Source organism: Pseudosulfitobacter sp. DSM 107133 (assembly GCF_022788695.1).
GTDB lineage: Bacteria > Pseudomonadota > Alphaproteobacteria > Rhodobacterales > Rhodobacteraceae > Pseudosulfitobacter.
The window spans coordinates 1-111,315 of the sequence record NZ_CP085159.1 but is presented as its reverse complement, the minus strand read 5'-3'; the positions used below and the strand labels follow the sequence as shown (position 1 = coordinate 111,315).

120 protein-coding genes, 2 pseudogenes and 1 riboswitch (1 of these 123 only partly in view) are annotated in these 111,315 nt (G+C 58.5%); of the genes and pseudogenes, 58 read left to right on the top strand and 64 right to left on the bottom strand.

Annotated features, from left to right (window positions below; translation table 11 throughout):
* From lnt to DSM107133_RS23165, 9 genes are all read right to left on the bottom strand, one after another.
* Positions 1-1,306: the 5' portion of an apolipoprotein N-acyltransferase gene (gene lnt, locus DSM107133_RS23205; protein ID WP_072629839.1), read on the bottom strand. It extends 272 nt beyond the left edge of the window; the window shows 1,306 of its 1,578 coding nt (coding positions 1-1,306); the start codon lies at positions 1,304-1,306; its stop codon lies beyond the left edge, outside the window.
* Complete coding sequence (lspA, locus tag DSM107133_RS23200; RefSeq protein WP_072629838.1) at positions 1,303-1,773, bottom strand: signal peptidase II; 471 nt, start codon at positions 1,771-1,773, stop codon at positions 1,303-1,305. The genes lnt and lspA overlap by 4 nt, the downstream gene beginning before the upstream one ends.
* Before the next feature lie 76 nt (positions 1,774-1,849).
* On the bottom strand, positions 1,850-2,299 hold the full coding sequence (locus DSM107133_RS23195; RefSeq protein ID WP_072629837.1) for a DUF411 domain-containing protein: 450 nt from the start codon (positions 2,297-2,299) through the stop codon (positions 1,850-1,852).
* A gap of 3 nt (positions 2,300-2,302) precedes the next feature.
* Positions 2,303-3,676 carry a M23 family metallopeptidase gene (locus DSM107133_RS23190; RefSeq protein WP_072629836.1) on the bottom strand — a complete coding sequence of 458 codons (1,374 nt, stop codon included), beginning with the start codon at positions 3,674-3,676 and terminating at the stop codon, positions 2,303-2,305.
* The gene (locus tag DSM107133_RS23185) at positions 3,673-4,296 is read right to left on the bottom strand and encodes an SCO family protein (RefSeq protein ID WP_072629835.1); all 624 of its coding nucleotides are present in this window, start codon (positions 4,294-4,296) and stop codon (positions 3,673-3,675) included. The genes DSM107133_RS23190 and DSM107133_RS23185 overlap by 4 nt, the downstream gene beginning before the upstream one ends.
* Positions 4,296-4,739: a copper chaperone PCu(A)C gene (locus tag DSM107133_RS23180; protein WP_072629855.1), complete on the bottom strand. Its 444-nt coding sequence runs from the start codon at positions 4,737-4,739 to the stop codon at positions 4,296-4,298. Before DSM107133_RS23180 ends, DSM107133_RS23185 begins: the two co-directional genes overlap by 1 nt.
* Positions 4,740-4,788: 49 nt before the next feature.
* Positions 4,789-5,448 carry a thioredoxin domain-containing protein gene (locus DSM107133_RS23175; protein ID WP_072629834.1) on the bottom strand — a complete coding sequence of 220 codons (660 nt, stop codon included), beginning with the start codon at positions 5,446-5,448 and terminating at the stop codon, positions 4,789-4,791.
* Positions 5,445-5,870 carry a disulfide bond formation protein B gene (locus DSM107133_RS23170; protein WP_072629833.1) on the bottom strand — a complete coding sequence of 142 codons (426 nt, stop codon included), beginning with the start codon at positions 5,868-5,870 and terminating at the stop codon, positions 5,445-5,447. Before DSM107133_RS23170 ends, DSM107133_RS23175 begins: the two co-directional genes overlap by 4 nt.
* Positions 5,867-6,463 (bottom strand): SCO family protein, encoded by a 597-nt coding sequence (locus tag DSM107133_RS23165; RefSeq protein WP_072629832.1) that lies wholly within the window; start codon positions 6,461-6,463, stop codon positions 5,867-5,869. The genes DSM107133_RS23170 and DSM107133_RS23165 overlap by 4 nt, the downstream gene beginning before the upstream one ends.
* A 172-nt stretch (positions 6,464-6,635) precedes the next feature.
* Here DSM107133_RS23165 and DSM107133_RS23160 point away from each other — a divergent pair, with 172 nt between their 5' ends.
* Entirely contained in the window at positions 6,636-7,064 is a 429-nt protein-coding gene (locus tag DSM107133_RS23160) for a helix-turn-helix domain-containing protein (protein WP_072629831.1), read from the top strand.
* Positions 7,065-7,136: 72 nt separating this feature from the next.
* Here DSM107133_RS23160 and DSM107133_RS23155 read toward each other — a convergent pair whose 3' ends face one another.
* Entirely contained in the window at positions 7,137-7,817 is a 681-nt protein-coding gene (locus DSM107133_RS23155; RefSeq protein ID WP_072629830.1) for an energy-coupling factor ABC transporter permease, read from the bottom strand.
* Between the two features lie 43 nt (positions 7,818-7,860).
* Positions 7,861-8,071, bottom strand: a riboswitch (cobalamin riboswitch).
* A gap of 253 nt (positions 8,072-8,324) precedes the next feature.
* Positions 8,325-9,800: an alkaline phosphatase gene (locus tag DSM107133_RS23150; RefSeq protein WP_072629829.1), complete on the bottom strand. Its 1,476-nt coding sequence runs from the start codon at positions 9,798-9,800 to the stop codon at positions 8,325-8,327.
* Positions 9,801-9,960: 160 nt separating this feature from the next.
* Here DSM107133_RS23150 and DSM107133_RS23145 point away from each other — a divergent pair, with 160 nt between their 5' ends.
* The 5 genes from DSM107133_RS23145 to DSM107133_RS23125 all read left to right on the top strand — a co-directional run bounded on the left by DSM107133_RS23145 (position 9,961) and on the right by DSM107133_RS23125 (position 15,756).
* On the top strand, positions 9,961-10,731 hold the full coding sequence (locus DSM107133_RS23145; RefSeq protein WP_072629828.1) for a transglutaminase family protein: 771 nt from the start codon (positions 9,961-9,963) through the stop codon (positions 10,729-10,731).
* Complete coding sequence (locus DSM107133_RS23140; RefSeq protein WP_072629827.1) at positions 10,721-11,641, top strand: cation diffusion facilitator family transporter; 921 nt, start codon at positions 10,721-10,723, stop codon at positions 11,639-11,641. Before DSM107133_RS23145 ends, DSM107133_RS23140 begins: the two co-directional genes overlap by 11 nt.
* Positions 11,638-12,189, top strand: a complete 552-nt coding sequence (locus DSM107133_RS23135; protein WP_072629826.1) for a PEMT/PEM2 methyltransferase family protein — start codon at positions 11,638-11,640, stop codon at positions 12,187-12,189. Before DSM107133_RS23140 ends, DSM107133_RS23135 begins: the two co-directional genes overlap by 4 nt.
* Before the next feature lie 84 nt (positions 12,190-12,273).
* Entirely contained in the window at positions 12,274-12,852 is a 579-nt protein-coding gene (locus DSM107133_RS23130; protein ID WP_058314117.1) for a L,D-transpeptidase, read from the top strand.
* A 513-nt stretch (positions 12,853-13,365) separates the two neighbouring features.
* Positions 13,366-15,756, top strand: a complete 2,391-nt coding sequence (locus DSM107133_RS23125; protein ID WP_243253641.1) for a penicillin acylase family protein — start codon at positions 13,366-13,368, stop codon at positions 15,754-15,756.
* A 160-nt stretch (positions 15,757-15,916) separates the two neighbouring features.
* On the opposite strand, the gene DSM107133_RS23120 is transcribed toward DSM107133_RS23125, so the two are convergent.
* The 6 genes from DSM107133_RS23120 to DSM107133_RS23095 all read right to left on the bottom strand — a co-directional run bounded on the left by DSM107133_RS23120 (position 15,917) and on the right by DSM107133_RS23095 (position 22,364).
* Complete coding sequence (locus DSM107133_RS23120; RefSeq protein ID WP_240310513.1) at positions 15,917-18,229, bottom strand: heavy metal translocating P-type ATPase; 2,313 nt, start codon at positions 18,227-18,229, stop codon at positions 15,917-15,919.
* 168 nt (positions 18,230-18,397) lie between these two features.
* Positions 18,398-18,958: a ubiquinol-cytochrome c reductase iron-sulfur subunit gene (petA, locus tag DSM107133_RS23115; protein ID WP_072629824.1), complete on the bottom strand. Its 561-nt coding sequence runs from the start codon at positions 18,956-18,958 to the stop codon at positions 18,398-18,400.
* 84 nt (positions 18,959-19,042) lie between these two features.
* Positions 19,043-19,687: a TVP38/TMEM64 family protein gene (locus tag DSM107133_RS23110; protein WP_240310510.1), complete on the bottom strand. Its 645-nt coding sequence runs from the start codon at positions 19,685-19,687 to the stop codon at positions 19,043-19,045.
* A 168-nt stretch (positions 19,688-19,855) separates the two neighbouring features.
* Entirely contained in the window at positions 19,856-21,418 is a 1,563-nt protein-coding gene (locus DSM107133_RS23105) for a multicopper oxidase domain-containing protein (protein ID WP_240310509.1), read from the bottom strand.
* Positions 21,306-21,632: a rhodanese-like domain-containing protein gene (locus DSM107133_RS23100; protein ID WP_235872038.1), complete on the bottom strand. Its 327-nt coding sequence runs from the start codon at positions 21,630-21,632 to the stop codon at positions 21,306-21,308. Before DSM107133_RS23100 ends, DSM107133_RS23105 begins: the two co-directional genes overlap by 113 nt.
* A gap of 180 nt (positions 21,633-21,812) precedes the next feature.
* Positions 21,813-22,364, bottom strand: a complete 552-nt coding sequence (locus tag DSM107133_RS23095) for a calcium-binding protein (RefSeq protein ID WP_072629821.1) — start codon at positions 22,362-22,364, stop codon at positions 21,813-21,815.
* 208 nt (positions 22,365-22,572) lie between these two features.
* Here DSM107133_RS23095 and DSM107133_RS23090 point away from each other — a divergent pair, with 208 nt between their 5' ends.
* Genes DSM107133_RS23090 through ccmI form a run of 4 tightly spaced genes read left to right on the top strand, consistent with a single transcriptional unit; the run spans position 22,573 to position 26,763 of the window.
* Positions 22,573-24,573, top strand: a complete 2,001-nt coding sequence (locus DSM107133_RS23090; RefSeq protein WP_058314156.1) for a heme lyase CcmF/NrfE family subunit — start codon at positions 22,573-22,575, stop codon at positions 24,571-24,573.
* Positions 24,574-24,575: 2 nt separating this feature from the next.
* On the top strand, positions 24,576-25,142 hold the full coding sequence (locus DSM107133_RS23085; protein ID WP_058314110.1) for a DsbE family thiol:disulfide interchange protein: 567 nt from the start codon (positions 24,576-24,578) through the stop codon (positions 25,140-25,142).
* Positions 25,139-25,606, top strand: a complete 468-nt coding sequence (locus tag DSM107133_RS23080) for a cytochrome c-type biogenesis protein (RefSeq protein ID WP_072629820.1) — start codon at positions 25,139-25,141, stop codon at positions 25,604-25,606. Before DSM107133_RS23085 ends, DSM107133_RS23080 begins: the two co-directional genes overlap by 4 nt.
* Positions 25,606-26,763, top strand: coding sequence for a c-type cytochrome biogenesis protein CcmI (gene ccmI / locus DSM107133_RS23075; RefSeq protein ID WP_072629819.1), 1,158 nt, complete (start codon positions 25,606-25,608; stop codon positions 26,761-26,763). The genes DSM107133_RS23080 and ccmI overlap by 1 nt, the downstream gene beginning before the upstream one ends.
* A 25-nt stretch (positions 26,764-26,788) precedes the next feature.
* On the opposite strand, the gene DSM107133_RS23070 is transcribed toward ccmI, so the two are convergent.
* Positions 26,789-27,202 carry a helix-turn-helix domain-containing protein gene (locus tag DSM107133_RS23070; protein ID WP_058314107.1) on the bottom strand — a complete coding sequence of 138 codons (414 nt, stop codon included), beginning with the start codon at positions 27,200-27,202 and terminating at the stop codon, positions 26,789-26,791.
* Positions 27,203-27,278: 76 nt separating this feature from the next.
* Between DSM107133_RS23070 and DSM107133_RS23065 the strand changes: the two genes are divergently transcribed.
* Genes DSM107133_RS23065 through merA form a run of 6 tightly spaced genes read left to right on the top strand, consistent with a single transcriptional unit; the run spans position 27,279 to position 30,215 of the window.
* The gene (locus tag DSM107133_RS23065; protein WP_240310512.1) at positions 27,279-27,686 is read left to right on the top strand and encodes a mercuric transporter MerT family protein; all 408 of its coding nucleotides are present in this window, start codon (positions 27,279-27,281) and stop codon (positions 27,684-27,686) included.
* A 15-nt stretch (positions 27,687-27,701) separates the two neighbouring features.
* Positions 27,702-28,004 carry a periplasmic mercury ion-binding protein gene (locus tag DSM107133_RS23060; RefSeq protein ID WP_072629818.1) on the top strand — a complete coding sequence of 101 codons (303 nt, stop codon included), beginning with the start codon at positions 27,702-27,704 and terminating at the stop codon, positions 28,002-28,004.
* 10 nt (positions 28,005-28,014) lie between these two features.
* Entirely contained in the window at positions 28,015-28,266 is a 252-nt protein-coding gene (locus tag DSM107133_RS23055; RefSeq protein ID WP_072629817.1) for a hypothetical protein, read from the top strand.
* Entirely contained in the window at positions 28,263-28,649 is a 387-nt protein-coding gene (gene merF, locus DSM107133_RS23050) for a mercury resistance system transport protein MerF (RefSeq protein ID WP_072629816.1), read from the top strand. Before DSM107133_RS23055 ends, merF begins: the two co-directional genes overlap by 4 nt.
* Positions 28,646-28,783, top strand: a complete 138-nt coding sequence (locus DSM107133_RS23045; protein WP_153218051.1) for a hypothetical protein — start codon at positions 28,646-28,648, stop codon at positions 28,781-28,783. Before merF ends, DSM107133_RS23045 begins: the two co-directional genes overlap by 4 nt.
* Before the next feature lies 1 nt (position 28,784).
* Entirely contained in the window at positions 28,785-30,215 is a 1,431-nt protein-coding gene (gene merA, locus DSM107133_RS23040; protein WP_211317755.1) for a mercury(II) reductase, read from the top strand.
* Between the two features lie 274 nt (positions 30,216-30,489).
* On the opposite strand, the gene DSM107133_RS23035 is transcribed toward merA, so the two are convergent.
* The 3 genes from DSM107133_RS23035 to DSM107133_RS23025 all read right to left on the bottom strand — a co-directional run bounded on the left by DSM107133_RS23035 (position 30,490) and on the right by DSM107133_RS23025 (position 32,005).
* Positions 30,490-30,801 (bottom strand): DUF2933 domain-containing protein, encoded by a 312-nt coding sequence (locus DSM107133_RS23035; protein WP_058314104.1) that lies wholly within the window; start codon positions 30,799-30,801, stop codon positions 30,490-30,492.
* 117 nt (positions 30,802-30,918) lie between these two features.
* The gene (locus DSM107133_RS23030) at positions 30,919-31,473 is read right to left on the bottom strand and encodes a hypothetical protein (RefSeq protein ID WP_235872024.1); all 555 of its coding nucleotides are present in this window, start codon (positions 31,471-31,473) and stop codon (positions 30,919-30,921) included.
* Between the two features lie 85 nt (positions 31,474-31,558).
* A complete protein-coding gene (locus DSM107133_RS23025; RefSeq protein ID WP_058314103.1) occupies positions 31,559-32,005 on the bottom strand; it encodes a DUF411 domain-containing protein in 447 nt (148 codons plus the stop codon).
* Between the two features lie 126 nt (positions 32,006-32,131).
* Here DSM107133_RS23025 and DSM107133_RS23020 point away from each other — a divergent pair, with 126 nt between their 5' ends.
* The 9 genes from DSM107133_RS23020 (at position 32,132) to DSM107133_RS22980 (ending at position 39,874) form a co-directional block, all read left to right on the top strand.
* The gene (locus tag DSM107133_RS23020) at positions 32,132-32,851 is read left to right on the top strand and encodes a response regulator (protein WP_072629815.1); all 720 of its coding nucleotides are present in this window, start codon (positions 32,132-32,134) and stop codon (positions 32,849-32,851) included.
* Entirely contained in the window at positions 32,848-34,290 is a 1,443-nt protein-coding gene (locus DSM107133_RS23015; RefSeq protein ID WP_114293406.1) for an ATP-binding protein, read from the top strand. Before DSM107133_RS23020 ends, DSM107133_RS23015 begins: the two co-directional genes overlap by 4 nt.
* Before the next feature lie 17 nt (positions 34,291-34,307).
* Positions 34,308-34,901 carry a L,D-transpeptidase gene (locus DSM107133_RS23010; protein ID WP_114293400.1) on the top strand — a complete coding sequence of 198 codons (594 nt, stop codon included), beginning with the start codon at positions 34,308-34,310 and terminating at the stop codon, positions 34,899-34,901.
* A 135-nt stretch (positions 34,902-35,036) separates the two neighbouring features.
* Positions 35,037-35,603, top strand: coding sequence for a L,D-transpeptidase (locus tag DSM107133_RS23005; protein WP_114293399.1), 567 nt, complete (start codon positions 35,037-35,039; stop codon positions 35,601-35,603).
* A gap of 170 nt (positions 35,604-35,773) precedes the next feature.
* The gene (locus tag DSM107133_RS23000; protein WP_072629811.1) at positions 35,774-36,364 is read left to right on the top strand and encodes a cytochrome c; all 591 of its coding nucleotides are present in this window, start codon (positions 35,774-35,776) and stop codon (positions 36,362-36,364) included.
* Between the two features lie 4 nt (positions 36,365-36,368).
* Positions 36,369-37,259, top strand: coding sequence for a cytochrome c (locus DSM107133_RS22995; RefSeq protein ID WP_084649620.1), 891 nt, complete (start codon positions 36,369-36,371; stop codon positions 37,257-37,259).
* Positions 37,260-37,275: 16 nt separating this feature from the next.
* Complete coding sequence (locus tag DSM107133_RS22990) at positions 37,276-38,664, top strand: multicopper oxidase family protein (RefSeq protein WP_072629810.1); 1,389 nt, start codon at positions 37,276-37,278, stop codon at positions 38,662-38,664.
* The gene (locus DSM107133_RS22985; RefSeq protein WP_072629809.1) at positions 38,661-39,155 is read left to right on the top strand and encodes a c-type cytochrome; all 495 of its coding nucleotides are present in this window, start codon (positions 38,661-38,663) and stop codon (positions 39,153-39,155) included. Before DSM107133_RS22990 ends, DSM107133_RS22985 begins: the two co-directional genes overlap by 4 nt.
* Positions 39,155-39,874 (top strand): DsbA family protein, encoded by a 720-nt coding sequence (locus DSM107133_RS22980; protein ID WP_072629808.1) that lies wholly within the window; start codon positions 39,155-39,157, stop codon positions 39,872-39,874. The genes DSM107133_RS22985 and DSM107133_RS22980 overlap by 1 nt, the downstream gene beginning before the upstream one ends.
* An 8-nt stretch (positions 39,875-39,882) precedes the next feature.
* Here DSM107133_RS22980 and DSM107133_RS22975 read toward each other — a convergent pair whose 3' ends face one another.
* Positions 39,883-40,077 carry a heavy-metal-associated domain-containing protein gene (locus DSM107133_RS22975; protein ID WP_072629807.1) on the bottom strand — a complete coding sequence of 65 codons (195 nt, stop codon included), beginning with the start codon at positions 40,075-40,077 and terminating at the stop codon, positions 39,883-39,885.
* 152 nt (positions 40,078-40,229) lie between these two features.
* Here DSM107133_RS22975 and DSM107133_RS22970 point away from each other — a divergent pair, with 152 nt between their 5' ends.
* Entirely contained in the window at positions 40,230-42,740 is a 2,511-nt protein-coding gene (locus tag DSM107133_RS22970) for a heavy metal translocating P-type ATPase (RefSeq protein ID WP_072629806.1), read from the top strand.
* Positions 42,741-42,749: 9 nt separating this feature from the next.
* Positions 42,750-43,139 carry a Cu(I)-responsive transcriptional regulator gene (gene cueR / locus DSM107133_RS22965; protein WP_072629805.1) on the top strand — a complete coding sequence of 130 codons (390 nt, stop codon included), beginning with the start codon at positions 42,750-42,752 and terminating at the stop codon, positions 43,137-43,139.
* A 2-nt stretch (positions 43,140-43,141) separates the two neighbouring features.
* Here the strand turns inward: cueR and DSM107133_RS22960 are convergent, their stop codons facing one another.
* Positions 43,142-45,157 (bottom strand): protein-disulfide reductase DsbD domain-containing protein, encoded by a 2,016-nt coding sequence (locus DSM107133_RS22960; protein ID WP_114293405.1) that lies wholly within the window; start codon positions 45,155-45,157, stop codon positions 43,142-43,144.
* A gap of 187 nt (positions 45,158-45,344) precedes the next feature.
* Positions 45,345-46,127 (bottom strand): DsbA family protein, encoded by a 783-nt coding sequence (locus DSM107133_RS22955; RefSeq protein ID WP_072629803.1) that lies wholly within the window; start codon positions 46,125-46,127, stop codon positions 45,345-45,347.
* Positions 46,128-46,316: 189 nt separating this feature from the next.
* On the opposite strand from DSM107133_RS22955, the gene DSM107133_RS22950 reads away from it, so the two are divergent.
* A complete protein-coding gene (locus tag DSM107133_RS22950; protein ID WP_058314090.1) occupies positions 46,317-46,823 on the top strand; it encodes a disulfide bond formation protein B in 507 nt (168 codons plus the stop codon).
* A 174-nt stretch (positions 46,824-46,997) separates the two neighbouring features.
* Positions 46,998-47,693 carry a hypothetical protein gene (locus DSM107133_RS22945; RefSeq protein ID WP_009808043.1) on the top strand — a complete coding sequence of 232 codons (696 nt, stop codon included), beginning with the start codon at positions 46,998-47,000 and terminating at the stop codon, positions 47,691-47,693.
* Positions 47,694-48,013: 320 nt separating this feature from the next.
* On the opposite strand, the gene DSM107133_RS22940 is transcribed toward DSM107133_RS22945, so the two are convergent.
* The 3 genes from DSM107133_RS22940 to DSM107133_RS22930 all read right to left on the bottom strand — a co-directional run bounded on the left by DSM107133_RS22940 (position 48,014) and on the right by DSM107133_RS22930 (position 50,560).
* Complete coding sequence (locus tag DSM107133_RS22940; RefSeq protein ID WP_275890936.1) at positions 48,014-49,174, bottom strand: MFS transporter; 1,161 nt, start codon at positions 49,172-49,174, stop codon at positions 48,014-48,016.
* A 99-nt stretch (positions 49,175-49,273) separates the two neighbouring features.
* Positions 49,274-50,059 carry an enoyl-CoA hydratase-related protein gene (locus tag DSM107133_RS22935; RefSeq protein WP_114293398.1) on the bottom strand — a complete coding sequence of 262 codons (786 nt, stop codon included), beginning with the start codon at positions 50,057-50,059 and terminating at the stop codon, positions 49,274-49,276.
* A 21-nt stretch (positions 50,060-50,080) separates the two neighbouring features.
* Entirely contained in the window at positions 50,081-50,560 is a 480-nt protein-coding gene (locus DSM107133_RS22930) for a helix-turn-helix domain-containing protein (RefSeq protein ID WP_068248240.1), read from the bottom strand.
* A 92-nt stretch (positions 50,561-50,652) separates the two neighbouring features.
* Here DSM107133_RS22930 and DSM107133_RS22925 point away from each other — a divergent pair, with 92 nt between their 5' ends.
* The 5 genes from DSM107133_RS22925 to DSM107133_RS22905 all read left to right on the top strand — a co-directional run bounded on the left by DSM107133_RS22925 (position 50,653) and on the right by DSM107133_RS22905 (position 54,801).
* Positions 50,653-51,255: a glutathione S-transferase family protein gene (locus DSM107133_RS22925; protein ID WP_009808047.1), complete on the top strand. Its 603-nt coding sequence runs from the start codon at positions 50,653-50,655 to the stop codon at positions 51,253-51,255.
* Positions 51,256-51,264: 9 nt separating this feature from the next.
* Positions 51,265-52,002: an SDR family oxidoreductase gene (locus tag DSM107133_RS22920; protein WP_009808048.1), complete on the top strand. Its 738-nt coding sequence runs from the start codon at positions 51,265-51,267 to the stop codon at positions 52,000-52,002.
* 64 nt (positions 52,003-52,066) lie between these two features.
* On the top strand, positions 52,067-52,981 hold the full coding sequence (locus DSM107133_RS22915) for an AEC family transporter (RefSeq protein ID WP_009808049.1): 915 nt from the start codon (positions 52,067-52,069) through the stop codon (positions 52,979-52,981).
* Positions 52,982-53,017: 36 nt separating this feature from the next.
* A complete protein-coding gene (locus DSM107133_RS22910; RefSeq protein WP_068248243.1) occupies positions 53,018-53,431 on the top strand; it encodes a GFA family protein in 414 nt (137 codons plus the stop codon).
* Between the two features lie 452 nt (positions 53,432-53,883).
* Complete coding sequence (locus DSM107133_RS22905) at positions 53,884-54,801, top strand: DMT family transporter (protein WP_009808051.1); 918 nt, start codon at positions 53,884-53,886, stop codon at positions 54,799-54,801.
* Positions 54,802-54,949: 148 nt separating this feature from the next.
* Here DSM107133_RS22905 and rpsU read toward each other — a convergent pair whose 3' ends face one another.
* From rpsU to DSM107133_RS22885, 5 genes are all read right to left on the bottom strand, one after another.
* Positions 54,950-55,150: a 30S ribosomal protein S21 gene (gene rpsU / locus DSM107133_RS22900; RefSeq protein WP_009808052.1), complete on the bottom strand. Its 201-nt coding sequence runs from the start codon at positions 55,148-55,150 to the stop codon at positions 54,950-54,952.
* A 190-nt stretch (positions 55,151-55,340) separates the two neighbouring features.
* Positions 55,341-56,402 carry a DMT family transporter gene (locus DSM107133_RS22895; RefSeq protein ID WP_009808053.1) on the bottom strand — a complete coding sequence of 354 codons (1,062 nt, stop codon included), beginning with the start codon at positions 56,400-56,402 and terminating at the stop codon, positions 55,341-55,343.
* A 343-nt stretch (positions 56,403-56,745) separates the two neighbouring features.
* A complete protein-coding gene (locus DSM107133_RS25080; RefSeq protein WP_039965751.1) occupies positions 56,746-56,955 on the bottom strand; it encodes a hypothetical protein in 210 nt (69 codons plus the stop codon).
* Positions 56,956-57,124: 169 nt separating this feature from the next.
* Positions 57,125-57,382, bottom strand: a complete 258-nt coding sequence (locus DSM107133_RS22890; RefSeq protein WP_009808054.1) for a helix-turn-helix transcriptional regulator — start codon at positions 57,380-57,382, stop codon at positions 57,125-57,127.
* Between the two features lie 124 nt (positions 57,383-57,506).
* Positions 57,507-57,767: a hypothetical protein gene (locus DSM107133_RS22885; RefSeq protein ID WP_114293397.1), complete on the bottom strand. Its 261-nt coding sequence runs from the start codon at positions 57,765-57,767 to the stop codon at positions 57,507-57,509.
* Positions 57,768-57,968: 201 nt separating this feature from the next.
* On the opposite strand from DSM107133_RS22885, the gene DSM107133_RS22880 reads away from it, so the two are divergent.
* The 15 genes and pseudogenes from DSM107133_RS22880 to DSM107133_RS22810 all read left to right on the top strand — a co-directional run bounded on the left by DSM107133_RS22880 (position 57,969) and on the right by DSM107133_RS22810 (position 69,432).
* Positions 57,969-58,337 (top strand): hypothetical protein, encoded by a 369-nt coding sequence (locus DSM107133_RS22880; RefSeq protein WP_058123676.1) that lies wholly within the window; start codon positions 57,969-57,971, stop codon positions 58,335-58,337.
* Between the two features lie 43 nt (positions 58,338-58,380).
* Complete coding sequence (locus DSM107133_RS22875; protein ID WP_114293396.1) at positions 58,381-58,995, top strand: lytic transglycosylase domain-containing protein; 615 nt, start codon at positions 58,381-58,383, stop codon at positions 58,993-58,995.
* Positions 58,992-59,285 (top strand): TrbC/VirB2 family protein, encoded by a 294-nt coding sequence (locus DSM107133_RS22870; protein ID WP_114293395.1) that lies wholly within the window; start codon positions 58,992-58,994, stop codon positions 59,283-59,285. The genes DSM107133_RS22875 and DSM107133_RS22870 overlap by 4 nt, the downstream gene beginning before the upstream one ends.
* Positions 59,278-59,556, top strand: coding sequence for a VirB3 family type IV secretion system protein (locus tag DSM107133_RS22865; protein ID WP_009808059.1), 279 nt, complete (start codon positions 59,278-59,280; stop codon positions 59,554-59,556). Before DSM107133_RS22870 ends, DSM107133_RS22865 begins: the two co-directional genes overlap by 8 nt.
* Positions 59,546-61,909, top strand: coding sequence for a type IV secretion system DNA-binding domain-containing protein (locus tag DSM107133_RS22860; protein ID WP_243253646.1), 2,364 nt, complete (start codon positions 59,546-59,548; stop codon positions 61,907-61,909). Before DSM107133_RS22865 ends, DSM107133_RS22860 begins: the two co-directional genes overlap by 11 nt.
* Positions 61,906-62,073, top strand: coding sequence for a hypothetical protein (locus DSM107133_RS22855; protein WP_205387811.1), 168 nt, complete (start codon positions 61,906-61,908; stop codon positions 62,071-62,073). The genes DSM107133_RS22860 and DSM107133_RS22855 overlap by 4 nt, the downstream gene beginning before the upstream one ends.
* Before the next feature lie 55 nt (positions 62,074-62,128).
* A complete protein-coding gene (locus tag DSM107133_RS22850; protein ID WP_114293404.1) occupies positions 62,129-63,217 on the top strand; it encodes a lytic transglycosylase domain-containing protein in 1,089 nt (362 codons plus the stop codon).
* On the top strand, positions 63,217-64,026 hold the full coding sequence (locus DSM107133_RS22845) for a type IV secretion system protein (RefSeq protein WP_114293403.1): 810 nt from the start codon (positions 63,217-63,219) through the stop codon (positions 64,024-64,026). Before DSM107133_RS22850 ends, DSM107133_RS22845 begins: the two co-directional genes overlap by 1 nt.
* A 16-nt stretch (positions 64,027-64,042) precedes the next feature.
* A pseudogene (locus DSM107133_RS22840) lies at positions 64,043-64,695 on the top strand (type IV secretion system protein).
* 2 nt (positions 64,696-64,697) lie between these two features.
* Positions 64,698-65,393 carry a TrbG/VirB9 family P-type conjugative transfer protein gene (locus DSM107133_RS22835; protein ID WP_114293394.1) on the top strand — a complete coding sequence of 232 codons (696 nt, stop codon included), beginning with the start codon at positions 64,698-64,700 and terminating at the stop codon, positions 65,391-65,393.
* On the top strand, positions 65,390-66,769 hold the full coding sequence (locus tag DSM107133_RS22830; RefSeq protein ID WP_114293393.1) for a TrbI/VirB10 family protein: 1,380 nt from the start codon (positions 65,390-65,392) through the stop codon (positions 66,767-66,769). Before DSM107133_RS22835 ends, DSM107133_RS22830 begins: the two co-directional genes overlap by 4 nt.
* Before the next feature lie 4 nt (positions 66,770-66,773).
* Positions 66,774-67,760, top strand: a complete 987-nt coding sequence (locus DSM107133_RS22825) for an ATPase, T2SS/T4P/T4SS family (RefSeq protein ID WP_058123669.1) — start codon at positions 66,774-66,776, stop codon at positions 67,758-67,760.
* Complete coding sequence (locus DSM107133_RS22820) at positions 67,757-67,945, top strand: hypothetical protein (protein WP_058123668.1); 189 nt, start codon at positions 67,757-67,759, stop codon at positions 67,943-67,945. Before DSM107133_RS22825 ends, DSM107133_RS22820 begins: the two co-directional genes overlap by 4 nt.
* Entirely contained in the window at positions 67,942-68,346 is a 405-nt protein-coding gene (locus DSM107133_RS22815) for a hypothetical protein (protein WP_058123667.1), read from the top strand. The genes DSM107133_RS22820 and DSM107133_RS22815 overlap by 4 nt, the downstream gene beginning before the upstream one ends.
* A gap of 6 nt (positions 68,347-68,352) precedes the next feature.
* Positions 68,353-69,432 (top strand): type IV secretion system protein, encoded by a 1,080-nt coding sequence (locus tag DSM107133_RS22810; RefSeq protein WP_058123666.1) that lies wholly within the window; start codon positions 68,353-68,355, stop codon positions 69,430-69,432.
* A 136-nt stretch (positions 69,433-69,568) separates the two neighbouring features.
* Here the strand turns inward: DSM107133_RS22810 and DSM107133_RS22805 are convergent, their stop codons facing one another.
* The 4 genes from DSM107133_RS22805 to DSM107133_RS22790 are packed head-to-tail and all read right to left on the bottom strand — an operon-like array spanning position 69,569 to position 72,514.
* The gene (locus DSM107133_RS22805; protein ID WP_009820225.1) at positions 69,569-70,042 is read right to left on the bottom strand and encodes a hypothetical protein; all 474 of its coding nucleotides are present in this window, start codon (positions 70,040-70,042) and stop codon (positions 69,569-69,571) included.
* Complete coding sequence (locus DSM107133_RS22800) at positions 70,042-71,241, bottom strand: nucleotidyltransferase (RefSeq protein ID WP_058123665.1); 1,200 nt, start codon at positions 71,239-71,241, stop codon at positions 70,042-70,044. The genes DSM107133_RS22805 and DSM107133_RS22800 overlap by 1 nt, the downstream gene beginning before the upstream one ends.
* Positions 71,238-72,275 carry a CBASS cGAMP-activated phospholipase gene (locus tag DSM107133_RS22795; protein WP_009815560.1) on the bottom strand — a complete coding sequence of 346 codons (1,038 nt, stop codon included), beginning with the start codon at positions 72,273-72,275 and terminating at the stop codon, positions 71,238-71,240. The genes DSM107133_RS22800 and DSM107133_RS22795 overlap by 4 nt, the downstream gene beginning before the upstream one ends.
* A 14-nt stretch (positions 72,276-72,289) precedes the next feature.
* On the bottom strand, positions 72,290-72,514 hold the full coding sequence (locus DSM107133_RS22790) for a DUF2188 domain-containing protein (RefSeq protein WP_009815559.1): 225 nt from the start codon (positions 72,512-72,514) through the stop codon (positions 72,290-72,292).
* Positions 72,515-72,580: 66 nt separating this feature from the next.
* Between DSM107133_RS22790 and DSM107133_RS22785 the strand changes: the two genes are divergently transcribed.
* Together DSM107133_RS22785 and DSM107133_RS22780 are read left to right on the top strand one after the other, a co-directional pair.
* Positions 72,581-73,702, top strand: a complete 1,122-nt coding sequence (locus DSM107133_RS22785) for an XRE family transcriptional regulator (protein WP_058123664.1) — start codon at positions 72,581-72,583, stop codon at positions 73,700-73,702.
* Entirely contained in the window at positions 73,699-74,205 is a 507-nt protein-coding gene (locus DSM107133_RS22780) for a hypothetical protein (protein ID WP_058123663.1), read from the top strand. Before DSM107133_RS22785 ends, DSM107133_RS22780 begins: the two co-directional genes overlap by 4 nt.
* 155 nt (positions 74,206-74,360) lie before the next feature.
* On the opposite strand, the gene DSM107133_RS22775 is transcribed toward DSM107133_RS22780, so the two are convergent.
* The 5 genes from DSM107133_RS22775 to DSM107133_RS22755 form a co-directional block, all read right to left on the bottom strand.
* On the bottom strand, positions 74,361-76,361 hold the full coding sequence (locus DSM107133_RS22775; RefSeq protein WP_058123662.1) for a type IV secretory system conjugative DNA transfer family protein: 2,001 nt from the start codon (positions 76,359-76,361) through the stop codon (positions 74,361-74,363).
* An 8-nt stretch (positions 76,362-76,369) separates the two neighbouring features.
* Positions 76,370-78,703 carry a relaxase/mobilization nuclease domain-containing protein gene (locus DSM107133_RS22770; RefSeq protein ID WP_027238614.1) on the bottom strand — a complete coding sequence of 778 codons (2,334 nt, stop codon included), beginning with the start codon at positions 78,701-78,703 and terminating at the stop codon, positions 76,370-76,372.
* Positions 78,690-79,283: a helix-turn-helix domain-containing protein gene (locus tag DSM107133_RS22765; protein WP_027238615.1), complete on the bottom strand. Its 594-nt coding sequence runs from the start codon at positions 79,281-79,283 to the stop codon at positions 78,690-78,692. The genes DSM107133_RS22770 and DSM107133_RS22765 overlap by 14 nt, the downstream gene beginning before the upstream one ends.
* A 518-nt stretch (positions 79,284-79,801) precedes the next feature.
* Positions 79,802-80,008 carry a hypothetical protein gene (locus DSM107133_RS22760; RefSeq protein ID WP_027238616.1) on the bottom strand — a complete coding sequence of 69 codons (207 nt, stop codon included), beginning with the start codon at positions 80,006-80,008 and terminating at the stop codon, positions 79,802-79,804.
* A gap of 538 nt (positions 80,009-80,546) precedes the next feature.
* Entirely contained in the window at positions 80,547-81,476 is a 930-nt protein-coding gene (locus tag DSM107133_RS22755) for a DUF2493 domain-containing protein (RefSeq protein ID WP_027238617.1), read from the bottom strand.
* 628 nt (positions 81,477-82,104) lie between these two features.
* On the opposite strand from DSM107133_RS22755, the gene DSM107133_RS22750 reads away from it, so the two are divergent.
* Positions 82,105-82,380 carry a hypothetical protein gene (locus tag DSM107133_RS22750; protein ID WP_009807941.1) on the top strand — a complete coding sequence of 92 codons (276 nt, stop codon included), beginning with the start codon at positions 82,105-82,107 and terminating at the stop codon, positions 82,378-82,380.
* A complete protein-coding gene (locus tag DSM107133_RS22745) occupies positions 82,380-82,712 on the top strand; it encodes a type II toxin-antitoxin system RelE/ParE family toxin (protein WP_009807942.1) in 333 nt (110 codons plus the stop codon). The genes DSM107133_RS22750 and DSM107133_RS22745 overlap by 1 nt, the downstream gene beginning before the upstream one ends.
* Positions 82,713-82,905: 193 nt before the next feature.
* Here the strand turns inward: DSM107133_RS22745 and DSM107133_RS22740 are convergent, their stop codons facing one another.
* The 7 genes from DSM107133_RS22740 to DSM107133_RS22710 form a co-directional block, all read right to left on the bottom strand.
* Positions 82,906-83,571, bottom strand: coding sequence for an ankyrin repeat domain-containing protein (locus tag DSM107133_RS22740; RefSeq protein ID WP_027238618.1), 666 nt, complete (start codon positions 83,569-83,571; stop codon positions 82,906-82,908).
* Between the two features lie 53 nt (positions 83,572-83,624).
* Entirely contained in the window at positions 83,625-84,107 is a 483-nt protein-coding gene (locus tag DSM107133_RS22735) for a heme-binding protein (RefSeq protein ID WP_114293914.1), read from the bottom strand.
* Between the two features lie 106 nt (positions 84,108-84,213).
* Positions 84,214-84,819, bottom strand: coding sequence for a response regulator (locus tag DSM107133_RS22730; protein WP_009807945.1), 606 nt, complete (start codon positions 84,817-84,819; stop codon positions 84,214-84,216).
* Complete coding sequence (locus tag DSM107133_RS22725; RefSeq protein WP_243253645.1) at positions 84,816-86,336, bottom strand: HAMP domain-containing sensor histidine kinase; 1,521 nt, start codon at positions 86,334-86,336, stop codon at positions 84,816-84,818. Before DSM107133_RS22725 ends, DSM107133_RS22730 begins: the two co-directional genes overlap by 4 nt.
* A gap of 300 nt (positions 86,337-86,636) precedes the next feature.
* Complete coding sequence (locus DSM107133_RS22720) at positions 86,637-87,365, bottom strand: DUF736 family protein (RefSeq protein WP_027238619.1); 729 nt, start codon at positions 87,363-87,365, stop codon at positions 86,637-86,639.
* Between the two features lie 125 nt (positions 87,366-87,490).
* Complete coding sequence (locus DSM107133_RS22715) at positions 87,491-87,796, bottom strand: hypothetical protein (protein ID WP_009807948.1); 306 nt, start codon at positions 87,794-87,796, stop codon at positions 87,491-87,493.
* A 14-nt stretch (positions 87,797-87,810) separates the two neighbouring features.
* Complete coding sequence (locus DSM107133_RS22710) at positions 87,811-90,009, bottom strand: strawberry notch C-terminal domain-containing protein (RefSeq protein WP_243253644.1); 2,199 nt, start codon at positions 90,007-90,009, stop codon at positions 87,811-87,813.
* A gap of 50 nt (positions 90,010-90,059) precedes the next feature.
* On the opposite strand from DSM107133_RS22710, the gene DSM107133_RS22705 reads away from it, so the two are divergent.
* The 3 genes from DSM107133_RS22705 to DSM107133_RS22695 are packed head-to-tail and all read left to right on the top strand — an operon-like array spanning position 90,060 to position 93,642.
* Positions 90,060-91,289 carry a site-specific integrase gene (locus DSM107133_RS22705; protein WP_114293635.1) on the top strand — a complete coding sequence of 410 codons (1,230 nt, stop codon included), beginning with the start codon at positions 90,060-90,062 and terminating at the stop codon, positions 91,287-91,289.
* The gene (locus DSM107133_RS22700) at positions 91,286-92,641 is read left to right on the top strand and encodes a tyrosine-type recombinase/integrase (protein WP_114293634.1); all 1,356 of its coding nucleotides are present in this window, start codon (positions 91,286-91,288) and stop codon (positions 92,639-92,641) included. Before DSM107133_RS22705 ends, DSM107133_RS22700 begins: the two co-directional genes overlap by 4 nt.
* The gene (locus tag DSM107133_RS22695; protein WP_114293633.1) at positions 92,638-93,642 is read left to right on the top strand and encodes a tyrosine-type recombinase/integrase; all 1,005 of its coding nucleotides are present in this window, start codon (positions 92,638-92,640) and stop codon (positions 93,640-93,642) included. Before DSM107133_RS22700 ends, DSM107133_RS22695 begins: the two co-directional genes overlap by 4 nt.
* A 123-nt stretch (positions 93,643-93,765) precedes the next feature.
* On the opposite strand, the pseudogene DSM107133_RS22690 reads toward DSM107133_RS22695, so the two are convergent.
* Positions 93,766-95,940: pseudogene (locus DSM107133_RS22690) on the bottom strand (strawberry notch-like NTP hydrolase domain-containing protein); the annotation flags it as partial.
* Between the two features lie 102 nt (positions 95,941-96,042).
* Positions 96,043-96,195 (bottom strand): hypothetical protein, encoded by a 153-nt coding sequence (locus tag DSM107133_RS22685; protein ID WP_009807951.1) that lies wholly within the window; start codon positions 96,193-96,195, stop codon positions 96,043-96,045.
* 4 nt (positions 96,196-96,199) lie between these two features.
* Between DSM107133_RS22685 and DSM107133_RS22680 the strand changes: the two genes are divergently transcribed.
* The gene (locus DSM107133_RS22680) at positions 96,200-96,379 is read left to right on the top strand and encodes a hypothetical protein (RefSeq protein WP_243253643.1); all 180 of its coding nucleotides are present in this window, start codon (positions 96,200-96,202) and stop codon (positions 96,377-96,379) included.
* A gap of 70 nt (positions 96,380-96,449) precedes the next feature.
* On the opposite strand, the gene DSM107133_RS22675 is transcribed toward DSM107133_RS22680, so the two are convergent.
* From DSM107133_RS22675 to DSM107133_RS25020, 11 genes are all read right to left on the bottom strand, one after another.
* Positions 96,450-96,968, bottom strand: coding sequence for a type II toxin-antitoxin system YhaV family toxin (locus DSM107133_RS22675; RefSeq protein WP_009807953.1), 519 nt, complete (start codon positions 96,966-96,968; stop codon positions 96,450-96,452).
* Positions 96,965-97,291 (bottom strand): type II toxin-antitoxin system PrlF family antitoxin, encoded by a 327-nt coding sequence (locus DSM107133_RS22670; RefSeq protein ID WP_005668772.1) that lies wholly within the window; start codon positions 97,289-97,291, stop codon positions 96,965-96,967. The genes DSM107133_RS22675 and DSM107133_RS22670 overlap by 4 nt, the downstream gene beginning before the upstream one ends.
* Before the next feature lie 126 nt (positions 97,292-97,417).
* Complete coding sequence (locus DSM107133_RS22665; protein WP_009807954.1) at positions 97,418-98,071, bottom strand: hypothetical protein; 654 nt, start codon at positions 98,069-98,071, stop codon at positions 97,418-97,420.
* 102 nt (positions 98,072-98,173) lie between these two features.
* Positions 98,174-98,767, bottom strand: a complete 594-nt coding sequence (locus DSM107133_RS22660; protein ID WP_009807955.1) for a hypothetical protein — start codon at positions 98,765-98,767, stop codon at positions 98,174-98,176.
* 76 nt (positions 98,768-98,843) lie between these two features.
* Positions 98,844-100,826, bottom strand: a complete 1,983-nt coding sequence (locus DSM107133_RS22655; protein WP_009807956.1) for a ParB/RepB/Spo0J family partition protein — start codon at positions 100,824-100,826, stop codon at positions 98,844-98,846.
* A gap of 466 nt (positions 100,827-101,292) precedes the next feature.
* Complete coding sequence (locus DSM107133_RS22650; protein WP_055296358.1) at positions 101,293-102,324, bottom strand: IS110 family transposase; 1,032 nt, start codon at positions 102,322-102,324, stop codon at positions 101,293-101,295.
* 214 nt (positions 102,325-102,538) lie between these two features.
* Positions 102,539-102,928, bottom strand: a complete 390-nt coding sequence (locus tag DSM107133_RS22645) for a DUF3768 domain-containing protein (RefSeq protein WP_114294178.1) — start codon at positions 102,926-102,928, stop codon at positions 102,539-102,541.
* A gap of 588 nt (positions 102,929-103,516) precedes the next feature.
* Positions 103,517-104,488 carry an MBL fold metallo-hydrolase gene (locus DSM107133_RS22640; RefSeq protein ID WP_009807958.1) on the bottom strand — a complete coding sequence of 324 codons (972 nt, stop codon included), beginning with the start codon at positions 104,486-104,488 and terminating at the stop codon, positions 103,517-103,519.
* Positions 104,489-104,692: 204 nt separating this feature from the next.
* Entirely contained in the window at positions 104,693-105,634 is a 942-nt protein-coding gene (locus DSM107133_RS22635) for a zincin-like metallopeptidase domain-containing protein (protein WP_009807959.1), read from the bottom strand.
* Between the two features lie 40 nt (positions 105,635-105,674).
* Positions 105,675-106,145: a hypothetical protein gene (locus tag DSM107133_RS22630; RefSeq protein WP_009807960.1), complete on the bottom strand. Its 471-nt coding sequence runs from the start codon at positions 106,143-106,145 to the stop codon at positions 105,675-105,677.
* 77 nt (positions 106,146-106,222) lie between these two features.
* Positions 106,223-106,348 carry a hypothetical protein gene (locus DSM107133_RS25020; RefSeq protein ID WP_268793849.1) on the bottom strand — a complete coding sequence of 42 codons (126 nt, stop codon included), beginning with the start codon at positions 106,346-106,348 and terminating at the stop codon, positions 106,223-106,225.
* Positions 106,349-106,438: 90 nt separating this feature from the next.
* Here DSM107133_RS25020 and DSM107133_RS22625 point away from each other — a divergent pair, with 90 nt between their 5' ends.
* Positions 106,439-107,641, top strand: coding sequence for a Fic family protein (locus DSM107133_RS22625; RefSeq protein WP_009807962.1), 1,203 nt, complete (start codon positions 106,439-106,441; stop codon positions 107,639-107,641).
* Positions 107,642-107,853: 212 nt separating this feature from the next.
* On the opposite strand, the gene repC is transcribed toward DSM107133_RS22625, so the two are convergent.
* From repC to repA, 3 genes are all read right to left on the bottom strand, one after another.
* Entirely contained in the window at positions 107,854-108,909 is a 1,056-nt protein-coding gene (gene repC, locus DSM107133_RS22620; protein WP_009807963.1) for a plasmid replication protein RepC, read from the bottom strand.
* Positions 108,910-109,147: 238 nt separating this feature from the next.
* Positions 109,148-110,116, bottom strand: coding sequence for a plasmid partitioning protein RepB (gene repB / locus DSM107133_RS22615; RefSeq protein ID WP_024099295.1), 969 nt, complete (start codon positions 110,114-110,116; stop codon positions 109,148-109,150).
* Positions 110,116-111,315, bottom strand: coding sequence for a plasmid partitioning protein RepA (gene repA, locus DSM107133_RS22610; protein WP_009807965.1), 1,200 nt, complete (start codon positions 111,313-111,315; stop codon positions 110,116-110,118). Before repA ends, repB begins: the two co-directional genes overlap by 1 nt.

Genomic DNA, 111,315 nt, shown 5'->3' with positions numbered 1-111,315 from the left:
GTGCCGCCGCCAAATGCTGTTCCGGTCCGATTGATGTTCCAAACCATGCATCGTTTGTGGCATTGAATATCCAGTCCGGACGAATGGCATCATCGACCACATGACCCGGAAAAATGATCTCGTAGCATATCGCAACGCCAACAAAAGGTATTCTAGGCAAGGCTAAGGTGCGTGGCCCTGGGCCCGGTGTAAAATCCCCAAGACTTTCGGTCAGACGCTCAAACGGTAGCCATTTTCGAAAAGGAACATACTCGCCGAAAGGAACCAGTTTGTGTTTCGCATAGCCACCAAGGCTGCGCCCCTTTGTGTCATATGCCTGGACGGTATTGAAGTAGAGGGTGTTGGCGCCCGACGCGACCCGGTCTGGCACACCGGTCATGAGGATGCTTGATTGGGGGAGCGCGCGCATGATCCTCTGACGATCTGCTTCAACCTCGTCCAGAAACCCCGGATAGGCCGTTTCAGGCCACAATACGATGTCAGGAACGTCACCCTGGCTCGACAGGTCAATGTACCGTGATACGGTTTCTTCTCGCAGTTCCGGACGCCACTTGTCTTGCTGCGGCACGTTTCCCTGAACAATCCGAACAGTGATGTTTGTCGGCTCTTCTATGCCAAGCCAGAGACGGGTTTGCCCTGCACCCCAAAGGCTTGCGGCAAACCCAAGCGCCAAGACCAGGCCCCACGGACGTCTACTATTGCGACTGGCAATCAGATGGGTTGGCAGAACAACCAGAAAAACAAAGAGAAAGCCGAGACCGTAACTGCCAATCCACGCCGCCGGTTGCCGCAGCGGCTCATATTCGACGAGCGCATAACTTGACAGGTTCCAGGGGAATCCCGTCAGGACATGCCCGCGCAACCATTCGGCGGCGGTCCAGCATGTTGCAAAGAGCAGAGGGCTGGCCAGACCTTCAGACAATCGCGACCGCGCCAACACTGCAAACGCGAAAGAGGCCAGTGCGGGAAAGAACGCAAGCAGCGCGCTTAACCCGGCGACCGCAGGAATGGCAAGCAGACCAAAGCGGTCCGCATCCACAAAAAAGCTCTCCGCGATCCAGAAGATCCCAGCGGCGAAATACCCCAGACCAAACGTCCAACCAGTGACCGCAGCGCGAAAAGAGCGAAGCCCTCGCAAAATAAGAAACAAGGCTCCGTAGGTCGCCGGAGCAAGTATGAGAAAGGAGAAGGGTGGAAGAGTCAGGACAGTAAGCGCACCGAGGCAAACACCTATCCCGGCGTGAACCAGCAGAGGTGCACGCGCGACTTGCCGGTTATCGTCTTTCTCTCCGACAGTTACTGTCATTGCTCGGGTTGGGTTCTTTTCAACCCAGGCCAGGCCAGCAGCAGGGCGACACCGCAAAAAATAGCGGTGTCTGCGAGGTTGAAGGCTGGCCAATGCAGATCCCAAACATAAAAGTCCAGAAAATCGGTGACGGAGCCTACTCTGATCCGATCAATAACATTCCCCAAGGCTCCGCCAATGATCAGGCCATGGGCCACGGCCTCGCCCTCTTCTTTCGTTCTGAACATCAGGACTACGAGCCATAGGCATACAACCGTTGCCAGTAATACTAGCCCCCACCATGGCGCACCATTTAACAGACCAAAAGTCACGCCATCATTGCGATGGTAGACTAGATTGAAACCAGGAAAGACGGAAACACCGGAGCTCAGTGTAGAAGCGTTTGCGACGACAGCCATTTTACTCGCCTGATCCACGACGACAGCACTGAGTGTGCTCACCAGCCCGAGAGTTATCGTGTGTTTCATGCTCTGGCCTTCACGCTGCCCAGGGACCGCAAAGTGACGCGGGAATGGGCGTCTTTGAATTGAATAGTGCGAGCCCTCAATCGCCGGGATAGCTGGCAAACACTTCCGTCGTTCCATCGTTGTTGATGAGAAACACGTCATAAGCTTCGCGCCAGCGGCTCTGGTCCATGCCGGGGGAGCCAAGCGGCATCCCTGGCACCGCGAGGCCGACAGCGTCCGGTCTCTCGCTGAGCAACCTGCGAATATCATCTGCGGGCACATGGCCCTCGATCACGTACCCATCGATGAGACCCGTGTGACAGGACACCATACGTTGCGGAACGCCATTGTCGAGTTTGAAGCGGACGAGAAGCCCGGCGAACATATCTTCGTCGGTGGGTGCAAAACCGTATTCTTCGAGGTGCTCCATCCACGCAAGGCAGCAACCGCAGCCATTTGTCTTATTAACCTCAATCGGCGTGGTTTCAGCGAGCGCCTGGGTGGCGAGCCCGAGGAAGAAGGCAATTGCGAGCGATAGTTGTCTCATGTTCTAGAGCCTTTCTGATGTCGCGGTGGCGACGTCGGTGTCCAGCAATCCTGAAAACTGCGCTCGGCTGTCTTCAAGGCGCGACACAATGTCTGAATTGGTTCCTTCTGCGCTTGCCACTTCGGCAAGCCGTTCTTCTGACATCGGATCTGTCGGACGGCCATCTACGCGCACTTCATAATGCAGGTTTGGACCGGTCGCCGTGCCTGTGGCGCCAACGCGGCCGATCATGTCGCCTGCGGCAACCCGGTCCCCGATGGAGAGACCTTCAGGCGTAGAACTCAAATGCGCATAGCGGGTCATGGTGTCGGAACCATGCGCGATCTCGACCACGCGCCCATAGCCGCCGCGCCGCCCAATAAACGAGATGCGGCCCGGTGCCGTTGCGTAGACTGGCGTCCCTTGGGGCGCCGCAAAATCAACCCCGGTGTGCATGCGCACATCCCCAAAAACCGGGTGCCTGCGATTGCCGTATACCGAACTCAGCCGCGCGCCCTTCACGGGTTGTGCAAACACCCGTAGCAATTCCCCATCAACAAAAATCGTCGCGTTTCCGGATTTGTCGTCAGGCCACACGATTTCATAGAGGGTTTCATCTATGGCCAGCGCGGCGAAAGACAGGCGAGGCTGTCTGATAACCTGGTCGCCGAGCGTGTCCTCGCGCCACATCAACTGTAGCCGCTCGCCGCCTTTCAGATCACGTCGGAAATCGACAGTCCCGCCCAACATCTCAGCCAAGTCTACGGCAAATTGCGCCGGAATATCTGCCGATGCAAGGGTTGCAAAGATCGAGGTTCCCACCGTCGTGTCCGCCGCACGCAGAACCAGGTCGGGCTCAGGCACGATCTTCCGTATGGCAATCTCATCTGCAAACACGGCTTCGATTTGCACGCCTGCGTCGACGGACAATACCACCCGTCTGAGCGACCCCGAAAGCGACGTTTCAACCTCAATCCCATATCCCGGTTTGAGCTTGCGCAGGTCATATTCCGCGGCCAGCGCCAGCGCCACCTCGGCGCGATCGGGTGCAGAGAGGCCTGCTTTGGATAGCAAGGCGTCCAGGGTTTCACCTGAGGACAAACTGCCCGACCACATCTCCATTGGAGGTTTGGTCTCTGGCAAAGCCACATCAAGGACTGGACGCGATGGCGGTTCTGGTGCCCAAGCGACTGTGTCCGATCTAACAACCGTTAGCTCGAAGGGCATCAGCGGTTGAGTTCGCATTGCCGGGCTCTGCAACGGCGCGGGCTGCCAATCAGACACCGCAACAAGCGCTTCCGGGACAGGTGCCATTTTCCAATTGGTCGGGAGCCCCATTATCAACGCGACAGCAACGCCTGCCGCTGCGACGCCGACGGCAAGGTATCTCAATTTCATGACGTTTCTTCTTCTGCTCTTGCGAGAACACGGCGGATCTTCGGCGCTGCGAATTCTCGCGGTTCATGGTAATCGATGATGCTCGCAAACTGTCCCTCAGCATCGAAGAGAAAAACGCTCGCCGTGTGGTTCATCGTATAGTCGCCGTCTGTCGCGACCTTCTCATAGCTCGCACGGAAACCTTCAGCAGCGCGTGCTGTCTCTTCCAGCGTCCCACTCCAGCCTTGGATCGCTGGGTGAAAATAGCTGACATACTCTGCCATGGCGTCCACGGTGTCGCGCTCCGGATCGACCGTGATGAACACGACATTCATCTCCGCGACGGCTTCCCCAAGATCGTCAAGCCAGCCAGAGATATCCGACAATGTGGTGGGGCAAACATCGGGGCAGTATGTAAAGCCAAAAAACACCATGGATGGATTGCCCAGAAGCGACGCAGGTCCGACAGTTTCACCGCCTTGATCAGTCATCTGGAATTCCATCTGGGTAAGCGGCAAAGGTCGCTGAGCCACCGGTTCAGGCGCGCCGGGACCGTCCACACGCCACCAGCCGATGAACAGCGCGAGCGCAAGCGCGACGGTGACTGCGGCACCATAGGTGAAGAGGTTGCGTCGGCTCATCACCCCTCAGGCCCACGCGCCGCAATACCAAGAATAGGAACATCAACGGTCAGCGTCCCGCCATCGGCAAAGTTCAGTCTCAGCGGAAAGGTCTCGCCTTCCACCATCTTGGTTTGCAATCGCATCAGCATGGCATGCATGCCACCTGGCTCAAGCGCGACACTTTCGCCCGCTGGGATGGTGATTTCACCGACTGGGCCCATGGAACTGACGCCATTTGCGTCGGTCTTGGTCTCATGAATGTCAGGCATCATGGCGAGCGGCGTTTCCAGCTCCACCAGTGTCACTGGATCGGTCCCCGTATTGCGCAGTGTCATGTAGGCCGCACCTGGACGGTTGATGCCGATGGACGCGCGGGCCCATGCGTCTTCAACGACAATATCCTCAGAGCCAGCGAAAGAGGTGGTCGGTAATCCGACAAACACACTGAATGCAAGTGCGATGGCTGCAACGGTTGATTTCAAAGGTTTGCTCCTAAAATCAGTCTTCTGATCACGACCCGGCCGCCGCGACTTCGGCCGCAACCAAGGCGCGCAGCTCGTCGGCTCCGAACGGGTCAAGCGGTTTGCCATTCACATAGAACGTTGGTGTCTGACGCACGCCCATTGTCTCCACATCCGCACGATCCTGATTAAGGATTGCGAGCGTCTGGGGCGCTTTCATCTGGTTTTTTGCGACTTCTACGTTCAGACCGGCCTGCTCTGCAATGCCAAGGATCAATCCGGGCGCTGGTTCACCGTGGGATGCCCATCGTGGCTGAAATTCGAGGATCGCTTCTTTGACCGGAATATATACGTCCTGCATGCGCGCGGCTTCCATCACCCTGATCGCTTCTTCGGAAGCGGCGCCATGAAATGGCGTGTATCGCAGAACGACGCGAACCTGATCGCCGTGCTCCGCCATGATCTCCTTGATCACTGGGTAGAATGCCCGACAGGCTTCGCACGCAGGGTCGAAGAACTCTACGATTGTCACGGGCGCGTCTTTCGGTCCCATGATGGGGGAGTAGGGACGCATCAATGCTTCTGCGACCTCGGGCTGGACCGGTTCGACCTGAGCGACCGGGGCGGGGCGGGACTGATACCAAACGGCGGCGGCAAAGACTGCAAGGCCGACAAGTAAGACCGATAGAACTAGAGATTTGTTTTTCACGCGCGCGGCTCCTTCAGAGAGAAAAATGACAAGAACCCGATAAACGCAAAGGCAATCAGCGCCAACAGCGGGATAGGGATTCCAAGAAACAGCTGATTGTCGCCGGTGCAGGACGGGCCAGTCGCCGTGCAGGGTTGGATCGGCTCGGGCAGAACTCCAGTATAGAGACCAAGATGCCAAAGCGCGATGGCAGCGCCACCGAGGGCAAGCGCAACGCCGTAGCGACCGACCCGATGATCCTCGAACCACAGACCAAGGCCCAGAAGGACGGCCAGAGGGAACATAAACGCACGCTGAAACCAGCACAGATTGCACGGAGCCTGCCCCAGAACCTCACCGATATAGAGCACGGCCAAGGAACTCCCCAAAGCGACGATCCACGCGGCGGTCAAAGCCGTCTCTTTTGACATCACCCGGCTCATATCGACATCCGCGCCTTCAGATCGGCAAGGATCTCCTCTGCCGGCGTGCCATATGTCCAGGCACCGACATATCCGCCTTGCGGATCAAAGAGAAACAGCTGAGACGAATGCCCCATCGTGTATCCGTCGGGCGAAGCGGCTTCCTCAATCTTTTCGTAGTAGATGCGAAATGTCTTGGACGTTCTCTCAATTTGATCAGCGGTGCCTGTCAGTCCGATGATGTTTGCGTCAAAATATGGGATAAACTCAGCAAGCGCTTGCGGCGTGTCGCGTTCTGGATCAATCGAGATAAAAAGCGGCTGGACTTGTGTCGCATCGGAGCCGAGCCCGTCCATCACAGCGGCTACCTCCGCCAGAGTTGTGGGGCACACGTCGGGGCAATTCGCAAAGCCAAAGAAAACGAGCATCCAGCGCCCTGCGAGATATTCGTCTGTTTGGACCATCCCATTATGATCGGTCAGTTCGAAATCCGCCCGGAACGCGGGCTCATAAGCGCGCTGTTCGACTCTGGTAGAAACTTGCAGCCAGACGAACCCCACGATCGCGATCGCAGCGAGTCCCCAAAGCACTTTTTGTAACGCAGATAATCTCATTGGTCGTTTTGCGCCCGATTCCGCCCATTTTTCGTGAATTCTAAATGTTCTAGCTGCTAGAGGTTCAAGCTGTTTCTTGGCACAGAGGCGGTTTGTCACGGACCCGTGAACAGACCAGTGGCTTGTGCATGCCAATAGCTATAGCTACCAACACTATAGATATGGAGGTCACATGCTTACAATTGGAAGTTTGGGAAAGAAGACCGGAACAAAAGTTCAGACCATCCGGTATTACGAACAGATCGGGTTGATGCCCGAACCGGGTCGCACAGAAGGGGGGCAACGGCGTTACGGTGACGCCGAAGTCGACCGCTTGTCATTTATTCGACACGCGCGCCAGTTGGGATTTCCGCTGGAGGCGATCCGCGAGCTACTTGATCTTAGCGACAATCCGGATCGATCTTGCCACGAGGCCGACTCCATCGCTCGTCGACAACTCAAACAGGTCGAATTGCGGATGGATCGCTTGAAAGCGCTGCAGACCGAACTGAAGCGCATGATCCACGAATGCAGTGGAGGCAATACCGCGGATTGTAAGGTTCTCGAGGTCTTGCGCGATCACTCAGAGTGTCTGACCGACCACGATGCAATCGGCGCATAGTCGCGCCAATTGCTCGCAATCCAAAACGGTGTGTAAAACGACAATGGTCGGTCGTACATGGCTGCTTTTACCTTAGGCGGGTTGATAGAGCCGGGCGTGCGGAAGGCCTGTTTTCTCGAACCTCCGGAATGTCTTTGCCAAAGCCAGAGCACCAAGGTCAATGATGGGTTCAAGCAAAACAACGATGATGTAGACCGACGCGAATGCTCCCGCGTTTGCCAAGGTCTCCGCGGTAAAGCCCTGTCCGTAGAAAACCCAGAAGGCCACCCACGCCACAATGCCACCTTGGAACACCGCAGATAGCTTTGCTGCTTGAGTGTAGGAAACCTCGGTGTACGGCGTGTCGGCCGGGATAATCCTTCGTGCCAATGCGGTCATTGCCAAAACTGGCAGAATAAGCGTGGTCAGGTTCATTCCCAATTGCGGAATGTCGGAAGGTGAAAACAGGAAGCTTTGCGCTACAAGACCAAAGATCAGACCAATAGCTGTTGGAACTGTGCCGAGGATCAGGAAAAGTGTGGTTCCAAGTATCAAATGTACTTCTGACACGCCAACAGGTGGATGCGGCAGAAATTCAAAGAATCCTAGCACCATCGCGCTTGCCGCAGCGGAGCGTCCGGCCAAAGCTAAGATGTTGCCGTTCTGCTTCACGTGATCAACAGCGAGCTTGGCGACGATCCCAACCGAAGCAACACCGGTCGCAGTCCCCAGTACAATTTTTGCGCCGTCCACGACGCCAGGTTCGATATGCATAATTTCGTTCCTTCTGCACCCATCGTGCAAGATGCCTCCATAGAGGCGTTACAGTGTACTTGGCAGGTTTCCTGACTCGCGCTTCATCGCTGCAATTTCACCTTCCCGGATCTCTCCAGTGGTATTCGGAATGCAGCTAACGCTCACAGTTGCGTGGGCAGTCTCGGATCAGGACAGGACTTGATGTCCCTACCGCGTTCCCATTTACCCCGCCGCCGCAAATCGGCTTTGGGACCAAGTCCGAGCACCTGATATCCTCGGCCTGCCCGAGTCAAGATGGTTTGTAGAATGCAGTTGGTGTGTAGTCGCTGTGGCAACCAAATTTTGCCCAAGTATGATGCGAGATAACACAAAACTACTCCATCAAACAGCTAGTTACATCAACTCATCTCTTCAACTTTCCGAGAAAAACTAAGCCCAGGACGGATCTCCCTGGTCTCCATCCGAAAAAGCAAAACATCCCCAAGAGCGGAACTCTTGGGGATGTCGTGATCAGACCAAATCAGATTATTCGGCCGTCGCGGCATAGTTCATGATGTGAAAAATCATGTTCTGTTCAATTGTGCCATCGACAAGGTGTGCCCACGGGCCTTTGGCATAGGCGGCGACATCCTCACCCGAATGGGTTTCGGAGGACTTGGGAACCACCGCCTGCTGCAAATAGTCCAGGTCTGTCGCGGCCTCTTCGGTGAGCACCGGTCGCGTACCAAAGAAAGAACCATCCGCTTGTTCCGTCAGAACCGATCCCGCACCGTTCAGGTAGCCTGCGACGGTGAACGGCTTATTGTCGGCTCCCAATTCGGGCTCCCCGGTATGCGCCACGCCTTCGCCGTCGATGCCCATGCACAGGCCAAGGATGTCCGACCCACGCCCGCAATAACCATTGAAGGCCAGCGCATGTTCATGATCAGCCGTCACGATGATCAGGGTGTCGGCATCGTCCGTCAGTTCATCAGCGATCGCGACGGCGTCGGAGAACGCCTTTTGGTCACGTACCGCGCGTGCAAGGTTACCGCCGTGGTTGGCATGGTCCACGCGACCCGCTTCGACCTGAAGAAAGTAGCCATTGTCCCCCGATTTTGCCTGAAGCGCCTGGATGGCCGCACCGGTCATGTCGGCCAGGCTGGGTTCGTCTTCGCGGTCAGCTTCGTACATCATGTGGCTGCTTTCAAACAGCCCGAGGATCGGGGTCCCATCCAAAGGGGTGTTTTCGAAAGACGCCTGATCGGTCGCCAAATGAGCGCCTAGTTCGCTTTGGGCTACGTCCATCAGATTGACCCCGTCTTCGCGGCGCCCGCCTTCGTCACCATGAAAGTTGCGCATGCCGCCGCCCATAGCGACGTCGATCATCCCGGAACGCATGGCCTCGATCAGCTGCGTCGCAATGTCAGTCTGGGTGTCGCAACCTTCAGGCACTGACGCCTCGAAATTGCGGTCCACTGTCTTTGCATAGGCCGAGGCCGGCGTTGCATGTGTGATGCGCGCTGTGGAGACAATGCCGGTTTCTTTTCCCATCTCACTCATAAGTTCGTTCATGGAGGCAACCGTATTGCCCGGCAGCGTCGAACAGTCGCCGCGGTTCACGTTTTCATTCACACCGATGATGCCAGCCTTGGTCTTGATCCCGGCCATCATGGCCGTGCCTGTTCCAGCGCTGTCCGGCGTCTGGGCATTAACGTTGTAGGTCTTGACCAGAGCGAGGTTTGGAAAGGCCTCCTGGGGTTGAACATACTCATCACCAAAGCCGCCCTCTTGCTGGCCTGCAAACAGACGCGATGCGTAGTTTGTACCAACGCCGTTGCCGTCAGAGATCATCAAAATGATGTTGACGGCTCTGTTGGTATTGGGCAGTTTTGCCAACTCTTCGGCCAGACGCTCTTGGCCGGATACGAACCAATCATTTTCTGCCTGCGGCAGGTCTTGTGCTGTCGCCATGCCTGATACCGCGATGGCAAGGGCGGATACCGCTGTTAACGTCTTCATAGTTTTGCTCCTGAAAAGAAGGATGAGTTTGCAGCGAAGATGCGGGTCTTAAGCATCAGATTTGTGACAGCGTGTGCTAAACTAAAATGAAATTTGGATCTTGAACCTATAGTGACTGTAGCAATTACATCTTCACGTAGACGATTCGAGGAGATATAAAATGAGCGCGAATGATCGGCTGTTGGCAACAACCCCAATCCTGAACTTCGACCACCCGTCGATTGCACAACTGATCGAGGACCGAGGGTGGAAAGCCCTTTCTCAACATGACCGGATCGGCGCTGTCTACGATTTCGTCCGCAATGAAATTGCCTTTGGGTACAACCGCGCTGACGACATCTCGGCCGCCGAGGTGCTCGCTGACGGTTTTGGTCAATGCAACACCAAGGGCACGCTTCTCATGGCCCTGTTGCGCGCGGTAAGTGTGCGGTGCCGCCTTCACGGCTTCACGATTCATAAAGAGCTTCAACGGGGCGTCGTGCCCGAACTCGTGTATCCGATTGCTCCAGAAGAGATCATTCACTCATGGGTTGAGGTGGAGACGGAGACGGGTTGGGCAAACCTCGAAGGATTCATTCTGGATGCGGAGTTTCTATCAGCGCTGCAATCCAAATTTACCGATTCACACAGTCTCTGCGGTTACGGGGCAGGGACCGACTGCCTGCAGGCGCCGCCAGTGGAGTGGACGGGGGGCGATACCTACATCCAAGAGACCGGTATTACCCAGGACTTTGGTACTTTCGACGCGCCCGACAACTTCTACGCCGCTCATCAGCAGTCATTCAGCTTCGTAAAGGGCATATTGTATCGCCATATCATACGCCATTGGATGAACGCCCGCGTGCGCCGGATCAGATCAGGTAGCGTGCCGCAGATCCCTGGCTTGGCATTGCCTAATCATAGACACGAGGAATCGCGTCATGCCTCATGATCACGGCCACGCGCATATTGATCCCGCGTCAGGCGACCGCCGTGTCTCCATCGCTATCTGGGCCAACGCACTTCTGACGGTTGTACAGATTGTGGGCGGCATCCTCTCTGGCAGCCTCGCTCTCATAGCGGATGCACTGCACAACTTCTCAGACATGGCGTCTCTGGTAATCGCGTTCGCAGCCCGAAAGATATCCCGAAGACCCGCCGACAAGCGCATGACTTTTGGCTATGGCCGGATTGAAGTTGTGGCTGCCTTGATCAACTACACCACCCTCATCCTCGTCGGTATCTATCTCATTTACGAGGGCGGGATGCGCATGATCGAACCGACCGAAGTGGCCGGTTGGACTGTGGTGATCCTTGGCTCAGTGGCGCTGGTCGTCGACACGCTGACAGCGCTGCTGACGTATTCGATGCAAAAGGGCAGCGTGAACATCCGGGCGCTTTTCCTGCACAATCTGTCAGACGCACTGGCCTCTGTTGCGGTGATCATCGGCGGCTCGCTCATCCTGCTCTATAATATGTGGTGGGTCGATCCGGCGATCACGATCGGCATCGCGCTCTACATCCTTTACCTCGCTCTAACTGAAATCGGCGGCCCCGTTCGCATCCTGATGCTGGGAAGTCCACCTGACCTCGACAATGACGCAATTGTTGCCGCAATCAGAGACGTCGACGGGGTCCATGACGTCCACCACGTTCATCTTTGGCAGATGCAAGAGAACGAGACGGCGCTGGATTGCCATATAGTGACCATCGATGGCTCATCCGGCGAAGGGATCAAAGCTGCCATAAAGGCGCGTCTCGCCGAAGAGTTCGGCATCCGGCACTCCACGCTCGAATTCGAAGACTTGGAGAATGCTCATGAGAGCGCACAACTCTATGGACACGAGCAGACAAAAGCATGATGGAAACTACGCTTGTTCTTTCTGGTCTAGGAATTGCTGCAGCAACACTGGCTTCGATCCTTTGGTCAATTGTTTCCCCAAAGCGCCGTATCTGGCCGCCCCAACGTTACACGGCGATCACTCCAATTCTGGTCTGGGTGCCAACGTTTTCGTTGTTTGGCGTATTCATTGTGCTTGGCGTCTTGGGGTGGGGCATTTTGGCGTTTCCCAACTGGCTCCGGTTCGGGGTTGGGATACCTCTCATTCTGTTTGGCAATTTTGTCGTCTGGACTGAAGTCGCTCATTTCGGGATAGCGCAAACTGGTGGAGCTAAAGGCACGTTGAAGACTACCGGCATGTATCGCTACTCTCGAAACCCTCAATACATGGCGGATATGGCAATCGTCGGTGGATGGATGATCCTTACGTCTTCACCCTCGGCTCTCATTGTAGGAACAGCGGCCATCCTTGTTTTGATTGCCGCGCCATTCGCAGAAGAGCCGTGGCTAAAGGACCTGTACGGTTCTGAATTTGAAGAGTATCGGGCTTCAACCCGTCGCTTTCTCTAAATCGCTTCACAAAAATGTCATTCCCGGATCGCTTGACCCTCTAGCTACTAGAGGTCTTACGACTCAAAAAAATGGAGGAAAGCTGTGAGCAGAATAATTAAAAACCGCAGGCAGTTTCTGTCAACAACAGCCGCCGCCGTCATCGGACTTCCGGCCTTGGTAAAGGCCCAGTCTGTGGAGCAACCGACCGGAACGGCGGTACGCAGGAATATCTCGTCCTTCAGCGCTCAGCCATGGCAAGACCACTTTGATAATCTCGAGCATGGGGCGATCCTCTGCGACATCAATTCAAGAGCCGTTCAGTTCTGGTCTGAGGACGAAAGTATTTACAAGCTCTACCCGTCGAGCGTACCTCAATCAGAAGAGCTGACCCGGCGGGGATACACAAGGGTCGTTCAAAAAGTGGAAGGTCCGAGTTGGAGACCGACACCTTCGATGAAGGAGCGTAATCCTGAATGGCCTGACTACTGGCCACCGGGCCCGGACAACCCTCTCGGCACACACGCGCTCTATCTTTCCTGGCAATATTACCGTGTCCACGGGACCGGCGACACACGCAAGATCGGGCGTCAGTCTTCCAATGGGTGCATTGGGCTGTACAACGAGCATATCGCAGAGTTGTTCGATCTGGCGGAAGTCGGCACCCAAGTCAGACTCTTTTAGTTCACTGATTGCCCCGTGATAGCAGCGGGCGACTTGGCCGCCAATCTCAAGTGTATTGCAAAGATCTTATGCACTGCGAAACAGCCAAGGGTTCATGATAGAAACTGCCGTGGATCGACGTTGCTCTACCTCTTTCTTGGAGGCAGAAGTTGATGCAAGGTGACAGCGACGGGACGACAACCATATTCACTATTGGCATCACATGGGCGGCTTTTGTATTCGCTGTGATTTTGGCTCTGTTTTGTGTCTTTTGGATCTGCAAGCGATGGAAAGACCGAAACCGGAAGTAATCGCCATATTGAACTCGCCAGCCGACGCCCGATCTTCAAGACGGAGCTGTGACCTCGCGTATAAAAAGAACTGGAAGTCGACCTTTTTCGGTACGCGCTTTACTGAAAGGACGAATGTTCTGCGAAGCTACCGTCAGCGGGCATGGTACGGATGAGACGTCTATTCCGACTTTTGCTTAGAGGGTTCATCGCCGCAGCAATCATAACAATAGTTGCGACCGCGTTGGCGATTTGGCTGATGACTCGATCAATTCCAGACTACACGGCAAGTTTCAATGTTGAGGGTCTATCGGCACCGGTCGATATCGTGAGAGACGCTTACGCAGTTCCACACATTTTTGGAACGAACGACCCCGATGTCTTTTTTGGGCTTGGAGTCGCTCACGCGCAAGACAGGCTGTGGCAAATGACCCTTCTGAGAAGAATTGCCCAAGGACGCTTGTCTGAACTCTTCGGACGAAGCACTTTGGCCTATGACGATTTCATGCGCAGACTTGATCTGGCCGAGGCCGCTCGTTCTTCGCTTTCCGCCCAGGACGACAAAACGCGTGAAGCTCTCAACGCCTATGCGGAAGGGGTGAATGCGTGGATTGAGGAAATCAACAAAGGTGCGTTGGGGCGAGGTGCACCAGAATTCTTTCTGTTTGAAAGCTCCATCGCGCCATGGAGACCAGAGGACAGCATCGCAATTCTCAAGCTTTTTGCGTTACAGAGCTCGGGTCAATTCCAAGAAGAGGTTTTGAGGGCTCGCCTCTCTATGCTCATTCCCCCCGCACGCGTTTCTGATCTTCTCCCGGCGTCATTTGCCAATGATGATCGCAACATACCAAGGTACTTTGACCAGTTTCCGAATGCTCGTCTCGGCGCCATTCGATTTGAACCCGCTGAACTGAGCAGATTGTCGCCTCTTAGAAGTCCCAATCTCAATTCGTCGATGCTTGCCTGGGCTGCCACCCGCAACCGAACCGTTTCAGGCAACGCGGTAGTTGCCGGTATTTTCGACACTCAGTTGGCCATACCTTCGCTCTGGTACCTCGCTGGGTTGGAGCTTCAAGTCGGTGGCGTCATCGGTGCGACAATACCTGGGTTGCCGGTCATACTGTCAGGTCGCAACAGCAGTCTGGCATGGTCTGGAACCACATCGAACATTGACGACCAGGATCTTTTTATTGAGAAGCTACTCGACACAGGCTCTCGTGAGGTACTGACACCGGCGGGACCCCGGCCAATCGTTTCGCGCCCCTCCGTCATACGCATTCGGGGCGAAGCGCCCGTGACTATTCGCTTGGAGCGAAGCGAAAACGGTCCGATCATTCAATCTGACTTGTTCGGTCTATCATCGGTCATTCCAGAAGGGCACATTGCCTCTCTGGCATGGACCGGCCTGTCCACAAATGACACTTCCATAAGTGCGCTCATGGGTTTGATGACTGCAAAGAGTACAGATCAAGGGTTCTTGGCAATGCGATCCTTCATCGCGCCCGCTATGACGATGATCATTGCAGACGAGGAAAATCTCGCAAATCAGTTTGTAGGCGAACGGCCAATTCGAGATCCTCGAAATGTTTTTGGCGGGTTCATGCCTGCTCCTGGATGGTTATGGGAGAGCCAATGGCGCGCGCGAGGCGTTGCGAAGCCAAGCAATGCGGACGATTCAGGAATGCAAACGCAAAATGATAGCAACATTGGCCAACAAGTACTCTCGCCCAACATTGTTAGGGCCGACGCAAAGGATTTTAGGTTAAGCCGCCTCGAGAGGCTCCTCGAGGCGCGCGACGTCCACACCCGGGACGGTTTCATTGAGTATCAGCAAGACACTATCAGTCCGGCCGCAAGGGGCCTATTGCCACTCATCGCCAAGAACTTGTGGTTTTCTGAGCCTCCCGCGCCCTCGGGAACTCTTGCCCGGCGGCGTGCCGATGCTCTGCAAATGCTAGCAGATTGGAACGGCGACATGAACGAGCACATGGCGGAACCCCTGATCTATACCGCTTGGATGCGCGCCCTCCAGCAACGGTTGATAAACGACGAGTTGAGCAAAATGGCTGAGGGATTGCCTGTCATTCAGACACTTTTTCTCGAGCGCGTGTTCCGCGATGTCGATGGTGCCTCAATCTGGTGCGACGTAGTTCAATCGGAAGAAATCGAGACCTGTGATCAGATCGCTAGCCTCGCGCTCGACGATTCACTGTTATGGCTCGAAGAAACATTTGGGCGTGGCGATTTGAGTACTTTGAGGTGGGGAGATGCCCATCAAACCGCACTTGATCATCCTATCCTGAGTTGGTCTCGAGGTTTCAGTTTCATGTCAAACATTCGACTTCCGTTCTCAGGCGGCGACACTACTCTTTTCCTTGGATTTTCTGCGGGTGCATCCGAGGACCCGTTCCAGGCTGATTTTGGATCGACTTTCCGTGGGGTCTATGACCTTTCTGATCCAAACAGTTCGGTATACATAGCATCAACCGGACAGTCGGGCCATTTTCTCAGCCGCTTTTACGATGATCTTGGTCGATTGTGGCGGCGTGGAGAGTATGTCCCTATGTATCTTGAGCGACAACTCGTGAATGCCGGGTCGGTGGGAACGACAAGTCTGCTGCCACTGCGCAACTGAATGAAATGAAGGCAATCCGGCTTTCCTGCACCACAGATACTTAGAGCTATTGTGCCGCACAATGGCAATCTGGACCATGAAGGCGGGATTGGACCTGTCCTTCTTGAGTTGCGGCTTGGTGGAAAGCTCAAGAATCTGATGACAATTTCGCATACAGGGGTCAAAGTTCGGCACGCCGCAATCGAAGCGCATTCGCAATGACCGATACTGACGACAGGCTCATGGCTGCGGCAGCGATCATTGGCGAAAGAAGCAACCCGAAAATGGGGTAGAGAATGCCAGCCGCGACAGGAACACCTGCAGTGTTATAGGCAAACGCAAAAAATAGGTTCTGTTTGATATTTCGAACCGTTGCTTTTGCGAGCCTGCGGGCTCTGACAATGCCTACCAGATCGCCTCCCAATAGTGTGATGCCAGCGCTTTCGACGGCAACGTCGGCACCGGTACCCATCGCAATCCCGACATCGGCAGCCGCTAGGGCAGGCGCATCGTTTACGCCATCTCCGGCCATGGCAATCTGGGCGCCTTCATGCCTCAAGTTTTCCACCAGGGCTTTCTTATCTTCTGGCAAAACCCCTGCATGAACTTCATCTATTCCAAGCTTCAAAGCGACGGCTTCCGCCGTCTTTTGATTGTCACCAGTCGCCATGATGACCCTGAGCCCGAGGCGATGAAGATCGTCAATGGCTCCGGCCGTGGTTTCTTTGATCGGGTCAGCGACTGCCACGATCCCGGCGAACCTACCATCGACTGCTATGAACATGGCAGTCTTTCCAGACGCCCTGAGGTCATTTGCAGCATGTTCAGCAACCGAATGGTCCACATTGATTTCGTCCATCATTGCTGGATTTCCGAGAGCGACATCATGGCCGTCAACTTGACCTCTGACACCTTTGCCAGTGATAGCCTCGAAGTTTGTTGCTTCAAAAAGCGACAGGCCTTGCTCTCGTGCACCCTCCACAATCGCCTCCGCAAGGGGGTGCTCTGAGCCTCGTTCTAAGGCTGCAACAAGGGTAAGAACATCATTTTCAGAGTGCCCACCCGTGACCACCAAATCTGTGAGCTTCGGACGCCCTTGGGTGAGGGTGCCAGTCTTATCAACAATGACCGTATCGACGCGCGCCATCCGCTCAAGTGCCTCTGCATCCTTGATCAAGACACCCGCTTGTGCCCCGCGGCCCGCAGCAGTGGTGATCGAGATCGGTGTTGCGAGACCCAATGCGCAAGGGCAGGCGATAATAAGCACAGAGACTGCAACTGTTATCGCAAATGCAAGTGCCGGATCTGGCCCGAACATGAGCCAAGCGATGAACGATGTGACCGCAATGAGAACGACCGTTGGCACGAATACTGACGACACACGGTCTGCTAGTCCCTGAATTGGCGCGCGCGACCGTTTCGCTCCAGCGACCATATCCACGATCTGAGAAAGGACTGTGTCCGCCCCGACTTGCGTGGCCCTCACCATCAACGTGCCGTTTTTGTTGATCGTCCCGCCCGTGACCCGGTCCCCTTGTGTTTTTTCAACGGGAAGCGGCTCTCCAGTAATCATGCTTTCGTCGATTGATGAACGCCCCTCAAGCACGTCAGCGTCCACTGGGATGCTGTCACCGGGTCGCACGCGTAGCGTATCGCCAGCAATGATATGCTCCAGCGGTGCGTCGTATTCGGTCCCGTCCGGCATAATACGGCGGGCTGTTTTCGGTGCGAGATCAAGCAAGGCGCGGATTGCATCACCCGTTCGTTCCCGTGCACGCAATTCAAGCACCTGACCGACAAAGATCAATGTGACGATCACAACTGCGGCTTCGTAATAAGTCCCGACGCCTTCGCCGGTTTGGTACGCCGAAGGAAAAATTCCAGGCAAGAAGGTCGCGGCAAGCGAATAGGTGTAGGCGGCTCCGACCCCGAGCGCGATAAGCGTCCACATGTTTGGAGATAGAGTCCTTATGGAATCCCACCCCCTTTTGAAGAACGGGAGCGCGGCCCAGAGAATGATCGGCGTTGCGAGGAGGAATTCGATGTAGACTGCATTCTGATGACCGATCCACGCGCGCACGGGCAGACCGACCAGTTCGCCCATGGTCAAGATGACCAGCGGAACTGCGGCTGCCGCGCTGATCCACATGCGCTTCGTGAAATCGGAGAGTTCTTCGGACGGCTCATCCGATGGGAGCATTGGCTCAAGCGCCATACCACAAATCGGGCACGCGCCAGGCTCGTCCCTGAGGATTTCGGGATGCATCGGGCAAGTCCATTGAGTACTTGCCTTGCTATGCGTTTGCGCCTTTTGCGCATGTCCCGAGGCGTAGTAATATGGGTCGCTGCGAAACTTCGTTTCACAGTTCTCTGAACAAAAATGGAAGGTCTCCCCTCCAAATTCAGTATTCCGGGGATTTTCGTTGACCTCAACGGTCATGCCACACACCGGATCGATCACTGTCGTGGCGTTCGAAGCGGTCGCGGCCTGCATGGTGTTGTGGTGTTGATCTTGATCCGTGCTCATCGTCTCAATCCTTGATATTCAAGACGATCATACAACTAGCTCCTCCAGTAGCTGGAAGGTCAAGGCAGACTCAGCATGCATATGTAACAATTCGTATCGGGTTCGAGATTTTTAGGTCTCCGCCCGTGAAACCCGCTAGCCCAGTGTCAATATCATGCCTTCCGAAACCGATAATGTGGGAATGTGAAGGTTCTCTGGTGCGGGCCCTTTCCGGATACGTCCCGCAGTATCATAGTGGGATCCATGACATGGACAGAACCAGCCGCCAAAGTCGCCGGCACCATCACCGAGGGGCACACAACCGAGATGTGTGCAAACACCAATCATAACCAAGAAATTCTCATGTCCGGGCAGTGCTCTATTTTCGTCTGTGGCCGGATCTTCACCAGGAATATTTGGATTTCGAGCCACTGCATCGGGCAATGACGACACGTCCTCGGAGCGCGCCTGAGCGATCTCTTCTTCATTTCGGTGGCGGATAAAGACCGGTTTGCCCCGCCAACTTACTGTCAGTTGTGTTCCAGGCTCTACATCCGAAATGTCGACCCGGATGCTTGAGAGAGCCCGAACATCTGCAGATGGATTCATTTGATTGATCAAAGGCCAAACTGCCGAGCCAGTGGCAACTGCTCCCGCTCCGGCAGTCGCATAGTAGAGAAAATCCCGGCGATGCTGTTCGGTTTGCAACTCTGTCATGATTCGACTCTAGGGGCCTCCTGCGTGGGAAGGTCAATGTTGAGCAAGGCGGGTGAAGGAGTTGCTCTAGTCGGTAATCCAAACTCAGGAAGCTTTGTTTCGGCCGGAGGGGCGCAAAATCGCCACCAGAATCAACGGTGTTGCTGTCATCACTCCGAGACCAACGATGACCCACTCAGCAGCGTCGAAACTCCCTGACATCGCTTCTGCTCCAATATGCGCGAGCAGGAAGCTCGCGGGAAGAATTCCGGCGAGTGTTGCAATCAAAAAGCGCCAAAGGTGAAGGCGGCTAAGGCCCGCAGCATAGCTCATTGCATCAAACGAGATGAAGGGCAAAAGTCGGGAAGCAAACACCGTCAAAGTAAGCAAATTTTGAGACCCGAGCAAACCATAAGCGGCCTTGTTACCTAGCCATCGCTCGACGTAGACGCGCCCTAGGTAACGCGCGATGATGAACGCTGACAATGCACCCAGTTCCGACCCGATGGCTACATAGATGGCTCCTTCCATGTGGCCATAGGCAACTCCGCTTACAAGGGCGATCGGGGCACTGGGAATGGGGCTTGCAACGATTGATCCCATCATCAGCAAAACAATGAGAAGTGGCCCCCAAGGACCGGCACCATCAACCCAGCCCTCGATGGTTTCCCGGGTTATGTTCGGCCAATAATCCAAGGCCCACATGCCAGTGAGCAGCGCCGCAAGCACTGCGATCAGAACTAGTCCCAAGTGACGGGGATGCGTGTTACCCGATCGCATAGAGCGCCACGAAAACCGCTACAACGTCGACGTGAAAAGGACGCCCGATGTTCGATCCATTATCCATTTTGATCCCTCAATAAAGGCCAAGCACAACTGTCATGGTTCCAGCGAGTAGAGGGTCAAGCACATTCTTCATCATGAGACACTGAATTGTCCCATCATGCCGCCGTCTTCATGTTCAAGAATGTGACAATGATACATATACGGTGCCGACGATGGCGCCGGTTTTTCGAACGTTATCGCCAGTTCAACCTCGCCAGCCACGAGAACGGTGTCTTTCCAGCCCCTGTTCTCTGCCCGCGGCTGGCGTCCGTTGTCGGACAAGACTTGAAAGCGCACCCCATGAATATGGAACGGGTGCATCATCATGTCGCCGCGGACAATCCAGCGCTCGGTGCTGTTGAGCTTGGTAGAGAAATTGAGGGCGTTTTGATCATAGGGCGCGCCATTGATTGAAAACTGATTGCCGGAGCGGGACATCATCATGCCCATTCCCATCGACATTTCTAGAGTTAGACGCCGAACGGGGATATCGTTGGAAGAAAGGTCAGGCAACGGGCCATCCATGGCATCGGGCAGGGTGTCGATACGGACGGGGAGGGTTGTATCGACGGCGAAGTGCAGCACCGTAAAACGACCGCCAGAACCACTTCCCATCATTCCACCCATGGCGGAGTTTGCAATATCGTCGGACACCAGGACGCTGTCCCTGCCATCCGTGAAATCAATGAGAACTTCGACCCTTTCTCCTGGCGCAAGCACCATACGAGTGAGTGCAACCGGTCGATCCAGGAATCCACCATCCGTCGCCACGAGGTGAAGTGGCCGATCGTCGGCCAAGGACAGTCGGTAAATCCGCGCATTCGAACCGTTGACAAGACGGCACCGCACGACCCCCTTGGGAACTGCCGCTGAGGCTCCTGCCTGCCCGTTCACGAGCATTGTGTCACCTCGAAAACCATTCATCGATTGATGCATGCCGACATCGTATGTCATGCGACCGCGCCAATTAAATTGACGGTCCTGCAGCACGAGGGTCAAGTCATCAACCGCATAGGTGGACGGCAGACCACGTTCATCGTCTTCCCCATCGGTAACATGCAGAACACCTGCCAGTCCGAACATGACCTGTCGGGCTGTCGAACCGTGCACATGGCTATGATACCATGCTGTTGCTGGAGGCTGATCAAGGTTGAGTACCGGGTCCCATGATCGTCCGGGCGCGATGGCCTGATGCGGCCCACCATCGAAGGGGCCAGGAACAAGCAACCCATGCCAATGCGACGAGACGGGTTCGTCCAGAGTGTTTTGCACCTCGGCCAAAGTATCTGCATCGGTCAAAAGCCGGATCGTTGGTCCAAGATAGCCTTGGTTGTAACCGATGGTTTCGGTCGCGGAACTGCCGCGAAATCGGGTCGCGCCAGATTGAGCTTTCAGCTGAAATCGTCGCGATGTTGTTGCATCCAGAAGCTCTGGGTATTCAAGCTTCCGCCCTGTGCCGGATAGCGCAGCAGATGGCAGCACAGCGGCGGCTCCGAAACCTGCGGCATATCCAATAGCTTCACGGCGGTTCAAGAGGCGCACGTCAGGCCAAGCCTTCCGGAAGGGCCGCCAGGGCAGCTTCCATGCTGACAACCGGATGGCCGGCTGCAATCCAACCTTGCCCGGCGGCAGATCCGAGCATTCCTTCGGATACATCAACAAAGTCACTATACCCAGCTTGCTGGAGACTCCGCATGACACTTCCTGACCGACCACCAGTTGCACAAATGAGGGCGACAGGCCGGCCTTCAGCCATTGCACGGGCTGAAAAAAGCCGCTCGGGGAACCGATCTTCGTGCATGCTGATCGGCCAGGCTCCTTCAGCAATCCCGGTGTCGGCCCATTCCGGCCGCGAACGGACGTCGATCATCCGGACACGATCTTGCCGCAGCGCATTATACGCGGAGTCAGATGACCAAATCTTGGCTGTCTGTGCGACGGCTAAAGTTGGTGAGACGGCTGCAGCGATCAAGGCTAATCCGACCGTGCGACGTGTCAGATCGGATGGCATCGGAGGCCTCCTTTGGAATAGGCAGGCCTGAGGCTTTGTTTATTCATTGTCGCTACCATGGTGATCGGCAGATCCGGAAGCATCCGACGTTGTTTGCATGTCGCCCATCCGTGTACCGGCGGCGTCCATTTCTTGCTGAGTGATCTGACCATCGGCATCCGCGTCCAGATGCTGGAATCGGTCAACCATGCGGTCGCGAACGACACTCATGTGCAAGGTCTCGAATTCCTCGAGGGTCAGCGCACCGTTGGCGTCGGCATCAAATTCTCGCAACTTCACGCCCATGTGTGCGCGCATGTTCTGAGGATCACCGCTGGGCATCATCATGGCCATCATATCACGATCCATCATACCCATCATACCGCCGCGGCCACCCATCCTGGATGCGTGCATCTTCATTATGTTCTGCATCATGGACATCATGTCCCCACTCATCATACCAGTTTGCGCGGCACCATCGCCCATTGTCATGTTGGACATTGCGCCCGTATCAGGCTGAGTTTCGCCGCCGACATGCGACTCCGCAAACGCAGCTTGCGATATGCCAAAGGTAGTCAGCACGCAAAGTGCAAAAATGCTTCTATTTGCCATCGGTCTTTCCTTTCCAACTTACTCTCGAAACATCATTATTATGTCGGATCAGATAAAGACCGGGGGAGGGGGTGTTTTGTAATGATATGTCTCAGGGCTCTTTGTTACAAACGGTGACAAAGCAACCCCTGACAGCCTGCAGGCCGACTTGGTAGGAATGGTACGAACCGCACAAAGCGGTGAGTTCATCGAAGGAGTGGATGATCAGATGACACCTGAAGTTGGTCATTTCGCGCTGGCCTTGGCCTTGGCTCTGGCTCTTGTTCAAAGTGTATTGCCAATCCTCGGTGCCAAACGTGGAAATATTCTTTGGATGCAATCGGCCCGATGGTCCGCGTTTGGACAGGTGCTCTTCGTCACCGTTGCATTCCTTGCGCTCATGCAGGCATTCATCACCAGCGACTTTACGGTCAAGAATGTTGTTGAGAATTCGAATTCACTCAAACCGATGTTGTATAAGGTGGCGGGCACATGGGGCAGCCATGAAGGCTCGCTTTTGCTCTGGACACTCATTTTGACGGTTTTCGGGGCTGCTGTTGCTTTGTTTGGATCCAATATTCCGCAAGCACTGAAGGCGCGAACGCTGTCGGTACAGGCATGGATCAGTGTCGGCTTTCTGACCTTCATGCTGTTTACGTCCAACCCTTTTGATCGCGTCTTCCCGCCACCCAGCGACGGCCAGGACCTTAACCCGCTGCTGCAGGATGTTGGCCTCGCGATGCATCCACCGCTCCTTTATTTTGGATATGTCGGGTTTTCGATTGTTTTCTCTTTTGCCGTTGCAGCCCTTATCGAAGGACGGGTGGATGCCGCCTGGGCGCGGTGGGTGCGTCCGTGGACACTGGCCGCCTGGATGAGCCTGACCGCGGGCATCGCCTTGGGGTCTTGGTGGGCCTATTACGAGCTTGGCTGGGGCGGCTGGTGGTTCTGGGATCCTGTCGAAAACGTCAGTTTCATGCCCTGGCTGATGGGCACGGCACTGCTGCATTCCGCAATCGTGACGGAAAAAAGAGACGCCTTCAAAAGCTGGACAATTCTCCTCGCGATCCTGACCTTTTCCCTGTCCCTCTTGGGAACATTTGTCGTCAGGTCGGGGCTGCTGACCTCTGTGCATGCATTTGCGGTTGATCCCGAAAGAGGCCTCTACATTCTGGGACTGCTGGCGGTGTCAATCGGTGGCTCGCTCGCGCTATTTGCATGGCGCGCGCCGATGATGGAACCGGGTGGGCTGTTCAAACCGATCAGCCGTGAAGCGGGCCTGTTGGTAAACAATCTGATTCTGACAACGGCCACTGGCGTCGTCCTTTTTGGTACATTGTACCCTCTGTTCTACGAAGCAATGACAGGCGGCGAAAAACTGTCGGTAGGCCCGCCATTTTTCAATGCTGCGTTCATTCCGGTCATGTTGCCGCTTGTCTTTGCAATGGGGTGTGGACCCTTCTTGTCGTGGAAGCGCGCGGATTTGCCGGGCGTCCTGCAACGTCTGCGCTTTGTCGCCCTTCTTGCCGTTCTGGGGACGCTTGCGGTCTGGTATTTGGCGGAAGGTGGCCCGGTGTTGGGCTATCTGTCTCTGATGCTCGCCTTTTGGCTGTTCATGGCGACGGTGCGGGAATGGACGATGCGGATCAAGCTGTTTGAGGGCCCGGTTTCAACATCCTGGCGCCGGGCTTCAAATCTGCCCAGATCTGCGCATGGCATGACGTTGGCTCACGCAGGTCTTGCTGTTGCCATGTTCGGATTCATTGGCTCAACAGTTTGGAAATCCGAGGAAATTATGTTTGTCCAGCCCGGCGCTGACATCAGTATCGGCGGGTTTGATGTAAGGTTCAACGGAGTCGAACGGGTGCGTGGGCCCAATTACTTTGCGGATCGCGGTGAATTGACCGTTTCGAGGGATGGAAAATACTTGACCGATCTCTTCCCGGAGCGGCGGACTTACCCGGTTGCTCAAAGCACCACGACCGAGAGCGCGATACGCTCCACACTGGCAGGAGATCTCTATACGTCCATCGCGAACCCGGCCTCGGAGGACGCCAGTACACAAGGCGCATGGACTCTTCGAATTCTGTATGAACCGTTGGTCAATTTCATCTGGATCGGGTCTGCGATGCTTGTTCTAGGCGGCGGTCTTTCGCTGTCGGATCGTCGGCTGCGCGTTGGTGCACCTCGTCGCAAAGCAGCTGTGACCGCTCGGGTTCCGGCAGAGTAACGATGGGACGTATACTGGCATTCATCCCGCTCACGATCGCGGCGGTATTTGGCGGGTTCTTCCTATGGGGGCTGAACCCCGATCGGGATCCAAACAACATTCCATCTGTTTTGATCTCCCAGCCTGCGCCCCAGTTCGATCTGGCTGCCATTGAGGGGCTGGAGACGCCCGGCTTGTCCCGCGCCGATCTCGTGGATAACGCCGGACCGGTCATCGTGAATGTGTTTGCTTCGTGGTGCGTACCCTGCCGGGCGGAGCATGGCATACTGACCCAAATGGTCGAAAAAGATGGGCTGAGGCTGTTCGGTATCAACTACAAGGACAAGCCGGAAGATGCGACAAAATGGCTGGCGGAGCTTGGCAATCCCTATGAAAAGATTGGCTCAGACTTGAGTGGAAGGGCTGGCATTGAATGGGGCCTGTCGGGCGTACCCGAGACGTTCATTGTCGGACCCGATGGAACTGTGTTGTTCAGATACGTCGGGCCTGTTGTTGGTGATGAAGCCATTGCTAGGTTCAGAGAGGCGCTCGAACAGGCAGGCGCATTGCCGAGGGGGCAGAACGGATGAGGCATGTGATCATCGCGCTTTTTTTGCTTCTTCCGGTGATGGCCTTTGCGGTCGAGCCGGACGAGATGTTGCAGGATCTGGTGCTTGAAGAGCGCGCGCGGATGATTTCAAAGGAACTGCGCTGCGTCGTCTGTCAAAATCAGGATATCGACAGCTCCAATGCTGGCGTTGCGCGGGATTTGCGGATTTTGGTGCGTGAAAGGTTGGTCGCTGGCGACAGCGATGAAGAGGTCATCGCGTTTATTCATGCGCGCTATGGCGACTACGTTTTGATGCGCCCGCCTTTCAATGCCTCCACCCTGGCCCTTTGGTTGGCGCCCTTTGTTTTGGCTGTCGTTTCTCTCCTGGCGGGCTGGGCGATCATTTTGAAAAGCCGGCGCAAAGGCGTCGTTGCGGATTTTTCCGAGGTTGAGGAAGCCGAGATTGCGCGTTTCATCGACATTAACACGCCAAAGGACAATTGATGATCTGGTTGGTTTTTGCCGCACTGTCCACAATTGGACTGCTCTTTGTGGGACTACCGCTCCGACGCCGGTCAGAAATGACGTCGGTCATGGCGGATACAACCCCCGCCGTTCTCTTGGACCAATTGGATGAGGTCAAACGGGATCTTGAGCGCGGTGTCATTTCTGGCGCAGAGGCCACCGCGGCAGAACAGGAGATCAAGAGACGGATTCTCATGCAGTCGCGCAAGACTGCTCAGGCGACCAAGGAACTGACATCGGGTGGTCGCTTTGCCATTGTTCTGAGTGCTATGTTCGTTCCGGCCTTCGCATTCGGTTACTACGCGGTCATGGGATCACCGGAGATACCCGGCATTGCATTTTCCGAGCGGACAGCTGAACGTCAAGAGACGGCGAAAGTCGCAGATTTGACAAATCAGCTTTATGATCGGCTCACGACTGATCCCTCCGGAGGACCGTCAGAAGGCTGGATGCTTCTGGGACAAACCTATTCCAGAATGGGTCGGTTCGCAGATGCTGCCGAGGCCTTCGGGATTGTCGCCAAACGACCAGAAGCCACTTCGGCCGTTTTCTCCATGCTTGCAGAGGCCCTTATCTCGGCAGAGCAAGGTGTTGTGACACCGGCTGCGGTGACCGCAATCGAGCATGCGATGGAACTGGACCCGTCCAATCCCGCGGCGGTCTTCTACAAGGCAGTCGCATTGAGACAGAAGGGCGACATCGCGCAGGCACATGACTTGCTGATAAGACGACTGAACAACGCGGACAGTTTCTATCCCTGGATGGAAAGCTTTGTTGCTGAAGCAAACCGAATTGGCGCCGAGATCAGCAGAGCTCCGATCTCACTGGCTGATTTTGCACCGTTGGTCAGTGCACCCGGGCCTTCTCAGGAAGATATGGAAGACGCTCTAGACCTGACCGTGGAGGAGAGACAGGCGTTCATCATGTCGATGGTTGAACGGCTGGCTGCGCGTCTTGAAGATGAGCCGGATGACTTTGACGGGTGGATGCGGCTTGGCAACGCTTTCTCCGTCTTGGGTGATAGGGAACAGGCAATCGCCGCACTTGAACGTGCTGAAGTACTGTTATCAGTAGCTCCGCAAAACGATCCGCGGCGGCAAACTCTACAAGAGGCACTGGCCAGGATGCGCCAATAGCATCTTTCCAGACCTGTTTTCGTGCTCATGCATCGAAAAGCGCATCAATGATGGCACAGTCGGGTGCCGCATCGCCCGTGCAGCGCGCGACGGTTTCTGATAAGACGCGTTCTATCCGTGTCAGATCGGCTATTTTTGCGCGCACTTCTCCGAGATGTACTTCGGCCATGGCTTGGACTTCGGCGCAAGTCTGGATCCGATTATCAACCAAGCCCAGCAACCCGCGAACCTCTTCTAGCGAGAAACCGAGAGCTCGGGACCGCATGACGAACTTCAATCGTCGTACATGGGTATCATCGTAGCTTCGATAGCCCTTCGTACTGCGCGGCGGGTCCGGCATGATGCCGATTTTCTCATAATAGCGAATGGTTTCCGGGTTGCAGCCCGTCGCTCGTGCCAAATCACCCCGCCGAATTGAACTCACGCTTGTGTTACTCATTTCGCAAAAAAACCCCTTGAGCCTGTATCAACTACAGACCCTAGAACGGTGGAAATATCTGTTCAAGGAAGATTCGATGGAACAAAATTTGGCGGAACTTCCGCAATCTCGGTCGCAGAAAATTGGCGACGAAACCACCAAGGGATGGGGCGTGACCGGCCTCGGCGTCCTCGGTGCGCTGGCGATGACCTCGTGCTGCATTCTGCCGCTTGTTCTGGTCAGCTTTGGCGTGACGGGCGTGTTCATCGCGCAGCTCGGGGCCCTCTATGCCTACAAGTGGTACACCTTCGCGCTGAGCGCCGCGTTCTTGGGATACGGCTTCTACAAGGCTTACAAGCCTGTAGATGCCGAGTCCTGTGCCGATGGCACCTGCGCCCGCCCCATCGACCGCCAAATCATGCGGGCGACCCTCTGGGCCGCTTCCGCGATTGTCGCTGTCGCCATGATCTTTCCCTACATCACCCCCTTCATCCTGAAATTCTGAACGAGGACAATGACCATGAAGCATCTTCTGCTATCCGCCCTGACTATCGCCGCACTCTCGACTCCGACCCTCGCTGAAGAGCGCCAGGTCGAGATCGCCGTCAGCGAACTGACATGCCCGTCCTGTTCATTCATCGTCGCCAGCTCGATGCGCGGTGTTCCGTCGGTCGAGATCGCCGCATTCGAGGACGGCCCCGAATACGGGCAGGGTGTTTACAGCGTGACCTACGATGACGCCGAAACTTCCATCGAAAGCATCATCGGCGCGGTGACGGCCAATGGCTATCCGGCGCAGGTGCTGCCCGACACAGCCTCCTGAGCCGCCTGCAATGCGTGACAATCTGATGGGTGGCCTGCTGGCCTTCGGAATAGCAGCTCCGGTCGTGGTCGTCTGCTGCGGCGGCGGAACTGCCGTGCTTGCAGCGTTGTTCGGCGGCGTTGGGGCTTGGCTCTCTGGAATGAGTGGCATTGCCGTGCTGGTTTTGGCGGGTCTGACCTACCTGATCGTCCGCGCATTGCGTCGTTCGCAAATGAAACGCGCCTCCGGCCCCGACCCATCACAGAGAAAGACGGCTCCTTGACTGGCACACCTGAAAATTCCGACCGTCTGCTGAAATGGGGGCTTGGCGGTGCGCTCTTCGCCGCGCTCTGCTGCTTTACGCCGCTTCTGGTCGTCATCGTCGCTGGCGTCGGATTGTCGGCCCTAACGGGTTGGCTCGATTACGCCCTGTTCCCGCTGCTGTTTTTCAGCCTCGCCGTGGTGGCACAGGCCCTTTGGCTGCGCGCTGGCAAGCCGGGACCGGCCCCGAAACTTTGGGCCACCGGCCTCGCGGTGGCCCTGTCGATCCTGATCATTCTTCTCGAATTCAGGTTCGCAATACGGATCACAATCGGCGTTTTCGCCGCCACAGCACTCTACGCGGTTCTGCTGAACCGTGCGCAAAAGAAAGGAACGCTCTCATGATGATGGGATGTTGCACCGCCACCGGTATGTTCTTCGGTCTTCTCGGCATGCTCACACCGCTGATCGCAATCGGCGCGGTCATTTATCTGTTCGCTGCCAAATCGAACAACCCCGAGTATGGTGAGGCGCGCTGAGATGAAAGACCTGAACAAAAACGACGATGGACAGGGCGGCTATGACCTGATCGTTCTTGGGGCCGGATCGGCGGGGTTCTCCGCCGCAATTACCGGCGCGGATGCCGGAAAGCGCGTCGCTCTCGTGGGACATGGCACCATCGGCGGAACCTGCGTCAACGTGGGATGCGTGCCGTCCAAGGCGATGATCCGCGCGGCAGAGGCCGTGCACGGTGCGGGAGCTGCCAAACGGTTCCCCGGTCTATCAGGCCACGCGCAAGTCGATGACTGGCAGACGCTCGTTCAGTCCAAGGACGATCTGGTCGAGACCCTGCGCCAGAAGAAATACGCGGACCTTCTGCCGGAATATGAGGGTGTCGATTACATCGACGCCGGTCCCGCGCGGCTGATCGAAGGTGGCGTGACAGTCGGTGAGCGAACCCTGAAAGCACCGAGGACCATCATCGCCACGGGCGGGCGTCCCGTCCTGCCGACCATCGACGGCATCGAGGAAATCGGCGCGCTCGACAGCACCAGTCTTCTGGAGCTCGAAGTACTGCCGAAAAGCCTGATCTTCATCGGCGCGGGTTACATCGGCGCGGAACTGGCCCAGATGATGAGCCGCATGGGCGTGAAGGTCACGCTTGTTGCCCGTTCGCATCTGTTGCCCGGCGCGGAACCAGAGGTCTCGGAGGCATTGGCGGCGGCGTTCGAGGCCGAAGGCATCACCCTTCTGACCGGGTTAAGCTACGACACTGTGCGCCGCGACGACGCGGGCGTGACACTGCGCGTGATCCAGAACGGAAAGCCTGTCGAAGTGACGGCGGATCACCTCGTTTCGACCGCTGGCAGGCGGGCCAATACCGAAGATATGGGCCTGGACGCAATCGGCGTGGAAACCGACGCGCGTGGGTCCATCGTCGTCGGCGAGGACATGCAGACATCGGTGCCCGGCATCTATGCTGCGGGCGATGTGACCAACCGTGACCAGTTCGTCTATATGGCGGCCTATGGTGCAAAGCTCGCAGCCAAAAACGCAGTGCTTGGTGAGGACCATCGTTACGACAACGCCGCGATGCCCTGGGTTGTGTTTTCCGACCCGCAGGTCGCGGGCGTCGGTCCCAGTGAAACCCAGGCTCGGGACGCGGGCTTCGACGTCAAGACGTCCATCGTGCCGCTCGATCAAGTGCCGCGCGCGCTGGCCGCACGCGACACGCGCGGATTGATCAAGCTGGTGGCGGACAGAAAGACCGACCGGCTGCTTGGTGGCCAGATCATCGCGCCCGAGGGGTCCGATACGATCCAGACCCTCGTCATGGCGCTGAAGTTCGGCATGACAACAAAGGCGCTCGGCGAGACGATCTTCCCGTATCTGACGACCGTGGAAGGGCTGAAGTTGGCGGCGCAAACCTTCGACATGGACGTGGCGAAGCTGAGCTGCTGCGCGGGATGACAGATCGGCAAAAAAACTGGAGGCTCTGGCAACCACTACAGCGTGTTGCAAGATGCCTTAATTGAAAGCAAACCCGCTCCTTCCATCGTCGCAGGATACTTTTTGAACGCCCTTTCCAGACAGGCCCACCAGTCGGCAACCATCGGGTAGACGCACATTGTCGGCAGCGGCCCGTGTAACCGACGGAGGCTCTAACGGACAAATCCCGCCTGACGTCGAGCATCCGCCCAGGACAAGCAGACCGACGATGGTGGAACTGAGGGCCAGACGACGCTTAGCGCGAGCGTGCAATGTCCCGAGCAGGAACCTGTCCATCGCGGAATTCTGCATCCAATGTATCCTCTTGCGCCTGCTCATCTTTTGACCCGTGGCACGACTTTCCAATCAATTTGTGCATCACAACGTGTGCCCCGAGGCAGAGTGCGATCGGCGCAAAAAGCCCGACGTTGGTCCACAGACCGGCAATTGTACCCCCAGCGACAAAGAAGGCCGCGATCGGCAACAGCATGACGGCACAACAGACCACCATGCCATAGTGCATCAGTTTCGATGACCAGGTGGGTTTTTGGCTTTGAGTGTCAGACATGTAGCTCTCCAGACATTCTCGGACGTCTGTGCAACATTCCAGTGAGGTAAGGTCAAGGGTACATTTCGATACACTTGATCAGATGACGGTCTACGAATAGTTGTCCGGGTAAATCAGTCAGGTTGCCGAATTCAGCGCGTAAGACAAGACTGTCACACCGGGGATCGAGACCAGGCTGAAGAGCAGAGCTATATTCCTCGTTTTGGATTTGCTTGTATCAGACGTCTCGCCTGAACGTTTTGTCAGAACGGCCAGAAGCGCGATGAATGCGCCCGGCACAACGGCGTAGAGATACACGCCAGAGATGTTGTGAAAAATGAACGACCGCTCAAGCGTTGGTCCAACCACGCTTACTGCGGTTGCGCGATTGCCGCTGAAGGAGCCAAACAAGTCAGCCGACAGTACATAAACGAGAATGTGAATCGCGATGAAAGTGGCGCTTCGAAGGAGGCCATCCAGAACGATATACCCGATCTCCGAGCGGTCGGGATTATTCAACGTGTTATGTGCGAAGACAAACCCGATATAGTTGACAATAAATACAACCGGCAGCCCGTTTGTCATCACCTGACGCAGAAACCGCCCGAGCGCTGTGGAATTCGTCACGAGCATCGCCGCAAAATTGGGCGTGCTGACGACGTAGACAAACAGAAACGGCAGGATGCTTGCCATGCTCAGAAGGGATACGTTCCAACAAAACCTACCAAATGGCAGCGCGGGAGAATAGCTTTGTCGGAACGTATCGGGAGAAAGCACGTCAGCCGTGTGTCGCGAAAACCCGGGTCGATCCGTCCATAAGCACAAGCATCACATCATACGGATCGCCCCTGGTGCCCATACCGGGCGACCCCATAGGCATGCCCGGCGCTGTCACGCCGCGCGCCGCAGGCTTTTCCTGCAGCAACCGCGCGATGTCGGAGGCAGGCACGTGGCCCTCAACGAAGTAGCCACTCACAGAAGTCGTGTGACATCCGGCGAGCTCTGGCGCGATGCCGTATTTCTGCTTCAACACTTGAAGGGTGTCATAGTCGACGTCTTCAACTGATGCTTTGAACCCGGCAGAGATCATCTCATCAACCCACGCACCGCAGCAGCCGCAGGTCGGTGTTTTGGTTACCTGCAACATCGGGGTAGCAGTCTGTGACAATGCGGGACCTGCTGCAATCGCACTGGCGACCGTCAAGACAAATTGGCGTCTGTCCATTTCGAACTCCTTTTTCTCTTGGTTCTGATACTTGACATGCGTTCGGGAGTCGACCGGTAGACGTTGTTACATTTGGCTACAATCACGGGATGGGCGTTCCTGAGCCGGAATGTCTATAAAGACAATATGAAAGAGCAACCACGTATACTGGTCGTCGACGACCATTCAGAGATCAGAAAATCCGTAACAAGTTATCTGGAACGGAACGGACTACGTGCATCTGCGGCAGAGAATGCCGAACAGATGGACAGTAAGCTCGCAGAAGCCAATTTCGATCTCATCGTGTTGGATGTCATGATGCCGGGGGAAGACGGGTTGTCCGCGTGTCGGCGGCTGCGCAGGGAAGGACATACACCGATCCTGATGCTGACCGCATTGGGAGACGATGACGACCGCATAGCTGGCCTGGACGGCGGGGCGGACGACTACCTTGCGAAGCCCTTCAACCCCAAAGAACTGTTGGCGCGGATTAATGCAATTCTGCGACGAACGCAGCAAATCCCGCAGATCGACGACTTTGCCGGGAAGACAGTCAAATTTGCACATCTTGAGCTAGATGTCGACGGTCGCACTCTGATTGACCAAACTGGGTCCCGCACGCAACTCACGTCCGGGGAACTGAAATTGCTAACGCTGTTCCTCAAAAGGCCGAGGGCCGTCCTCGACAGAGACCACCTTCTTGAACTCAGCACAGGACGCATAGCGGGGCCTCTGGATCGAACAATAGACAATCAGGTGAGCCGATTGCGCAGGAAAATCGAGCAGGATGTATTGCGGCCCAGGGTCATCGCGACTGTGCGTAATGGTGGATACAGCCTGTCTTGCGATGTCGAGATATGCGCATGAAGATGTTACCACGGACGTTGCGCGCGCAGATTGCGCTTCTGGTCCTCGGCGTACTGTCCCTCGCACAGGCCCTAAGCCTGTGGTTCTTTGTTGATGAAAGATCGCTTGCCGTACAGGCTGCGATCGGTGCCGAAGCAGCGGCGCGCGCGGCAAACGTCGCTCAGTTGATTGAAGGGGCTCCCCCGGAACTGCACGCGCAGATCATTCGCGCTGCGACCTCACCGCTTGTGCGTTTCGATCTGGCAAATGCTCCAACGGTCCCCCATGGAGATCATGATGAAGGCGGGGCGGTTGAGGCACGGATCCGGGCATTGCTGGGAGAGAGTTACAGCCGTGATATTCGGGTTGAGGTTCATGAAATTGAAGGAGGCCTGCTGCCACTTCCAAATCTGTCTCCTGAAATGGCGGAAATGCATGCTGAAATGATGCAAGGCAGCCTTGCTGCCATTGAAATGGAGCTTTCTATTGCATTGGCAGGTGGAAGTTGGCTCAACGTCGGTACGCGATTTGAAAGGCCGCCGCTGCAATGGTCCCTCGCCTCCAACATATCATTTGCTGTGACTGCGGGCCTTCTGTTGGTTGCCAGTTTCTGGTTTCTTCTCTCCAGATTGACCGGCCCGCTCAACAACCTGGCAAACGCATCCGAACGCTTGGGGCGTGGTGCCGGAGAGGGGGACTTGCCGGTTGTGGGACCGAAGGAAGTGCAAGACCTGACCCATGCGTTCAATACTATGCAGGATCGCTTGACACGTTTTGTCAGTGACCGAACCCAGATGCTTGCGGCGCTGGCGCACGATCTCCGTTCCCCTCTGACCGCCCTTCGCGTGCGGGCAGAGATGGTAGATGATGAGGATACACGCGCATCCTTAGTGACATCGAGCGAAGAGATGCAACAAATGGTCGATGCAACTCTGGATTTCGCGAAGGGTGTGGGCCAGCATGAAGACGTCCAATCCATTGATCTTCATGATCTGATTATCGGTTTGGGGTTGGACAAGGTTCAAATGAACAGCGAAGGGCCCCTGATCGCATCTGTGAAGCCAAGTGCGATGGGGCGCGCCATGAGAAACCTGATTGAGAACGCGATCCGCTATGGGAACGAGGCCAGAGTATCTTGGGAAAGGTCGGGCGATGAGGTAGTGATCGCCATTGACGACAATGGGCCCGGCATCCCCAAAAATCAACTAGAGGCAGTCTTCGGGCCTTATGTCCGACTTGAGACGTCGCGATCACAAGAAACGGGCGGTCATGGTTTGGGGCTGTCAATTGCGCGAAGTATCGTCCTTGAGCACGGCGGTTCCATTTTGTTGAAAAATCGCGTTGGCGCGGGGCTCCGCGCAGAAATCACGCTGCCAATCATGCCGGGTGCCGGAACCTCGCGACAAGAGTCACTTTCGCCACGTATAGCGCATGCTATTACTAGCCTCAAACCACAATAATTTCCAAAGGTACGTATATGAAACGAAGACATTTTCTGACGTCTGTTGTTGCTCTTTCGGTGTGCGTAAAAACAGCATTTGCACATAGTGACGCAGAGCATGATCGCCGCATCGGACCATCTGTCGTGCCTCCTGAGCATTTGCCGCGCGAAGTTGAGTATTCCGAGGCTGGGAAGCCGGGAGAAATACATGTCGATCCGAACCAGTTCGCGTTGTTTTGGACTTTACCGAACCATCGGGCGATCAGGTACACGGTCGGAATTGGCAGGGAAGGCCTCTATGAATCCGGCGAGTTCTATGTCGCGCGCAAGCAAAAGTGGCCGCGCTGGACGCCGACACCTGCAATGATAAGCAGAGAGCCCGGCCGATATCTTCGTTTTGCCGGCGGTGTTCCTGGGGGACTAAAAAATCCACTGGGTGCAAGAGCGTTGTACCTCTTTCAACCGGGTCGAGGAGACACATACCTAAGGCTTCACGGAACCACGGACCCGAAGACGATCGGTCGACGCGTCTCGAACGGTTGCGCGAGGCTCACGAACAACCAAATTGTCGAGCTTTACGAGCAAGTCCCGCTCCAGACGCGTGTTGTGCTCAAACCTATCGCCGCTTGAGAACAGCAAAAAACGCTCGCAGAGCCTTGGTAGCGATACATATAGTTACAAAAAACCAACCGCCCAGCTATTCAGGGAAACCATGCGATTGGGTAATCTAACGCGGAAGCAGGTACCCTAATCGAGGTTAGTTCCATGATCCAAAAACAAACAGTTTTGACACGTCGCTCATTCTCTACCGGGGTAGGGGCGGCAGCATTCGCAGCGCCTTCTATTCTGGGCGCTCAAGAACAAGCTCCGGTTCGGCGCAACATGTCTTCGTTCCGAACGCATGCTTGGCAGGATCACTTTGATCGGCTCGGAAATGGCATCATCATTTCGGATACGGTCTCACGTGTTCTGCAGCATTGGACGGCAGACGGCGAAATGCGTATATATCCAACGTCCGTGCCGATGACAGACGAGCTGACGCGGCGCGGATACACCGAAATCGTCTTCAAGGATCCAGAGCCGGACTGGGCGCCAACACCGTCCATGCTTGAAAGAGACCCCACTCTGCCATCCTATGTGCCCCCCGGACCGGAAAACCCTTTGGGCATCCGGGCCATGCATTTGACATGGCAGTATTACAGAATCCACGGGACAAACGATACACGCAAGATCGGGCGGCGCTCATCAAACGGCTGCATTGGTCTGTTTAACGAACAAATCATCGAAGTGTATGACCAGACGCCAGTTGGCACTCAAGTCAAGCTAATCTGATGGCGAGATCCGGCATTTTCATCGCGGCGGTCCTGGTTGTCGGGGGGCGCCTGTGATCTGGCAGCAGTTGCAGCCGGTCGAAAGCTTCATAAACAGCGGCGTGAAAATGGCTGTTGCATATGTGCGGGAACTGCAGCGTGCAAACGGGATCAACTAATGGAGTGCTGGAAATGCGAATAAAGGTTTGGATCACATCCACGGTCATTGCGACGATCGGCGTCGCGGCTTGGGCGCATACTGGGGCAACGGGTGTTGTCCTCGAGCGCATGCAAGGCATGTCTGCGATGGGAGAATCCATCAAGACACTCACCCCGATGATGCGGGGTCAAGTTCCATACGATGCCGATCTGGTACGTCGTGAGGCAGACGCAATGGTCGGGCATTCGGGTGAACAGATGGCACGGCTGTTTCCCGAGGGGTCGGGTGGGGGCGTGTCCAAAGCGTTGCCGTCAGTGTGGGAAGACAGCGAACAGTTCGCGGCCCTCGCGGAAGACCTGAAAACAGCCGCAGAAGGATTGAAGTTGAGCGCAGGCAATGGGCTGGCCACAGCACAAAGCAACGACAGTGGATCAATGATGGGCGGTACAACCGGCGGGATGATGGGCGGTGGCGCTTCCTCCATGATGGGTGGAGGTATGATGGAATCGAACCAGGTCATGACGGGCGAGATGTTTGCCAACATGCCCGCAGACGCGGCGTTCACAATGGTTGCTCAGACATGTTCGGCCTGTCATCAGAAATTCCGCAAAGAAGACGAGTAAGCAAGTGCGTTGGGGGCGTTGGATTATTGGCGCGGTGGGCGTCGGCGGGATCGGCGTTGTCGCGGCAACGATAGCCTGGCCGATCGGAGCAGCCGTTACAGAGATAAGTCTGGCCGGGGATATTGACCGGGGATCGTATTTGGCACGGGCCAGCGGTTGTATCGCGTGCCACACCAACTTTGAATCCGGAGGTGCCCCGCTGGCCGGGGGTGCTCCTCTCAAGACAGACTTTGGCACCTTTTACCCGCCAAATCTTACAACCGACGCGGAACATGGAATGGGAAACTGGACCGTGGCAGACTTCGCAAAAGCAGTGAGGCAGGGTATCTCTCCTGACGGCGATCCATATTATCCGACCTTTACGTATCCGTTTTATGCAAATTTCACGGATCAGGATATTGCTGACCTGTGGGCCGCATTCCAGACCGTGCCAGCCGTGAACGTGCCAGCGCCAGCCCACGACGTCCCTTTTCCGTTCGATCAACGATGGGGGATGAAGCTTTGGAGAGCGGCGTTTTTGACGGAACCCTTTACGGCACCCGAAGCCGACAAAAGCGACGTCTGGAACCGAGGCAAGCTGCTGGTTAACGGTGCCGCACATTGCTCTGCCTGTCATACGACGCGGAACGTTGTAGGTGCACGCATTGTGGCTGAACGGTTTTCGGGCAACGATGCCCTGCCTGGAGGCGGCAAGGCCCCATCGATCCGTTCCGGCGATCTTTTGTCAGAAGGTTGGACAGTAGACGATCTGGCTTATGCATTGCGATCTGGCATCACGCCTTCGGGTGATGTTTTTGGCGGATCAATGGCCGAAGTTGTACGCTATGGAACGAGCTTCCTAAGCGATGCAGACCTGACCGCGATGGCCATCTACCTTATGGACAACGATATATAGTACTGGAAATCAACTGATGATCACGCTCAATCGCCGACAATTTCTCGCTACGTCCAGCGCATTTGCCGGGATATCGGCGTCTGCTGGTTTCGCGAATACGCCGCCAACCAACCTGATTGCACAAGAGAGCGACGTGCAGTTGCTGCCTGGTGACTATGGCAAAACTTCGCTTTGGTGCTTTGACGGGAGTTCACCGGGCCCGGAAATCCGTGTCGCCCAAGGTGGTCGGGTGCAGCGCAGATTAGTCAACCGGTTTTCCCAAGGAACTTCAACGCACTGGCACGGAATCCGGATCGACAACGCCATGGATGGCGTTTCGGGCCTGACGCAGGATGCCGTCCAGCCAGGGGATGCCTTCGACTATGACTTTATTGTCCCGGACGCTGGCACCTACTGGTATCACGCGCATAACCGTTCGTTGGAACAGGTGGCCAGGGGACTCTATGGCGCCCTGATCGTTGAAGAAGCGGAGGCCCTCGATATCGATCGGGAGGAGATTTTGATACTTGATGATTGGCGCATCAATCCCGAAACCGCCCAGATCCAGAATGACTTTGGTGCGCCTCGTGATCTCAGCCACGCGGGAAGGCTCGGAAACCTGATTACGACCAACGGGACTTTTAATCTCGCTTTGTCTGCGCGCAGGAATGAACGCCTGCGTCTGCGGCTCGTCAATGCCTCCAACGCGCGCAATTTCCAGTTGAGCCTCGATGGCCTCGACGGGTGGATGGTCGCCCTTGATGGGATGCCGTTGACTGCACCAATTAAAGTAACTGACACCATGACCCTTGCACCGGCCCAACGTATTGACCTAATCGTCGATGTAACGGCGAACGTCGGAGAAACGGCCCATATCGTTCAGGTTGGTCGCGAAGAGACTTTTAGCCAGGTCGCTTTCGAGGTCGAGGAAGGTGGCACCGTAAACCGCAGGGATGCGCCCGCGGCCCTGCCTCCGAATGACCACGCAATGGTTGATCTGCAGGACGCCACAACGCTCAGTCTGAGTATGGAAGGGGGCGCGATGGGCCGTTTGAGTTCCGCTTCTCTTGGTGGGGAAATCAAGCCGATGGGCGAGCTTGTTCAAGCCGGGTATTTCTGGTCGTTCAACGGGAAGGTTGACGGTATCGACGGCGAACCTTTCGCGCGATTGGACCGAGGGCAGAATGTGCGTTTGAAGATGGTGAACGATACGGTTTTCCCACATGCCATGCACCTGCATGGTATGCACTTTCATGAAGTGGCAGAGGATGGCACGCTCGGACCACTACGTGATACCACGCTCCTTGAACGCGGAGAGACGCGTGAAGTCGCGTTCGTGGCGGACAATCCTGGCCAGTGGCTGCTGCATTGCCATATGTTGTCACATGCGGCCTCGGGCATGATGACCAAGATCGTTGTTGGATGATGACCCGATCTGCATATCTCGGGCTTGGACTTGCGGGTGTCGCGGCGGTTGCGGCCTTCCTTTGGACTGAAATCGGCGACGCGCCCCTTTCGTCAAACTCCGCGAGCGCCGGCCCGGTCGACATAGCCGCAGGTGAGATCCTTTACGCGGAAAACTGCGCCGCGTGCCATGGTGCAAACCTAGAGGGCGAGGAAGACTGGCGCACGCCGCGCGAAGATGGAAGCCTGCCAGCTCCTCCGCACGACGCGACCGGACATACATGGCATCATCCTGACAGCATGCTTTTTACCTACACCAAGCAAGGGGGCCAGGCGACGCTCGCCGCGCAAGGCATTGAATTCAACAGCGGCATGCCGGGTTTCGGCGAACAACTGAGCGACGAGGACATCTGGAACATCCTCGCATACATCAAATCAATCTGGCCGGAGCGTGAACGCGCCGCGCAGGCCGATCGAACGGCACAGGACATAGCGTCAAAAGGAGACGGGTAATGAAGAGATTTTTAGCCACCGCTGCACTTGTGATGCTTCCCATAGCTGCGATGGCAGACGGCCTTGACGAAAACCGGATCAAGGAACTTGTGCTGGAAGCCATCCGCGAAAATCCGGGCATTGTATTCGAGGCCGCCCAATTGTTCGAAGAGCAGCAACAAGCTTTGCAGGCGCAAGCCGCAGCGGAGGTTCTCGATACTGAAAAAGCCACGCTTGAAAATGATCCAAACGCACCTGTTCTGGGCAATCCGGAGGGCGATGTCACGGTTGTGGAATTCTTCGATTACAACTGCCCATATTGCCGTAGGGTCAAACCTGAAATGGAGGCACTGCTTGCCGCCGATCCCAACGTCAGGGTCGTGTATCGAGAGTGGCCGATTTTGGGGGAGGGTTCGGTGTTTGCCGCCCGCGCGGCATTGGCTTCGCGCAATCAGGGCAAGTATGAAGAATTCCACTGGGCGATGATGCAGTTAAAGCAACGCGCTGAGGAAGCCACGATTATTCGCGTTGCGGAAGACATCGGCCTCGATGTTGCACAGCTGCGTCGCGACATGACCGCACCGGAAATTGAAGAGCACATTCAAACTTCCATGCGGCTTGCGCAGTCGCTGGGGTTCAGTGGCACACCTTCATTCGTGATCGGCGACAGTCTTGCGCCGGGTCTGATTCAGGCGGACCAGATGATTGAACTTGTCGATCAGGCCCGGGCCGCCGAATAAGGACAAGCCTACGCGGCTGAAGCGTCGTAGCCTGCGTCAACGATGGGTTGCCGCACGGCGGCTTGTTCCAATGTGCTTTGGACAGTGACGAGGCAAAGGTCCAGATCGGTCGCAATGACGCCCGATGGGTCTTTCGCCTTGATACCGCTTTCGATGGCGGATGTGCAGTGTTCACAGGTCATTTTCGGGACGGAAAAAATCATGAGGGTCTCCATTTGCAACGCGACCTGACTGTTGCTGATTCCACTGGCGGGAAGGTCAAGACACTTTTGACCGCAAAAAAATTCAGTTCCCCTCTTGAGCTTCCCGCAACTGGAAGCCTTAGATTGAAAGCGACTTGGTAGAGGATGCTTTGATGACAGGTTCCAGTTCCATACAGCTTTCAATCACCGGCATGAGCTGTGCGTCATGTGTCGGACGGGTCGAAAATGCCCTGAATGATGTGCCTGGTGTTTCGGGCGCAAGCGTGAACCTTGCCAATGAGACGGCGCGGTTCCAAAGTGATTTTCCTGCCGCCACAGGTGCCGCAATCGAGGCCCTGTCAGCTGCTGGCTATCCGGCCAGAACGGCCCGGGTCACGTTGAATGTGGGGGCGATGTCCTGCGCATCCTGTGTGGGTCAGGTTGAACAGGCCCTAAAGGCCGCGCCGGGTATTTTAGACGTGGCGGTCAATCTCGCTGCCGAAACGGCGGCTGTCAGCTATCTGCCAGATGTCATCGCACCTAAAGAAATCGCCGAGTCTAGCACGGCTGCAGGATACCCTGCCGAAGTTGCAGATACAGATGCGCAGGTCAGCCGATCAGAACGCAAGGCCGACGAGGCAAAGGCCCTGGCGCGCCGCGTCGTGTTTGCCGCTATTCTGACCGTTCCGGTGTTCATTCTGGAAATGGGCAAACACACGATCCCGGGCTTTGAGGAGTTGATTGAGCGTACAATCGGCATCCAGACTTCTTGGTTGATCCAGTTCGCGCTTGCGACGGTGGTTCTGTTTGGACCGGGTTGGGGCTTTTTTGCAAAAGGCATTCCGGCGCTGCTCAGACGTGTTCCGGATATGAACAGCCTTGTCGCACTCGGCACAGGTGCGGCATGGAGCTATTCAGTCGTGGCGACGTTTTTGCCCGACCTGCTGCCCGACGGCGTTCGAGCCGTTTATTTCGAAGCGGCTGCGGTCATTGTCGTGCTTATCCTGCTGGGGCGCTTTCTGGAAGCCCGCGCAAAGGGTAAGACCGGTGCCGCCATACAGGCGCTTTTGGGCTTGCAGGCAAGGACGGCGCGGGTTCTGCGCAACGGAAAGGCCAGCGAGGTCGAGATCGAGGCACTGCGGATCGGGGATCTGGTCCTAGTGCGTCCCGGTGAAAGGGTGCCCGTCGATGGCGACGTGACAGACGGGTCAAGCAATGTCGATGAAAGCATGATCACTGGCGAACCCCTTGCCGTTCCGAAAACGGCGGGCAATCCAGTGACCGGCGGCACCGTGAACGGCACCGGTAGCCTGACCATCGCGGCCACTCGGGTCGGGGCCGATACCACGCTCGCCCAGATCATTCGTATGGTGGAAGAAGCGCAGGGCGCGAAGCTGCCGATCCAGGGGTTTGTCGATCGTGTCACCATGTGGTTCGTACCGGCCGTTCTGGTTCTGGCGCTCGTGACCGTGGCTGTCTGGCTTCTGGTTGGTCCTGATCCGGCCCTGACCTTTGCCCTGGTCGCAGGCGTGTCTGTTTTGATCATTGCGTGCCCTTGTGCCATGGGATTGGCCACGCCTACCTCAATCATGGTGGGCACGGGCCGCGCGGCCGAAATGGGGGTTTTCTTCCGCAAAGGGGATGCGCTGCAACATCTGGATGAAGTTGATATTGTTGCGCTCGACAAGACGGGAACCGTCACACACGGTCAGCCAAGCCTGACCGATCTCATTACGACTGATGGCTTTGATCGTGCAGAGACACTCGCCCTCATCGCATCTGTCGAAGCGCAATCCGAGCATCCCGTGGCCGAAGCCATTGTGCAGTCTGCGGAAAACGAAGGCGTGTCCTGGCCGGATGCTACGGAGTTCCGTTCCGTGACGGGCTACGGCGTCGAAGCTCTGGTCCAGGGCCGCAAAGTACTTGTTGGCGCCGATCGCTTCATGGCGCAACGGGGCATCGACATTGGCCCGTTGGAAGATCGGGAACGGGCATTGGCTGACAAGGGACGTACCGCGCTCTTTGCCGCCGTTGATGGATCCCTTGCGGCAGTGATTGCTGTTTCTGACCCGGTGAAATCGTCCAGCGCCGATGTCATCCGTGCCCTGCATGATCGCGGGATCAAAGTCGCCATGATCACTGGCGACAAGAAGGCCACAGCAGACGCGATTGCCCGCGAGGTCGGGATCGACCACGTTGTGGCCGGGGTGCTGCCAGATGGAAAAGTTGCAGCGCTCCAGGAACTGAAGCAGGGCAATCGCAAGATCGCCTTTGTCGGCGATGGCATCAACGACGCACCAGCGCTGGCCCATGCCGATGTCGGCATCGCCATCGGAACCGGCACGGATGTGGCCATTGAAAGTGCCGACGTGGTGTTGATGTCCGGGGATTTGCGCGGCGTGGTGAACGCCATTGAAGTGGCTCGCACGACCATGCGCAACATCCGGCAGAACCTCATATGGGCCTTTGGATACAATGTGGCGTTGATTCCGGTCGCAGCGGGCGCACTCTATCCCGCCTTTGGGCTGCTGTTGTCACCCATCTTTGCCGCCGGGGCCATGGCGCTGTCTTCGGTATCGGTTCTGAGCAATGCGCTTCGTCTGCGCCGTATCAAACCGACGATGGCAGAAGGTGACGCGCCCCAGCAACCCGCAACGAAACTCACAACGCAGCCAGCAGAATAGGAGAACAAGGTGAATATCGGGGAAGTATCAGAACGCGCGGGCTTGCCACCAAAGACAATCCGCTACTACGAGGATATTGGTCTTGTTCGACCTCTGCGCAGCGATAACGGGTACCGCGCCTTTCGGGAGAGCGACATTCACAAGCTGGCGTTCCTGGGCCGTGCCCGAACACTGGGTTTTTCGATTGAAGACTGCCGCACGCTTCTCGACCTCTACGAAGATGAATCCCGCGAAAGCGCGCAAGTAAAATCGGTCGCGAAAGAGCATCTTACGGCCATTGACAGAAAAATCGCGCAACTCAAGTCAATGCGACAGACGCTATCGCACCTCGTTGACGCGTGCCAAGGCGATTATCGGCCAGATTGTCCAATACTGGAGGACCTCGCCAAAGGATCCTGACCTTATTTGTCTGTGGCGAGCGCGGCGGCGTCCAATGCGTTTAGAACAGCGTCAGATGTCAGGACTTCGGACAATATGATCCCGTCTGGTGCATTCGGCCCATAGACGATGTTGAAGGGTATCCCAAACCTGTTGTGAGCCTCCAGATATCGCGAAATATCGGGATTGGGCCGCGTCCAGTCGGCCTGCATTGCGACGACTTTTTCGTCTCGCAATCGGTCAACGACCGGCACTCGGTCCAGCACCAGCGTCTTGTTTGCCTTGCAGGTCAGGCACCAATCTGCGGTGACGTCGACAAAGACCGTCTGGCCCTGAGAGATCAGTCTTGGGATTTCGGAGCGGTCGAATGTGACCCAATCCTGACCAATCTCTTTTATCGTTGGCGGGGGGGTCAAGGTACCCGGAAGTGCAAGGCTGAGGACGGCAACGGCAGCCAGCGCGGCAGTTCGCGTATATCTCCCCGGCAGCTGGATAGTGGCAAAGAGAACGAAGAGCACTGCAAGTACCAGAACCGAGACGGCAACCCGGACACCCGACACGCCCATCAGGACCCAGAGCAGCCAGATCGCGGTGCCAGCCAAAAGACCGGCAAGCACCCACTTAACGACAAGCATCCATCGGCCGGGCTTGGGCAACAGTCGGACCATGCCGGGCTTCCAGGCAAACAGCAGATAGGGCAGGGACAGCCCAAGGCCCAAAGCCGTGAACACGATGATGACATCAATTGGGCGACCGGACAGGGCAAAGGCCACCGCCGTCCCAAGGAAGGGGGCTGAACAGGGCGTTGCCAGTACCGCAGCAAAGGCACCCGTCGCGAAATCCCCGATGTAACCGTCCCGAACGCTTGATCTGGCCAGCCGCGACTGTAACCCGGAAGGCAGCGAAATCTCGAATATCCCGAACAGATTGGCGGCAAAGACAGTCAGGACCAGAAACATGATTGTCAGGAAAACAGGGTTTTGGAATTGCAGACCCCATCCCACCGTGATCCCGACGGACTGCAAGACCAAAATTCCAGCGGACAGCACCCACATGAACACCAGCACGCCAAGCGCCGACATCAGGAATCCGTTCCGAACCTCGTGTGATGGTTTGTCTCCATGATTGAGAACCGATGTCAGTTTGATGGACAGGACGGGCAGAACGCAGGGCATGACATTCAGGATCAAACCACCGAGGAAAGCAAAGGCGGCGATCGCCAGTATCTGCGCCAGATCAGGCAGGTTCGCCACAAGCTCGAAAGGCGCATCCGGGACGGTATTTGACCACTCAGGCATGGCCGTCACGGCGCGTGACCCGTCTGTCACCGTAACTTGCAACAGTGGCAATTGTTCTTCACTGGCCAAGAGGGGCAATTTCGCCCAAAGTTCCGTTCCCGCGCTATTCGTTCGGATGTCCGGCTTTCCGAAGGTAAATGTCGGTCCCATTTCCGGGAATACGTCCGGGTTCACAAAGGCGTTTGCACTGCGCGCTGTGACGTAGAGCGCGCCATCGGCGATTACAGCCGTCTCGACCTCGATGTCAGCCGCATCGGGACCAAGCGGCACCCGTTCGGCAAACTCGGAGATAAGCGCAGCGGAGGCCGCATCAATTCCAGCGCCAGCCGGGATCGTCAGAGCGAGGTTGAAATCATGGGGCACGCACACGGTCGAGCAGGTTAACAGCGTGACTCCCGCCTGAAGCTCGACCGCCTGTCCGGCTGTTTCAAGAACCGCCTGGATGGGAAGGACAACACGTTTGTTGTACCCGAAATTCTCGATCCCGAATGCTGTGAAACGCTCAGGCGCAGGCCAGAGTATCTGTGCCGTCGCCAGGTTTGTCGATCCATCCCACGAGATTTCAGGCGGCAGACCGACCTCGCCGGGTGAGCGCCAATAGGCTTTCCAGCCCTCGGCCAGCTTGATGTCGAGGCCGAGTGACAAAGTTCCGGAATTCGTCGCAACGCCATTTTCGACAGAGATAAGCCGCGCTGAAATCGCCGTGTTCTCGTAAGTATCAGTTGACGCTGCGACGCTCATGGATGCCCAGAGACACGCCATCAACGCCAAAACAAGACACCACGGGGCTCGCAACATCATTTGGGGCGCTTTCGTCGTTGTTGCTCAAAAGCAGGCGCAGATCCCTGGGCCAACCTATTGGCGGCGGAATTTTTGCGACAGTTCCTAAGGCCCCGAAGGAGACGGGCATGGCAAATCCAATTAGGCTCTACACTGAAACACATACCACGCCCCAACCTTCTTCGCGTTCCAGTTCGACGATCTGTCCGATCATTTTGTCGCTGATCTGGCCTTGAACGACGGTACGACCAATCACAAGCGCAGGTGTGCCTACAAAGGCAAAGACCCGGGCAAGAGCCGCACTATTTTCCAGTTCTTGGGCAATCTCGGCGCTTTCCATGTCGGCAACCAATTGGGTGCCATCAACACCAAGATCATCCGAAAGTCGACGGAGATACTCGGGCGTTGCTTGAAATGGGCTCTTCATCAACCTCTCATGGAACGCGACGTAGGCCCCTTGTCGTTTTGCCGCTAACGCGGCTTTGGCGGCCAGGTTCGAGCTATCTCCGAGCAACGGAAGCTCATGCCATGCGACCACAACCTCGTCATCCATCTCTTGTGACATATCCGCCAGACGTTTGGTTTGCACTCGGCAGAAAGGACAGTAATAATCTGAGAACGAGGCCATCGGAATCTTCGATGCAGTCGTTTCAAGACCCCCATAGAGCGCACCACAAATATCTTCGGAAACCCTCTTCAGGGCCGCGGCTTTCCGTGCTGTCGCCTCAGCACTGTCAACGTTGCCCAAACCTACGAATGGGTCAAATCCGCCTGAAGTCTCTCCCGCCACATATTTTCGAAAACCAATCGGAGTGTCGAGCGGAACGAGTTCGAGCCTTTCGGGCAGCAAAGAGGGCACCGTACGGAGGGCAGTGTAACCCGCTAAGATCGCACCGATCGTCAATAGCGTTGATCGCTTCTTGGTGTCCATCCTCAGCCGTAAATTGGGGTCGCATTGGCGGTCAATCATACCGTCTCAACTTGCGACGCGTCAACTTTACAAACCGATACAATATTATTCGTGAAAACATAGCATTGCGGAGATAGTCAAGCGATCGGAGGTTGAGTGCAAATGCATCTTCAGCCTCTGGCGATATTGCTGTCATGAACGGATTAAAGCTTGAGCTATTCGGGAAAACAAATTGGTCTTCTCGCGGCTGCTGGGTCGGCGGCTTTGCTCTTTGCAGCTTTCGTGTTTCAGGCTTTGGGCTATGCACCCTGCGCGATGTGCATTTGGCAGCGGTATCCGCATGTAGTTGCAATCGGCATGGGTCTGCTTTTGACGATGGGGCTACCGATAATTCCACTCTTGCTCATCGGCGCAGCTTCTGCGGCAACGACTGCGGCACTCGGCGTCTTCCACACGGGTGTCGAACGGGATTGGTGGGAAGGGCCTACGTCCTGTACGGGATCCGGGCTCGACATGAGCTCAATGTCGGCCGAGGACCTTTTGTCTACCGATGGGGCATCTAACTTAGTCATGTGCGATCAGGTGGCATGGGAATTTCTAACTTTGTCGATGGCCAGTTGGAACGCATTGTTAAGTCTGGTGCTTGCGGGGCTATGGGTGTTCGCATTCGCGATGCGTCAAAGTAACAGCGCCGGGCCAAGTCTCACTTCACCATGACCCCTGAGGCTCAGTCGCCAAAAACACCATTCAAGTATCCCAATTTTACATAATAAACCCTCTGCGCCGTTTGTTCAATTATTAACATAAACTTCATTATGCGTAGTTATACTTAGTATTGCGATAGTATATTATCGTATGTATGCTGAACTCCTCTCCCGGAGGTTTCGCAGCATGCACCATCTAATCAAGAAGCTTCTCCCCTCGGTCGCTGTCGCTTTGACTGTGACAGGTTTTACGCTGCCGGCACCCGCCCGCGCGCAGACATACCCGATTGACTGCGCGATCCTCTTGTGCCTGTCTGGCGGCTGGCCTGCATCCGTCCCGTGCGCCCGGGCTCGCGCCGAATTCATCAGGCGGATCACGCCCTGGCCAGTGGAACCGCCGCTGCAAATCTGGCGCTGTCCCATGGGCGCCTCCTATGAGAACGATCGGCCATCAAACAACGCTGGCCGCATCTTTGAAGCCTTGTACCAGGCGGACAACCGTCGACCGCTCCAATCCTTGCCAGTCGACGATCTCGTGCCCACCGACGAGGCACTCCGGCGCGTTCAGGACCGCGCAGACATCGATATCAGCGGACCTGAGTTCAATTTCGTGCGTTCCATCCGCGTCTTCGATGTACGGTATGCACGACAGCACGAGTCCGGGCGCGATGGTGACTGCAACCGAAGCGCGACCGTGGTTCTCGGCACCTATGGGACCCAAGGCGATTTCTCATGGCAGCGATCTTCCATAACTGCCCTGCCCGAGGCGCATGTGGGACTTGAACGTTGGGGCCAGAATTGCCCGGGTATCTATCACCGATCTGTCTTCGTCGATTGGCGTGACTATGAGGGCAACTACGGCTTCGAACAGGTGAACTACTAGCGCTGACAAAGACAGCGGCACTATCAAACTGCGGAAATTTGAGCGTGCTAAGTTACTCAAATACCAGCCGTTCGCTGCTGTCTGTGGTAAGGTCCGGAGGGCGGACTTTCCCGACATTGATGCTTGGGCATGTTGCTGACGCAGCATCGCTTCGCGGGTGCGGTACGCACGTCGCTGCGTTGCAGCCAAAGTCGCAAAATCGGTCATTTAAAGCCCCGCCGAGCCACAAATTTCAAACCGTGCTTTCGCCGCAGACGGTTCCAACGCTTCAGTCGCGGGACGAGGCAGTTTCTGAGTCTGTCTACCTTTCGGATCACGCATCACCCCCTCGCTTCAGCCCGCGCAAGTGGACCCGGCTCTTCGCGAATGGGGAGGTGGATCAAAGCGGCCAACAGGCCCAGCACCACAGCAGCCCACCACATCAGCGTGTAGTCTTGTGCAACGTCATAGATGCGACCACCAAGCCAAGCACCGATGAAACTGCCAGTTTGGTGACTGAAGAAAACAAGACCCGCCAAGGTTGAGAAGAACTTCAATCCTTGGGTCTGCGCCACCAGTCCCATCGTCAACGGCACGGTTGAAAGCCAAAGCAGGCCCATTACGGCCGAGAACACCAGAACACTGACCTCTGTGACCGGCACAAGAACAAACAGCGAGATCACCACGGCGCGCGCAAAGTAGATGCCGCTAAGAACGGCTTTCTTTGACAAATGCTGGCCCGACCATCCCGCGAAGAACGACCCGGCGATGTTAAACAGGCCGATCAATGCCAGCGACCAGGCCCCAATAGATGCGGCAAGGCCAAGATCCATGACATAGGCGGGCAAATGGGTTTGGATGAACGCCACGTGAAACCCGCAAACGAAAAAGCCGAAGAACAGGCAAAGATAACTCCGGTCGGTGAAGGCAACCGACAAGGCGTGGCCGAAATCGCTCGCGCTTGACCCAGATGCGGTTGGCTTTGCCACGCGCGCGATGAAGATCAGGAAAGGCAGGATGAGTGCAAAACTGCATCCGATCACGATCAGAGCGGTTTGCCATCCGATTGTGCCAATCATCGTTGTTGCCGTGGGTGCCGCGACAAACATCCCAAGCGAGGCCGCTGCGGTCCCCAGACCCAAGATGAAACTTCTACGTTCCGCACTGACAATCTTGCCCAGGGCGCCGATCACGATTGGAAACGAGGCCGCGCCGGTGCCAGCGCCGACCAGAATGCCTGTCAGAACAAATAATGTCGGGTCGGTCGTCATGCCACGCAGGGCAAAGCCAATCCCTGCGCATATCGCGCCAAAGGCAAGAACCCGTGCCGTTCCAAACCTGTCTGCAACTGCCCCGGCAATGGGCTGAGCAAACCCCCAAGTGAGAAGTTGGATTGCAACGGAAAGAGAAAATACTTCGCGGCCCCAGCCAAGGTCCTGCGACATGGGCGTCAGAAAAACACCAAAGGTGGCGGCAAATCCAAAACCCAGAAAGGCCACCATGCAGCCCGCAAAAATGGCCGCACGAAGGCCTGGTGTCTGCACGTCATCTGTCGTCATATCCGCCCCTGTCTATGGTGGAAACGCTGTTGCAGCACTTGTTCACTTTCCCTCAAACCGGGGTGTTTCCTTGGCCAGAAAGGCCGCGATCCCGGCGGGGCCATCGCGCGTGCGCATCATGTCGGAGATAGACCGTGTTTCCCGATCCAACTGGGTTTCCAACCCATCTGAAAAGGCCGTGTCCAGTAGCCGTTTCACACCGCCAAACGCTTGCGTCGGCCCGGATGCGACGTTTCGCGCGAGCGCACGCGCCTCATCCACTACGGTCTCGGGTGGCACCACCTTGTTGACCAAACCCCAATCCCGCGCCTCTGTCGCCGTCAGGACCCGATTGGTCAGCATCAGTTCTTTTGCCCGCAGCAACCCGACGTGTTTCGCAAGGTAGTAGGTCGACGATCCGTCCGGTGTCAGACCCGAGGACGTATAGGCCGAGACAAACTTGGCCTTTTCAGACGCGATCACGTAGTCGCCAGACAAAACCATCGAGAACCCACCGCCACCAGCGGTGCCGTTCACGGCCATAATGACGGGCGCGTCAATCCAGGCAAGTCGGATCAACCCTGCGTGCAGCAGCGTGGCCATGCGAGTCAGGTGCGCGGGTTTGTCTGGGGCGGCGTCCATTTCGGCAAGATCCCCACCGCCGCAGAACATCTTACCGCTGGCAGTCACGATCACGGCGCGCACGTCTGGCGCACCGCAACGCACACCGACGTCAAACAACTCTTCGGCCATACGCGCGTTCAATGCGTTGGCAGGGCTATCCTCTCGATCCAAGGTAATTGTCGCGATACTTTCGGCAATTTCAAAGCGGAGTGTTTTATAGTCCATAGTTTCTGCCTCAGATAGATGTCACGGCGCACGCCTTGCGGCCTGTCGTTCCAATTCAAAAGTGTGCGAAAGCTGAGCTTCGGCGTCGTGGGCCTCTATGCGCTCGCCGCAATCTGGGCAGGTCATGTGGGGCCTGACAACCTTGCCGCAAGCCTTGTGCGTGATCTGCACAGGGGTGTCATCCGTGCCCAACCAGCGATCGCCCCATTGCTTTAACGCGATGATCACCGCCCACAGGTCGCGCCCCTTTTCCGTCAGGCGGTATTCGTGCCGTGGCGGGCGTTCTGAATATGGCGCGCGGCGGATCACCCCTTCCGCTTCCAGCTTCTTTAGACGTTGCGCCAAAAGGTGAGACGACATGCCTGTGAGGCGCAGGAAATCGTCAAAGCGTCGGGTCCCAAGGAACATTTCCCGCACAATCAGAAGCGTCCATTCATCGCCGACTTGTGCAACGGCGCGCGCGATGGTGCAGGTGTGCGACGGAAGGTCAGAGCGGCTCATCAACAGTCACTTCTTTTTTTAAATTGACTAACTTCTAAAGTTGAAGTCTCCTGCTTGTCAACAAGTCCCGTCGCATATTCGAGAGGCCTCAAATGAAAGTCTACTTTGCCCCCCAGTCACGCGCCGTGCGCACGGTTTGGCTGCTCGAAGAAATGGGTCAGCCTTATGAGCTGGTGAAATTCACATTGGGCCAGAAAGAAATGCGCGGTCCGGACTACACGGCGATCAATCCTAATGGCCGGGTGCCCACACTGGTTGATGGCGATATCACGATCAGCGAAAGCACCGCAATTGCACAGTATCTGGCGGCCAAATATGCACCCAACTTGGCTGCTGCACCTGACGCCCAGAACTTTGCCGAATACCTGCAATGGCTGCACTATGCCGAGGGCATGATCATGCCACCGATCAACAACTATGTGGTCGAAACCATCCTGCTTCCCCCCGAACGGCGCAATGATGAGATCGCCGCGCGCGCGCTCAAGCTTTTGAACCGCACGCTCGCGGCGGTCGAGCATCATATGGAAGGGCGTGACTTTCTCGCCGGGGATTTCACGATTGCGGATACCATCACCGGACACGCAGTCGTCATGTCGCGTCGCCTTGGTGCGGCGTTCGAAAACCTGCCGAACCTCTTAGCCTACGCGGATCGACTAGAGGCCCGCTCCGCCTTCCAGACGGCAGAAGCAGCATAGAGTAACGATATGACCGCAAAGCCCATCTGTCTGATCATCGGTGCCGGAGACTACATCGGTGCTGCCATTGCCAGGCGTTTTGCCAAAGGTGGGTTTCATGTTGTGATGGGTCGCCGACGGGGGGAAATGTTTGCCCCCCTGGTCGCCGAAATTGAGGCCGCGGGCGGCAGCGCCCAAGGGTTCAGCTGGGATGCCCGCAAGGAAGAAACCACGACCGAGATGTTCGCGCATGTCGAGGCTGAGATCGGGCCGATAGAGATCTGCATTTTCAATGTCGGCGGCAATGTGCGGTTTCCCATTCTAGACACAACCGAACGTGTCTTTCGCAAAGTTTGGGAAATGTGTGCCTACGCTGCGTTTCTTTCGGGGCGTGAAGCTGCAAAATACATGGTGGAACGGCAGAAAGGCTCGATCTTTTTCACCGGGGCAACGGCCTCCGTGCGCGGCAGTGCGGGATATGCCGCGTTCGCCTCAGGCAAATTCGCGCTGCGGGGACTTGCCCAATCCATGGCGCGCGAGTTGGGCCCCAAAAACATCCATGTCGCGCACTTGGTCATTGATGCGGGCGTCGACACCGCATTTGTGCGCGACCGGGTCCGACAATCGGGCAAAGATCCCGATACCCTGCCCCCGGACACGCTAATGAACCCAGACAGCATTGCCGAAGCCTATTGGACCCTGCACCACCAAACGCGCGACGGCTGGACCCACGAGATGGATATCCGCCCCTTCGCCGAAACATGGTGACAGCCGACAGCCTGCACGGTTCCAGACAGGCCGGTCCTCCAACAGACAAGCAGAAAGAGACGCCATGCTCGACCAATTGCTGAACGGCGTGCTGCCGGTGTTTGGGATTGGCGCGCTTGGCTACGTGTTTGGCCTACGCGGCACTTTCGATTTCAACATGGCGATGGCCCTGAACAAATTTGTGATGTTTGTCGCAATGCCCGCACTGGGGTTTCAATTGCTGGCCAATGCCCCATTGGCAGAGTTCGACTTTGCCATGCTGGGTGGGTATTTCGTCACCGAAATGGTGATGTATGCGGTCGGATTTCTGATCGCTCGGCTGGTCTTCAAGACCGATGTTATGGAGGCCGCCCTTCTAGGTCTGGCCATCGCCCTGACCAACCACATCCTCTTCGTTCTACCGATTGCGGTCACCCTATTCGGAGAGACCGCCGCAACGCCGATTGTCGCGATCATTTCCATGGACGGAATCCTGATTTTCAGCTGTTCTTTGATCCTGATGGACGTTCTGTCCACCAAGGGGGCCTCTCTTGGGCACACGTTGGGAAAGATCGCGCGAAATCCACCGCTGGTTGCCATGGTACTTGGCCTAGTGATCGGACTGTTGGGCGTCTCGGTACCCACAGGCTTTGATATCTTCGCGGATTTCTTGGGCGCAACAGCCTCGCCTGTGCTGTTGTTCGCGCTTGGCGTTATTCTGAGCCAGAAGGCCAGCGGCGCGCGCGCCATGTTGCCAGTGGCCATTGCGGGTGTGAAGCTGGTGGTTCACCCATTGCTGGCCTGGGCCATCTTTGCCGGGGTGTTGCAACTGACGCCCGAGGTACGCAACCCAGCCATGATGGTGGCCGCCGCCCCCTGCGGGGCCATGTGCTTCATGCTCGCGCTAAACTATGGTGTGCGGGTTGACGCCATCGCACGCGCTATTCTCTATTCGTCGATAGGGTCTTTGATCACAATCACGGTGGCAGCGTCACTCTGATGCGAGAAACAATGGCCAGCGCAGCAAGGAGTAACGATGACAGATAGCTTTACAGGCGGCTGTGCCTGCGGTGCAATCCGCTACCGCTCAACAGGTCCTGCGCGATACATGGGCAACTGCCATTGCCGCCATTGCCAGCAAGCAACAGGGGGCGCTTATTTCCCGGCGGTTCTGGTCAAACAATCCGACTTTACGATTGAAACGGGCGAGCCAAGCTGGTTCGACCGCCCCGCTGATCGCGGACATGCCATGCGCCGAGGGTTCTGTGCGACATGCGGCTCGCCCTTGTTTCTGATCAATGGCGCTGGCGAGGGTGCGATCGTGATCTATGCCGGCAGTCTGGACGATCCGAGTTGGTACACCCCAAGTCGCGATATCTTTGTCAAAAGTGCACAGCCTTGGGACGTTATGGATCCGACCCTGCCTAAGTCCCAGGCGATGCCCGGATAGGAAGCTATGCCGCGAAGGCTTTCTGAAGCAGATAGCTCCGAACAAGCCCCGGGAGCATTCGGATTTCCTTGTTGCGGACCCGCGCCATTTGCGAATTGCGCATTTGATATCATTGATATTGGGTCGCAGGTTGAGAGTAGACAACCGTTTCAGAGTCCCGAAGTTGGACTGACCCAATGCATAAAGGCTGGACATGTCCGGAACTGGCTCTTTTGACACCTTCGCTGCGCAGATCGCCAACGGCTGGTTCAGGATGGACCGACCTTCGCTGCGCCGTGCGTGAACTTACATAGTGCGGGACGAAGTACCAATTCGCGGCGTTGGCAGAAGGTGCTGGTCAGAGGCCATTCCTTGGCATCTATGTACCACGAACAGTTTCGGTGTCGCAAAAGGAAGGCTAATGCGACAGCCATATCGCTAGCAATGAGACAGAAATGTGTTTCGGAGACCAAATGACTGTCATGAGTCAACCGTCAAACAGCACGGACGGGCATCGGTTTGGTGTCCTGTTTGTCTTTGCCGCTGGCGTGCTTTGGTCGACCGTCGGGCTTGGAATACGGCTGATCGAAGACGCGGTTGTGTGGCAGATATTGCTTTACCGTTCGGCCAGCCTGTCAGTTCTGCTCTACGTTTTTATTCGCATGCGGTCCGGAGAAAGCCCCTTTGCCCAGATTCGCCGCACTGGCTTTCCAGCGGCGATTGCGGGGCTGTCGCTGGTGGCTGCCTATTCCGGCGGGATATATGCGATTCAGGCGACATCCGTGGCAAATGCCATGCTGCTTTTTGCTACGGCGCCTTTCATGGCGGCAGTTCTGGGGTGGATCGTCTTGCGTGAACGTGTACGCCCTGCCACCTGGGTGGCCATAGCCGTTGCCATTGCCGGTATCGCGATCATGGTCGCAGATAAATCTGGAGGCGTTGCCTTGAAGGGCAGTCTGGCGGCCTTGGGGTCCGCCTTTGGATTTGCGGTCTTCACTGTGTCGCTGCGGTGGGGGAAATCGGGTGAAATGCTGCCGTCGGTGTTTCTGTCCGGATTGTTCGGCATCATCGTGACGTCAGGCATATGCCTGTTTTTGGATTTGTCCCTGGTGTTGTCGGTCCGGGATGGCGGCATTGCCATGGGCATGGGGGTGTTTCAGGTCGGCGCAGGGTTGATCCTGTATACACTGGGGTCTCGCAGCCTTCCTGCAGCGGAGCTTGCGCTGTTGTCACTGGCTGAGGTTCTGCTTGGCCCGTTATGGGTCTGGTTGTTCATCGGCGAAACCGCCACGCTAAACACACTGACAGGCGGCGCAGTTTTGCTTGCGGCGATCGCCGGAAACGCTCTGTCAGGCAAGCGACGTAGGCCGCCGCCGATCACGTTACCTTAGGGGATTGGGAACAACCTATTCCTGATGGATCTGCCGTGGGTCGGTGCGTTGCATCAGTGATCAGATCCACTTGCGCGTGATGATTGTTGCACTTGGGGTTCCGCTGTATGTGTTGCTATTGCGTGATTTTAGCCAAAGGGACGTGTAGCTACCCTTCGCGTTCCAGTTTTTTTCGCGCAAGTTTTCGGGCGCGGCGGATTGCTTCGCCTTTTTCCCGCAGCCTTTTCTCGGAAGGTTTTTCGAAGTGTTCCTTCAGCTTCATTTCGCGGAATACACCTTCGCGTTGTAGTTTTTTCTTCAACACTCGAAGAGCTTGGTCAATATTGTTGTCGCGAACACTTACTTGCATGTGATTTTCATAACCTTCTTAGACAGAACTTTCTGAGAATTACACGAGCCCGTCAGTTGTCAAGATAACTTTTGCGTATGCAACTGCACGTCGCAAAAACGGTGTTCTTCCTAATTCTAGTTTTCGAGCGTTGAGCCGCGTTTTCGGCAGTATCCTCGTTCAACCAGTATCAGCCGAGGCTGCTGGCAGATTAAGGTAACTTCTTGTCAAACTCATCCAGTTCCATGGCCTCAGCATCTAACGCGTCCGCCAATACCACAGAAGGCGCGCCTGGGGTGAAAACCGTCTGAGCCGTGGGTGGGTTGTCGTCTGCGGAGCGATTGACCCGAAGTTCACGATAGGCTGTGTACATGCCGCTCACTATGATCAGTACCATGCCAATGAAGGTCGTATGGGGTGGGATTTCCCCCCACAGCAGGTATGCGAGGATGGCTGCCAACGGCAGGTAACTATAGTCGAATGGTGCGATCACACTCGCGCTGGCGATCTGATATGCACGCGAGACCAATGTATAGGCCACCGTTCCGATTGCCCCCAGTAAAGCCAGCATAGCGATGCCCTTGACATTTGGCACCGGCCAACTCATGCGCAAATGGTTTAGTTCTGGCGAGACCACAATCATTTGCGTAACCACAAATCCCATCGGAACGATTACAAAACCCGAGAACGAGATCGTGTATAGCCCGATGACGAGCGATGTGTCCTGCTCTCCGATCTTTCGCACAATGATTTGGCTGATTGCATAGGTAAGTGCGCAAAAAAGCGGAAGAACCGAAATCCAGCCAAAATTTCCGCCTGTGGGGTTCATCGCGATGACAACGCCTGCAAACCCTACCAGCAGCGCGGCAATGCGGTGCGCTCCAACCTTCTCCTGCAGAAACAGCGCTGCCAAAGTCGCAGTCATCAGGGGTGCGGCGAAGAACAGTGTCGTGACCTCGGCAAGGCCCATAAAAGGGAAGGCGGTATAGAACATCGCGAAGCCTGAAGCAAAGAGCATGGCACGTGCTAGATACCAAGGCCAAAGAGGGGTTAAAATACGATGCGGCGCACCTAGCCACAGGACCAGCGGCAGCAAGGTCATCAAAGCGACGATGGAGCGGCTGAAGATCAGCATCCACACCGGGTAATGTGTCAACATACCCTTCATTAGAACGTCCTGCCCGACAAACAGCACCATGCCCGCAAGCACACAGGTGATCCCTTGGAGAGTGCGGGACAGCGACGGTGCGTCTGTATATGTTGAGGCGGTCATGACAGTAGACTGCTTTTCCCAGGATGAGCATCCCGCCACGCAGCGACCGGAATGTCGGTTTCAATCAATAATCCAGATCAAAGGTCAGTTTGTCCCACAACTCGGTCGTAGCCCATCGTGATTTCGCTGCACCTACAACGAATGGCTGCTTTTCTCTCTGCGGCGCAGCTAACAATTTTGGCGTCCGAATTGCTGCACTTGCGAGCGTTTGCGCAGGAGCACTTCCGGTATGGGCTCCTTCGAGACCTTCGCTGCCATCTTCTCCAATGACCGGTACGCTCGCAGACCCTTTCCATCAATATGAAATGGCGGCTGCCTGAGAAGCCTATCCACTGTCACTTTTTCAAATCCGCATGAGTGCATCGAAGTCGATTTCTTGCTTCTGTTCGTCACTTATATCCGGCCGGGTTTCCGATACCGGCCGGGGCCCTTGGACGTCCCACATCACCGCATGTGATCCTGTCCTCCAGCGATAAACCCAACCAACAACACTGCACCCATCGGTCCCGATCAGATTGGCGATCGCGACGCCCTCACCCTTATCTTCGTTCACTGTTTACTGACTTCCTGCACTGTGGCGCTGCGAATTGCGGCGTGGGTTTGCAGAGCGTTCACTACGACCGCGCGCCGGGCTTCGTTAATGTTGGCTAACTGGTCCTCGAGGAGGGAATGATCATCAGACCGGGAAAATGGGTTCCCGCGTTCTCAACAATTCATTGGCTTCAAATCCTGTGGTCGGGCTCCGTGGCGGCTTCAACGATCGCCAGAACCTCGAACGGGTCAAAGCCGATGGCGCGCGCCAGAACGACCAGTTCGACGACGTCGATCCGGCGTTCGCCGCTCTCAATGCGTGCCACGAGAGATTGATGGCACTTGAGCCTGTCCGCCAAGTCTTTCTGGCCGAGGCCCGCTTTGATGCGCGCGTCGACCAACGCCTGGCAGAGTGCCACTTGCCCTTTGCTTCTGATTGTCTTTGCCACGCGTCACATACCTTTTGTGACGTCGCTAGCGGATGAAATCTGTTATCTAAAAAGTAGATATATGAGGGTGTTATCGGCGTCTGGTTTCCATGGGCTGCAAGTCTGATGCTCCCGAGGTTGCCCATCAATCCCCTACCAATTGCAGAAATCGGCCATAGTCCTCGCTGACTTCGCGCGCTTCCTCGAAAGCGCGGGCGCGTTCGCTGTCGAGGCAACGGAAGTAGCTTTGGATATCCTGGATGTAATTTTCGAAATCGCCACGGATGATGTCCGCATAGTCCCGCGCCGCCTGCGAATCGCTTGGCAGGAAAGGACGGGCCGGGGCGAAGCAGGATTCCGCCAAAACCTGCCCGGGAACGCAGATTAGAAGGACTATAGCTTGCAATGGGAGCAGGCATGTCAACCTTGGGTTTCTCAAACCTGTTATCTCCTTGATCGCAGACACTGGCCGTGACTAGTGTTTGCGTGACCAAACTACAGCTAAAGCACGATATTACATCTTGCGGTTGATAGTATACTATCGTAACTCTGGGCTTCAAGTGGGAATGCCTGGGGTCGCGCCATTGGAGAAAGCGTGAGCCGGGCCATGAACTGGGACATCGAAGCACCAAATGTGGTTACGGAAGCCAGGTTCCGCGAGCTCGTGGAAAGCGGCTATAGCGCAGAAATCCTGTGCCAGGAGTCGGCACATAAGAAAGGCCCCAGCTATTACGGGGTCTGGATCATGCGCGTTGTCTCTGATGATGGCGTGGAAAAGCTCCTCGTCACCGCCCGCACGCGGACGACCTACAACGATATCAAGATCCGCGAGTTCAAGACGATCTCCGGCGTGGTGTCTTTCTTCATTGGCCTTGGCTTTGCGCATGTCGACCTGCCGCTTGAGGCGGGTACAAGCCGTACGCACAAACTTGCGCCGTCAGACAAAGCCCCATCAGCCAAGGGCGCTGACAACTAACCTCGTCTGCCTCTGGCTGGTCGCCGCGCCAGCCTCCGCGCAAATGGTGCTGGTCATGGAGAGCGACGGCTCCCTGATCCCGTCCCGCTCCCAAAGCAGCTTTGCTCGAAACTACAATGACGGGATTGGTCAGGGTTCGGCCTCCGATGGGATCGCGATCTTCGGCGAGGTAGAGGCCGAGCAAGAGGGCGTCCAAGTCGCGGCCCTTGCCCGCCCGACTCCCCTGCCCCACGCAGATGTCCTCTCCGGGATTCAGACCACGGCTTTGCGCTATGCCGGCCATCCCGGCCTGCGTCGCGCGGGGCTTTCCGTGACGGATTGGCTGGCTCTCTATCGGGCCAATATCGAGGTTGAGAGCGCCTACCGGCAGGATGCGATTTCAAGTGCAGGTGCCATTGGCCTTGGCCAGCTGATGCCCGCCACTGCCCGTGATCTCGGCGTTGACCCACGCGACCCGCTGCAGAACCTCGACGGGGCCGCCCGCTACCTCGCGATGATGTTGGACACGTTCGGCGATCCACGCCTTGCCCTGGCAGCCTACAACGCCGGACCCGATGCGGTCCGCCAGTACGGCGGCATTCCCCCCTACCGAGAAACCCAGAACCACGTGGCCCGCGTCATGACTGTCGTGGCCCGATTGGAAGGATCAAATTCATGAAACAGATTTCAAACCTCTTCGTCGTCGCGCTGGCGATCTTCCTGCTCATTGCAGAACCGGCCCTGGCGCAAAGCATCGACCTCTCCCCAATCCAGAGCCTGCTGCAAGGTATCGTCGATGCATTGACCGGCCCGCTTGGCGTCGTCATCGCCACACTCGCGGTCCTCGGCGTTTTCTTGAGCTGGTTCTTCAATATCATCGACCTGCGACAAGCGCTTTGGGTGCTTGTCGGCATCGCTGGTGTCGCCGCCGCCCCCACCATCGTTGCGGCGGTCTTTGCCGGTGGCTGAGCGCTCGCCTCTCTTTCTGGGCCTCGTACGCCCGCCGAAGCTTCTGGGCCTGCCCATCATGTATGCGATGGTCTGGCTCTTCGGCTCCGTGCTTCTCTTCGTCTGGGTCCAGCATATCGCGGTGCTGGCTGTCGCGGCCCTGCTCTACCCGGTGCTTTGGAAGGCCGCAGACTGGGATCCTCGCTTCATCGACGTGATGATGACGGCGCTGCAGGAAACCCCGCCCACGCGGAACCGCAGCATTCACGGCGGGGACAGCTATGCCCCGTGATGCTGCGCTCGATCCCCGCACGACGACACCGGAGTGGTATTCACGCGAGACCCGCCTCGCGCACATGCTGCCCTATGTGAGCTTAGTTGATGACCAGACCGTGCGGACGCGGGTCAACGAGCTTTTCCAGTGCATCCGGCTCGACGGGGTCAATAGCTACACGACCGATGACGCCTATCTCGACAAGGTGACCGCGCTCTTTGCTCGGATCATTGCGCAATTGGGGCCGGAGTTCAGCTATTACGTCCATAAGGTCTCGAAGGCGATCACGCTGGACCTCGAGCCGCTGCGCGAGGACAGTTTCGCGGGAGAAGTCGACCGTCTCTGGCGCGAGAAACTCGAGACCAGCGGGTTGCGCGACAAGACGTTGACGCTCACCGTCATACACCGCCCGCCTCCAAAAAGCGTCCTGCCATTCCTGAACCGCAGCGCGCCGGATCGCCTCAAGGAAGCGACCGAAAAGCGCCTTCGCCGATTAGCCGAGGCCGTGAACGTGTTCCTGTCTGGCCTGACGGAGCTGAACCCACGTGTGCTTTCGGCCAAGTCCGGCGAGTTGATCGGCTTTCTGGGGGCCCTCAACACTGGCCAGGAACTGCCGCTCTATCCGGCGAACACCTATGGCTTCCTGTCCTGCAACGTCGCCAACACGCGAGTGACGTTTCAAGGCGATCACTTCGAGCTCTCCGAAGGCGTCGTGGGACACCGCTACGGCAAGAGTTTCACCATCGGGGAATACTCGGAAGGCACCTCCTGCACCATGTTCGACATGCTGAACCTGCCGGTCGACATGATCGTCACCCATTCCTTCACGCCGATCAATTTGAACCTCATGGCGGGCCGCATCAAGCGGCAAAAGCGGCAGATGCAAGCCAGCCAGGATGCGGCCCTGTCGCTCTTGGAAGCGCTCGACATCGCGGCCGACGATCTCGAGGCCAAACGCCAGAGCTTTGGCGAGCACCACATGGTCGTGACGATCTTCTGTGACACGCTGGACGAGCTGCAGACGCTCAGCGCCGAGGTCGTCAACGCGGCCGCCGCCGAGGGCGTGAAGATGATTGGCGAGCGGGTCGCGGCCAAGGCGCATTACCTCAGCCAGCACCCCGGCAACCAGCCAAAGCGCGTCCGCGCCAGCGCCGTCACCAACCGCAACTTCGCGGATTTTGCGGCCTTCCACCGGACACAGCTCGGCAAACCTGCAGCACTTACCCCCTGGGGCCGGGTCGTCACATATTTGCCCACGCCGGAGCAGAGCGCCTATCGGTTTTCCTATCACGAGCAGGGATCGCCCGACAAAGAACCGACCAGCGGCCATACCCTGATCATGGGGCGGCCCGGGTCCGGCAAATCGGTGCTGTCAGCCTTTCTGATGACCCAGGCCCGTCGCGCGGGCGCCCGGATCTTCGTCTTCGATTACCGTCTAGGCATGGAGATGGCGGTGCGCGCCAATGGCGGGCGCTACGCCTCCCTGAACGCCGGCCAGCCCACGGGTCTCAACCCGCTCTGGACAGAGACCGATGCGCGCGGCACCGCCTGGCTCTCGGACTGGCTCACAACCCTGCTCTACCGCGCCGACAAGCCCCTGACCCCGGCGCAGACCAACCGCATCCAGGAGGTCGTGCGCCAGAATGCCCAGGCCACCAATCCGGCCCTGCGGAACTGGCGGGATTTCGCATCGCTGTTCGTATCGACCGATGATGGTGGCGATCTGCACCAGCGCCTGCTCGAGTGGACCGAAGACGGTCGCTACGGTTGGATCTTCGGACAGACCCTGGAAGACACGTTCTCGCTGAAAGGCGATGTGGTGGGCTTCGATCTGACCGGCATTCTCGACAGCGAGGCCGACAAGGAGCGGATGGCCGTCCTCTCTTATCTTTTCCGCCGGGTAGAGCGCGAGATCGAGGATCGTCGCCCCACAATCATCGTGATCGACGAGGCCTGGAAGGCGCTCGACAACGCGTATTTCGCCGAGCGGCTGTCGAACTGGCTGGTGACCGCGCGCAAGCAGAACACCGTCGCGGTGATGATGACGCAATACGCCAGTCAGCTCGAGCGCACGCGGACCGGCAAGACTATCGTCGAGGCGGTGCCGACGCAGATCCTGCTTCCGAACATCCGCGCCCATGCGGCCGACTACGCGATGCTGAACCTCTATGAGAAGGAACTCGATGTGCTTCTCAACACCGGCAGCGACAGCCGCCTTGCTCTCATCCGCGACGACCAGGGATCCATCGTCGTCGATGCCGATCTGAGCGCCCTCGGGCCCAATCTCACCATCCTCGGCGGCATGGAAAAAGGCGAGGCGCTGGTCGGCGCCGATTACCGCGACCGCCCAGACTTTTGGAGGCTTTCATGATTCGTACTCTGTTTCTTCTCACCGCGCTCGGCGCTTTGGCCTCCTGCGCCCAGTACCAGGAACCGCAGGCGAACTGCTTCACATTCCTCGCGTCCACGGCACCTGTCGCGCCTGATTGCACCTTTACGCCTCTAGATGCGCCGGAGGGCGGCATTGAAGTCTAAACTGCCCCATATCCTCGTGCTTTGCCTGCTGCCCGGCATCGCCCTTTCCCAAGGCGTGCCGACCAATGACAGCGGGCTGACCGCGCGTGACATCGTCGAGACTGGCGATCGCGAGGCTGACTTGGCCGTTCAGGCGGACAAGCTTGCCGTGCGCGAACTCATTGCCGAGATCGAACGGGAGCAGCTGGAAACCCTGCAACGCATCCTCGATGCCCAGACCAGCTTCGGCGGTCAGGGCCTGACCGCGATGATTTCAGGGCTGGAAAACGGAAGCGGCGATCCAGCCCGTTCCGTCGAAACGGTCTACGGCAATGCCGAGATCGACCCCAATCCCGGCGGCGCACAGATGTTCGGGGATGCCGCCGAAAACATTGAGCAACTCATCATCCGCGTGGCTCAGGAGACCAGCGGCTTTGCGGGTGTTGGCCGCGCAGGGCTCTCGCCCGTCCAGTGGCGCGCGTTGCTGCAAGCGCTGATCTGGCAGGAAAGCCGGTTTACGATTGGGGCACGGTCTCCCGTCGGCGCCTATGGTCTCACCCAGATCATGCCTGGGACGGCCAGCGATCTGGGCATCAACCCGGAATACTATGACAGCCCCTACCTTCAGGTGCATGGCGGCGCGCGCTATCTCGCGACCCAGCTCAACACATTCGATGGCAACATCATCAACGCCCTCGCGGCCTATAACGCCGGACCCGGCCGGGTTTTCGAGTATGGCGGCGTGCCACCCTTCCGCGAGACCCAGCACTACGTGTCGGTCATCCCTGAACGCTACAATCTCTATCTAAGCCGTATCGGCGGGATCGATGCGCTTGGCACGATCGATCCGGCGCTTCTCGCCAATGCCAACCTCTCGCTCACGGGTCATGGGGCGGCCTTTTATGGCAGCAACTCACCAGCCGCGATCCGCCAAGCCGCCCTGCGCATTTCCGACATCGTCGAACGGATTTCCGAGACTGAAGACGTGCAGGAAAGCATCGCACTCAACACCTATGCCCGTGCCGAACTCGTGCGCCTCGTCGCTGCACGCATCCGGCTTCAGGCGGCACGCACCCGCGTGCTCTCCGCCGAAGAGCTGGCCCAGGCCAGCGCCCGCATGGCCGAAGGCGCGTTCATGGATTTTACGATCAGGGAGATTGAATGATGAGACGGAAGTTTCTGAGAGCGGCCTTGGCCACAACGCTTGGAATTGGCCTGCATCTGGGAGCCCTCTCCCCTGCCGCAGCGCAGGGCGTGCCCGTCGTCGATACCCAGAACATCGCGCAAAACATCCAGCAGCTCCGGCAGATGATCGAGGACGAGATTCTGCAAAACGAGCAGCTGACGCAGCTCCGCGAACAGCTCGGCCTTCTCACGGACCAACTCGCGGAGCTGCAAAGAACCTACGAGGCCCTCACCCGCCTCGCCGAGCTTCCAGAAATCATCCGGACGGAAATGGAAGACGAGTTGAACGGTCTGCTCGACCAAGAGTTCGGGGACATCTTCGCCACGATTGAGGCGATCAAGACTGGGGATTTCTCGGGCCTCTCGGGCTCCGGCGCAGGCGAGATCGAAACCCAGATGGATCGGGTGCTGGCCGATCTCGGATTTGACGATGACACCCTCTCGGAAATGGCCACGAGCGGCAATCCCGGGGCCAACCGCGTGGCAACACAAGCCACGACCGGCGCGCTCGTCTCGGCCGCTGCCCAGAACAGCTATGAGGACGCCGGGCAATCGCTCGAGCGGGTCGACCGCCTTGTCGGACTCATCGACGACATGGACGAACTAAAGGAAAGCATCGATCTCAACACGCGCGTGACCGCGGAGCTCGCCATTGCGCTGGTCGCTATATGGCAGCTCGAAGCCATCCAGACCGTGGGCGATGGCACGGGAGGCGTGATCGATGCCGCCACCATCGCCGAAGAACAGCGCTTCATGGATTTCACGCTGCCCGAGCTGCGGGCCGAGTGAGTGCGGGGTGTGACGCGTGGCGAGTGAACAAGAGATCATCGAGGAAGAGCTGGTCTATGGTGCCCTGCGCCGTGAACGGCTTTGGCAGCGTCTTGGCCTGATAGGCCTTGTCTTCGGCATCATCGGCTGTCTGAGCGCGGCAGCTGTCTCGATCCTGGATGTCGACCCGCCCCCCGTCGTTGTCCCCTATGATCCCGCCACCGGCTTTGCACTCCCCGAAGCCTCGGTGGGCGCCTCCTCGGTGACCGCCAACCAGGCGATCATCGAGGCGGAGGTGTTCCGCTATGTGACCGACCGGGAGGTCATAACCAGCTCGACAACGATCTGCGCATCCGCAGCGTCCTGCGCCGCTCGGACGGAGCTGCCGAGAGCGGGCTGCGCCAGATCTGGAACAGCGCCAACGAGAATTACCCGCCGACGGTCTATGGCCCCAATGCCCGGCTCGACGTGGAAATCCTCAGCATCAACCGGATCGGAACCAACCGCGCGACGGTCCGCCTGCGCAAGCGTCTGACCTCCATCAACGGCACCCAAACCGGGCTCTTCACCGCGACCCTTCTCTTCGAGTTCCGCCCCGAGACCCGCCGCTCCATCGACGAGGTCTGGACCAATCCATTCGGCTTCACCGTCCTCGAATATTCCATCCGCTCCGACAGATTGGAGAACTGACGTTGTTGTTTATAAGATCGCTTATTTTTGTCATTGCCCTGTTGCCCGGCCTCGCCTCTGCCGAAGCCATCCCGCGTGGCGGTCCCAACGACAGCCGGGTGCGCTTGGCCACCTACCAGGAGGGTCAGGTCTACCGTCTCAGCGTGTCGCTCACCCATGTGACCACCATCGAGTTCGGCGAGGGCGAAAGCATCCGCTCGATCATCGCGGGCGACACCGAGGGCTTCGAGATCGACGGCGTCCCGGGCGGTCAGGCCTTCGCGATCAAGCCTGTGGCGCGCGGGGTGCATACCAATGTGACAGTCTATACGAACCGCCGGAGCTACTACTTCAACGTCCAGGAGGTCCGCAGCCCGACCTTCTACGTGGTGCAGTTCCGCTACCCTGACGACGCTGCGCGCCCGACCCGGGCCATCGCCGCCCAAGCGCCGAACTACAACTACGGCGCCAGCGCGCGGACCGAGATCACGCCAACGCGCATCTGGGATGACGGGACGTTCACGCATTTCGCGTTTCCAAGAAACGCGCCTGTGCCCGCGATCTTCCGCTACGCGGGCGGCCGTGAACGCACGGTCAACACGCAAACCCCTGAGGACGGCGTGATCCGCGTCAGCGGCGTAAACCGCCAATGGGTCCTGCGACTTGGCGAGGAGGTGGTCTGCATCGAGGCTATCCCGCCCGCGGAGGCCGCCTCATGAGCGATACCGGGAACACCGAGCTGGAAAAACGCCTCGCCGCCCTTGAGAAAGGCAGTGCCCGCGCCCCCACGGCGGCGCAGCGCCGGTCGCCCCTTCTCGCGCTGATCGTGGTCCTCGTCATCGGCGCGGGTGGTGCCCTGCTTTATCTCCTCTCACAGCCCGACGAAGAGGAAGCCTTGCCGACGGCCACCCCGGACGTCTTCCAAAACGAGGGGGACGGCTTTGGCGCTATCGAGACCTTGCCCCCGCCCGAGCCCGAGGTTGTGTTTGTCGGACCGGATCCAGTCGAGCCCAACGCGGAGCTTCTGGCGCAGATCACCGCGCTGCAGGCTCAGATCGAGGAATTACGCAACGCCCCCGAACCGGTCGTCGAGGAAGACACCGCCGCCGCAGAGGCGATCGACGCGCTGACCGCTCAGATCGCTGCACTACAAGCCGCCTCGGAAGCCGCACAGCAACGATTCCAGGACGAACTGACGGCGCGGGATCGCAGCCTTGAGCAATTACGCATGGATCTGGAACTGGCCCAACTCGAGGCCAGCCGGCCCCAACCCGCGCCAGTGGGCCCCACGGAGGATGAGCTGCGCGCACGCGAGCAAGAGCGACTGCGCCGTGAGGAAGAAGCCCGGCGCATGGCCGAGCTGGAGCGCCGCGCCGCGGAGGAACGCGCCTTCCAGGAGCGGCGCATCGCCTCGCCCGCCATCGCGTTTGGCGGTGCCTCCGGAGCGAATGAAACGGCTCTGACCGAACGCACTTTTGGCGAGGTGACGGATTTCGTGCTGAACGGTGCGTTGCCCTCCACCGTGACGCAGGCCGAGGTGATCGCCAATCCTTCCAACACCATCATCCAGGGCACAATGATCCAGGCCGTCATGGAAACCGCCCTTGACAGCTCCCTGCCCGGCCAGACCCGTGCCGTGGTGTCCGAGGATGTCTACAGCGTCGATGGCGTGCGCCTCTTGATCCCCCGCGGATCCCGTCTCGTCGGGCGCTACCGCGCTGGCGTCGATATCGCGCAGCGCCGCGTCACGATCGCCTGGGACCGGATCATCCTGCCCGACAACCAGACCGTCCAGATCAGCTCCTTCGGAGGTGATGAACTGGGCCGTTCTGGCGTCACCGGCCTCATAGACACGCGCTTTGCCGAGCGTTTCGGGTCGGCAGCCCTGATCTCGCTGATTTCCGCCGCACCAAGTGCCGCCGCATCCGAGGTCCAGGATGAGACTGCCGCCGACGTTCTCGAAGACGTGGGCGATGATCTGTCAGATGCGACGGACAGCGTCATCGGCGACTATCTCTCAATCGGCCCCGTCATCTATGTCGACCAGGGCGCCCGGGTCACGGTCATGGTCGACCGCGATCTGGAGATATTCTGAGCCCATGTCGCTGAGCTATCTCGAAACCTCGCTCGACCGGATCGACGCCGCCGCCCGCGACGATGTCATCGAGATCTGCATCAACCCAGACGGGACCTGCTGGGGCGAATTCCAGGGCGATCACTTCATGCGTGCGCTGGACCAGAGGCTGACGGGCGTTCAGGTCAGGGACCTCGGCAACCAGATCGCCTCCTCGGCCAACACGACGATGAGCAAGGACCGCCCCATCGTCTCGGTCTCGATCACCTATAAGGGGCGCCCGATCCGCGCACAGGTCATCACCCCGCCCGCCGTGCTCTCGGCCATGTCAATCAGCCTGCGGTTCTTCTCCAGCCTGCCACTCGAGGGCATCGCACTCGATTTTCTATACGGAAAAGAGCGCAAGCTCGAAGACCTGCGCATCGAAAAAAAGCGCGCCTTGCGCGCAGTGGTGGCCGCGGGTTTGATCGATGATGCGCTGGCCTTCTGCGTCGAGAACAAACTCAACATGATCGTCTCGGGTGGCACCTCCACCGGCAAGACCGTCGCCGCGCGCAAGATCCTCTCTCACGTACCGGCCGAGGAACGCATCGTGACCATCGAAGAAGCGGCCGAGCTTTTACCGACCCAGCCAAATGCCGTGACCCTCATCGCCAATCGCGACGCGGAATTCCAGACCGCCGATGTGCTTCTCACCGCCACGCTGCGCATGCGCCCCGACCGGATCATCCTGGGCGAGGTGCGCGGCAAGGAGGCCATGACCTTTCTGGAAGCCATCAACACCGGCCATGGCGGGTCCATGACCACACTGCATGCCGAAACCCCGCAATTGGCCGTGCAGCGGCTCGCGATCGCGGCACTCAAGACCGAAATCCCGATGACCTATGGCGACATGATCCAGTACATCGAGAACTCCATCGATGTGATCATTCAAGCCGGTCGCCATGACGGCAAACGCGGCATCACCGAATTCTACCTCCCCGGCGCAACCGAGATTGGAGCTTCCCCATGAAGACCTTTGAATATGACATCCTGTCTTTTCAGGTGAAGAAACAAAAGGACTACGACGCGATGCGAAGTGCCTTGAATGAGCGTGGCGCAGAAGGTTGGGAGGTGATCACCGCCGAGGTCGGTGACTACGGCTACACCACGTTCTTGAAGCGTGAAACTGTTGCGACGAAGGCGGCTTCAGAATGATGCGGGTCGTTGCAACGGCAGGCCTGCTCGTCGCTCTCTGCCCAACCGCTGGCGTGGCCGAGCGGAACCTGGTCCCAACGCTCGAACATCAGCCTGATGTCTGTCCTGACCAGCCTCCAGAGCCACAGTGGATGCAAGACATCGATATACGCGAGTCCCACAAACGGCTGCTGATCCAACAAATCTATCGGGCGCAGAGTATGCAACGCATCGTTGAAGCCCAAAGCTGTGAATGTCCCACGCGGTATCCATCTTGGGTGGCAGCCGAACGCGTATACGTCGAGCGTTTCGCCTCGTCCGAATACTGGGACATCGTGGAAGCGACTTCAGATTACCGACGGCAGGCAAATGAGCTTCGGCGCGAAGCCATGCCAATCTGCCAAGCCGCTGGAAACTGGTAGGGTTCCATGAGCGTCGTCACCTACTTCGTGGAAACGGCTGAAGGATATCTCAATACCGCTGCCGAGACTCAATTTGGCGCGGTTGCCGCAACAGTCGGAACGATGCTCGTACTCGGCACGACACTCGTTGTCATCCTCGTTTTCATCAACACGATCTACCAATATCGGGCGATGGACGGGCGCACGGCCTTTTGGCTCGCCGTGAAAGTGGGGTTGATAGGTGTCTTCGCGACAAACTGGGTCCAGTTCAACATCCTTGCTGCAGCGATCTTGAATGGAATCGACAGCATTGCAGGATCGCTTGTGGCGTCTGTCGGCGGCGGATCACCCGGTCCGTCCGGTACCTTTGCTGAGGAGTTCGACGACCTGATTGCAGCGCTCGGCGATTATCTGAATGCCGCGGGGTCTGAACTGAACTGGATGGCCGGTGCCCTGTTGGACACCCTTGGCGTTCTGCTGCTCTCGATCCTCGGTGGTTTGGCGGCATTCATTGTCGTTGCGTCTCGGCTCATGATCGCTCTTCTGATCGGGATTGCGCCGGTCATGATCTTCCTGACCCTCTTTGAAGTGACCAAGGATTATTTCGCGCGCTGGCTTTCGGCGCTGATTTCCTTTGCGATGTACCCGATTGTCGTTGCCGGTGTGTTCGCAACGATCACGGGTGTCTCGCGCGCCCTACTTGCCGAGCTGGGCGACCCGGAAGGCGCCTCCAACATCGGCGCGCTCATCCCGTTCTTCATGATGGTGCTGATGGCGAAGGGGTTCATCATAGCAACGCCCTTTCTGGTTCGAGCCATTTCTGGGAACATCATGATGCCAGCGCTCTCAGCTGGATTCGGCGGTAGCTATGCCTTTGCCCGAGGGCTTGCAGGAAGCCAGCAAGTCTACAACCGATACGCCATCGGAGGTGCGACTGGCGCGGAGTACGCAGCTCTGCGCGCGCGGCAATTCTTTGGCGTGCAAGCGTTGCCAAGCCGACCAAATACTGCTGGAGGGCCAACTGCGGCTCGTCCGGGTGACGCAACCGGAACAGGCGCTCGAATGCTGGCACAGCTTTCGAGACTTGGTAGGTTGGGCAGGCGGTGACAGCCAGGTGCCAAAAACTTGCCAAAACTGCAAAGGTTTCGCCGCGGGTTTTTGTCATTGCTAAACGGTTGATCCCTCGCGACACAAGGCACGTGGCCAAACACGACCGTTTCTGCCACAGGCGGAATCGACAATTTTAGCACCGTGCCACGGCCCTGCGCATCGCCCGATTGCCAACTGGCTCAGGCTCTTCGCCGGGGTGTTGCCCTTCACCTTTCCAGTCGTCTGACCAAAGCCAATCTTCGAAATAATAGAGCCAAAGGTAAGTCCACGGAATGATGGTTTGGTCGATCCGCTTCCGCGCGTCCCATTCCCTGGCACCTGGAAGATAAAGACAAAGGCGCAGCGGATCTCTGTAGACGTGAGGCAAAGGACGCCCTGCCGCCAGCAACTCCAGATCCGGGTCGTCTATCTGAACACCGGGCGTTTGACCCGGCTGAAGCGTGATAGTGGCAAGGTAGGAGCGCGCCAAGGCGGTCGGTTGTATAGGCTCTTGCCATGTCAATTTGTTTGCGCGGACCTGCCCCACACCACTGATAGCCGGGCTTGCCTTCAGGAACAGCAGCTGCTGCGACAGGGTCAGGTCGTATTGCCCGCCTCGTCCTATCATCAATCACCGAAGAACGTATTTGTGGGCACGGTCGTTGATGCTGCGACCTTCGATGTCGTCAGCCCGACCACAGGTGCGACAGAAAGCAGACCCGATTTGCGACCATCCGACACCGCATTGACGCGGTTGCCGAGAACCCGTCCGGTGACACCGGAACCGAACGAACGCTCCATGTTCAATGACACGCGGTCCTGACCAACAGCATCGCGAAGGACTTCAAAGTCGGACAGAGCTTGTGCGTGCCACGCATAGAATGCTGGTGCTCGGCGTTCATCCTTGTTCCAATTGTCGGCGAAGTTTTCCCCGTTGGTTGTCTCGTTCAGGATGGCATAGCCCCGCCGTCCGTCCAGAATGGGGCGGTCGATGAAGTGCGGCATCATCCGGATCGTTTCGACCAACAGATCCATTTCGTCATGGAAGACGTGGTTGCGCACGCAATAGGCATAGGACTGCATCGCAAGGGTGGTAATGATAACGGAAATCGGGGCCACATCTTGCGTGTTGTTCTGATAAAAAAAGTCGCGGTGCCGTTTGAGCAATTGCACGATGCGGCGCAGGATGCCTTTCACTGCTTCTCGGGCGGGGAACGGCTCCACCGTCGCCTCGTCCCGCTGCATGGCGATAAACTTGCCCACAAAGGTAGGCCGGAGTGCGGCGCGCTCACCGAACAGGGTCTTGTAGGCCCGCGGGTTTGTCGGATGCCATTCCTTCAGAGCCCGGTCGGGCACCAATTCGCCCCGGTTGCCGCAGACCGGGTTTGCTATCGTCGGGGATAGGTCGAGGTGGAAGTCCCCCGCATAGTTGAGACGCCAACAACGCTTTTTTTCTTCGAGAAGGCGCACATAGGTGGCGTGTTCCTTGAGCCGGTTTCCAACCGCCGCCTTCAGGGTCGCTGGTGAGATGCCGGACGCGATACCTGCACAAAAGCAGATCAGATCGACATCGAATTCCCGCCGCCCGATTGGCTTCACGGCCGTTCCAAGCGCACTGGACCCTTGGAGATAGACCAGAACACTGACGAGTAGGGGATCAGTTGAACCGGACAGCCAGTCTCCGACGGCACCATAGCTCTGGCGCGCACGATCAAACTGGGTTTCGGTGAGGTCCAGATCCTCGCCTATCTCGTCCAGGATGGTGAATATCTGCGTGCGCCGCCGAATATCACTGTCGGTCAGCGGCTGTCGCAACATCTGATTCATGCCGCTTTCTCCTTGAGTTGATAGACCGGCACGAAGGTATCGGCAGGCTGGGTGAAAAAGATCGGGGTCAGGTGGGGCTTTGCTTTTCGGGCTTCTGACATACCGAGGCCCTTGAGGCGGCCGATCTTCGTGGTGTCATCCAAGGTAAAAAACCCGCTCGGGACAGACGGCGAAATGCGGTAGATGCGATCCCCATCGTAAGGGTGTCCCGTCAGAAGTTTTGCCATGCCGAGGGCGCCATGTGATTGCCCATCCGCGTAAAGGTTGAGGACTTTGAGGCCGAGTCCGGCAAACCCTGGACTTTCGGGCAGCATGTAGACTTCGTCCAGACACCCCAGGCTCAGAATGCGCAGGTCTGACGGATGCCACCCCAGAAGAGTGATGGCTTCGACGACAGCAATGGCTGTGGGATTGTTGGCCCATGTCCCGCCATCGGTCAGGCCAATATCATCAGCAGTGCGATGTCGCTTGAAATACGTAGGTGCCGCTGCCGTAGCCAGGGCGGCATCAAGCGCAGTCTTGCGATAATCGGTTTGCAGGCGTGTGTGATGCGCGGTCTTGTAGATATAAGGGCTGCGGAGATCGGCATCCCACGCCGGGATCACCAACCGGGTCTGTGATTGCCCGATCAGATCGTTGTTGAGAACGGCCTTGAGTTCACGGGCAAGAATTGCCGCATCGTGCTTTGGACCGACGACGTGCCGACCTGTGGCGGTGAGGGTGCGCCATGCCTGCCGTATCCTCCCCAGCGGTTCATCATCCGCATTGTCCTGACCGAAGATGACAGGCCCGCGACGCTCGTAAAGCTCGAGCAGTTCCTTTGCCGTGCGGCCGAGGCCAAGGCCGAGTGCGATGATGCCACCCGTCGATGTGCCCGCGATGAGATCGAAATAGCGCCCAATGGGCTGGCCCAGATCTTCCTCGAGCCCCGCGAGGAATGCAGCGGGCATCGTGCCCTTAATCCCGCCCCCGTCGATGGAGAGGATGCGACGTATCTGCCTGTTGTTCCCACCGTTGCTCATCCTGACATCCATTCCGCTTATGCCCTTCAGCCTTTCGGCGGATACGGGTCCTTGCCATAGGTGTTGCGCTCGCGGATGCGACCGTTCTCGCCGTGGATCAGCATCTCGCTGCCCTGACGAATGGCGGATTCCCGCGCGGCCGTGATGGCCTCGCGCTGCGTGCCGTGGACGGAAGACGCGCGGGAGTTACCCGCCCCCTTCACTGCCCAACCGCTTTCATGCGGCACAACATGCTGATTTTTCTTAGACATTTCAAGCCTCACGTGTCGATTTCGGTTGACGATGCGACAACCTTGTGTTTAAATATATAGGAAGAAATGGCGTTTATCAACCACAACAATAACCGCCGGGAGAGGATCATGTTCGGACAAAGACTCAGGCTTGCCCGCAAGAGGGCGGGTCTATCCATGCAAGCGCTCGCGGAGCGCGTAACCCCAAGCGTGTCAGCGCAGGCCATCAGCAAATACGAGGCGGACAAGATGATGCCGTCCTCGTCAGTGCTGGTCGGCCTCGGCAAGGCGCTCGGCGTGTCACTGGACTTCCTGCTCGGCGGTCAGGTCGAAGCTCTGGAAAGCGTCGAGTGGCGAAAGAACTCGACCGCCTCGGCGCAGGATCGCGCGATGGCGGAATCCATCGTCATCGAGAAGCTCGAAGACTATCTCGCCATCGAGGACATCCTCGATATGCACCCCGCTGAAGACCCCTTCGCCGCGCTGCGCGTGGACATGGTGGCCGATGAAGAGGCCATCGACGCCAAGGCGCGGGACGTGCGGCGCGAGTGGCAGCTTGGGATCGACCCGATCCCGAGTATGACCGCCCTGCTCGAAGACAAGGGACTCAAGGTCATCGAGGCCGATCTCCCGGAACGCATCAACGGGCTGGCCTGTCATGTCGAACGGGCGGAGGGCGCACCGACTGAGGTGATCGTCGTCTCGCGGCACACCAATGTCGAACGCAAGCGCTTCAACCTCGCCCACGAACTCGCGCACCGGATCATCACCGAAACCGGCAATGCCGCACTGAAAAAGGAGCCCTCGATGCACCGCTTCGCGGGGGCGTTCCTCATTCCGCGTGAGCATCTGGAAGAGGAAGCTGGCCGAAACCGTCACGGCATGACCTGGATAGAGATCATGCGGCTCAAGCGCACCTATGGCGTCTCCGCCGCCGCGATGCTCGTGCGGCTCGGCCAGGTGGGCATCCTGTCGAAGAGCGCTGTGGAATATGCGTTCAAGACCTATGCGCGAAGCTGGCGGCGCGAGGAGCCGGAGCCTATCGGTCCAGGCGAGGGCTTTGCGGCCTTCGAGAAGCCGCAGCGCTTCGAGCGCCTCGTCTGGCGCGCGCTCGGCGAGGAGATGATTTCCCCCGTGCGGGCGGCGCAGATGCTCGGGCTCCCCTTGAGCGTTGTCGAACGCGACATCAGGGGGCCTCGTGACCAGTGACCTGTGTTGTCGTCAATGATGCGTCCTGTCTGATCGACTTGAAGAAGGGAGAGTTGCTGCACGTGCTGCTGCGGCTGCCCTATCGCTTCATCGTGCCCCTGCCCATCCGTGAGGAGGAGCTGCTCGATTTCACGGCGCAGGAATGGCGGATGCTCGAAGACGGTGGCCTCGCCACCTACGATCTGCCGGGGGAAGAAGTCGCGCGGGTTTTCGCTCTAAAGCGGGAACATAGCCGCCTGTCGGCCAATGATTGCTTCGCCCTCGTGACGACAACCTGCCAGGAAAACGGCATCCTCCTGACCGGCGACAACCTTCTACGCAAGGTCGCCACCGCTCGCGCGGTGCGCGTTCATGGCATCCTCTGGATCATCGACGAGCTGCACGCCGCCGAAGCCTGCGATGTCGGGCTTCTTGTCTCCGCCCTGCAAATCTGGCGGGCGGATGAGGCGGTCTTCCTACCCCCCGCCGAGATCGACAAGCGGCTGCGCCGTCTCGGGGCATAATCTGAACAAGGTGGAGATGGCTGGACCCTGCCCACGACGTTCCGAGCGAAAGATCGAACGGTCATGCAAACCAGCCCCTTTTTTCGGCGTCAAAAAGCATCGTTTGTGACATTCAGCGTTACGGAGGCTACGCGCAGGTCGCCATGCCCGCCACCCTATCGCGCAACCAGCCTTTCACCATCCTCCTCTCGCAGCATCGCTTCCATGTCGTCCAAGCCATCGACTGCAGAGCGCATTTGCGCCTCATCAACGACGCTCGCAGCTTCAGCATCCACGACCTGGCTTCCAAAATCCATCTCCATCTGACGCTGTTTCTCGGCGATGACGGCTTGAACGATAGGCGCGGTCTTCTTTGGAGCGGCGTCGGCTTGGCCTGACGGTTGACCATCGCCAGCCAGGCTTGCCCTCTCCACATCGGCTTCTGTTCCCCCTGGCCCATCCGGCGGCGGCGCCATCGGCATGGCGCGCATACTCAGCGGCAGCGTGCCCTGCGACCCACCTCCCCCAGGCTCCGGAAACGGCAACTCCCCCGTTTGCGCCGCGTGGATCGCCTTGAACAGCCGATCGTCAAAATATTGGATCCGCTTTGCACGGACCGGCATCTGGGCATCGATGACCATGACAATCTCATCGAGCGGTAGACGGCGCGCCTCATCTTCGGGCAACAACGAGCTTTCTTCAGTCCGCGTGGACTGGCTACGGCCCTCGAAGGGGTTCTTGCCGATGGACTGGGAGCGCGTGATGACGGTCTTCGTGGTCTTGCCGACCGCCTTGCTCAGCTCCTCGACGGTTTTTTCATCCGAGGGCGTGAGATAGAGTTTCACGCCCGCGTTGCCCTGCAGGGCGCGGCGGGTGTTCTCGCCATAGATTTCATCGAGGGCGGGGATGGTTTGGGTGACCACGGCCAAATGGCCGCGATAGGTCCGCAGGGTCTCGATGCTCTCGACCACGATGGGCATCTTGCCGAGACGGTTGAACTCGTCGAGCATGATCATCACTGGCCACGGCTCGTCTGGCCCGGGATCCTTTTCCTGCATTGCCGAGAGAAGATCAGAGAAGAAGAGCCGGATCAGCGGCGCGAGCGGCTTCACCATCAGCGGCTGGACCACGAGATAGACCGAAAAGGGCTTCTTGCGGATCGTGCGGAAATCAAAGTCCGACACCGCCGTCGCCTCATCGATCGCGGGGTTCTGCCATTGATCGAGCCCCGAGGTCATCAGGAGCGAGACATAGGAGGTCAGCGTGTCATTGTTGGTCGACGCCAGCCGCGTGAAGATCAGCTTGGCCGCCCTGTTGTCGACCTCGTGGCCCCGCGCGAAATACTCCTTCTGCTTGTTCCCGCCCGAGGCCGCGATGCGGTAGATCTCGCCCAAGGTCGGACGCTTGCGCTGGAAGGCCAGCAGGCCTGCTGCCACAAAGAGATCGATCCCGCCTTTGAGCAGGCCCTGCACCCGGTCATTGTCGCTCTGCAGGAAGAGCGTCGCCAGGAGCTGCAATTCCATCTGCTGGCGCGCGGAATCTTTCAGTTGATAGATGCGCAGGAGCGGGTTGTAACGATGCGTGCGCTTGCCCTCCCAATCGGTGGGGGCAAAGCGATAGACCTTGTCGCCTTGGTCTGCGCGGTGCCGGGCCGTTGCCTCGAAACATTCCCCCTTCACATCGAGCGTCACGGCGGAGCCTTGCCAGGTCAGCAGGTTCGGAATGACAAAGCCCGTGGTCTTGCCGCGGCCCGTGGGCGCCACGATCAGCGCATGCGGGAAAACCTTCGAGCAAATGTAATTGGCGCGGGAGCCCGGCGGCCCCAGCTTGCCGAGGATGAACCCGGTGCCGGGCGCCCCGAAGAACCCGTTGGCCTTCATCTCGCGCGCGGTCTGCCAATGGGTCTGGCCAAAGCGTGTCAGGGCGGACCCCGAGAGGGCGAGGCTCAGCATCATGCCAGCGGCGGCGAAGCTGCCGACGATCAGGTGGATGAGCTGGGCATCTTCGGGGCGGCGATCGCGGATCGCCAGATAGTTCTGCGCGATATAGGCAAAGTCGATCTCGGCCCCGAAACCAAGGTCCTGGTAGGTCAGCACCGCCGAGGCGATGGTATAGCCCATCGCCCCGGTCACCAGCGTCACCAGCAAGACGCCGGTTGCGATCCGCGCTTTTCCCATGGAGGCGCTCAATGGACCTGACCCCGCTCGGTCTCGCCATCCACGTCTGTCGCGCGGTGTTTTTCATATTCGGTGTCGGCAAGATCATCGACCACCTGGCGCAAGGCCTCCGTGTTGGCCGTCGCTGCATCCGATTGCAGGTAAACCTTGGCGACATAGAGCCGGTCGAGACGGTCCTCGAGAACCTTCTCCAGCGCATCGGCATCGCCGGATGTGAGCCGCTCAAGTTGACGGTTATCAAGCACCCGCGCGATCTCGTCGCGGAAGGCGTCCCGCTCCGCCTCGGTCTCGAAGGGCGCGGACAACTCCCCCGCCCGCTCATGGTCCAGGACACCCGCAATATCGTCTGCGAGGCGGTCGGCACTGCCAGACTGCGGCGCAGTTTCACCACGGGCTGCGAGGAGTGCGTCGCGCATGCCAGACCCGAGCCCGTCGCGCATCTCGGTTTCGCGGCGGACCTGATTGATGACCTCCGTGTCGCGTATCTCGACGACGGCCGCATAGGTCGCGCCAAGCCCGCGGGCGAGGTGGGACGGCATGTCCGGATAGCGCGCGCGCAAATCATCCGTAACTGCATCTGCAACGGGCGTGCGGATGTCGCGTCCCTCCATGATCCGGTCGACCTCGCGGGTGATCTCGCTGGCGCGGGCCGCATCGGTGATGGTCTCCCTGTAGGGCTCAGACCGATCGATCACATCGCCAGGACGTGCGAGCAAGTCCGGGTGTGCCTCGAGATAAGCGCGCTGCTCCGTCTCGATCCGGCGCTCCGCCCGTGAGACAACCTCCCAGTCCCGGTCCTCGATCTGCTGCGCTGTCAGGCCGTCTGCGCGCATTTCCTGACGGATTGTCCCTTCCATCGCCCGGACCGCGCCCTCATGATAATGGAACCGCTCGCAAACCGCTTCTGCTTCCACGACGCCATCCCGGCGCAGCACGTTCTCGCGCTCCAACAGCGTACCAAGCTCGACATGCACATCGTTGAGAATGGCTCGCGCCTGTTCCAGATCGGCGCGGCGTTCGAGGTTCAGATCGCGCGTCTCGGCCACTTTGGAGAGATCATTGGCGATCCATTGATGCTCGAGCGCGGCGCTCGAGGCCCCGGTCTCGATCCGGGCCACCACTTCCGATGTGCTGATCCCGGTGCCCCGTAGTGCTACGTCAATGCGCGATCTCAGGTCGGGCTCGGCCAGTCGCTCGCGCTGGCTGGCATCGATATTGGCCTCGGAATAGATCCCGCCTTCCGAGGGGGTCTCTGACAGCGTGGATGATCGCAAACCGAGAGGCTGCATGTGCTGGACCTGCGTCTGGATCTCGATGAGGCGTTTTTCCAGCACGGGGCGTTCCGCGTCAGGCTTCTCGGCGATCATGCCCTGCACCCGCGCGAGCTTCTCGGCATAGAGGCTTCTCAGATCCTCGAAACTTTGATCCTCGGCCATATACACATCTCCTGTTCGGTCCACCTGCCCGCCGCGCGCCAGCACCTCGCCCGCGCGGAAGAGTGCTGCGGCAATATCCTCGCGGGCCTCGCGCGAAGCCTCCGCGGCAAGCGAATGGTAGACGGTTCTGGTGTTGACGATCTCCGCCAGCGTCCGGGTCAGGTCCTGCCCCACGCGTTCGCGCTCGCGGGGCGCGCGACCCTCTTCTTTCGCCGCATAAACCTCGCTGGTGCGGGCCGGGTAATGCACGACGCCGCGCTCCACCCGCCGCGTGGCTTCCAGCCGCACGCCGTACTTCTCCGCCTCCTCGACCATGGCGAGGCGGAAATCGTCGTAGTTGAAGCGGTGGTTGCGCCCCAGAAAGAAGAACTCGCCTTCCTGCGAGCGGCGGTTCAGCACCAGATGCGCATGGGGGTGATCGCGGTCCTCATGCACCGCGATGATGTAGTCGAAATGCCCCGCATCGGTCTGGAAGAACCGCTCGGCCACATCCGTCGCAATGTCGCGCACATCCTCCCCGCGCGTGCCGATGGGGAAGGACATGAGCATGTGGGTGGTCTGTCCGAGCTTGGGCTTAAAGCCCGCATCCCACCGCTTGGCAAAGCGCTCCGTCAGGTCCTTGATGTCACCCGCCTCGAGCTTCGCCTTGCCATCCAAGAACCCGCTCGAGTCGACAATATGGGTGGACTTGGTGGTGAGGTAATCGAGCTGGTTTGCGAGCTGCGATTTGGTATGCGTGCCGCCGCCCCGGATCGCCTTGAAGACCGCTGGCCGATGCCCTGCTGCCGCACGCGTAAGCTGGGTCTGCTTGGCCACGTGCAAACCTTGCATCGAGCCCCGGACGCGGCTCCAGCCATCCCGGAAGACCTCGCCCGTGACGGCATGGACGGCATCATTCAGCCGCATGGGCAAACTCCCTCAGCGCGGCCGTGGCCTGCAGCTGCATCGCATCACGACGGCGGCGCAGAAGCAGATCGATCTCGTCAGCAGAATCCAGGATGAACCGCGCCAGCCCGCGCATCTGCGCAAGGCGCAATTCGGTGAACTCGGCACTCGTGCCCCCCACGGCCCCCTGCCCCTGCCGGTTGGCCTGCGTCATCTGCTTGGCAATCTGCGCGACCCCATTGCCGACCTCGTGCAGAGAGGCGCGGTAGCGCGCCATCTCTGCTGCCATCTGCGCGTCCGGAACGAACACCCCGCCTGCCGCCTGAATGAGCCGCCTGAGCCCCTCGGCACGGCTCTCGATCCCGGCCTCGGCCAGCACCTCGTCGAGCGCCGCAAGCTCCGCAGCCGTGACCTTCACACTGACTGCTGAGACCGGAATAGCGGTATCGGTCTGGCGCTCGGCATCAGCTTTGAGCGTGTACTGGATCGCCCGCACCGACACGCCAAACCGTTCCGCCAGCACTGAAGTGGAAACGCCTTCCGCAGCTTCGCGAACGATCTCCATGCGCTCCGCATCGATGAGGCGTTTTGAGCGAGACATGCGAAGAAAGACCCCCTATTTCCTGCCACCTTCCACCAAGGCTGCCCCTACCTTACGATAATATACCAAGCTGTCAATTATATACTTACGTCGCAATCAGGCTCAGGCAGCCTTGGTGTCCGCTTCACGCCGCGGCCCGCAGGGACGCGGCTCTGCCGCCCTCACCACCGGGCGACCCACCTGTCCCAGGGGTCCCGTCCGCCAGCCCCGCCCGAGGGTCTGGCCGAACACCCATGTGTTCGGACGGAACCGCGGGCGGGCGCAAACCCCTCCGACAGGGCGGACAGGCAGGGTCAAGGAGGGCCAGATTTGGGCCCCCAAATCTCTGCCGCAAAAACCGGGAGGCCCTGGCCGATAGGTTTTTGTGGATGGCCCCCTTGAGGCTGACTGGCCGGTCTGTCGCGGCCTGTTCATTCCGGGCGGAGTGCGTCCGTTGAACGCGCAGGGACCGGCATCCCTGGAACAGGGATCGGGCCGCCCCAAGATCGTCCTGGGGCGGCCCATCCTCGTCAGAGGATTTAGTCCTGGGGATCTTTCGCGCTCGGTGGGAACATCACCAGCTCCGAGACCGCGACCGGGAAGTCGAGCTTGAGGCTGAAGAACTCCGAGCCGTCCCCGTTGCGGGTGTTGCGGAACATCGCGCCCACGCGCTGAAAACGGGTGCGCTCCTGGCCATCGGTATCGGTGAACTTGACGGGGACGGTGGCGATGTAGTGGTTGGTCATTTGGGTCTCTCCTTGTTGCGATGGGGATCACCCGGCACGGGGGCAAGAGGGCCGGTCGCAAGCGCAAATGCGGAGGGTCCGCGGCTAGCCGTGGAAGCCGTATTTGTGCTTGCCGAAGCGTGAGCTGAGGGCACGATTGGGCCGACCCCGTGCGATCCACATCTATGAGCAAAAAGGAGAGACCCGGATGACCCTTGCTATCACGCAGCCGCCACCATCCGCGTCCGCGTCCCGCCGAGCCTTGCCGGGGTGCTGACGGAGCCCGCCCGCGTGGATGCGATGTTCCGAAACATGCCCCGAGGGACGTGCAGGTCTTCAGCCTCATGTGCGACGTCTCGACCCCTCGCGTCTTGCGCTGCTGACGATGTGCGTGTGGTGCGCGCCATCCCCAGCTCGTACCGATGCGGATGGGCCGCACGCTGACGTAACGGGTAGAAGGATGACGGTGCTGGCTGCTGCGAGCTGCCGATTACGCGTGACCGACCGCACGCGCCATGAGACATGACGAAAGGGCCGCGCCAAGCGCGCCCCCCTCTCTTCAATCCTGCGACGCCTTCTTCGCCGGGTCCGCAACCCGCATGACCGTCAGACCTTTCGCTTCCGCCTTCTGCCCGAGGTTCAGCGCGACCCCGTTGCCGCCGAAGAGGACAACCCCCGTCGCCGCGAACTTGTCGTCGAGCATTTCGTCGTTGCATTTGAACGGTGCCGCCCGGCCATGCGCTGACCAGCGCGGATCGAAGCGCGCCTGCGCTACCCCGCGTGCCCGGGCCCACCGGGCCGCAATCATCTCCGCCCCGTGCTTGCCACCCTTGTGGCAGAGGAAGATCTCCTGATTGCGGTTCTGCTTGATCCGTTCGCGAACCTTGTCGAGCGTGTTGAAGACCACATCGACATCGGTCCAGTCGGTAGCGCCTGAGACGATCAGGGGAACCCCCGCGACTTTCGACTTCTCGGCGGTTTCGCGGTCGTGCTGCTCGAGGAGCTGCCGTGCCTCGAAGACCGCCCCGGTCTCTTGCGCGCGGACGCTTGCGCGCGACCCGGCTGCCGGGATGAAGGCGTGACCGGTCTCGATCTCGTAGCATTCCGCCGCCGCCTCGCTCATCACCTCGATGGCGCCGACGATCTCGCGCAGTTGCACAAAGCGCGCCTGCGCCTCCTCAATGGCGGTCTCGGCGATCTCCGATCCATCGTGGGATTTTGCCAGGGCGCCGATCTTGTCGGCGGTGCGGTCGACCTCCTTGCCAAGCGCCAACTTGCGGCGCTGCAGGATCGTCGCGAGCCCGTGCGCGAGCGGTTCGATCTCCGCTTCGAGGCCGGTGTTGCGCAATTGCCCGAGCAAAGCCTCGAAGCTCTCGCGGATGATGCGGTCGGTCAGGACGTGATCCTCCGGGATCGGCAGCTGTGCGTCCTTCTCGGTCAGTCCGAAAAGCTCGATGGTCTCGTAGGTGTTTGCGGTGTCGTAAGCCATGTCTGGTCTCCAGTGTTCGGTTATAGAGCCACCACGTGAGTGTGGGGGCATGGCCGAATGTCTGGTTTCCGAATCTGCCCGGGTCAGGGACGGCGCAGCCGCCGGCTTGCCGGGCGCAAAAGTTTTCCGCGCGCAGCACCCGACACATGCGCGCGCTCACGCACGGGACCGCCCCGCACCACAAGCGCCGCCCTCGCCGAAAAGTTTTGCGATCCTTGACGCGGGCTGATTTGGGGGCCATCCGGAGGATATGCTTCCGCACTCATGTGTGTGTGTTTTGACGGTAGGTTTGGCCGACCCGAGCAGGCAAACGGCCCGACCGGACGCGGGAGACGGATGCAGTGGCGGGATCGTTTTGGCCTCGGGCCAAAACAGACCAGAGCGCAATCCGGCGGAGCGGCCGGGGTGGGACGTGCTCGCGAGGCGGGCAAACCGGGATGCCGGGTGCGACGCCGCGGTGAGGCCGCATGGCCGAATGCGCGACGGACCGAAGGGCCGTTCTCCCCTGCGACACGCGCAGCCGAGCGGGGAGGCCGCAAGGCTATTGACGCATTTCGCTCGGTCGGCCCGACCTGCTTGCCAGAAGCGGCAAAATTCGGTAGTCTATTGGAGCACCAAGGAGTTTGCCATGAGCGTTCAAAAGCAATCTGTCAGTTTCACCGACACGGCCTACACATTTGCCAAGGAACTGGTCGAAGCTGGAGAGTACCCAAATATGAGCGCGGCTGTTTCGGGTGAATTGGCGAAGGCCAAGGCAGAGCGAGATCGTGAACGGTCTTTGTTTGAGGCTGAATTGGAACGCCGCCTGTCTCTGCCACTCGACCAATGGGAACCCGTCGGCGAAGCGTCCGACGTCACGGCCAGCGCACGGGCCCATCTTGCGGCGATGGCCAAAAAGACCTGATGCGATTTATCAGGCATCCGTTCTTCGAACGGGACCTTATCGGTATCGTTGATCATATTGTCGACGTGACTGACGGTGACCTTGCAGCGGCGAGCCGTCGACTAGATGAAATCGATGCCCTTATCCAGAACATTGCCGCAAACCCAAAATCTGGTGCTCGCCTCAGCGGCAAGTTGGACGGATGGCTGGTGCGCCATGGCGGCACCGGTCAGCGACTGACCATCGTATTCAAACCGCATGTAGACGCCGCACAGATATATCTCGCTCTTGTCGCGTTCGGCGGCCGGGATTGGATGAGACTGGCGTCAGCGAGACAGGTCTTCACTGACTAGCCTTAGAGCCATGGAGTGGCCGGGAAGTTGTAGACCGGACCTTCGCTGCGCCGTGCGCGAACTGGTAGGATGCGGGACAAAGTGCCCTTTCGCTGCGGTTGCGCCAACGGCTGCTATGGGAAGGTTGCATTGAGGTTGGTGGGCACGGCAGCCTTCAAAATAGCACGATTTGGTAAGGTCATTGCCCCACATCCTATTGCAGGATTTCGACCATTTCGGCGTAGCCGCGCGACGTGGCGTGTTGCAGCGGTGTGACGCCATCGCGATCACCGATGGATTTATCTGCTCCTGCATCAACGAGGATTTGCAACGCCTTGATATGATCTGGGCCGCCGTCTCCTAAAACGACAGCCTCTATCAAAGCCGTCCACGCCAGATTGTTGATATGATCCAGTGGTGCGCCGCCATCCACCAAACGTGCAACAACGTCGTGATGCCCGAGGTGGGCGGCCGCGATAAGGGCTGTCCCGTCGTAGACACTGGTGATCAGGTCAGGGGCGTTCCCGAGTTCCATTGCAAGTGACACCATTTCAGGATCGTTCGCGACAGCGGCGATGGTCAGCACGTCATAGACGCGGTTTTCCAGCGCATTCATATCCGCGCCTCCGTTTGCAAGTGCCGTCAGCGCGTCATCGTGTGATGCGAACGCCGCGACATGAGCAGGCGTGCGCTGGGATCGATCTCGGATGTCCACATCGGCACCTGCTCCGATCAGTCGGTTAATTACATCCACGTCGCCTTCGTGGGCGGCAAGATGCAGACCTGTGTAGGACGCAATGTCTGATGCTGACGGGGCTGTCTGCGCATGGGCAGACCCAAAAGAACCAATTACCAAAGCGAGCAGCAGGAAACGAAACATGATGTTGCCTTTCAGAAAGAGGGGCCCGCCCCCCGAGGGACGGGCCATGTACTTTACTCAGCACCGATTGCGTCAAGACCTGCGCGGGCACATGTCTCGTCAATTGCGCCAGATGGTGCGCCACCGACACCGATGCCACCGACCAATGCGCCACCGATCCGGATGGGCAGGCCGCCAGCCTGGATCACCAGACGGCTGTCCATATCGCGCAGACCACCGTTTTCAGGGTTACCACCGATAAACCCCGCAAGACCTGCCGTGTCACGGCCCATACTGGCGGATGTGAACGCTTTGCCTGTGCTGGACCCAACGGTATGCGGGCCCGCGTTGTCGGCACGCAATAGCACTTTGGTCTCGCCGCTGCGCGCAACGATTGCGACGCTGACATTGTGACCTTCGGCAGAACATGCAGCGACGGCAGCCTGTGTTGCTTTGGTTGCCATATCGAGCGGCAAGTAAGGAGCTGTGGGCAGGTCTTGGGCGAAGGCTGCAGCGGGTGTCAGCAGAGCTGTGGCAAGTGCGATGGAACGGATCATTGTGTATTTCCTTTTGTTGAACTGATGCTCCAGTTCTAATTCGCCGCTGTGATCGGCGATATTCGTAGCATCCGCAAAGGTGTCCGTAGTTCTACTGATAAGTGTGTTAGTCTGCCTGTGCATCCAACCAATAACGGGTCAATTCCGCCGCCGAGGACGTGCCCGCTTTGGCCGCAATAGCCGCGCGGTGACTTTCAACTGTGCGGGGTGACAGGGTCAGCGCGTCAGCGATTTGCTTGGTCGTCAGACCCTTTGCGATCATCTCAAGAACCTGTTGTTCGCGTGTGGACAGATTGCGCACCAATGCCACCGCTTCTGCGCGTTCTTCCAAAGCCTGCTGGTTAGCTTCCAGCTCTGCATGACCCTTCTGGATTGCGTCGATCAGGTTTTGTTCGTCGACGGGCTTGCTCAGAAAATCAATCGCCCCATTGCGAAACGCGCGCCTGCACGCCTCGATATCGCCGTGTCCGCTGATAATGACGGTGGGCCATGACACGCCTTTCTCGGTTAGCTTTTCTTGCAGTTTCAGCCCCGAAATAGCAGGCATCCTGATGTCAAGGATCAGGCATCCCGGCGTCAAGTCTGCCACTTGGCTCAGGAATTTCTCGGGCGAGGCAAAACTGCACACATTCAGCCCGACGGTTTCCAACAAAAGGCTCAGCGCGTTGCGAACAGCCTCATCATCATCAACGAGGTAAACATGGTTGGTCATGGTCTCACCGTCTTGATTGAGCGCGGCAGGGACAAACGGAACGTGGTCTGGTCGGTGTCGTCGAGCAGCTTGATATCACCGCCCATTTCCTCAATCAGCCTTTGACACAGCGCAAGGCCAAGCCCCGTTCCATCCGGTTTGCCTGTCACGAAAGGCTCAAAGACGCGAGGCCTAAGGTCGTCAGACACCCCCGGCCCGGTATCGCTGACATCCAAAATGACCGACGGGCCATCGACATACGTGCGGATCGTGACCTGTGCCTCGTCCGAGGCATCAAGCGCGTTGCGCATCAGATTAAACACAACCTGTTCCAACTCGACCGGATCGGCGTCAATGAAAAGTGGGTGATCATACAGCGACAGGGTAATGCCAGCCCCCTTCGTCTTGGCCTCCAATGCCAACAGATTTTTAACGCTTTGCGCGGCTTCATGGACGGAACAGGCCTCAGACGGGGCACGGTTCGGTTTGCTCCACCTTCGCAGGCGATCAAGGAGATTTGCCGCGCGCTGTGCTTGGGATACCGTGTCGTCCAACACAGTGCCAAGACGTGCGACCTCACCACGCCGCGCCAAATGGCGGCCAGCCTGCGCTTGACTCAGGATTGCGGTCAGAGGTTGCGCCAGTTCATGCGCCATGCCGCTGGCCATTTCGCCCATTGCATTCACGCGGGAGGCGTGGGCTAGCCGCGTTTCCTGCGCGCTCAGCTTGGCGCGGTCTTCTGCATCTTTGGTGCGCGCGCGTTGCTTTAGACCGAAGGCTGACAGCAAAAAGAGGGCCGTGACCAGTGCGATAACAAAGACCACTGTCTCGACCGGCAACAGGTCAGACAGCCCAATTGTCAAAGAGGTCTCAAACACCAAAGGCTGAGACGCACTGCCGAGCGGTTTGGAAAACCCAGTCTCACCCGATGAAACCTCACCGACCAATGCCGTTTGACCATCAGGCGTCGACAGACGCAAAGAAGCTGATGGCGTGTCCCAAAACGGATCATCTGTGGCAATCAGCGCGCGGGCGTCAATCACCAGCGCTAAACCGTGCCGTGCCGCATCAGAATTAGGGGTGCGTTTCACTAGCAGATAGTGATCCGGCAGGTCCGGCATTGGCCCAATTTGCAAAGCCCCGGTCGAGCGGCGGGCCAATTCAATGACGCGTTCCCTCGCCTGTAACGAAAGACCGGGCTGCGTTTCTATGGCGGTTTGGGACGGAACGTATGGGACAACATTCACCGACGTAATACGTGGGTAAAACCGCCTGATCGTCGCGGCCACGTCTAACAGTAAGTCCTGCCGCTCCATCCCACCAGCCACAAAAATTGCAGACAACGATGTCAGATGCGCATCGTGCTGATCAGCCCGCTGTGAGGCCAGACGATGCAGCGTTTCACTTTTGATCGTCAGTTCACGCACCAAGTTCTGTCGTTCAAAAAACGCCACCCCGCCGAGAGCGAGCATGACGGCAAGCGCCCATAGCAAAGTGTTCCGCCAGAAGTTTGTTGGATATGAGACGGCCATTTGCATTCATCGCAGGTGTCGGCGCAAACACCAATCCGTATTTCTACGGGCAAAAAGCTTTGCGTCAATGCCAACCGGCTTGAGATTCCTTAACAAAAAGACCTACATTTTCATCTGCGCAAAAGAGCGGACATTGATGCAACGTGCAGCATTGGATCTTCTGGGCTCTTCGGTAGCATTAGCTGCGGGCGACACGAACGTCAGCAATGTACGCCGGGTTCATTCAACCACACCAGTACAGAAAAAGGGGAACCGTGGTCCCACGGCTCCCCTTTCGGTTCAGATCGTCTCCCCCTCGCGCGCCGATTAGGCAACCAGCGACAGCCCCGCGCCTGCGTCCTGCGGTTGCTCACCGCTGTCGATGAACGGGATGATCGAGAAGGTCTGCCCGCCGCGCTGTTTTTCGTTCTGCACGGCGTTGACGCGCAGATCGCCATCGGGCGTGTTGATCAGCAGCGACAGGTAGTCATTGCCCGTGCGGCTGCTTTTGGCCATCCACGCCGATCCGACGCGGATCGGTGTGCCCCGGGGCGAGCTGACCTCGACGCGGTAATCCGGGTGGGTCTCCTCGGATTTGTAGCTGTTCTCGATCAGCATGAACTCCAGATCGAACATCATGTTGGCGATGTAGCCGGTGAAGGCGTTGTCAGCGTCCATGGCGGTCAACTCGCCCGAGATCGAGCCGGACTTCATCAGGCCGTTCGAGACCAGCGGGATGATCTCGAAGTCGCCGCTTTGGGTCGCGCGCGCCTCTTTCGTCTGCACCGCGTTGACCCGGAACGGGCCCAAGCCGACATCGATCTGCATCGAGACGTAGGGGTTGCCGCTGGTATTGCCGGTCTCGTTCCAGGCCGTGCCGATGCGCACCTTGCGACCGGATTTGTTGACTGCCGTCACGTCAAAATCCGGGCTGCGTTCGGACATCTTGGCCCGCGCCTCCAACTGGATGGCGATGTCAAAGCGCGTCGAGTGGATCATGCCGGTGTACTGAGCGGCTGCGGTCTCGACATTGCGGGTGAGGGTTCCTGCGAACATGGGATGGTTCCTTTTCAGATTGTTCGGTGCCTGACGTTCTTGCCAGCGCATCCGGGATTGCTTTCTCGACCCCTTGAGGGATCACAAACCAGAAAGCTCGCTTTCCTTTCTTCCCAACCTTCAGTTTAGCGCTGACGCCTGAAAGACTGTGCCACCTTCCCGCCGGGTACGACGCCCCTCCCCTGCCCGTCTGGCCTCGGATGGCTGTCCTGGGTATTCTCGTCGCCCTCCTCCGATCCCGCAATGAAGAACTCTGCTTCCTCCCCGTTCAACCGCTGCCCGCTCCGGTCGGTCAGCCCGATGGTGCTACCGTTCGGCTCAAACGTGATCAGGTATTGGCCGAGGCTGTCCTTGTGCACGCGGTAGCCGGTGTTGGCCCAATGTACGGTCTGACCTGCATCGATGGCGGCTTTGATCTCTCCGAGAGTCATGATCGTCCCCTCGCCTATTCTGCTGCCACTGAAGTTACGTCCCAAGTGGCGTCTGGTCCGGTTCCAACAATCCGGGAGAGGATGCCCGCTGTGTCGATCCCGTCCCCGTGCGGCAGAAACACCCGCAACTGAAAGGCGATGATCTCCGTGAAGCAGCCGAGGGCCTTGAGGCCGTCGATCATGCCCCGATCCGCACCGCCCAACTCAAGGCGCATCTCGCCTGCGACACGACGACGGGTCAGAGTCAGACCCCGGCCCAGATCGACCGGCGCGGTGGTGCCGAGGGCGGCGGTCAGCATCTCCTGCGGTGTTTGCGGATTGGAGACGAGGAAGCGGGCGCGCAGCGCGGCCGCCCCTTCTTCGCTCAGCGTCCGCCCGATCATCGCGGTCGCCCCGTCGGGCGTGACCCGGTAGATGCGCTCATTGGTGGTCGGAATGTCCTTCCAGATAGGCAACAAGAGCCCGGTCAGCAGGTAGAGCTTGATCGTGGTGGTTTTTGGCAGGGACGCAGCCTCGGCATCCCAAAGCCTTGCAAACTCAGGCCTTCCGATGTCTTCCCAGGCCGAGGACTCGAACCGCGTCTCCTCCAGATAGCTGGACCCGTTTGGCCGCACCGCCTTGCGCATCAGCGTGACAATGTCCTCGTCATACATCTGCATGGGGCGCGCCGAGATGAGCGCTGCGCGTCCCGAAGCACGGTTAACCATCGGTAGCTTGTCGGGATTGCGCGACAGGGCGTCATCCGCCGACAGCACGTGGACCGGGTCCGTCACCTCAAGTCCGATGATCCGCGTCACCGCCCCGGATTTCGGGCAGGTCCAGAGATCCTCGGTGGAGACCTGCTCGATCTTTTCGCCGCGCAGGGTTTCCACGCCGAGATCGAGCGTGCCCGCCGCGCGCGCCCGTTCCGTCTGATCAGCGATCCGACGCATGAACTCGGCAAAGAGCGCGTTCTGCATGTGGATGGGAAGGGCAAGCACCCGGTTGAGAAACCGCTGGATCGGCGGCAGCTCCTCGAGCAGCACCCCGTCCTTGTCGATCAGCCGCAGGGCCGTCCAGTCGGTGAAGCTCTCGTAGCTCATCGCCTCAGCGCGTCCGGCGGCAAGATCGGCGAAATACCCACGTAGTGCGGCCCGCGCGATCGGGCTTTCCAGATTGTCCTCCTCGCGGAACATGCCCTGCGAGCCGGTTTCGCGCTGACCCTTGGTCAAGGCCCCCAGCTGGTCGAGGCGTTTGGCAATCGTCGAGGTGAAACGCTTTTCGCCATGCACATCCGAGGTGCAGACGCGGAAGAAGGGCGCGCTGACCTGGGCCGAGCGATGGGTGCGGCCCAGCCCCTGGATGGCCGCATCGGCGCGCCAGCCGGGTTCCAACAGGTAGTGCCGGCGCCGTTTCTGGTTCTTCGCCGTTTGCGCCGCGTGATAGGACCGGCCCGTACCGCCTGCATCGGAGAAGATAAGGATATCCTTCTCGCCGTCCATGAAGGCTTGGGTCTCGGATGAATTACTGCTGGCGGCGCGCTTTTCGATGAAGAGATGACCATCCTCGGACTTGAGGGGCCGGATGGACCGCCCCGTGACTTCTGCCACGGCCTCGTCGCCAAAGGCCCAGAGGATCTGATCCAGCGCCGAAGGGATCGGGGCGAGCGTCATCAACTCCATCATGGCCGCATCTCGCAGGGCGAGCGCCTCGCGCGAGACAACGAGCGCGCCGGTCTCATCCCGCAAAGGTTCGGCCACCATGTTGCCGTCGATCTCGACCAGCTTTTGCGCATGAATCGGGAAGGCCTGTTCGAGGTAGCCCAGAACATAGTCGCGCGGCGTCAAGGCCCCCTCAACGAGTTCATCCTCCGGGTCCATTGTCTCAAGTCGACGTTTCAGCAGGCTCTCACCTGTCGAAACCACCTGGATGACGCAAGCCTTGCCCGTTGCCAGATCGTCCTTGATGGCGTGGATGATGCTTGGAGCCTTCATGCCCATCAGGAGATGGTTGAAGAAGCGCTGCTTCGTGCTCTCGAAGCGAGATTTGGCCGAGGCGCGTGCTGCCGACGCATTGGTCTCGCCCGAGGCATCGTTGACGCCGGTCGCAGTCAACGCCGCTTCGAGATTGTGGTGGATCGTCCGTAATCGCGAGGACGCGATAATGCGAAGGTGTCCGAGGTTTATCGTTGTTTTCCTTGTTTTCTGGGTGTCGGCGCAACCTTTGCTGCGCATTATTTTGATTGCAGACCTCAGCGGCTTTCCAACCGTCTGAGGAGACACTCATGTTGAAGTCGCACGACGAGCTGATCGAAGAGCTCTCGCAATCGCTCACGGAGCAGAACTACAATCCCGTGGTTGTGGCCAACCATCGGCTCTATGCCCGCCGGTTCCTGGACTACCTGGCCGAGCGCGACATGCCGGTGGCGCTGGTAACGCCATCGCAGGTCGATCAGTATTTCCGCCACGCTGTCCATTGCTTTCATTCACGCTATGGCCGTCCGCCCAGTTCGCGTTGGCATGGGGTGCCTCGTACGGCGATCTGCAAGTTGCTCCGGCTGGCCCAAGGCACATGGCCACCGGTCGCCGAAATTGCGCCGGATACAGCGCTTCGGCATGCGATCTGCCGTGAATATGGCGCCTGGATGCGTGACGAGCGCGGGCTGGCAGATGAAACAATCGACGCACGGCTCCGGGAGGCGCGGCGCTTTCTGGACTGGTACTTCGGCCGCAGGGGCGCCGACGATCTCTCAGCAATGGCCGTGCGCGATATCGATCACTACATGGACATGCGCGCCATCGGGCTGCGACGGATATCGCTCGCGGGTTCTGCCGCATGGCTCCGTTCACTGCTGCGCTATCTCCATCAGTCAGGGCGAGTTCCGACCGATCTGAGTGCACAGGTCATCGGCCCCATGCTCTATGCCTACGAGGATATTCCCTCGACCCTGGACCGCAGCCAGATCGACATAGTTCTGGAGGCCACCAGAAAGGACAGGTCGCCGAGGGGGCTGCGCGACCATGCGATTCTGCAGATGCTCGCCATCTACGGGCTGCGTCAGAGCGAAATCTGCAGTCTCCGGCTCGACGACATCGACTGGCGCGCGGAATCCCTGCGCATCCGTCACACCAAGACCAACTCCTGTTCCTACATGCCACTACTGACGCCGGTCGGCGATGCGGTGCTCGACTATCTGCGCCTCGGGCGCCCGCAAGTCGAAAGCCGGGAAGTCTTCATCCGCTCCCTCGCGCCCTATACGCGGATGACGAACCTGTATGGCATGGTCAAAAGACGTCTGGCGGCAGCGGGCGTCACCCCGGTTGGGAAACGGGGGCCACATGTCTTCCGCCACGCGCGGGCGGTTGAACTACTACGGGCGTCGGTTCCGCAAAAGATCATCGGCGACGTGCTCGGGCACCGATCGACCGAGTCCACGAATGCCTATCTCAAACTTGCCACCGAAGATTTGCGGGCTGTGGCGCTCGACGTGCCCGGTTCGGAGGTGCTGTCATGAGCGCCTGGCACGATCCCGATCACACCGTTGTCGAGGACTTTCTCCGCACGTCCCGGTTCGGACAGAGAAGCAGCTACACTTACCGGTCTATCCTTCGCAGCTTCGAGGATGTTGCGCGCCGGCACTCAGCAGTGGATCGCCAGATGCTCGAGGACTGGCTGGGTGAAATGGCAACGCGGTGGAAATTGTCGACGCTGTTGAACCAAGTCTGCATCGTTGACCGCTTCCTCGACTATCTGGTCCAGAACGAGTTGATCCCCGGCAATCCCGTCGCAGAGCTTCGCAGGCAGCACAACATCAAACAGAACAAGCCGATCTGGCGGGCTCTTGCCTCCTCCAATCCCGACGAGGCACTCGCCGGGCTGTACCGGCCTGCGCCCTACGGCAGCGTTCTGGGCGGCGTCATGCGTGACCATGTCGCGCTGATGCGAAACCGGGGCTACCAATACGAAGCGCAAGCTCACTGGCTGCTGCGGTTCGACCGATTCCTGCAATCGCATCCGGAACTGGCCGACGAGTCGCTCGAGACGATGCTGTCCCATTGGGCGGCGGCCAAGTCCACCCGCAATCACGCGGCGGAATGCCAGAAGCTGGGACGCATCCTGACAAAGGCGCGACACCGGCTCGATCCGAACATCCCGCCGAAACGCTTCAACCCGCGACCGGAACGAGAGGTGGCGCGGGAGCACCGGCGACCGCATATCTTCAGCCCGGTCGACATCCGGCACATGCTCGATGTGGCCCGACGCTATCCGTCGCCGCATGCCCCGCTGCGGCCGAAGACCCTCTACACCATGATCCTGCTGGCCTATTGCGCCGGGCTTCGACGTAGTGAGATTGCGCGGCTCGATCTGGGCGACGTCGACCTTCGATCCGGCACGATCACGATCCGGGAAACGAAGTTCTACAAGACCAGGATCCTGCCGCTGTCGGGCAGCGTCATGACCGAATTACGCATCTATCTCGATGCGCGGCAGCGCGCTGGCGCTCCGCAGGACCCGCAATCGGGGCTGTTCTGGCAGAACCACTTCAAGGGGCATCACACCCCGGAGACGGTCACCACGATGATCACCAACGTCATGCGCCGCGCCGGGTTCAAGCCGCCCTCCGGGCGGACGGGGCCGCGTGTGCATGACCTGCGGCATTCGATGGTCGTGAACCGGATCCTTCAATGGTACCGGATCGGCATCAACCCGCAGGACCGGCTGCACTTCCTCTCGACCTATCTGGGTCACCGGGACATCAACTCCACGCTGGTCTACATCACCGTCACGCAGGATCTGCTGCAGGAAGCCAGCGAGCGGTTCCGCGCCGTCGGCGCCCCCTGCCTCAACGGGGAGGCACTGTCGTGAAATCGGCCAATCCGTTCCCCGAATTGTTGCGGGCCTTCTTCCAGGAATGGCTGGCAGAACAGCGCAGCGCCTCGATCCATACCATCAAGTCCTATCGGGACACTTGGCGGCTGTTGCTCCGGTTCGTCGCGGAGCGAAACGGCGTTGGTGTCGCACGGGTCACCCTGGCGGACGTCTCCGCCAGCGAGGTGCGCGCGTTCCTCAACCATGCTGAGCATGGTCGCAAGGGCACGATCGGCACGCGCAACTGTCGGCTTGCCGCGATCCGCAGCTTCTTCAGCTTCGTGGCGGACAAGAGCCCCGAATATGTCGCCCAATGCGCCGAGGTCCTCACGATCCCGCTCAAGCGCAAACCCTCTGCCGCACCCTGCTACCTTGAACCGGGAGAGGTCGAGGCCATCCTCGCGCAGCCGAACCGATCGACGATCGAAGGGATGCGAGACCATGTGCTGCTGTCGCTGCTCTATAATAGTGGTGCACGCATCCAAGAGGCGCTCGATCTCTGTCCCAAGGCGATCCGGTTCGAAGCACCGTATTGCGTGCGTCTTTACGGAAAGGGCCGAAAGGAACGTATCTGCCCGCTCTGGCCGGAAACTGTGACGTTGCTGAAGAAACTGCTGGAGCGGCAGCCGCGCGCACCCGATGAGCGCATCTTCGTCAATCGCTACGGCGAACCACTGGGAGCCTCGGGCGTGCGGTACAAGCTGGCGGCCTACGTCGCGGCGGCGGCGAAAACGACACCCACGCTTCGTTCGAAGCATGTGACGCCGCACAGCTTCCGACACGCAACGGCCGTCCACCTCGTCGCGGCGGGCGTCGACATCACCGTCATCCGAAGCTGGCTGGGACATGTCAGTCTCGACACGACCAACCACTACGCCCAGGCCAATCTCGAAACCAAGCGAAAGGCGCTCGAACAGGTCGGCGTTCCGACAGCAGGAAATCGACCCGCGCGATGGAAACGTGACGCGGACCTGCTCGCCTGGCTCGATACCCTCTGACCCCAAACCAAGGAGAGATAATGTGAAGGACGTAGCCCTCAAATCCCCGAACAATAGCGATGGCGCCGCGTTCCTTCGCATTATCGCGTCCTCGCGATTACGGACGTTATGCGCAGCTGCGCATAACGTCCGAAACGCACCCGCGTATGCGTCGTAGATCTCGATCTGGGCCGGGGTGAGCGCGTGTTCGAGCACGTCATACTCCACGCCATCAAAGCTGAGGGCGCGCGCCGTGTAGAGGCCGAGCGTCTTAAGATCACGCGCGACCACCTCCATGGCAGCCACGCCGCCGGCTTCCATCGCAGAAACGAAACTCTCGCGGCTTGGGAAGGGGTATTCGGGGCCCTGCCCCCAGAGCCCCAGCCGCGCGGCATAGGCGAGATTGTGCACGCTCGTGGCACCCGTGGCCGAGATGTAGAAGACGCGGGCGCGGGGTGCTGCCAGTTGCAGCCGCAGGCCAGCAAGGCCCTGCTGGGAGGGTTTGACCCCCCTGCCCTGCTCGGACCCTGCTGCGTTCTGCATGGCATGGGCCTCATCAAAGGCCAGCACGCCTTCGAACTCCGCGCCCATCCATTCGAGGATCTGGCTCAGTCGCGTGGTGCCGCATTTGCCCGCGGACCGCAGCGTGGCGTAGGTGACGAAGAGGATACCGTCGCCCATCGGGACCGGCTGGTCCGATTTCCATTTGGAAAGCGGCTGAATGTCGGCAGGCGAGCCGCCGAGATCGGTCCAGTCGCGGATCGCGTCCTCAATAAGCGTGGCGGATTTGGAGACCCAGATCGCCTTTCTGCGCCCGGCCAGCCAGTTGACAAGGATGAGCCCCGCGCATTCGCGGCCCTTGCCGCAACCGGTGCCGTCGCCGAGGAAATAGCCAAGGCGATAGGCACGTGCATCCTGGTCATCATCGGCGCGCGTCAGCTTGGTCTGGTCGTAATCGATAGTGAACCGACCGGGCAGGTCGCGCCCATGGGCGTCATGCGCCATGATGATGGTTTCCAGCTGCGCCTCGGAGAGGTGACCCTCCTCGATCAGCTTCGCGGGCAGTCGCAAGTCATCACTGCCCGTGTTTGAGGGCATGGGCGGGGCAACCGAGGCCATTGCGATGCTTTCAACGAGCGGCGTGGGATGTTCCTGCGCACTCGCAATCTCGATCCGTTGCGGACGGTAGCGCGCATAGATGTCCGAGATGGGCGTGTTGTCGCGCGGGGTCTGAAGGCTTGTGAAGCTGAGCGGGACAACGGCCTTGGCCCGGGGTTTGGAGGGGGCGACAGGCGCAGCGGCGGCCTTGCGCGGGGCAGATGATGGAACGCTCGACCGAGTATGAGGGATCGCTGCCGCCCGTTGGACTGGGCGCATCTCGGTCCGGGTCGCGGCCACGGCGTCAACGAAAGGAAGGACTTCCTCCAGATCCTGAACCGCGGCGCGGATCATTTCGCCGTCCTCCTGCACCTTGTCGAAGACCATCAGCTGGGTTTCGACAGAGGTGCCGAGCTTGCGGTAGACCTGCCCCGGCATCGTCAGCGCCAAGCGTGGCGTCAGGAGACCGCAGGCGCGGGACCAATGCGCGGCATCGCGTTCGGGCGTGAATCCCGGCGGCATGATCGCCACCAGCCGCCCGCCGGGCGCGAGACGCTTTGCAGCCCCGATGAGATGTTTTGCAGCGATGTGCTTGTCGCGGGAACGATCGACCGAGGAGGCGAAGGGCGGGTTCATCACCACGACGTCGGGTAGAACCGGCGTCTGCAGCAGATCGTCGATATGCTCACCGTCATGGCCCGTCACATCGCCACCGAAGAGGGCCCGCAGGAGGCACTGGCGAAAGGGGTCGATGTCGTTGAGCAAAAGCGTGGCACCAGCCCGGGCGGCGAAAGCTGCCAGGGCACCGGTGCCAGCCGAGGGCTCCAGAACGGTCTCGCCCTTGCGGATCGCCGCGGCCCGCAAGACCAGCGCCGCAAATGGCAGCGGCGTGGAAAACTGCTGCAGCCGGATCTGCTGCTCGGAGCGGCGGGTTTCCGTCAGCAGCCGTGAGGCAAGCAGCTTTGCAGCAGCGAAGTCACCTGCCGCGCCGTCCCCACGCAGCACAACCTGGATGGCTGCGGCCTGCATCAGGTCATAGGCTATGCGCCAGTCCCAGGCGCCCCCGGCATCGCTGCCATGAAACGTCTCGCGCATGATGCGCGCCAGCGCTGAACTGCGCAGGGGTTGATGGTCGATCTCCGCGCCGATCTGCGCCAGCGCAGAGGTGAAATCAGCGTCGGAGGTTGAGAGAGCCGGGCTTGCCGGATTGGGCTTGGACATGGGATTTTCCTTTGGATCAGGGTCTGAGTTCCAAAGGACAAAAAGCCCGCTTTCGCTTTTCATGGTGACGGGGGTCAGACCGCGCTGACCTCCAAGGCTTGGTCAGGACTTGGCTTCGACCTCCCGTTTCGCATCAATCAATGCCTGTGCGGCCTGCATCACCTGAACCTGAGATGTTCCCGAGCGTGCATCCTCCAGCGCGGCCTGCACCTGCGCGCAAAACCAGGCGTCATAAGAATTCGCTTCAGCGGCCATGGAAATGCTCCTCGAGAGCTTTATCCAGAAGCTTGCCAAGGCCATGGGGCATGTCTGCAACGTGCACCGCGACTGGCAAACGGCCCCGCTTCATCTGGGACGCGCATTGCTCATCGAGACCAAGAAGTGGCCCTTCCTTTCCCGTTTCGTCCATTGCGTTTTCTCCAACCGTGTTAAGGCGTGAGGTTACATCACCTTGCGTGATACCGTAAACGGCGGTGCCGTTAGGGTCGCAGAAAATCATCCTAGGCCACTTACCGATCGGGCGCCGCTTCAAGGGAAGTTTCGAACCGCTTGTCCGCCGCCGCGGCTTCTTTCAGGAGCGCGTCAAAATTGTCAGGTGGGTTGCCATCTTCCAGCATCCCTTTGAACGTCGCATAGGTATCCGTCTTGCTGCCATAGGCGCGCAGGGTCTTGTCGTCGTTCACCCAGGCCACCACGATGACCTTCGCATCGCTGTTGAACCGATAGAACAACCGATACTGTTGGAAGAATTTCGCCCGGAACCAGTGCTTGCGGTGATCGCCGAGTGTGCCGCCTTGCCGGAAGGCGGCGGCACCCGGATCTGCCGGTATGGCCTCGGTGACCAGCTTGAAGATGGCGGCCAGCCGTTTCGTGGAATTCTTCTTGCGCCAGGTCTTGGGATCGCGTGCCTTACGCGCCTCGACCTCCAGGGTCAGCCCTTCGAGCTGGTCCAGAAAGAGCGGATGCGCATAAATCGACCATCCGTTTACGACAAGGGGCGCTTGAGCGGGCACGCTATCGCCGCTCATTCATCCTCGAGCGATAGCGGCGCATCGAGATCGACGTCAACGTCTCCGACCAGTGCTGCAAGACGGTCATGCAAAGCCCCATCGAACGCCCGAATGCGGTCCGGATGCGCCTTGATATCGGCCTCGACAAAATCGAGAAAGGCGCCGAGCACAGGATCTTCCTCGTCGCTGCGCACGGGCTCAATATAGACCCTGCCACTCGGCTCGGTGCAGTAGCGAATCTGGTCGCCCTTGCCCAGCTTGAGCTGCTTGCGCACACCCGCCGGCACGGTCGTCTGATACCGATCCGTGAGTTTCGAGACATCTTGTGCGAGCGCTGTCATGGCAGTCTCCTGAAAGAATGGGGGTCTTTGCTGCCTGCGATAGGTAATGCATTTGCATTGCTCTGTCAAGATAAGCCGCAGGATCTGCTGTCGCCGGGCAGGTCGATGAACCGTCCGGCGCAGCACCTAGTCTCGCCCCGCGAGATACTCCGCCAGCACAGGACTGGCCGCACCCTTCGCGAAACTGAGCAGCTCCGAGCCCGCAAGCGAGGCCTTCGACAGGCGTACGAGCCCACCGGTTTCCTCGATGCGGTAGCAGCGGCGTTTTTGCCGCCCACGCCTGTAGTGCGTCGCGGTCACGATCTGGCAAGTGCTGCCATCGGTGAGCGTCACAGGGGTGGCGAGCCTGATCTTGTCGCCTTCCTCGTAGTCCGGGATCGCAGCCCAATCCCGGCAGCGCTGGCGCCAGTCCTGGGCGTAGCTGTCCGGGTCTTTCAGGTTGGAGAGGAGCCCGATCAACGCAAGGGGAGCACGAGACTCGTTCGGGCCAGCGCTTTCCTCCATGTCCTTGTAGCCCCAGCAGCCGTCATCATATCGGGTGAGGAAGACAGCCCCGAACGTGATGGAGCCATCCACATCGGTCACATAGGTCGCGTCTTCGACAGCGGTGCCGTCGAGATTGGTGACCCTTGCCGCCGCATACCAGGTGGAGCCGACCTTGCAGGCTTTGACCAGTTCGGTTTTGCGCGTGTCGCCATGAGAGGTGCAGAGCCGGGCGATTTCCGCTTTCTCATCCGCGTAGGTTTTGACGCGGCGGTCGGTGTAGAAGAGCCATCCCATCTCAGAGTCCTTTCTCTAATTGGGGGAATTGTTGTCGCCAATGTCCCGAGAAGGCCGCAGGCCTGGCAGGGTATTGGCGATGCTTGTTTGAGAAAGGGCGCGTTACGCCGCCCTCCGGTCATCGATTTCCATCAGCGCATCGAGCGGCACGCGGTAGGGCTGCATGGCGTCGAAATCCTCGCAATTGCCGCAGTTCTGCACGATCGCGAAGGTGTCGCAGGCATCCTCGAGGATGACCCGGAAGGTGCCGCCGAGGCCCGAGGGCACCTCGTAGGTCCCGCCGATGAGATAGTCCGAGGCCCGGCGCACGAAGACGCGGATGCTGTGGCCATCGGTGGCCAGCCGGATGGCCCCCCGCCCCCGGTCGATGAGCACCTGCACGTCATCCAGGGTGTCGGTGTAGAACTGGCCGGTCAGATCGCGAAACGCCATGCGGCGCTGCGCCATCCAGTCGGTGTCCCGAAACGGGTTCATGCCGTCGGCGAAGGCGAAGGACGGATCGGCCTGTTCGGTGGTGACGATACGGGTGGTCGTGCCATCGATGCCGTTTGAGCGCAGATGCACACCATTGCCGACGATCAGGATCAGGGCGGGCCTGTCCACGGGCCCGTTCCAGTTGGGCAGGAAGGTTTTGCAGGCGCGCGCATGGGCGATCTGCGCCGCAACTGCGGAGGCAGAGAACTTGAGAATAGCCATGGGGATGTCTTTCTGTTCGGTTTGGAAGGGTCGACCCGCGCGGGCGACGTGGTCCACGCGCGGGTCGCGTAATGGCTCAGGCCGCTTGCGCGACCTCGCTGTCAGGCTCCGGGGTTTCCGCAGTGGGCTCCGCCTCATCACAGGCGACACCGGCGGTCTGCATCATCGGCGGGCACCAGGCGGCCACGGCAGCGCGCTGCGCGTCGGTGAGCGTGGCGAAGGGTTCAGCGAAGAGTTTGTCGCAGAAGGCGACGATCTCCTTCTTGCTCGACGAGGCGAGCGTCACAGCCTCCTGGGCGAGACCCAGATCCTCACCGAGGATCTTCAGGAGCCAGGCCTTCTTGAAGCGGTTGAAGAGCGCCGCATTCGGCGTCCAGTGGGCGCGGATGTCGGGCATGATCTCGATCTCGAACGCATGCATCAGGCTGTCGCGCTGGCGGTCCCGCGCGAAGCAGGACTGCGTGGTGCTGGCCGTGGCATAGGCCACGAGCTTGGCCTTCTCCCCAGTCTTCAGCGCGCGAAACGCCGCGAACTGATCGGCGGGCGGGCGGGTATCATCGAGCCAGGAGAGGTCAAGCGCATCATGCGCCGCCGCCACCTGCTCAAGCGAGGTCTCGTCGATCTCGTCCATCTTGGCATGGCTGCGGTATTCCTTGCGGGCATCGATCTTGATCGCCTGTGTGACACTCATGCCGCTGGCCAGAACGTCACTGACCAGCTTGAAGAGCGTCAGATCGAGCGTGGCTTCCGGATGCAGCGCCATCGCGGCGCCAAGGGCCATGGCCCGCTCGGTCTTGAGGTCCTCTGCCAGCGAGGCTGGATAGGTGATTTCTCCGGCGTCTGGGGCCTCCTCCCCAGTCGGGTTAGCCGAGGAGCCGCGCGCACCCTCCTCTTTGACGGTGTCCTCCGGGCGCACGAGGCCAATATGGAGCGTGATCTGCCCACCCTGCCACGAGGCAATCACACCAGCGCGGGCGAGGTCCTCGGCGCTGTAGGCCTCCTGCAGATCGCGGGCTTCCTCTTCCAAGGCGTCCACGCGCTCGTAAAGGGCGTTGTAGGCACCGTCCTCGAGCCCCTCATCCTCCATCTCGAGCTGCAGTTTCTCAAGCTCGGCGGTGATTTCATCCACGCGCTTTTGCGCAGCCTCATCAGGCTCGATCGGGCCGGGATAGACGCGGCCGTAATCGGCCATGGTCGCGTAATCATAGCGGACCATCGCATCGGCCCAAGCAAAGCCCAGCCTCATACGGGCGTCCTCGGCGGCTGCACCAAGCTTCTCGAGCAAGATGGTCTCGACCAGAGCCGCATCCTCAAGCACGGAATGCTCATCCAGCAGATCGGCTGCGACGGCACCGCCACGCGCCTCGTAGTCCACGCGCACGAAAGCCCCGATATCGTCGCTGACCTGCACGCCGCGGGATTTGAGGGCCTGACGGACGGTATAGGCCTGCAGATAGCCGCCGTCCTTCGTGAGCGCCTCGAAGACCTCGCGCTGCGCCTCCTGGCTTGGATGCTCAGCAAAGGCCTTCATCGTGTCGAGCGTGATCACCTTGCCCCGGGCCGCGGCGCGGATGTCGGGGTGGATAAGGCCATAGCGCAACCGGCCTTTCACGGCGGCCACCGTGGTGCCGAAGGTCTTTGCGATCGTCTCGGGCGTTTGGCCATCGACCTCCATCATCCGGGCGAAAGCCTCGAACTCGTCAATGGCGTTCATCGGCGCCTGGGTGACGTTCTCGGCGAGCGACAGCGCCGTGGTGACGTCGCAGTCTTCTGGCACAAGGCGGCAGTCCACCTTGGTCTTCGCCGTGAAGCCCTTGATGGCCTTGTCAGCGACCAGCTCCTTCAGCGCGGCATGCCGCCGGCCACCGGCCAGCACGGCGTATTTGCCGTCGAACTTCTGGACCAGGATCGGCTGCAAGAGGCCCAGAACGGCGATGCTGGCCTTCAGATGCGCGATGTTCTCGGGATCATAGGTTTCCGGCGAGTTGCTGCGCACATTGGCGGGATGCGGGACCAGATCGCCGATGGCGACGGTGAGAGGGGCAAAGTTCGTGGTCATGGGGTATCCTTCCAGGTGGGTGAGGTGTGGCCCGCGCCTTCACCCGCGTGACCAATCCCCGGCTTCAGGGATCACCACGACAAAAGGCCCACTTCCGTAATGGGGCGGGCCTCTGTCAAGGGTTTCGGGCAAGTCAAAAATCCCGGCGAGGATCTCATTCCTCACCAAGTTTAAGACACAAATTCAAAAGCTTACTTTTCCTTTTTCACTGCAACCGCACATCAGGACTGAGGGACACCCCCTACCCGGGCTTCGTTCTTCCGTCCGTAGTCAGCCTCATAGCTGCCACTCTATGCCTGGTCCAAATCTGGTCCTGGGTGCCCATCTTTCCCGCGTATTCAGCATTTGCTGATAACTTGCGGGCCTTCGGCATCTCCAGGAACCTCGTCCCGGCAAGGGACCTCGACGTACCTGTCATGAGGCGCAGCTCAACCCTCCGCTCTGAATTGTCCTTGAAGCTTCCCGCTCATGCAGTCGCGCCGGAGTTCTGCGTGTAGCGGAACGGCGTGCCGTCTATCCACATGCGGTGCAAGACGACGCCAATGCGTCGAGCAAGTGCAATCATGGCCCTCTTCGCCCCACGCCTGTGCGCTACTTTAAGTGCCCAAGATTGCAGCCAGTTCGGGGCACCACGGTGCATCAGGATCATCGCTGCCTGATACAACGCGGTTCGAAGCCCGCGATCACCGGCTCGCGTGATTTGTCCAACGATGTCCATCTCTCCGGATTGCGTGCGCCTTGGCGTAAGCCCCGCCCACGGTCCGACATCCTTCGACCGCGCAAAGCGGGTCGGATCATCAATCGCAGATTTGACTGTCAGGGCGACGATCGGACCGACACCTGGCATCGTCATCATCAAACGGCAAACATCGTCGTGTTTTGCCAGACCCGCGATTTTGGCATCCAAGTCAGCCAACTCGGCGCGCAACTGGGAACGCGCGCGCAGAAGAGCCTCAGTCGACGCGGACAGGATCTCATTCTGCTCAACCAGTTCCCTCACCCGGGCCTCGTACCTAATCCTGGTGACATGCCCCAGCTTCATGCCAAAGTTTCGCAGAACACCCCGCATCGAAAGCTCAAGGTTGATGATGGCCTGCTGAACTGACTTGCGCGCCGTCAGCAACGCGCGGATTTCCTGGGAGGACACAGATTTGCGGTGCACGGGCCTGTACCATCCCATTTGAAGCAAGCGCGCAATGCCCTGGGCATCGCGCCTGTCGGTCTTGATCGGCATGGCTTTCAAGGCTGCCTTCACCAATCGTGTTTCCATCATGACCACGTCAAAGCCAGCTTCTTCCATTCCCTTGCTCAGCCATTGGGACAAAGGTCCGGCTTCGAGCCCGATCGCATCGATCGAATATGACAATGACGCTATTGCACGTACTAATGCCTCAGGCTCGCTCTCCGCCTGTAATTCTTCAACGATCCTCCCCTGTGGCCCCAGCACACAAATCGCAGTGCTTGCCAGAGATACATCCAATCCGATAAATACATTCATGTCGTTGCCCTTCTATTCTTAGGAATTGAGGCGCATGGAAACATACGACCTCGTAGACGCGCTGCAGGCGCATCAAGGGCAACGGCACTTCAGATCATGCTGACAAACAAGCGAAACGTGCTCGATTCGCCGAAAGCCCCATTACGGCATCTCTCCCTTTGAGGGGTCAGTGGGCCTTCATCGCCTGGGGTTTCAGCAGGGGGTGTCCCCTGCCCTACCAGTCGCGCGCCAGCATGATGGTCAGCACGCGCATGGTGGTGGCGGGATTGTCCGGGGTCTCAGCCCCGTAGCGGAAATCCGAGTCTGCTTCATAGAGATCGATTTTCCAGAACACGGTCTCGCCCCGGATCTCGACCGCGCCAAAATCGTGCCATCCCTCGGGATCATTCTCAGGCTCGAATGTGGCAAACTCACCGGTCGCCTTCACCGCCTCGCCCATGAAGCCGTCACCGGCCTCCATAAGCGCGCGGGTGACATGCATCCGGCCCTGGATGGGCCGCGCGGGCGGCACTCCAAGGCATGCGAGCTTGCGAAACGCGTCGTTCTGCGCCGCGATCACGGTCGGATCCGGACGGTCTGGCAGGGGTTGAACGGTCATGGACATGGGGATCTCCTTTGAGAAGTTAAAACACCCTTCTCAAAGCCCGCTTTTTCTTTTCCGCATGTCGGAAAACCCGGTCCAAACCTGCCCGAACCAAACAGTTCCGACAGTCCGCTCAGCGGGACGAAACTGCGGTTCGCGTCACCAATTCGATTGTCCGCTTCGGCAATGACAATGCCTATGATTTCCTCGCCAATATGCAACCGGCTCAAAAAGAAAAGATCATGGCGATGACAAGATCCTAGGCACGGCCCTCTACACCTCATTGAGATCCGACGGGATGACGAAAATCTAGGCTGGAACAAAGAGGGGTGGCGCAATGTGCTGTTTTGTTTTCGTGAATTTGAAAAATCTGACATCTCTGACAGGGCATTTTCTCGTGCCCGAACCCTTGGGAACCAATCGCGCGGGTTGTCAGCATGATGTCGCCCTAGTAGCGCTGTCGGACAAATTGGAATTGGTCCGACAGCGCCATTCAGCAGGCGTAGCGTGTCCGGTTCGTCATCTTCGCCGAGGTCTTGAGTAGCTACCTAAGTGTAACGACCGGTCCGAAAATCCGCGACCAGCTCTCAGCTTGGTGGGACGACTGCTTTATATGTGCTGCCATTCTTCTGGAACCCAAGCGTAGGCCCCGTCTTTTTCTTCGACATGACCGATACCAGGGAACGGCAAATGGGTGCCCGCAACGGCGATCTTGTCGGCAACCACCATATCCAAGACACGGCGGCGCGTCTCGGCGGCCTGCACGCCATCTGCGTCAAAGGCGATACCGGCATCAGGGTGGCTAAACTGCAGCGACGCCACAGCTGTGCTGTCTCCCCATATGATCAACTGATCAGAGCCATCCGACACACGGACCCCACTGTGTCCTGGGGTATGCCCCGGCATTGCCAAAGTGGTGAGGCCGCCACCAAGATCGGTATTGTCGCCAAACATTTCGGTCCGCTGAGTGTAGGCCTCGCTGACAGCACGTGCCAAGGCAAAGAAACCTTGCGAAGACTCCGGCGCACCCGATGCGATCATCTCGTCCGTCCAGAAGGCATGATCGGTTTCGCTGACATGCAACGATGCATTCGGGAAGACCGGGCCATTATCTGCGATCAATCCCCCGATGTGATCCGGATGCATGTGCGTCAACACAATGCGCGTCACGTCTTCAGGTGCAACGCCAAGCAACTCCAGCGATGTGCGCAACCTGCCTGCTGTTGGTCCAAAGGCACTGCCCGCACCAGCATCGACCAAGCTGACCTGGTCTCCTTGGCGAATGACGTGAGTACTGATTGCCAGCGGAATCGGATTCGCGGGGTCAAGATAGGCCGCCTTCATTCCTTCCGCGATTTGCTCGTCCCCGAGGTTCGTCACAAGATTCTGATCGAGCTTGAAATACCCGTCCAGCAATGTCGTCACGCGCAGATTGCCTACCATACGATCATAGAAGGTTGGAAGTGGTGCCGTTGCATGGCCCGCGGCTTGCAGGGGGTGTGGGCGTCCGGCGGCAAGAAGGGCGGCGCCACCCGCGGCGCCCAGAATCAATCCACGGCGCGAAAGATCAAAAGAAGTCATGAGTTTTTCCTTGTTTCATATGCAGAACTTCAATTCTGCGTTTTGTATGCTTTTAGTTAAATAGGTCCAAATTTCAGATGACCACCCACCGAGAGCATGAACAGACCAACGGCCCACGGACGAGCAGCGGACATCTTACGGATTTGCAGCACACCACAACTCGGGCTCACAGCTGCCATTTTCTGCTTTGCGGCAAAGCATAGGTCAAGCGGCCTTGGCGCTGCGCTCTGCCCTGCCCGCCTCTGATCTGGCGATCAGATAATTACATGCGCGCTGCGCATCGGCGGCGTGCTTGAAGATCGCGTTCTTGTCAGAGCGCAGAACGCGCAGCCAGTTGTAGAGATAGGCCGCGTTCATCTCGAGCGTATGCGCCGTAAAGCCGAGCGTCTGCCCAAGAAACACCGAGGTCAGTTCGGCGACGATCTCCTCGCGCGCGTATGAGGTGTTACCGAACTTTGAGAGACCGAAATCACGCTTCAGTCGATGGGGAGCTTTTGTGGCATGAGCCAGCTCATGCGCCCAGACCCCGTAGAAGTTCCGCGGGTTCTCGAACCGCGCGATCGACGGCATGAACACCTTGTCCACGGGCGGCAGGTAGTAGGCTTCCGTCCCCGTGAAGACGGTCGTGATATCGAGGGCATCGAAAAACGCCTGCATATGCGGGATGGGCTCGGACGGCGGATGCTCGGGCGCGGGCTCCGGGTCGGGGAAGAAGCTATCGGGCAGGCCATCGATCTGGCAGGCATTGAACACGCGGTAGGATTTCTGAAAGCGAAAGATGCGGGCTTCCTCGGAGTGATCATCCCCGTCGCTGCGGTCATGCTCATCGCCGCCCGCGTCTTTCCGGCTTTGACCGTAATAGACGACGACAGAGGATTTCTCGCCCTTGCGGACCTTTGCGTCCAAGGCATTGGCCTGCGGCAACGTCATCCAGAAGGGAGAGCTGTGGCCCGCCATCACGGTCCGCATCGTCAGCAGGAAGTTGTTCACTCCCTGGTAGGGTTCTCCGCCCACGCGCAGGGGACGAGAGCTGCCACCTGCGGTCCATGGCTTGCGCCACGGCAGGACGCCGCGCTCGATGATGCGGATGATTTCGTTTGTGATGACCTCGGAGGCATCGAATTTGGGCGTGCGGGATCGGGCCATGGCTGGCGTCCTTTCGAGTGTTGATGAGAGGGAGTGGTGATCAGATTGACTGACGGGGCCTCGGATCGTTGATGATCCTGGCGCCGAGCCCTTCGACCATGTCGATGTAGGTGGTCAGCGAGACGGACCTGCCAGGACCGCAAGGGTCAGGGTCGACCGATCCGTCCCGCGCCACGCACGGCAAGTTCGCGAAGGCGGTGACATCGGTGACGGATCGGATATCGATGAACGGCGTTCCTCGTGCGACCGCGAGGGCGGCCAAGGGAAAGCGCTCGATGGGCGCGAGAGTCGAAACGGTGGTCCAACCGAGATGGAGGAATGTCCCGCCATCCCCGCAGATCACATGCGCGTTTGGCAATGACGCCGCCTGCTTCAGATAGCCGAGATCACGCAGGACGGTCTGGCGTTCGAGACGCTGTGCCAGCGCCGTCTGGCCAGTTCGGCGCAGCTCTCTATGCCGCCACCAGGAGGCGGCGGTTGCGCGGAGCACGCGCAAGACACCTGTTTGCATGGGAGCGCCCTTCATCCGGAACGGCAGACCGGAACCCGGCCCGGACCCATCTGAGGGACCCCAAAGGCCCTCATCCGTCAGTCACAAAACCCGAAGAACACTTTCTCTTTTTCCGGCCCCTTTGGGCACACAACAAAACCGAAAAGCCCGGCCCTTCTGCCGAAGCCATTGATTTCATGCAGCAATTCCAGATCGGCAGGCAAGATCGGCAACGCATATCGGCAAAACCTTGCTTGAAAGTACGAAATGTGTTTATTTTTCAATTACTTTGCAAACATGGAAGATCGGCAAAAATGCTGGAAACACCCGCCAGGATCGAACCCTGCTTCTTCGAGGAGCATATTCCTACAGAACTGGCAGACCTTTCGGTCGACATCCAGAGGGAAGCCACTGGGCTGGGACAAGGGTTGCATCCTGACAGCGCAGCCGAACTTGCCGATCTCGTCCGTGTGATGAACTGCTACTACTCCAACCTGATCGAAGGACACAACACGCGCCCCCGCGACATCGAAAGGGCGCTGGCTGGTGCCGAGCTTGAGGAAGAAACCCGTCCCCTCGCCCTTGAGGCCCGGGCGCACGTCATCGTTCAACGGGCCATCGACGAGATGCATCGCAAGGGCACCCTGCCCCGCCCCACATCCGTCGAATTCCTGACTTGGGTCCATAAGAGCTTCTACGACGAGATGCCGGATGAGTTTCGGGTCATCGAACATCCCGACGGCACACAAGAGCCCATCGTTCCGGGACGCATGCGCCAGGATGATGATCGGGAAGTTGCGGTCGGGCGCCACCTACCTCCTTCATCGTCGCGCGTCGCCGCATTCATGGACCATTTCGACAAACGATTTCAGATTGCGGCGCGGTCTTCGAGCGGACGGATCATCGCGATCGCCTCTGCGCATCACCGGCTCAACTACATCCACCCTTTCCCGGATGGTAACGGCCGTGTCAGCAGACTGATGTCTCATGCCATGGGCCTCACAGCGGGGATTGGTGGCCAAGGGCTCTGGTCCGTATCACGTGGGCTGGCCCGCGGGTTAACCGATCGGGGCGAGTACAAACGGATGATGGATCTGGCCGACAGTCCACGCCGCGGAGACCGCGACGGACGGGGGAACCTGTCAGAAGCGGCACTGAAGACGTTTAGTGAATGGTTCCTAAAGGTGACGCTCGACCAGATCAGCTTCTCAGCAAGATTGTTCGATCTCGGCGGATTGGACCAACGGTATCGTCGTCTTGTTGCAGATACCATCGATGACAAGCGAGCGCCGGAACTAATCTCGGCGGTTCTTCGTCATGGGGCACTGGAACGAGGCGATGCGCAGATTGTGCTCAAGACGTCCGAGCGTACTGCTCGCAACACGCTGAGTAAACTGACCGCCGCCGGATACATGACGTCCGCCTCGCCGAAGACGCCGGTTCGGTTGGCGTTTCCGTTGGATTATCGAGAGCGGCTCTTTCCAAACCTCTTTGGAGACGGTGACCTTCCACAATAACTTTAGGCATTTAGGGTGTAATGCCTGGCCGCCGATTTCTTCCATGAGCGGCCAGATTTTCATCAAGGCTTGCTCGTGTGTCACTTGTCCACCGCGGTGGACATCTGCTGGTCTGAGATAAACTGAAGAACCACCACGCGCCGCTATGTGCGTTTGGACAGTTTTGGTTGCCACAAGCGCCGCTTCTCGCTCGAAGTCCACCGCGGTGGACATTAGACAGTTCGCTCATTGTTTTCGGACAGTCGCTTGATCAAAGCTAATGGATCAAATTGGTTTTGCCTTTGACCCAGGGTGATACTGTGAAAATACGCTCCAAAATCCCTGATGCGTTTTCCAAGCTGTAGCATGATGAAGATCGCGCATGACGCTTTCTGAGCTCCTACAGCATTCTTGGCTTTCTCGAAAGTCTCTGGGTGAATGCCCATCATGGGTGCAAGTGTTCGAGCATGGTTTTCAATGTCCAACCAGTTTCTAAGTCTCTCTGTGGAGAACGATGTCGCCTGATCGCAGACTGAGGTCAGCAAGTCTGGTTTCAGGGCCTCAAGGCCTATGTTGCTATCTAAATCTTTTTTTTCTTCTTCAGACTTAGATTGATGCCGGACAGTTTGTCCGTCATTGGCGGGCAATTCCATAGTTTCAGGCGGGTCATCCGGGGTAGACAAACTCTGGCATTCTGCATCTGTATTGGCGAGCAGAGCGTGGTATTCGGGGAGGCTCAGCTTCCTGCGTAGAGCTTTCCGTGCGTGGTTGATGAATGCGTTGCTAGGATCGTGCTCTTCCAAATGGGCGAGCTTTGTAAGGATCTGTTTGCGGACAAATATCCGATCTCGCCGGTTATTCTCCATCTCTTGCGCGATGGCTATAAGCTCGCTCGCACGTTGGAGCAGGGGGGTGAGAGACAATCCATAACTGATGCACTCCCCGCCGGATGAGCGAACGCGGTAGCGCTTTCGGTTCGAGCTGTCATTGCGCTTGATGAATCCGAGTTCAACGAAGCGGTTGATGTGCCTCCGGAGTGTCCGTTCGTCGATTCCGCCAACGCGCTGGCAAAGTGAATTGTTAGACGCAAAAACCGTTTCGCCATGGCCAGGTTTCAGAAAACTGAGCATTGCTTGAAGTGTCTGTATGTGGCCAGGACGTAGACCAAACACGCTGCGTGCATCTCTCAGGGCTCTGAAGATGGTCCAGACGTCGGTTTCAGATGGGGGAAATGAGCCGCGGGTTGCATCAGCACCTGCGGCTTCGATCGAGAGTTTTGTAAATGCCATGGCTTGTTCACGACGACCGTTCGGCCCACAACTTCCCCGTCTCTTTCCTCGAATTTTCGCGGAAAAAGGCAAAAAATATCAGTCCACCGAATCGGTGACTCTTGACCGGTATGCTGGAGGTTGCTACATCAAAGATGCTAATCAGATGATGAGGGCTCTCCAGGGGAAACTTTGGGGGGCTCTTTTCTTTCGGGTCTTCGCTTTTCTCCTCTGCTCGTGTTGCTCTGTGTGGCCTGGGTTAGGACCCAGAGCCTCTCTCATTCCGCCACTGTACGAAGAGTTGCAAAAGCGTAGCTTCCGCGTGCTCTTCGAGCCATTGGCCGAATTCTGGATTGTCCTTCTTGGTGACCTTGAGCGCGATCGCCTTCTCATCGATTGTCAGCGTGCCCAATGAACTGCCGTTCTCATCATTGATGACCGAAGTCAGCCCACGATTGGGCGGCTTCTTGTCGCTACGTGCTTTGCTCGAGCAAGCCGAATAGACCGCTTGGAACTTTTCGGAACTAGGAGTGTCGTCGGGCAGGGCGGCGAGCGCCTCTTTGGCGATGTCCACCAAATCTACCTTCACCGACAAGGCAGCTAGATCACCCCACTGCCGTCGTCCGATCCCATGTGCTGGCCCGATGAGTTGAACAAGACCGTCTGGCAGTTGTTCTATGACGACCCTGTGGTTGGATACGCCTTGCCGGGTCAGACCTAGAGCATCTTGAATGACACCGGGTTTGTACCCGGATTCTTGCATCTCTTTGATAAAAAGAGACTTTTCTATAAAAGACGGATCAAGCCTGAGGTTGTTCTCCTGGCCTTGAGCGATCAGAGATGCGTCATCGTCCAAGGTTCGAACAATTGCCTTGACCGTTCCACCGACCTTACGGATCGCCGCAAGCCTGCGGCGGCCGTAGATGATGCGGTATCTGTCCGGTTGGGCTGATGGACGGACCATGATGGGCACTTGTTGGCCATGCTTGCGAATGCTCTCGGCCAACTCATCGATACTGGAATCTTCCAGCACCAACCGATCGCGCAGCCCATCCATGTCAATCTGATCGGGTTCGATATCGCGAATCGAGTTTGCTGTGATCTCGCGCAAAGAGTCGCGCAATCCTCCAACAGATCCCGGCAGCTTTGCCGCTTTTGGCGGGGTAGGGGAGGGGGCTCCGCTCTCCGTCTCATTCCTTGGAGGCTGGTTGAAGATGTTTCGGGCCATCAGCGACGCCCCCATGCCATTTGGATCGTCTGCTCTAGCTCATCGCCAACGCCATTCACGCTGGTCAGGGCGCGATCAATTGTCTTTCTGATGAATTGGCTTGGATCGACTTCGTAGACGGTCTGCTGGGTCATCCCCGCGTCGGAGATCGCCGTAGACTTCAGCATTGGCTCTGTCATGACCTGACCTGCCAGAATTGATCTCAGGTAGCCTGCCATTTGGGTCTGCGGACCGTCCGACGGTTCATATCTGGTAATCAGGAACTTGACAAAATCCCATGTGACACGCCGACCGATGGCTTCCTCCACGGCCTTGACCGTTTCTGAAGCAAGCTTCAGGAATTGGCTCATGGATGCGATGTCAAGCATGCCAGGTACCACGGTAACCAAAAGCCCCGTCGAGGCTGCCAGCGCAGTCAGGGTTAGAAACCCAAGCTGAGGCGGGCAGTCGATCAGGACGATGTCGTAGTTTGCCTCAACCTCTTCAAGCGCCAAGGCGAGGCGCTCTGCAAAGATGGGCTGTACGCGACGGGCGAGAGCGTTTGCGGTCTCGGTTTCGTACTCCGAGAGCATCAAACCGGCGGGCACCATGTCGAGCTTATGGAAGTAGGTCTTTTGGATGACGTTCGAGAGAGGAACTTGGTCCTCATATCTCAAAGCATCATAGATTGTGCCGCCATCGGCGAACTCAAGCTCGGGCCGAAAGCCGAAAAACGTGGTCAAACTTGCTTGCGGATCGAGGTCTAGGACCAGCACGCGGTAACCGCGCAAGGCATACCTTTGCGCAAGATGAATCGTTGCAGTAGTCTTTGATGAGCCGCCTTTGAAGTTGACGACGGATATCACCTGGAGACGATCGCCATCACGTCGACCTGGGCGGTAGCTTTCTGCGTTCTTTCCAGTGCGTCCAAGAACATCGCGCAACTCATCAATCTCTTGGGCTGTGTAGAACCGGTGTCCGCGGTTGTCTGTATGCACTTCCGGGAAGCTGCCGTCCTTGTGCCGGTTGCGCAGGTTAGATGTGCTTACGCGCAGGAGGCCGGCGACTTCGGTGGAACTGAAGCGACGTAGGGACTTTCGTTCTTCGGGTTCGAAAGCGATCTTCATCTGGCGATCCAAAGACTCAGCCAGATTGTCGGCAAATGCTCCGATATCGGAAGAGCCTATGCCTTGCGTGTATCCAATGTTACGATCATCCAT

Excerpts from the sequence above, each read along its gene's own strand:
- DSM107133_RS23090 (WP_058314156.1), top strand. The coding sequence starts at position 22,573 with ATGACACCTGAAGTTGGTCATTTCGCGCTGGCCTTGGCCTTGGCTCTG.
- DSM107133_RS23145 (WP_072629828.1), top strand. The coding sequence starts at position 9,961 with ATGAGCGCGAATGATCGGCTGTTGGCAACAACCCCAATCCTGAACTTC.
- DSM107133_RS23085 (WP_058314110.1), top strand. The coding sequence starts at position 24,576 with ATGGGACGTATACTGGCATTCATCCCGCTCACGATCGCGGCGGTATTT.
- DSM107133_RS23030 (WP_235872024.1), bottom strand. The coding sequence starts at position 31,473 with ATGGCAAGCATCCTGCCGTTTCTGTTTGTCTACGTCGTCAGCACGCCC.
- DSM107133_RS22630 (WP_009807960.1), bottom strand. The coding sequence starts at position 106,145 with ATGCAAACAGGTGTCTTGCGCGTGCTCCGCGCAACCGCCGCCTCCTGG.
- DSM107133_RS22970 (WP_072629806.1), top strand. The coding sequence starts at position 40,230 with ATGACAGGTTCCAGTTCCATACAGCTTTCAATCACCGGCATGAGCTGT.
- DSM107133_RS23005 (WP_114293399.1), top strand. The coding sequence starts at position 35,037 with ATGATCCAAAAACAAACAGTTTTGACACGTCGCTCATTCTCTACCGGG.
- DSM107133_RS22665 (WP_009807954.1), bottom strand. The coding sequence starts at position 98,071 with ATGGGATGGCTCTTCTACACCGACCGCCGCGTCAAAACCTACGCGGAT.
- DSM107133_RS22845 (WP_114293403.1), top strand. The coding sequence starts at position 63,217 with ATGAGACGGAAGTTTCTGAGAGCGGCCTTGGCCACAACGCTTGGAATT.
- DSM107133_RS22805 (WP_009820225.1), bottom strand. The coding sequence starts at position 70,042 with ATGATAGGACGAGGCGGGCAATACGACCTGACCCTGTCGCAGCAGCTG.
- DSM107133_RS22635 (WP_009807959.1), bottom strand. The coding sequence starts at position 105,634 with ATGGCCCGATCCCGCACGCCCAAATTCGATGCCTCCGAGGTCATCACA.
- DSM107133_RS22755 (WP_027238617.1), bottom strand. The coding sequence starts at position 81,476 with ATGGCTTACGACACCGCAAACACCTACGAGACCATCGAGCTTTTCGGA.
- DSM107133_RS23095 (WP_072629821.1), bottom strand. The coding sequence starts at position 22,364 with ATGGCAAATAGAAGCATTTTTGCACTTTGCGTGCTGACTACCTTTGGC.
- DSM107133_RS23195 (WP_072629837.1), bottom strand. The coding sequence starts at position 2,299 with ATGAGACAACTATCGCTCGCAATTGCCTTCTTCCTCGGGCTCGCCACC.
- DSM107133_RS22800 (WP_058123665.1), bottom strand. The coding sequence starts at position 71,241 with ATGAATCAGATGTTGCGACAGCCGCTGACCGACAGTGATATTCGGCGG.
- DSM107133_RS22815 (WP_058123667.1), top strand. The coding sequence starts at position 67,942 with ATGATGCGGGTCGTTGCAACGGCAGGCCTGCTCGTCGCTCTCTGCCCA.
- DSM107133_RS22765 (WP_027238615.1), bottom strand. The coding sequence starts at position 79,283 with ATGTCTCGCTCAAAACGCCTCATCGATGCGGAGCGCATGGAGATCGTT.
- DSM107133_RS22675 (WP_009807953.1), bottom strand. The coding sequence starts at position 96,968 with ATGAGCGGCGATAGCGTGCCCGCTCAAGCGCCCCTTGTCGTAAACGGA.
- DSM107133_RS23165 (WP_072629832.1), bottom strand. The coding sequence starts at position 6,463 with ATGAGATTATCTGCGTTACAAAAAGTGCTTTGGGGACTCGCTGCGATC.
- DSM107133_RS22985 (WP_072629809.1), top strand. The coding sequence starts at position 38,661 with ATGATGACCCGATCTGCATATCTCGGGCTTGGACTTGCGGGTGTCGCG.
- DSM107133_RS23140 (WP_072629827.1), top strand. The coding sequence starts at position 10,721 with ATGCCTCATGATCACGGCCACGCGCATATTGATCCCGCGTCAGGCGAC.
- DSM107133_RS22640 (WP_009807958.1), bottom strand. The coding sequence starts at position 104,488 with ATGACTTCTTTTGATCTTTCGCGCCGTGGATTGATTCTGGGCGCCGCG.
- DSM107133_RS23065 (WP_240310512.1), top strand. The coding sequence starts at position 27,279 with ATGGAACAAAATTTGGCGGAACTTCCGCAATCTCGGTCGCAGAAAATT.
- DSM107133_RS22685 (WP_009807951.1), bottom strand. The coding sequence starts at position 96,195 with ATGGCCGCTGAAGCGAATTCTTATGACGCCTGGTTTTGCGCGCAGGTG.
- DSM107133_RS22910 (WP_068248243.1), top strand. The coding sequence starts at position 53,018 with ATGACAGATAGCTTTACAGGCGGCTGTGCCTGCGGTGCAATCCGCTAC.
- DSM107133_RS23080 (WP_072629820.1), top strand. The coding sequence starts at position 25,139 with ATGAGGCATGTGATCATCGCGCTTTTTTTGCTTCTTCCGGTGATGGCC.
- DSM107133_RS22770 (WP_027238614.1), bottom strand. The coding sequence starts at position 78,703 with ATGCGGCTGAATGATGCCGTCCATGCCGTCACGGGCGAGGTCTTCCGG.
- lspA (WP_072629838.1), bottom strand. The coding sequence starts at position 1,773 with ATGAAACACACGATAACTCTCGGGCTGGTGAGCACACTCAGTGCTGTC.
- DSM107133_RS22680 (WP_243253643.1), top strand. The coding sequence starts at position 96,200 with ATGCTCCTCGAGAGCTTTATCCAGAAGCTTGCCAAGGCCATGGGGCAT.
- DSM107133_RS22645 (WP_114294178.1), bottom strand. The coding sequence starts at position 102,928 with ATGTCCATGACCGTTCAACCCCTGCCAGACCGTCCGGATCCGACCGTG.
- DSM107133_RS22650 (WP_055296358.1), bottom strand. The coding sequence starts at position 102,324 with ATGAATGTATTTATCGGATTGGATGTATCTCTGGCAAGCACTGCGATT.
- DSM107133_RS22715 (WP_009807948.1), bottom strand. The coding sequence starts at position 87,796 with ATGACTCTCGGAGAGATCAAAGCCGCCATCGATGCAGGTCAGACCGTA.
- DSM107133_RS22710 (WP_243253644.1), bottom strand. The coding sequence starts at position 90,009 with ATGCGCAGCAAAGGTTGCGCCGACACCCAGAAAACAAGGAAAACAACG.
- DSM107133_RS23070 (WP_058314107.1), bottom strand. The coding sequence starts at position 27,202 with ATGAGTAACACAAGCGTGAGTTCAATTCGGCGGGGTGATTTGGCACGA.
- DSM107133_RS23060 (WP_072629818.1), top strand. The coding sequence starts at position 27,702 with ATGAAGCATCTTCTGCTATCCGCCCTGACTATCGCCGCACTCTCGACT.
- DSM107133_RS23120 (WP_240310513.1), bottom strand. The coding sequence starts at position 18,229 with ATGCAGGCCGCGACCGCTTCGAACGCCACGACAGTGATCGATCCGGTG.
- DSM107133_RS22935 (WP_114293398.1), bottom strand. The coding sequence starts at position 50,059 with ATGGACTATAAAACACTCCGCTTTGAAATTGCCGAAAGTATCGCGACA.
- DSM107133_RS23105 (WP_240310509.1), bottom strand. The coding sequence starts at position 21,418 with ATGTATCCGAAGGAATGCTCGGATCTGCCGCCGGGCAAGGTTGGATTG.
- DSM107133_RS22660 (WP_009807955.1), bottom strand. The coding sequence starts at position 98,767 with ATGGCTATTCTCAAGTTCTCTGCCTCCGCAGTTGCGGCGCAGATCGCC.
- DSM107133_RS22980 (WP_072629808.1), top strand. The coding sequence starts at position 39,155 with ATGAAGAGATTTTTAGCCACCGCTGCACTTGTGATGCTTCCCATAGCT.
- DSM107133_RS23045 (WP_153218051.1), top strand. The coding sequence starts at position 28,646 with ATGATGATGGGATGTTGCACCGCCACCGGTATGTTCTTCGGTCTTCTC.
- DSM107133_RS22795 (WP_009815560.1), bottom strand. The coding sequence starts at position 72,275 with ATGGATGTCAGGATGAGCAACGGTGGGAACAACAGGCAGATACGTCGC.
- DSM107133_RS23035 (WP_058314104.1), bottom strand. The coding sequence starts at position 30,801 with ATGTCTGACACTCAAAGCCAAAAACCCACCTGGTCATCGAAACTGATG.
- DSM107133_RS22990 (WP_072629810.1), top strand. The coding sequence starts at position 37,276 with ATGATCACGCTCAATCGCCGACAATTTCTCGCTACGTCCAGCGCATTT.
- DSM107133_RS23000 (WP_072629811.1), top strand. The coding sequence starts at position 35,774 with ATGCGAATAAAGGTTTGGATCACATCCACGGTCATTGCGACGATCGGC.
- DSM107133_RS22855 (WP_205387811.1), top strand. The coding sequence starts at position 61,906 with ATGATTCGTACTCTGTTTCTTCTCACCGCGCTCGGCGCTTTGGCCTCC.
- DSM107133_RS22955 (WP_072629803.1), bottom strand. The coding sequence starts at position 46,127 with ATGGACACCAAGAAGCGATCAACGCTATTGACGATCGGTGCGATCTTA.
- DSM107133_RS22625 (WP_009807962.1), top strand. The coding sequence starts at position 106,439 with ATGCTGGAAACACCCGCCAGGATCGAACCCTGCTTCTTCGAGGAGCAT.
- DSM107133_RS22740 (WP_027238618.1), bottom strand. The coding sequence starts at position 83,571 with ATGTTTCGTTTCCTGCTGCTCGCTTTGGTAATTGGTTCTTTTGGGTCT.
- DSM107133_RS22915 (WP_009808049.1), top strand. The coding sequence starts at position 52,067 with ATGCTCGACCAATTGCTGAACGGCGTGCTGCCGGTGTTTGGGATTGGC.
- DSM107133_RS22875 (WP_114293396.1), top strand. The coding sequence starts at position 58,381 with ATGGTGCTGGTCATGGAGAGCGACGGCTCCCTGATCCCGTCCCGCTCC.
- DSM107133_RS23185 (WP_072629835.1), bottom strand. The coding sequence starts at position 4,296 with ATGAGCCGACGCAACCTCTTCACCTATGGTGCCGCAGTCACCGTCGCG.
- DSM107133_RS23025 (WP_058314103.1), bottom strand. The coding sequence starts at position 32,005 with ATGGACAGACGCCAATTTGTCTTGACGGTCGCCAGTGCGATTGCAGCA.
- DSM107133_RS22905 (WP_009808051.1), top strand. The coding sequence starts at position 53,884 with ATGACTGTCATGAGTCAACCGTCAAACAGCACGGACGGGCATCGGTTT.
- DSM107133_RS22750 (WP_009807941.1), top strand. The coding sequence starts at position 82,105 with ATGAGCGTTCAAAAGCAATCTGTCAGTTTCACCGACACGGCCTACACA.
- DSM107133_RS22960 (WP_114293405.1), bottom strand. The coding sequence starts at position 45,157 with ATGAGCGTCGCAGCGTCAACTGATACTTACGAGAACACGGCGATTTCA.
- DSM107133_RS23020 (WP_072629815.1), top strand. The coding sequence starts at position 32,132 with ATGAAAGAGCAACCACGTATACTGGTCGTCGACGACCATTCAGAGATC.
- DSM107133_RS22785 (WP_058123664.1), top strand. The coding sequence starts at position 72,581 with ATGGCGTTTATCAACCACAACAATAACCGCCGGGAGAGGATCATGTTC.
- DSM107133_RS22975 (WP_072629807.1), bottom strand. The coding sequence starts at position 40,077 with ATGATTTTTTCCGTCCCGAAAATGACCTGTGAACACTGCACATCCGCC.
- repC (WP_009807963.1), bottom strand. The coding sequence starts at position 108,909 with ATGGCATTTACAAAACTCTCGATCGAAGCCGCAGGTGCTGATGCAACC.
- DSM107133_RS23190 (WP_072629836.1), bottom strand. The coding sequence starts at position 3,676 with ATGAAATTGAGATACCTTGCCGTCGGCGTCGCAGCGGCAGGCGTTGCT.
- repA (WP_009807965.1), bottom strand. The coding sequence starts at position 111,315 with ATGGATGATCGTAACATTGGATACACGCAAGGCATAGGCTCTTCCGAT.
- rpsU (WP_009808052.1), bottom strand. The coding sequence starts at position 55,150 with ATGCAAGTAAGTGTTCGCGACAACAATATTGACCAAGCTCTTCGAGTG.
- DSM107133_RS22735 (WP_114293914.1), bottom strand. The coding sequence starts at position 84,107 with ATGATCCGTTCCATCGCACTTGCCACAGCTCTGCTGACACCCGCTGCA.
- DSM107133_RS22830 (WP_114293393.1), top strand. The coding sequence starts at position 65,390 with ATGAGCGATACCGGGAACACCGAGCTGGAAAAACGCCTCGCCGCCCTT.
- DSM107133_RS22920 (WP_009808048.1), top strand. The coding sequence starts at position 51,265 with ATGACCGCAAAGCCCATCTGTCTGATCATCGGTGCCGGAGACTACATC.
- DSM107133_RS22895 (WP_009808053.1), bottom strand. The coding sequence starts at position 56,402 with ATGACCGCCTCAACATATACAGACGCACCGTCGCTGTCCCGCACTCTC.
- merA (WP_211317755.1), top strand. The coding sequence starts at position 28,785 with ATGAAAGACCTGAACAAAAACGACGATGGACAGGGCGGCTATGACCTG.
- DSM107133_RS23135 (WP_072629826.1), top strand. The coding sequence starts at position 11,638 with ATGATGGAAACTACGCTTGTTCTTTCTGGTCTAGGAATTGCTGCAGCA.
- DSM107133_RS23155 (WP_072629830.1), bottom strand. The coding sequence starts at position 7,817 with ATGCATATCGAACCTGGCGTCGTGGACGGCGCAAAAATTGTACTGGGG.
- repB (WP_024099295.1), bottom strand. The coding sequence starts at position 110,116 with ATGGCCCGAAACATCTTCAACCAGCCTCCAAGGAATGAGACGGAGAGC.
- DSM107133_RS23015 (WP_114293406.1), top strand. The coding sequence starts at position 32,848 with ATGAAGATGTTACCACGGACGTTGCGCGCGCAGATTGCGCTTCTGGTC.
- DSM107133_RS22745 (WP_009807942.1), top strand. The coding sequence starts at position 82,380 with ATGCGATTTATCAGGCATCCGTTCTTCGAACGGGACCTTATCGGTATC.
- DSM107133_RS22720 (WP_027238619.1), bottom strand. The coding sequence starts at position 87,365 with ATGTTCGCAGGAACCCTCACCCGCAATGTCGAGACCGCAGCCGCTCAG.
- DSM107133_RS22860 (WP_243253646.1), top strand. The coding sequence starts at position 59,546 with ATGCCCCGTGATGCTGCGCTCGATCCCCGCACGACGACACCGGAGTGG.
- DSM107133_RS22930 (WP_068248240.1), bottom strand. The coding sequence starts at position 50,560 with ATGAGCCGCTCTGACCTTCCGTCGCACACCTGCACCATCGCGCGCGCC.
- DSM107133_RS22725 (WP_243253645.1), bottom strand. The coding sequence starts at position 86,336 with ATGCAAATGGCCGTCTCATATCCAACAAACTTCTGGCGGAACACTTTG.
- DSM107133_RS23055 (WP_072629817.1), top strand. The coding sequence starts at position 28,015 with ATGCGTGACAATCTGATGGGTGGCCTGCTGGCCTTCGGAATAGCAGCT.
- DSM107133_RS23010 (WP_114293400.1), top strand. The coding sequence starts at position 34,308 with ATGAAACGAAGACATTTTCTGACGTCTGTTGTTGCTCTTTCGGTGTGC.
- DSM107133_RS22655 (WP_009807956.1), bottom strand. The coding sequence starts at position 100,826 with ATGACCACGAACTTTGCCCCTCTCACCGTCGCCATCGGCGATCTGGTC.
- DSM107133_RS23150 (WP_072629829.1), bottom strand. The coding sequence starts at position 9,800 with ATGAAGACGTTAACAGCGGTATCCGCCCTTGCCATCGCGGTATCAGGC.
- DSM107133_RS22790 (WP_009815559.1), bottom strand. The coding sequence starts at position 72,514 with ATGTCTAAGAAAAATCAGCATGTTGTGCCGCATGAAAGCGGTTGGGCA.
- DSM107133_RS23100 (WP_235872038.1), bottom strand. The coding sequence starts at position 21,632 with ATGATCGACGTCCGTTCGCGGCCGGAATGGGCCGACACCGGGATTGCT.
- DSM107133_RS22825 (WP_058123669.1), top strand. The coding sequence starts at position 66,774 with ATGTCGCTGAGCTATCTCGAAACCTCGCTCGACCGGATCGACGCCGCC.
- DSM107133_RS22730 (WP_009807945.1), bottom strand. The coding sequence starts at position 84,819 with ATGACCAACCATGTTTACCTCGTTGATGATGATGAGGCTGTTCGCAAC.
- DSM107133_RS22810 (WP_058123666.1), top strand. The coding sequence starts at position 68,353 with ATGAGCGTCGTCACCTACTTCGTGGAAACGGCTGAAGGATATCTCAAT.
- DSM107133_RS22820 (WP_058123668.1), top strand. The coding sequence starts at position 67,757 with ATGAAGACCTTTGAATATGACATCCTGTCTTTTCAGGTGAAGAAACAA.
- DSM107133_RS22705 (WP_114293635.1), top strand. The coding sequence starts at position 90,060 with ATGTTGAAGTCGCACGACGAGCTGATCGAAGAGCTCTCGCAATCGCTC.
- DSM107133_RS22940 (WP_275890936.1), bottom strand. The coding sequence starts at position 49,174 with ATGGTGGCCTTTCTGGGTTTTGGATTTGCCGCCACCTTTGGTGTTTTT.
- DSM107133_RS22945 (WP_009808043.1), top strand. The coding sequence starts at position 46,998 with ATGCACCATCTAATCAAGAAGCTTCTCCCCTCGGTCGCTGTCGCTTTG.
- DSM107133_RS22870 (WP_114293395.1), top strand. The coding sequence starts at position 58,992 with ATGAAACAGATTTCAAACCTCTTCGTCGTCGCGCTGGCGATCTTCCTG.
- DSM107133_RS22925 (WP_009808047.1), top strand. The coding sequence starts at position 50,653 with ATGAAAGTCTACTTTGCCCCCCAGTCACGCGCCGTGCGCACGGTTTGG.
- DSM107133_RS22760 (WP_027238616.1), bottom strand. The coding sequence starts at position 80,008 with ATGACCAACCACTACATCGCCACCGTCCCCGTCAAGTTCACCGATACC.
- DSM107133_RS22775 (WP_058123662.1), bottom strand. The coding sequence starts at position 76,361 with ATGGGAAAAGCGCGGATCGCAACCGGCGTCTTGCTGGTGACGCTGGTG.
- ccmI (WP_072629819.1), top strand. The coding sequence starts at position 25,606 with ATGATCTGGTTGGTTTTTGCCGCACTGTCCACAATTGGACTGCTCTTT.
- DSM107133_RS23160 (WP_072629831.1), top strand. The coding sequence starts at position 6,636 with ATGCTTACAATTGGAAGTTTGGGAAAGAAGACCGGAACAAAAGTTCAG.
- DSM107133_RS22670 (WP_005668772.1), bottom strand. The coding sequence starts at position 97,291 with ATGACAGCGCTCGCACAAGATGTCTCGAAACTCACGGATCGGTATCAG.
- DSM107133_RS22880 (WP_058123676.1), top strand. The coding sequence starts at position 57,969 with ATGAACTGGGACATCGAAGCACCAAATGTGGTTACGGAAGCCAGGTTC.
- DSM107133_RS22700 (WP_114293634.1), top strand. The coding sequence starts at position 91,286 with ATGAGCGCCTGGCACGATCCCGATCACACCGTTGTCGAGGACTTTCTC.
- DSM107133_RS23170 (WP_072629833.1), bottom strand. The coding sequence starts at position 5,870 with ATGAGCCGGGTGATGTCAAAAGAGACGGCTTTGACCGCCGCGTGGATC.
- petA (WP_072629824.1), bottom strand. The coding sequence starts at position 18,958 with ATGACAGAGTTGCAAACCGAACAGCATCGCCGGGATTTTCTCTACTAT.